105 protein-coding genes, 1 other RNA gene and 1 pseudogene (2 of these 107 cut by a window edge) are annotated in these 115343 nt (G+C 62.5%); 30 read left to right on the top strand and 77 right to left on the bottom strand.

Going from position 1 to position 115343, the window contains the following annotated elements:
- Positions 1–775 carry the 3' portion of an SDR family NAD(P)-dependent oxidoreductase gene (locus tag ABID19_RS04375; protein WP_354488223.1) on the top strand. It extends 92 nt beyond the left edge of the window, so only the last 775 of its 867 coding nucleotides appear in the window; its start codon lies beyond the left edge, outside the window; the stop codon is at positions 773–775.
- A 3-nt stretch (positions 776–778) separates the two neighbouring features.
- Here ABID19_RS04375 and ABID19_RS04370 read toward each other — a convergent pair whose 3' ends face one another.
- The 3 genes from ABID19_RS04370 to ABID19_RS04360 all read right to left on the bottom strand — a co-directional run bounded on the left by ABID19_RS04370 (position 779) and on the right by ABID19_RS04360 (position 2535).
- Positions 779–1207 carry a low affinity iron permease family protein gene (locus ABID19_RS04370; protein ID WP_354488310.1) on the bottom strand — a complete coding sequence of 143 codons (429 nt, stop codon included), beginning with the start codon at positions 1205–1207 and terminating at the stop codon, positions 779–781.
- An 83-nt stretch (positions 1208–1290) separates the two neighbouring features.
- Positions 1291–1932, bottom strand: a complete 642-nt coding sequence (locus ABID19_RS04365) for a DapH/DapD/GlmU-related protein (RefSeq protein WP_354488221.1) — start codon at positions 1930–1932, stop codon at positions 1291–1293.
- 108 nt (positions 1933–2040) lie between these two features.
- Positions 2041–2535: a CreA family protein gene (locus tag ABID19_RS04360; protein WP_435528688.1), complete on the bottom strand. Its 495-nt coding sequence runs from the start codon at positions 2533–2535 to the stop codon at positions 2041–2043.
- Between the two features lie 208 nt (positions 2536–2743).
- Here ABID19_RS04360 and ABID19_RS04355 point away from each other — a divergent pair, with 208 nt between their 5' ends.
- Entirely contained in the window at positions 2744–3319 is a 576-nt protein-coding gene (locus ABID19_RS04355) for an SCO family protein (protein ID WP_352936794.1), read from the top strand.
- Positions 3320–3381: 62 nt separating this feature from the next.
- Entirely contained in the window at positions 3382–4254 is an 873-nt protein-coding gene (locus ABID19_RS04350) for a 50S ribosomal protein L11 methyltransferase (protein ID WP_354488308.1), read from the top strand.
- Positions 4255–4288: 34 nt separating this feature from the next.
- On the opposite strand, the gene ABID19_RS04345 is transcribed toward ABID19_RS04350, so the two are convergent.
- Positions 4289–4474, bottom strand: coding sequence for a hypothetical protein (locus ABID19_RS04345; protein WP_095483353.1), 186 nt, complete (start codon positions 4472–4474; stop codon positions 4289–4291).
- 271 nt (positions 4475–4745) lie between these two features.
- Between ABID19_RS04345 and ABID19_RS04340 the strand changes: the two genes are divergently transcribed.
- A complete protein-coding gene (locus ABID19_RS04340; RefSeq protein WP_354488217.1) occupies positions 4746–6590 on the top strand; it encodes an aminopeptidase P family protein in 1845 nt (614 codons plus the stop codon).
- A gap of 29 nt (positions 6591–6619) precedes the next feature.
- Here ABID19_RS04340 and ABID19_RS04335 read toward each other — a convergent pair whose 3' ends face one another.
- The 11 genes from ABID19_RS04335 to ABID19_RS04285 form a co-directional block, all read right to left on the bottom strand.
- Positions 6620–6916, bottom strand: coding sequence for an AzlD family protein (locus tag ABID19_RS04335; RefSeq protein ID WP_354488215.1), 297 nt, complete (start codon positions 6914–6916; stop codon positions 6620–6622).
- On the bottom strand, positions 6913–7641 hold the full coding sequence (locus ABID19_RS04330) for an AzlC family ABC transporter permease (protein ID WP_354488214.1): 729 nt from the start codon (positions 7639–7641) through the stop codon (positions 6913–6915). Before ABID19_RS04330 ends, ABID19_RS04335 begins: the two co-directional genes overlap by 4 nt.
- Positions 7642–7776: 135 nt before the next feature.
- Entirely contained in the window at positions 7777–9171 is a 1395-nt protein-coding gene (locus tag ABID19_RS04325) for a glutamine synthetase family protein (RefSeq protein WP_354488212.1), read from the bottom strand.
- A 34-nt stretch (positions 9172–9205) separates the two neighbouring features.
- Positions 9206–10297 carry a branched-chain amino acid ABC transporter permease gene (locus tag ABID19_RS04320; protein ID WP_354488211.1) on the bottom strand — a complete coding sequence of 364 codons (1092 nt, stop codon included), beginning with the start codon at positions 10295–10297 and terminating at the stop codon, positions 9206–9208.
- Positions 10298–10314: 17 nt separating this feature from the next.
- Entirely contained in the window at positions 10315–11214 is a 900-nt protein-coding gene (locus ABID19_RS04315; RefSeq protein ID WP_352936805.1) for a branched-chain amino acid ABC transporter permease, read from the bottom strand.
- Positions 11215–11221: 7 nt separating this feature from the next.
- On the bottom strand, positions 11222–11926 hold the full coding sequence (locus ABID19_RS04310) for an ABC transporter ATP-binding protein (RefSeq protein ID WP_354488209.1): 705 nt from the start codon (positions 11924–11926) through the stop codon (positions 11222–11224).
- Positions 11927–11975: 49 nt separating this feature from the next.
- A complete protein-coding gene (locus ABID19_RS04305; protein WP_354488208.1) occupies positions 11976–13130 on the bottom strand; it encodes an ABC transporter substrate-binding protein in 1155 nt (384 codons plus the stop codon).
- A gap of 43 nt (positions 13131–13173) precedes the next feature.
- Positions 13174–13899, bottom strand: coding sequence for an ABC transporter ATP-binding protein (locus tag ABID19_RS04300; RefSeq protein ID WP_354488206.1), 726 nt, complete (start codon positions 13897–13899; stop codon positions 13174–13176).
- A 155-nt stretch (positions 13900–14054) separates the two neighbouring features.
- On the bottom strand, positions 14055–14639 hold the full coding sequence (locus tag ABID19_RS04295) for a helix-turn-helix domain-containing protein (protein WP_354488204.1): 585 nt from the start codon (positions 14637–14639) through the stop codon (positions 14055–14057).
- A gap of 71 nt (positions 14640–14710) precedes the next feature.
- A complete protein-coding gene (locus tag ABID19_RS04290; protein WP_354488202.1) occupies positions 14711–15514 on the bottom strand; it encodes an N-formylglutamate amidohydrolase in 804 nt (267 codons plus the stop codon).
- A gap of 15 nt (positions 15515–15529) precedes the next feature.
- Positions 15530–16939: an aldehyde dehydrogenase family protein gene (locus tag ABID19_RS04285; RefSeq protein WP_354488200.1), complete on the bottom strand. Its 1410-nt coding sequence runs from the start codon at positions 16937–16939 to the stop codon at positions 15530–15532.
- Positions 16940–17092: 153 nt separating this feature from the next.
- Between ABID19_RS04285 and ABID19_RS04280 the strand changes: the two genes are divergently transcribed.
- A complete protein-coding gene (locus ABID19_RS04280; RefSeq protein WP_354488198.1) occupies positions 17093–17851 on the top strand; it encodes an SDR family NAD(P)-dependent oxidoreductase in 759 nt (252 codons plus the stop codon).
- A 33-nt stretch (positions 17852–17884) separates the two neighbouring features.
- On the opposite strand, the gene ABID19_RS04275 is transcribed toward ABID19_RS04280, so the two are convergent.
- The 21 genes from ABID19_RS04275 to mraZ all read right to left on the bottom strand — a co-directional run bounded on the left by ABID19_RS04275 (position 17885) and on the right by mraZ (position 43856).
- Positions 17885–18577, bottom strand: a complete 693-nt coding sequence (locus ABID19_RS04275) for a DUF2461 domain-containing protein (RefSeq protein ID WP_354488196.1) — start codon at positions 18575–18577, stop codon at positions 17885–17887.
- Positions 18577–20781 carry an NAD-dependent DNA ligase LigA gene (gene ligA / locus ABID19_RS04270; protein WP_354488194.1) on the bottom strand — a complete coding sequence of 735 codons (2205 nt, stop codon included), beginning with the start codon at positions 20779–20781 and terminating at the stop codon, positions 18577–18579. Before ligA ends, ABID19_RS04275 begins: the two co-directional genes overlap by 1 nt.
- Positions 20782–20930: 149 nt before the next feature.
- On the bottom strand, positions 20931–22604 hold the full coding sequence (gene recN / locus ABID19_RS04265) for a DNA repair protein RecN (protein ID WP_354488192.1): 1674 nt from the start codon (positions 22602–22604) through the stop codon (positions 20931–20933).
- Positions 22605–22617: 13 nt separating this feature from the next.
- A complete protein-coding gene (locus tag ABID19_RS04260; RefSeq protein ID WP_354488191.1) occupies positions 22618–23487 on the bottom strand; it encodes an outer membrane protein assembly factor BamD in 870 nt (289 codons plus the stop codon).
- A 215-nt stretch (positions 23488–23702) separates the two neighbouring features.
- Entirely contained in the window at positions 23703–24650 is a 948-nt protein-coding gene (gene lpxC, locus ABID19_RS04255; RefSeq protein ID WP_354488190.1) for a UDP-3-O-acyl-N-acetylglucosamine deacetylase, read from the bottom strand.
- A 272-nt stretch (positions 24651–24922) separates the two neighbouring features.
- Positions 24923–26581 carry a cell division protein FtsZ gene (ftsZ, locus tag ABID19_RS04250; RefSeq protein WP_354488188.1) on the bottom strand — a complete coding sequence of 553 codons (1659 nt, stop codon included), beginning with the start codon at positions 26579–26581 and terminating at the stop codon, positions 24923–24925.
- Positions 26582–26648: 67 nt separating this feature from the next.
- On the bottom strand, positions 26649–27956 hold the full coding sequence (gene ftsA, locus ABID19_RS04245) for a cell division protein FtsA (protein WP_354488186.1): 1308 nt from the start codon (positions 27954–27956) through the stop codon (positions 26649–26651).
- A complete protein-coding gene (locus ABID19_RS04240) occupies positions 27953–28894 on the bottom strand; it encodes a cell division protein FtsQ/DivIB (RefSeq protein WP_354488184.1) in 942 nt (313 codons plus the stop codon). Before ABID19_RS04240 ends, ftsA begins: the two co-directional genes overlap by 4 nt.
- Positions 28882–29808, bottom strand: coding sequence for a D-alanine--D-alanine ligase (locus ABID19_RS04235; RefSeq protein WP_354488182.1), 927 nt, complete (start codon positions 29806–29808; stop codon positions 28882–28884). The genes ABID19_RS04240 and ABID19_RS04235 overlap by 13 nt, the downstream gene beginning before the upstream one ends.
- A gap of 337 nt (positions 29809–30145) precedes the next feature.
- Positions 30146–31111 (bottom strand): UDP-N-acetylmuramate dehydrogenase, encoded by a 966-nt coding sequence (murB, locus tag ABID19_RS04230; RefSeq protein ID WP_354488180.1) that lies wholly within the window; start codon positions 31109–31111, stop codon positions 30146–30148.
- Positions 31108–32514, bottom strand: coding sequence for a UDP-N-acetylmuramate--L-alanine ligase (gene murC, locus ABID19_RS04225; protein WP_354488179.1), 1407 nt, complete (start codon positions 32512–32514; stop codon positions 31108–31110). Before murC ends, murB begins: the two co-directional genes overlap by 4 nt.
- Entirely contained in the window at positions 32511–33638 is a 1128-nt protein-coding gene (gene murG / locus ABID19_RS04220) for an undecaprenyldiphospho-muramoylpentapeptide beta-N-acetylglucosaminyltransferase (protein WP_354488177.1), read from the bottom strand. The genes murC and murG overlap by 4 nt, the downstream gene beginning before the upstream one ends.
- Position 33639: 1 nt before the next feature.
- Positions 33640–34791: a putative lipid II flippase FtsW gene (gene ftsW, locus ABID19_RS04215; RefSeq protein ID WP_352936824.1), complete on the bottom strand. Its 1152-nt coding sequence runs from the start codon at positions 34789–34791 to the stop codon at positions 33640–33642.
- Positions 34791–36194 (bottom strand): UDP-N-acetylmuramoyl-L-alanine--D-glutamate ligase, encoded by a 1404-nt coding sequence (gene murD / locus ABID19_RS04210; RefSeq protein WP_354488175.1) that lies wholly within the window; start codon positions 36192–36194, stop codon positions 34791–34793. The genes ftsW and murD overlap by 1 nt, the downstream gene beginning before the upstream one ends.
- A gap of 8 nt (positions 36195–36202) precedes the next feature.
- A complete protein-coding gene (mraY, locus tag ABID19_RS04205) occupies positions 36203–37285 on the bottom strand; it encodes a phospho-N-acetylmuramoyl-pentapeptide-transferase (RefSeq protein WP_354488174.1) in 1083 nt (360 codons plus the stop codon).
- Between the two features lie 24 nt (positions 37286–37309).
- Positions 37310–38743, bottom strand: a complete 1434-nt coding sequence (locus ABID19_RS04200; protein WP_354488172.1) for a UDP-N-acetylmuramoylalanyl-D-glutamyl-2,6-diaminopimelate--D-alanyl-D-alanine ligase — start codon at positions 38741–38743, stop codon at positions 37310–37312.
- Positions 38740–40194 (bottom strand): UDP-N-acetylmuramoyl-L-alanyl-D-glutamate--2,6-diaminopimelate ligase, encoded by a 1455-nt coding sequence (locus ABID19_RS04195; protein WP_354488170.1) that lies wholly within the window; start codon positions 40192–40194, stop codon positions 38740–38742. The genes ABID19_RS04200 and ABID19_RS04195 overlap by 4 nt, the downstream gene beginning before the upstream one ends.
- Before the next feature lie 54 nt (positions 40195–40248).
- The gene (locus tag ABID19_RS04190; RefSeq protein WP_354488169.1) at positions 40249–41991 is read right to left on the bottom strand and encodes a peptidoglycan D,D-transpeptidase FtsI family protein; all 1743 of its coding nucleotides are present in this window, start codon (positions 41989–41991) and stop codon (positions 40249–40251) included.
- Positions 41988–42365 carry a cell division protein FtsL gene (ftsL, locus tag ABID19_RS04185; RefSeq protein ID WP_352936830.1) on the bottom strand — a complete coding sequence of 126 codons (378 nt, stop codon included), beginning with the start codon at positions 42363–42365 and terminating at the stop codon, positions 41988–41990. The genes ABID19_RS04190 and ftsL overlap by 4 nt, the downstream gene beginning before the upstream one ends.
- Positions 42366–42369: 4 nt before the next feature.
- Entirely contained in the window at positions 42370–43401 is a 1032-nt protein-coding gene (gene rsmH / locus ABID19_RS04180; protein WP_354488167.1) for a 16S rRNA (cytosine(1402)-N(4))-methyltransferase RsmH, read from the bottom strand.
- A complete protein-coding gene (gene mraZ / locus ABID19_RS04175; RefSeq protein WP_354488165.1) occupies positions 43398–43856 on the bottom strand; it encodes a division/cell wall cluster transcriptional repressor MraZ in 459 nt (152 codons plus the stop codon). Before mraZ ends, rsmH begins: the two co-directional genes overlap by 4 nt.
- Before the next feature lie 402 nt (positions 43857–44258).
- Here mraZ and ABID19_RS04170 point away from each other — a divergent pair, with 402 nt between their 5' ends.
- The gene (locus ABID19_RS04170) at positions 44259–45374 is read left to right on the top strand and encodes a cystathionine gamma-lyase (protein WP_354488163.1); all 1116 of its coding nucleotides are present in this window, start codon (positions 44259–44261) and stop codon (positions 45372–45374) included.
- A 9-nt stretch (positions 45375–45383) separates the two neighbouring features.
- Here ABID19_RS04170 and ABID19_RS04165 read toward each other — a convergent pair whose 3' ends face one another.
- The 7 genes from ABID19_RS04165 to ABID19_RS04135 form a co-directional block, all read right to left on the bottom strand.
- The gene (locus ABID19_RS04165; protein ID WP_354488161.1) at positions 45384–45686 is read right to left on the bottom strand and encodes a type II toxin-antitoxin system RelE/ParE family toxin; all 303 of its coding nucleotides are present in this window, start codon (positions 45684–45686) and stop codon (positions 45384–45386) included.
- Positions 45683–45958 (bottom strand): type II toxin-antitoxin system ParD family antitoxin, encoded by a 276-nt coding sequence (locus tag ABID19_RS04160; protein WP_354488160.1) that lies wholly within the window; start codon positions 45956–45958, stop codon positions 45683–45685. Before ABID19_RS04160 ends, ABID19_RS04165 begins: the two co-directional genes overlap by 4 nt.
- A gap of 176 nt (positions 45959–46134) precedes the next feature.
- Positions 46135–46532, bottom strand: an RNA gene (gene rnpB, locus ABID19_RS04155) — RNase P RNA component class A.
- Between the two features lie 59 nt (positions 46533–46591).
- Positions 46592–47371 carry a lytic transglycosylase domain-containing protein gene (locus tag ABID19_RS04150; protein ID WP_354488159.1) on the bottom strand — a complete coding sequence of 260 codons (780 nt, stop codon included), beginning with the start codon at positions 47369–47371 and terminating at the stop codon, positions 46592–46594.
- A gap of 185 nt (positions 47372–47556) precedes the next feature.
- Positions 47557–48324, bottom strand: coding sequence for an N-acetylmuramoyl-L-alanine amidase (locus tag ABID19_RS04145; protein WP_354488157.1), 768 nt, complete (start codon positions 48322–48324; stop codon positions 47557–47559).
- Positions 48321–49040, bottom strand: coding sequence for a DnaJ family molecular chaperone (locus ABID19_RS04140; protein WP_354488155.1), 720 nt, complete (start codon positions 49038–49040; stop codon positions 48321–48323). The genes ABID19_RS04145 and ABID19_RS04140 overlap by 4 nt, the downstream gene beginning before the upstream one ends.
- Before the next feature lie 247 nt (positions 49041–49287).
- The gene (locus ABID19_RS04135) at positions 49288–49488 is read right to left on the bottom strand and encodes a hypothetical protein (protein ID WP_352936836.1); all 201 of its coding nucleotides are present in this window, start codon (positions 49486–49488) and stop codon (positions 49288–49290) included.
- Between the two features lie 200 nt (positions 49489–49688).
- Here ABID19_RS04135 and ABID19_RS04130 point away from each other — a divergent pair, with 200 nt between their 5' ends.
- From ABID19_RS04130 to ABID19_RS04110, 5 genes are all read left to right on the top strand, one after another.
- A complete protein-coding gene (locus tag ABID19_RS04130) occupies positions 49689–53621 on the top strand; it encodes a hydantoinase B/oxoprolinase family protein (protein WP_354488153.1) in 3933 nt (1310 codons plus the stop codon).
- A gap of 31 nt (positions 53622–53652) precedes the next feature.
- The gene (locus ABID19_RS04125) at positions 53653–54951 is read left to right on the top strand and encodes a BtaA family protein (RefSeq protein WP_354488151.1); all 1299 of its coding nucleotides are present in this window, start codon (positions 53653–53655) and stop codon (positions 54949–54951) included.
- Positions 54948–55655, top strand: coding sequence for a class I SAM-dependent methyltransferase (locus ABID19_RS04120; RefSeq protein ID WP_354488149.1), 708 nt, complete (start codon positions 54948–54950; stop codon positions 55653–55655). Before ABID19_RS04125 ends, ABID19_RS04120 begins: the two co-directional genes overlap by 4 nt.
- A 421-nt stretch (positions 55656–56076) precedes the next feature.
- Complete coding sequence (locus ABID19_RS04115) at positions 56077–57729, top strand: alpha/beta hydrolase (protein ID WP_354488147.1); 1653 nt, start codon at positions 56077–56079, stop codon at positions 57727–57729.
- A 140-nt stretch (positions 57730–57869) separates the two neighbouring features.
- Positions 57870–59036 carry a M14 family metallopeptidase gene (locus ABID19_RS04110; RefSeq protein ID WP_354488307.1) on the top strand — a complete coding sequence of 389 codons (1167 nt, stop codon included), beginning with the start codon at positions 57870–57872 and terminating at the stop codon, positions 59034–59036.
- A gap of 29 nt (positions 59037–59065) precedes the next feature.
- Here ABID19_RS04110 and ABID19_RS04105 read toward each other — a convergent pair whose 3' ends face one another.
- Positions 59066–60445, bottom strand: coding sequence for a serine hydrolase domain-containing protein (locus ABID19_RS04105; protein WP_354488145.1), 1380 nt, complete (start codon positions 60443–60445; stop codon positions 59066–59068).
- A 308-nt stretch (positions 60446–60753) separates the two neighbouring features.
- Between ABID19_RS04105 and ABID19_RS04100 the strand changes: the two genes are divergently transcribed.
- Both ABID19_RS04100 and ABID19_RS04095 read left to right on the top strand, forming a co-directional pair.
- The gene (locus ABID19_RS04100; protein ID WP_354488144.1) at positions 60754–61545 is read left to right on the top strand and encodes a glycoside hydrolase family 25 protein; all 792 of its coding nucleotides are present in this window, start codon (positions 60754–60756) and stop codon (positions 61543–61545) included.
- An 80-nt stretch (positions 61546–61625) separates the two neighbouring features.
- Complete coding sequence (locus ABID19_RS04095; RefSeq protein ID WP_354488143.1) at positions 61626–62804, top strand: lytic murein transglycosylase; 1179 nt, start codon at positions 61626–61628, stop codon at positions 62802–62804.
- A 5-nt stretch (positions 62805–62809) separates the two neighbouring features.
- On the opposite strand, the gene ABID19_RS04090 is transcribed toward ABID19_RS04095, so the two are convergent.
- Complete coding sequence (locus ABID19_RS04090; RefSeq protein WP_354488142.1) at positions 62810–63703, bottom strand: LysR family transcriptional regulator; 894 nt, start codon at positions 63701–63703, stop codon at positions 62810–62812.
- Positions 63704–63834: 131 nt separating this feature from the next.
- Between ABID19_RS04090 and ABID19_RS04085 the strand changes: the two genes are divergently transcribed.
- Positions 63835–64566 carry an SDR family oxidoreductase gene (locus ABID19_RS04085; RefSeq protein WP_354488141.1) on the top strand — a complete coding sequence of 244 codons (732 nt, stop codon included), beginning with the start codon at positions 63835–63837 and terminating at the stop codon, positions 64564–64566.
- 12 nt (positions 64567–64578) lie between these two features.
- On the opposite strand, the gene ABID19_RS04080 is transcribed toward ABID19_RS04085, so the two are convergent.
- Entirely contained in the window at positions 64579–65799 is a 1221-nt protein-coding gene (locus ABID19_RS04080) for an alanine racemase (RefSeq protein WP_354488140.1), read from the bottom strand.
- 230 nt (positions 65800–66029) lie between these two features.
- On the opposite strand from ABID19_RS04080, the gene ABID19_RS04075 reads away from it, so the two are divergent.
- Positions 66030–66947: a DMT family transporter gene (locus ABID19_RS04075; protein WP_354488139.1), complete on the top strand. Its 918-nt coding sequence runs from the start codon at positions 66030–66032 to the stop codon at positions 66945–66947.
- A gap of 807 nt (positions 66948–67754) precedes the next feature.
- Here ABID19_RS04075 and metF read toward each other — a convergent pair.
- Positions 67755–68672 (bottom strand): methylenetetrahydrofolate reductase [NAD(P)H], encoded by a 918-nt coding sequence (metF, locus tag ABID19_RS04070; protein WP_352936847.1) that lies wholly within the window; start codon positions 68670–68672, stop codon positions 67755–67757.
- A complete protein-coding gene (locus ABID19_RS04065) occupies positions 68672–69694 on the bottom strand; it encodes an ArsR/SmtB family transcription factor (RefSeq protein WP_354488138.1) in 1023 nt (340 codons plus the stop codon). The genes metF and ABID19_RS04065 overlap by 1 nt, the downstream gene beginning before the upstream one ends.
- A gap of 143 nt (positions 69695–69837) precedes the next feature.
- Here ABID19_RS04065 and tsaA point away from each other — a divergent pair, with 143 nt between their 5' ends.
- The 3 genes from tsaA to ABID19_RS04050 all read left to right on the top strand — a co-directional run bounded on the left by tsaA (position 69838) and on the right by ABID19_RS04050 (position 71733).
- Positions 69838–70359 (top strand): tRNA (N6-threonylcarbamoyladenosine(37)-N6)-methyltransferase TrmO, encoded by a 522-nt coding sequence (tsaA, locus tag ABID19_RS04060; RefSeq protein ID WP_354488305.1) that lies wholly within the window; start codon positions 69838–69840, stop codon positions 70357–70359.
- Entirely contained in the window at positions 70356–70667 is a 312-nt protein-coding gene (locus tag ABID19_RS04055; protein WP_352960392.1) for a DUF2293 domain-containing protein, read from the top strand. Before tsaA ends, ABID19_RS04055 begins: the two co-directional genes overlap by 4 nt.
- 106 nt (positions 70668–70773) lie before the next feature.
- Positions 70774–71733 carry a D-amino acid aminotransferase gene (locus ABID19_RS04050; RefSeq protein WP_354488137.1) on the top strand — a complete coding sequence of 320 codons (960 nt, stop codon included), beginning with the start codon at positions 70774–70776 and terminating at the stop codon, positions 71731–71733.
- Positions 71734–71745: 12 nt separating this feature from the next.
- Here ABID19_RS04050 and ABID19_RS04045 read toward each other — a convergent pair whose 3' ends face one another.
- From ABID19_RS04045 to ettA, 4 genes are all read right to left on the bottom strand, one after another.
- On the bottom strand, positions 71746–72363 hold the full coding sequence (locus ABID19_RS04045; protein ID WP_354488136.1) for an MOSC domain-containing protein: 618 nt from the start codon (positions 72361–72363) through the stop codon (positions 71746–71748).
- 126 nt (positions 72364–72489) lie between these two features.
- Positions 72490–73611, bottom strand: a complete 1122-nt coding sequence (locus ABID19_RS04040; RefSeq protein WP_354488134.1) for a beta-ketoacyl-ACP synthase III — start codon at positions 73609–73611, stop codon at positions 72490–72492.
- Between the two features lie 113 nt (positions 73612–73724).
- Positions 73725–74495, bottom strand: coding sequence for a trans-aconitate 2-methyltransferase (tam, locus tag ABID19_RS04035; protein ID WP_354488133.1), 771 nt, complete (start codon positions 74493–74495; stop codon positions 73725–73727).
- 42 nt (positions 74496–74537) lie between these two features.
- Positions 74538–76187, bottom strand: a complete 1650-nt coding sequence (gene ettA / locus ABID19_RS04030) for an energy-dependent translational throttle protein EttA (protein ID WP_354488132.1) — start codon at positions 76185–76187, stop codon at positions 74538–74540.
- A gap of 251 nt (positions 76188–76438) precedes the next feature.
- On the opposite strand from ettA, the gene ABID19_RS04025 reads away from it, so the two are divergent.
- Positions 76439–77734, top strand: coding sequence for a GGDEF domain-containing protein (locus tag ABID19_RS04025; RefSeq protein ID WP_354488130.1), 1296 nt, complete (start codon positions 76439–76441; stop codon positions 77732–77734).
- A 27-nt stretch (positions 77735–77761) separates the two neighbouring features.
- On the opposite strand, the gene ABID19_RS04020 is transcribed toward ABID19_RS04025, so the two are convergent.
- Positions 77762–78796, bottom strand: coding sequence for a ribonuclease T2 family protein (locus tag ABID19_RS04020; protein WP_352936937.1), 1035 nt, complete (start codon positions 78794–78796; stop codon positions 77762–77764).
- Positions 78797–78999: 203 nt separating this feature from the next.
- Here ABID19_RS04020 and ABID19_RS04015 point away from each other — a divergent pair, with 203 nt between their 5' ends.
- The 3 genes from ABID19_RS04015 (at position 79000) to ABID19_RS04005 (ending at position 82854) form a co-directional block, all read left to right on the top strand.
- Entirely contained in the window at positions 79000–79935 is a 936-nt protein-coding gene (locus tag ABID19_RS04015) for an alpha/beta hydrolase (RefSeq protein ID WP_354488128.1), read from the top strand.
- A 97-nt stretch (positions 79936–80032) separates the two neighbouring features.
- The gene (locus ABID19_RS04010; RefSeq protein ID WP_354488126.1) at positions 80033–81208 is read left to right on the top strand and encodes a CaiB/BaiF CoA transferase family protein; all 1176 of its coding nucleotides are present in this window, start codon (positions 80033–80035) and stop codon (positions 81206–81208) included.
- Positions 81205–82854, top strand: coding sequence for a thiamine pyrophosphate-binding protein (locus ABID19_RS04005; protein WP_354488124.1), 1650 nt, complete (start codon positions 81205–81207; stop codon positions 82852–82854). The genes ABID19_RS04010 and ABID19_RS04005 overlap by 4 nt, the downstream gene beginning before the upstream one ends.
- Before the next feature lie 39 nt (positions 82855–82893).
- Here ABID19_RS04005 and ABID19_RS04000 read toward each other — a convergent pair whose 3' ends face one another.
- The 5 genes from ABID19_RS04000 to ABID19_RS03980 all read right to left on the bottom strand — a co-directional run bounded on the left by ABID19_RS04000 (position 82894) and on the right by ABID19_RS03980 (position 87766).
- Positions 82894–83337 (bottom strand): CHRD domain-containing protein, encoded by a 444-nt coding sequence (locus ABID19_RS04000; RefSeq protein ID WP_354488122.1) that lies wholly within the window; start codon positions 83335–83337, stop codon positions 82894–82896.
- Positions 83338–83513: 176 nt separating this feature from the next.
- On the bottom strand, positions 83514–84485 hold the full coding sequence (locus ABID19_RS03995) for an ABC transporter substrate-binding protein (RefSeq protein WP_352936861.1): 972 nt from the start codon (positions 84483–84485) through the stop codon (positions 83514–83516).
- An 80-nt stretch (positions 84486–84565) separates the two neighbouring features.
- A complete protein-coding gene (locus ABID19_RS03990) occupies positions 84566–85702 on the bottom strand; it encodes an ABC transporter permease (protein WP_354488120.1) in 1137 nt (378 codons plus the stop codon).
- Positions 85699–86577 carry an ABC transporter permease gene (locus tag ABID19_RS03985; RefSeq protein WP_354488118.1) on the bottom strand — a complete coding sequence of 293 codons (879 nt, stop codon included), beginning with the start codon at positions 86575–86577 and terminating at the stop codon, positions 85699–85701. Before ABID19_RS03985 ends, ABID19_RS03990 begins: the two co-directional genes overlap by 4 nt.
- Positions 86578–86974: 397 nt before the next feature.
- A complete protein-coding gene (locus ABID19_RS03980; RefSeq protein WP_354488117.1) occupies positions 86975–87766 on the bottom strand; it encodes an ABC transporter ATP-binding protein in 792 nt (263 codons plus the stop codon).
- 146 nt (positions 87767–87912) lie between these two features.
- Between ABID19_RS03980 and ABID19_RS03975 the strand changes: the two genes are divergently transcribed.
- On the top strand, positions 87913–88317 hold the full coding sequence (locus ABID19_RS03975; RefSeq protein WP_354488115.1) for a cupin domain-containing protein: 405 nt from the start codon (positions 87913–87915) through the stop codon (positions 88315–88317).
- A 17-nt stretch (positions 88318–88334) separates the two neighbouring features.
- Here the strand turns inward: ABID19_RS03975 and hydA are convergent, their stop codons facing one another.
- From hydA to aptA, 4 genes are all read right to left on the bottom strand, one after another.
- Entirely contained in the window at positions 88335–89786 is a 1452-nt protein-coding gene (gene hydA / locus ABID19_RS03970; protein WP_354488114.1) for a dihydropyrimidinase, read from the bottom strand.
- A gap of 619 nt (positions 89787–90405) precedes the next feature.
- Entirely contained in the window at positions 90406–91656 is a 1251-nt protein-coding gene (locus tag ABID19_RS03965) for a Zn-dependent hydrolase (RefSeq protein ID WP_354488112.1), read from the bottom strand.
- Positions 91657–91787: 131 nt separating this feature from the next.
- Entirely contained in the window at positions 91788–92069 is a 282-nt protein-coding gene (locus ABID19_RS03960; RefSeq protein ID WP_354488110.1) for an endonuclease domain-containing protein, read from the bottom strand.
- 139 nt (positions 92070–92208) lie between these two features.
- A complete protein-coding gene (aptA, locus tag ABID19_RS03955) occupies positions 92209–93537 on the bottom strand; it encodes an omega-aminotransferase AptA (RefSeq protein WP_354488109.1) in 1329 nt (442 codons plus the stop codon).
- A gap of 272 nt (positions 93538–93809) precedes the next feature.
- On the opposite strand from aptA, the gene ABID19_RS03950 reads away from it, so the two are divergent.
- On the top strand, positions 93810–94439 hold the full coding sequence (locus tag ABID19_RS03950) for a TetR family transcriptional regulator C-terminal domain-containing protein (RefSeq protein WP_354488107.1): 630 nt from the start codon (positions 93810–93812) through the stop codon (positions 94437–94439).
- Positions 94440–94610: 171 nt separating this feature from the next.
- Here the strand turns inward: ABID19_RS03950 and ABID19_RS03945 are convergent, their stop codons facing one another.
- The gene (locus ABID19_RS03945; RefSeq protein WP_354488303.1) at positions 94611–95483 is read right to left on the bottom strand and encodes a helix-turn-helix transcriptional regulator; all 873 of its coding nucleotides are present in this window, start codon (positions 95481–95483) and stop codon (positions 94611–94613) included.
- Between the two features lie 103 nt (positions 95484–95586).
- On the opposite strand from ABID19_RS03945, the gene ABID19_RS03940 reads away from it, so the two are divergent.
- Both ABID19_RS03940 and ABID19_RS03935 read left to right on the top strand, forming a co-directional pair.
- Positions 95587–96420: an SDR family NAD(P)-dependent oxidoreductase gene (locus ABID19_RS03940; protein ID WP_354488105.1), complete on the top strand. Its 834-nt coding sequence runs from the start codon at positions 95587–95589 to the stop codon at positions 96418–96420.
- Positions 96417–97139: an SDR family oxidoreductase gene (locus ABID19_RS03935; protein WP_354488104.1), complete on the top strand. Its 723-nt coding sequence runs from the start codon at positions 96417–96419 to the stop codon at positions 97137–97139. The genes ABID19_RS03940 and ABID19_RS03935 overlap by 4 nt, the downstream gene beginning before the upstream one ends.
- A gap of 20 nt (positions 97140–97159) precedes the next feature.
- Here the strand turns inward: ABID19_RS03935 and ABID19_RS03930 are convergent, their stop codons facing one another.
- The 6 genes from ABID19_RS03930 to ABID19_RS03905 form a co-directional block, all read right to left on the bottom strand.
- On the bottom strand, positions 97160–97537 hold the full coding sequence (locus tag ABID19_RS03930; RefSeq protein WP_354488102.1) for a DoxX family protein: 378 nt from the start codon (positions 97535–97537) through the stop codon (positions 97160–97162).
- 60 nt (positions 97538–97597) lie between these two features.
- Positions 97598–98056 carry a carboxymuconolactone decarboxylase family protein gene (locus ABID19_RS03925; RefSeq protein ID WP_354488101.1) on the bottom strand — a complete coding sequence of 153 codons (459 nt, stop codon included), beginning with the start codon at positions 98054–98056 and terminating at the stop codon, positions 97598–97600.
- Between the two features lie 19 nt (positions 98057–98075).
- The gene (locus ABID19_RS03920; protein WP_354488099.1) at positions 98076–98594 is read right to left on the bottom strand and encodes an RrF2 family transcriptional regulator; all 519 of its coding nucleotides are present in this window, start codon (positions 98592–98594) and stop codon (positions 98076–98078) included.
- A gap of 111 nt (positions 98595–98705) precedes the next feature.
- Positions 98706–100019 carry an NAD-dependent dihydropyrimidine dehydrogenase subunit PreA gene (gene preA, locus ABID19_RS03915; protein ID WP_354488098.1) on the bottom strand — a complete coding sequence of 438 codons (1314 nt, stop codon included), beginning with the start codon at positions 100017–100019 and terminating at the stop codon, positions 98706–98708.
- Positions 100020–100021: 2 nt separating this feature from the next.
- Positions 100022–101386: an NAD(P)-dependent oxidoreductase gene (locus ABID19_RS03910; protein ID WP_354488096.1), complete on the bottom strand. Its 1365-nt coding sequence runs from the start codon at positions 101384–101386 to the stop codon at positions 100022–100024.
- 729 nt (positions 101387–102115) lie between these two features.
- A complete protein-coding gene (locus tag ABID19_RS03905) occupies positions 102116–102832 on the bottom strand; it encodes a gamma-glutamylcyclotransferase (protein ID WP_354488095.1) in 717 nt (238 codons plus the stop codon).
- A 191-nt stretch (positions 102833–103023) separates the two neighbouring features.
- Here ABID19_RS03905 and ABID19_RS03900 point away from each other — a divergent pair, with 191 nt between their 5' ends.
- Positions 103024–103800, top strand: coding sequence for a VOC family protein (locus tag ABID19_RS03900; RefSeq protein WP_354488093.1), 777 nt, complete (start codon positions 103024–103026; stop codon positions 103798–103800).
- Between the two features lie 31 nt (positions 103801–103831).
- Here the strand turns inward: ABID19_RS03900 and ABID19_RS03895 are convergent, their stop codons facing one another.
- Complete coding sequence (locus tag ABID19_RS03895; RefSeq protein ID WP_354488091.1) at positions 103832–104320, bottom strand: hypothetical protein; 489 nt, start codon at positions 104318–104320, stop codon at positions 103832–103834.
- Positions 104321–104413: 93 nt separating this feature from the next.
- Between ABID19_RS03895 and ABID19_RS03890 the strand changes: the two are divergent.
- Positions 104414–104500, top strand: a pseudogene (locus tag ABID19_RS03890) (DoxX family protein); the annotation flags it as partial.
- 22 nt (positions 104501–104522) lie between these two features.
- On the opposite strand, the gene ABID19_RS03885 reads toward ABID19_RS03890, so the two are convergent.
- From ABID19_RS03885 to ABID19_RS03875, 3 genes are all read right to left on the bottom strand, one after another.
- A complete protein-coding gene (locus tag ABID19_RS03885) occupies positions 104523–106964 on the bottom strand; it encodes a GcvT family protein (protein WP_354488089.1) in 2442 nt (813 codons plus the stop codon).
- 73 nt (positions 106965–107037) lie between these two features.
- Positions 107038–108576, bottom strand: coding sequence for a trimethylamine methyltransferase family protein (locus ABID19_RS03880; protein ID WP_354488087.1), 1539 nt, complete (start codon positions 108574–108576; stop codon positions 107038–107040).
- Positions 108577–108835: 259 nt separating this feature from the next.
- Positions 108836–109447: a TetR/AcrR family transcriptional regulator gene (locus ABID19_RS03875; protein ID WP_354488085.1), complete on the bottom strand. Its 612-nt coding sequence runs from the start codon at positions 109445–109447 to the stop codon at positions 108836–108838.
- A 160-nt stretch (positions 109448–109607) separates the two neighbouring features.
- On the opposite strand from ABID19_RS03875, the gene ABID19_RS03870 reads away from it, so the two are divergent.
- Together ABID19_RS03870 and ABID19_RS03865 are read left to right on the top strand one after the other, a co-directional pair.
- On the top strand, positions 109608–110369 hold the full coding sequence (locus ABID19_RS03870; protein ID WP_354488083.1) for an SDR family NAD(P)-dependent oxidoreductase: 762 nt from the start codon (positions 109608–109610) through the stop codon (positions 110367–110369).
- Positions 110370–110570: 201 nt separating this feature from the next.
- Positions 110571–111161, top strand: a complete 591-nt coding sequence (locus ABID19_RS03865) for a transglycosylase SLT domain-containing protein (RefSeq protein ID WP_354488081.1) — start codon at positions 110571–110573, stop codon at positions 111159–111161.
- An 87-nt stretch (positions 111162–111248) separates the two neighbouring features.
- Here the strand turns inward: ABID19_RS03865 and ABID19_RS03860 are convergent, their stop codons facing one another.
- The 4 genes from ABID19_RS03860 to ABID19_RS03845 form a co-directional block, all read right to left on the bottom strand.
- Positions 111249–111686, bottom strand: coding sequence for a TA system VapC family ribonuclease toxin (locus ABID19_RS03860; RefSeq protein WP_354488079.1), 438 nt, complete (start codon positions 111684–111686; stop codon positions 111249–111251).
- Positions 111683–111910 (bottom strand): CopG family transcriptional regulator, encoded by a 228-nt coding sequence (locus tag ABID19_RS03855; protein ID WP_354488077.1) that lies wholly within the window; start codon positions 111908–111910, stop codon positions 111683–111685. Before ABID19_RS03855 ends, ABID19_RS03860 begins: the two co-directional genes overlap by 4 nt.
- A gap of 149 nt (positions 111911–112059) precedes the next feature.
- Positions 112060–114288: an ABC transporter ATP-binding protein gene (locus ABID19_RS03850; RefSeq protein ID WP_354488076.1), complete on the bottom strand. Its 2229-nt coding sequence runs from the start codon at positions 114286–114288 to the stop codon at positions 112060–112062.
- Between the two features lie 48 nt (positions 114289–114336).
- A protein-coding gene (locus ABID19_RS03845) for an ABC transporter permease (protein WP_354488075.1) crosses the window boundary here: on the bottom strand, positions 114337–115343 show its 3' portion. Its footprint extends 151 nt past the window's final position; only the last 1007 of its 1158 coding nucleotides appear in the window; its start codon lies off the right edge, out of view; it ends in the stop codon at positions 114337–114339.

The raw sequence follows: 115343 nt of genomic DNA, 5'->3' as shown, positions 1-115343 counted from the left end.
GGCCGCGGCCAAACGATTCGCCGCCATGGGCATGAAAACCGTCATTGCCGACATCGGCGGCGCGCGCCTAGATCAGGCCCGGCAAGCGCTTGCCGCGATCGGCGGCGACGATGCTGTTCGTGCCGTTGACGCAGACGTTTCCTATATCGACGATGTCGACCGGCTGGCGGATGCTGCCTTCGCTGCCTTTGGCGCGGTTTCAGTGCTGATGAACAATGCCGGCGTCGGCAACAATCCCGGCAAACCGTGGGAAAACCGCGTCGCCTGGAGAGAGCTGATGGATACCAATTTCTGGGGCGTCGTGCATGGTGTCCAGGTTTTCGCACCGCGCATGCTCGCGGCTAACACGCCGGGTCTGATCATCAACACCGGCTCCAAGCAAGGCATCACCACGCCACCCGGCAACCTTGCCTACAATGTCTCCAAATCGGCCGTGAAGACCTTCACCGAAGGCCTGGCGCACGCGCTGCGCAACGAGCCGGGCGCCTATCTGTCGGCGCATCTGCTCATCCCAGGCTTCACCTATACGGGTCTCACCGAAGGTGCGACCGAAAAGCCCGCGGGCGCCTGGACCGGCGAGCAGGTGATCGAGTTCATGCTGGCCGCGCTGGTGCGTCGCGACTTCTACATCCTGTGTCCTGATAACGAGACGACGCGGCCGATGGACGAAAAGCGCATGGCCTGGGCGATCGGCGACATCATCGAGAACCGCCCTGCCCTGTCACGCTGGCATCCGGACCACAAGGACGCTTTCGCGAAGTTCATGGAAAACTGACGCTTACGCCGCGTGCTTCTTCGAGCCACGGTTTTCCGCCGCGGCTTTCTTAGCGGCCGTATCGGCGACCTGCCGGTCGTGCCGCTTCGCCGCGCGTTCACATTTCTCGCGGATCTCCTGGACCTCGGATTCGGTCAGATGCTCGATGCCGATAAAGGTGTTCTTGGCTTTGCCGACCCGGATCAGTTCGTCCAGCTTCGCCTGGATCGCTGCGCCATCACGGTTCTGGGTGTTCTGGATGAGAAACACCATCAGGAAGGTGACGATCGTCGTGCCGGTGTTGATGATGAGCTGCCATGTATCGGAAAACCCGAACATCGGTCCGCTTGCCCCCCAGGCAACAATGATCAGAAAACAGACGGCGAATGTCGACGGCAGACCGGCGAGATGCGCAACATAGTTGGCGATCTTGGTGAAAAGCTTCTCTATCATGGCAGGAGAAACAACCAGCATCCGCTCCTGGTTCCCTCCAGGGAGAGATTTCACCGACGCAGCCGTTCATAGGCCCGCAAGGATCAGGGTATCTCGTGCTCCCAGCGATCTAGGAAGGTCTCGATGGACAGCGCCTGCATGTCGGGGACCGCCTTGGCCAGTTTCTCGACCGGCCAGTCCCACCAGGCAAGGCTTTCGATCCGCGCGGCGATGTCCGCCGCGAAGCGTTGGCGCAATTGCCTGGCCGGAACGCCGGCGACAACCGCATAGGCAGGAACGTCGCGCGTCACCACCGCATTGGCGCCGACGATCGCGCCGTTGCCGATGGTCACATCAGGCATGACCACCGCGCCATGGCCGATCCAGACATCGTGGCCGATGCTGACGGATTGCGCCCGCCGTCGTTCCCGGAAAGCCGCGTCGACGCCCAGCCAGCGAAAATACTCGTTCGGGCGGTAGCTGACCTTGTGCTGGGTCAGCCGCTCGATCGGATGCTCCAGCGCGTTGATGCGGCTGTTGGCGGCGATCGAACAGAACTTGCCTATGGTCGTGTAGATCGCCTCGGCGTGGCGCTCGAAATAGGAGAAATCACCCACTGTGACTTCACGCAGGATGACCCGCTCGCCGATCGAGGCGTAGCGTCCAAGCTTGCACGCCTTCAACTCCGCGGTCGGGTGGATGCGCGGCTCGGAATCCTTGGGGACAAGATTTTCAGGACGATCCATTCCAGCGGCTTTACGTCAGCGCAATTGCTCCTGCAAGGCGGGAGCAATTGTCACGTCGCCGATTGGTGCCGCAAGCGGGACCAATCATCCGTCACCTGTTGCCAGAGTCTATTTCGGCTTGCGGTTGGTCCACACCACGTTTTGGCCATAGAGCGGCACGGTGGTGACCGACATTTTCGCCGAACCGTCCTGCACCTGGCGCGAGTGCGACAGATAGATCAGGGTCTCATTGGCTTTATCGTAGATGCGGTTCACCACCTGCTTCTTCCAGATCAGGCTGATACCTTGCTTGAATACCTCCTCGCCGGCCTCACTCATGTCGATGTCGCCGATGGTGATCGGCCCGGTCTGGCGGCAGGAGATCGAGGAATCGGACGGATCCTCGAACCAGTTGCCCTTCTGCAGGCGATCGATCACGCCGCGGTCGAAATAGGAGACGTGGCACGTCACGCCCTCGACCTCCGGATCCTTGATCGCCTCGACAATGATGTCGTTGCCCAGCCAGTCGACGCCGACCTTGCCGACCTCCTGGGCGACGGCCGCACCAGCACCGACGACAAGCCATGCGGCCAACGTGCCGCCGATCAGTTTTCGCCTAATCAGTCCTTGCAAGGTTAGCCTCCTGCGGTTCGAGTTTTGCCGACCTCAGGTGGGACGGGCGGCAGCACTTTGCAAGCGGATCACCTTTTGACAGGAAAGCCGGTTGCGGCAACGCGACATCTTTGCGCGCACGAGATCAAACCGCTAAGAGTGTTCGCCGAACAGGCTCTGCGCCGGTACGGCGTCAATGAAATCACGACGGACACCAACGATGATGCGTTCAATACTGGTCGGCATTCTCGTCCTGATGGCAGCAGGCATCGGCTGGCTCACCTTCGACTGGTACCGCGGGCATTATGGCGGCGAGCCGTTTGGCGCGCCATTCACGCTGGTCGACCAGAAGGGCGCTCCGGTCACCGAGGCTGCCTTGCGCGGCCACCCCAGCGTCGTCTTCTTCGGCTTCACCCACTGCCCGGAGGTCTGCCCGACCACGCTGTTCGAACTGGCCGGCTGGCTGAAGACGATGGGAGATGACGGCAAGAACCTGCGCGCCTATTTCGTCTCGGTCGACCCGGAGCGCGACACGCCCGAAATCATGAACGCCTATATCAGCAACTTCTCCGACCGCATCCTCGGCATTACAGGCGAACCGGACAAGGTCCACGCCATGGCCAAATCCTTCGGCATCTATTCGAAGAAGGTCGATACCGGCAACGGCGACTACACGATGGACCACACCGCGTCGGTGCTGCTGCTCAATGCCAGGGGCGATTTCGCCGGCACCATCGCCTACGGCGAAAGCTCGGACACTGCCATCGCCAAGCTCAAGCGGCTGGCGGAAGGTTAGAGCATGATCCCGAAAAGTGGGACCGGTTTTCGGAAAAGATCATGCTAAAGCAAGAACATCGTTTGACCCAAACGCGGCTTTATTTCACCACTGGAAAGATCGAGGCCGACCGTATCTTCGCGGCGTTCGAAACGGCCTTTGAGGACGAGGGCCTGCCGATTGCCATCCTCGAAGTCGATGAGGATCGCGACATCCACGAAGTGTCGCTCTATGCCGACGGCGATGTCGATGCCATCGAGGCGCGTGTGGAAGAGATTCTTGCCGGGCTTGCCCTGTCGAGGCCGATTGCGCGCGAGCGTCTGCCCGATATCGACTGGGTGACGCGTTCGTTGGAGGGATTGAAGCCGGTGCGCGCCGGCCGTTTCTTCGTTCACGGCGCGCATGATCGCAGGAAGCGCCGCAGCGGCGAGCTTGCCATCGAGATCGAGGCCGGCCTCGCTTTCGGCACCGGTCATCACGGCACCACCGCCGGTTGTCTCGAAATGCTGGAACAGGTCGTGCGGCGCGAGCACCCGCGCAACGCGCTCGACCTCGGCACCGGTAGTGCCGTACTGGCCATCGCGGTGGCCAAGCTCGCCCACATCCCGGTGCTGGCGACCGACATCGATCCCGTCGCCACAAAGGTCGCCGCCGCCAATGCACGGCTCAATCACGTCAAGGCGCTTGTGGAAACGGTGACCGCGCCAGGCTTCCACCACCCGATCTTTGCCGCGCGCGGTCCCTTCGAGCTCATCGTCGCCAACATATTGGCGCGGCCGCTGATGCGGCTGGCACCCGAAATGGCCAGGCAAGTCGTCTTGGGCGGCTCGATCGTGCTGTCGGGCATTCTCGACCGGCAGCGCGACGCGGTGATCTCGGCCTATGTCGGCCAGCAGTTTCGCCATGTCAGGACGTTGCACCGCGAGGGCTGGGTGACGATCCACCTCAAGCGGTGACGTGCAGCGCCTTCAAGCGCAAGCAGCAAGTCGCTCAGACGTAGGGCGACCTTGCCGCCTTCCTCAGCTCTTCGCGATCATAGCCGTGTGCTTTCAGCGTTTCGTCGTCAAAGCCAAGCAGAACGCCGCTCACATAGCGGCTCGCTTCGCGCTGGCGCGCTTCGATGAGAGCGTTCATGGCGCTTCGGAAAAATCCGCGTCTGGCTGAAATCGTGGACATGATGGTCTCCTTTGCAAGGCAATAAGACTCGTTCCTCCACTCCAAAAAGGTAAGCTCTGCTGACCTATTTGAAAATCGCCGATTCTGCATGGCGCCTATGCGCAAAAGCGATGCTGCTGGACCAAATTCCGCCGATTGTCAGGCGGCTGATGCTGTAGCACTTTGATCTTGCGCTGATTTTCTCCCAACCGAAGGTCCGGTGCAGCAAAAGTCGATTCCGATTTTCGGGGCCATACGCTACGGTCGCGCCAGCATCCGAGGAGAGGCCATCATGTTCCAGACCTTTGATTCCGCCGGCGACCCCGCTGTCGGCAAGCCGCGTATTGCGTTGCTGCGCCGATGGCTGGCTGCCAATGGCCTGGATGGCTTCATCGTGCCCCGTGCCGACGAGCATCAGGGCGAATATGTCGCCGACCGCTCGGCGCGGCTAAAATGGCTGACCGGCTTCAGCGGCTCGGCCGGCATCGCCATCGTGCTCGGCGGCCGCGCCGTCATGTTCGTCGATGGGCGCTACACGCTACAGGTGCGCCAGGAAGTCGATCTCGACATCTTCTCGATCGAGAGCCTGGTCGACAATCCACCCGCCACCTGGATAAAGGACAATCTGGGCAAGGGCGTGCGGCTTGGCTTCGATCCGTGGCTGCAGACGATAGGCGACGTGAAAGCGCTGACAGCTTCGGCCGAAAAATCGGGGGCGGTGTTGGTGCCGCTGGAGAAGAATCCAATCGACGCCATCTGGAAGGACCAGCCCGGCCCACCGCTGGCGCCAGTCGAGCTCCATCCGATCGCCTTTGCCGGCGAACTGGCCAAGGACAAGCTGGCGCGGCTGGCCTTGGCCATCGGCAAGGATGGCGCCACCCATGCCGTGCTGACCGACCCGTCCTCCATCGCCTGGGCCTTCGACATCCGCGGCGGTGACGTGCCCCACACGCCGCTGGCGCTCGGCTTCGCCGTGCTCGCCGCCGATGGGTCGCACCAGCTTTTCATGGACCGGCGCAAGTTTTCGCGCACCGTCGCGGCCTATCTGACGCAGCTCGCCGAATTGCACCAGCCCGGTGAATTCGAAGCTGCTATCGCAGCGCTGGCCGAAGGCGGTGCAAAAATCGCGCTGGACCCGGTGCTGGCGGCCGAAAAACTCAGAATGCTGGTCGAGGACAATGGCGGCACGGTCGTTTCAGCGCCCGACCCTGCCCGCATCCCACGCGCAACGAAAAACCAGGCCGAGATCAACGGCGCCCGCGCCGCGCATCGACGCGACGGCGCCGCCGTGGCCAAGCTGCTTTGCTGGCTCGACCGGCAGAAGCCCGGCAAGCTCGACGAGATTGCCGTCGTCACCAGGCTCGAGGAATGCCGCCGCAGCACCGGCGAGGAAACGCAGATGCCGTTGCGCGACGTGTCCTTCGACACCATTTCGGGCGCCGGCCCGAACGGTGCCATCATGCATTACCGGGTTTCCCGCGCCACCAGCCGAAAGCTTCAGTCCGGCGAATTGTTCCTGCTCGATTCGGGCGGGCAGTATCAGGACGGCACCACCGACATCACCCGCACCGTGCCGATCGGCAAGCCGACCGAGGAAATGCGCGAACGCTTCACGCTGGTGCTGAAAGGCATGATCGGCATTTCCATGCTGCGCTTTCCCCCGGGCACACGCGGCTCCGAAATCGATGCCGTGGCGCGGCTGGCGCTGTGGAAACACGGTTGCGACTTCGCCCACGGCACCGGTCATGGCGTCGGCTCCTATCTGGCCGTGCACGAAGGCCCGCAACGCATTGCCAGGACCGGCACCGAAAAGCTGCTGGCGGGCATGATCCTCTCCAACGAGCCGGGCTACTACAAGGAAGGCTCATACGGCATCCGCATCGAGAACCTGATCCTGGTGACGCCAGCCGAGCAGGTAGAGGGCGGCGACATCGCCATGCACGGCTTCGAGACGCTGACGCTGGCGCCGATCGACACCAGGCTGGTGCAATCCGACCTGTTGACGCGGGACGAACTGCATTGGCTCGACCTGTACCACGCACGCGTGCTGGCCGAGATCGGACCAATGCTCGACGGCGAAACGCTGGCCTGGCTGGAAAAGGCGACGGCGCCGCTGCCGCACGACCAGAAGTCGTGATTTTCGCAAAGGCGTGTAGCAGGATTCGTCTACCCCACGAACTGCCTGGCAAGGATCAGCACAGCGGCACCGGCCAGAAACATCGCCATCAGCCCGCCGCGCAGCGAGACCAGCCCGGCAACGATCAATGCTGTCCATTCCGCCGGTCCGGCGCTCAACGCGGCCGGCGCGACGAGTGTGGTCAGCACCGCCGCCGGCACGGCGTTCAGCCCGGCCTCGACGCGCGGATGGATATTTTCGAAGCGCGAGATCACCAGATGGCCGCCGATGCGGGTGAGATAGGTGGCGATCGCACCGGCGATGATGATCCACAAGGTCGTGCTCATGGCCGCGCCTCGACACCACTGTGATGCGGCGGCAGGATGACCGCGAGCAGCACGCCGGCCACCGCGCCAATGGAGACGTGCCAGGGCGAACCCACCGTTTTGTAGGCGATGATGGAGGCAGCAGCACTTGCGACCACCACCGGCAGCCATAGCGGCCGTTTGCGAAAGCCCATGACCAGGCCGAGAAAATAGATCGGCAGCAGGAAATCGATGCCCAGAGCATGCGTATCGGGGATGAGCTTGCCGAACATCGCGCCGAGCGCGCTTTCGGTTACCCAGAACACATAAACCGGCAGACCAAGCCCCATATACCAGGCGAAGCCGACCGTCTCGCCGGCCTCCGCCTTACGTTCAGCCACCGCGAACTGCGGATCGGTGAGCAGGAAATAGCCTACCGCTTGCTGAACCAGCGGCCAGTGCGCGATGCGCCGGCCGATACCGGCGGAATAAAGCACATGGCGGAAATTCACGGCGAAGATCGACAGCACGATGAGCCATGGCGCGACATGCTGCCCGAACAATTCGATGCCGACCATCTGGCTGGCGCCGCCGTAGACCATGGCGCTCATCAGGACGGCTTCAAGCACCGAAAAACCATTGTCGACGGCAAGTGCTCCGAACAGCAGCCCGAACGGCGCCGCCGCCACCACGACCGGCATCGAGAGCCGCACGCCTTGCCAGAAATCGCTCTTCGCGCTGTTTTCGGAGATTGCTTCCGCCGACATTGACCACTCCCTCGGGAATGGTCGTATGTAGGTAGCGCCGCCTGCCTTGTCACACCAATTCGCTTGAGCCAAACGATCAGCCGAAATGATCGCCAGGGCGGCGCCAGGCACAAAGTGCCGGCAAATTCGCTCGCCTCAACTGACGAAATAGCGCTGCCATTCGAAGTCGGTGATATGCGATGCCTGCCAGGCGTCGAAGGCAGCCTGCTCGGCGCGCCGGCTCTCGGCGTAATTGTCGCGAAAGGTCTCGCCGAAGGCCTCGGCGCAGAAATCGGACGTTGCGAAGGCTTCGATCGAAGCGTTGAGCGTGCGCGGCAATTTCGGCTTGTCAAGATTGGCCAGGTTCGATGTCACCGGCGCTTCGAGTGGCAATTCCTTTTCGATCCCCTCGCACCCCGCCGCCAGGATCGCCGCGATTGACAGATATGGATTGATGTCGGCTCCAGGCGCACGATGCTCCAGCCGGCAGGCGCCATCGTTCGGCGTGGTGATGACGCGGATCGGCGCGGTACGGTTCTCAAAACCCCAGGCGACGTCTTCCGGCGACCATGCGCCACGATCGAAGCGGCGGTAGGAATTGACCGTCGGCCGAAACAAGAGATGCGTGTCCTGCATCCGGTTCAGCACGCCGGCGAGGAATTGCTCGGCGACCGGCGTCAGCCGGCTTGGTCCGGCGGCGAAGGCCGGCTTGCCGTCGCGCCACAGGCTGACATGGTGATGCGCACCGCAAGCGCTTTCCTTGCCCGGCGGCTGGAAGCGAGTCATGAAAGTGGCAACCAGCCCGCGCTCGGCACACAATTCGCGCAGATGCAGCTTGGCGCGCATGGCGTCGTCGGCCGCCTGCAGCGCCGTCTTCGGCGTCAGCGCGTATTCATACATGCCGAAGCCGTATTCGGTCACCAGAGAGGCGACGCCAATGCCGATGCTTTTCATGCGGGTGATGAACTCGGCAGCGAAATCCTGGTACTCGCCGCTGCGCACCAGGTCGTAATTGACCAGGGAATGGCCCCAGGGCTTCAACTCGCGATAGCGGCCGGCACGCATCAAATCATGGTCGGCGTGAAAAATGCCGAACTCATATTCGAGTGCGAAACGCGTTTCGTAGCCAAGCGTATTCATCCGCTCCTCGACCTTGGCCAGGACGCCGCGTGGATCGAACGGGCAGACCGTGCCGTCGAGCATGTAGGCGCGGGTAATGGCGGAGGCGAATTTCGGCTTCCAGCCGTGCTGGACGACGGTCGCCGGGTCGATGATGCCCTTGATGTTGGGAAAGCCGTTCTCTTCGTTGGCGCTTGCCGAAGCGAAGGCGACGTCGCCCATCGGCTGACCGTCGCCATGGGTGACGCAATAGAGGATGGCGTTGATCGCTTCGCCGTAACTCGACAATTTGAGCGGCGCGATCTTCGAGCGAAAGGCGCCTGACGTGTCGACCGTATGGATCTCGATGAACTCGACGCCATCGGCTGCCAGCTTGCCCTGCAACGCCTTAAGCTCGGGCGTGTACGCCGCGACCCTGTCCTCAAATTCCACTTTCAAACCTCCACCAGAAAAACACCAGGCGTCGCTATTTCGCGTGCCTGAAAAATCGCGAGAGCAATTCGTCCAGTTCGTAGCGGCCGCTGATGCCGCTTGGCCGGAAGGCCATGCAAAGCACGATGACGACGCCAAGCGCGACACCGGACAGACCAAGCAGTTGCGGCAGCTGGATGCCGGCAATCGTGACGCCCGATTCGATGCTGCGGATGAATTCGAGCCCGACCGAAAGCACGATCACGCCGGTCATCGCGCCGGTAACTGTCGCCATGCCGCCAAGGATCAGCATCGCCAGCGTCATGAAGATCATCTGGAAATAGAACAGCTTCGGGCTGATCGTGCCGGCGAAATAGGCGTAGAGAACACCAGCCAGGCCGCAGATCAGCGCCGACAGCACCCATGAAATCAGCCGCAGGCGCCGGGCGTCGATGCCGAGTGCGGCGGCGGCTTGCGGGCTCTGGGCGCTTGCCCTCAGCTGCAGGCCCCAGCGGCTGTCCTTGAACAGCCGAGCCAACACGATCGCGAAGACCGACATCACCATCATCCAAGGCAGGCCGACGACCTTCGGAATGCCGAAGAAGGCCTGGTTGCCCTTGAACAGATCGGTCCAATTGAGAAAGACAGAATGGACGATGATCAGCAGTGCCAGGCTGACAATCGTTGCGGCAACGCCCGAAAGGCGGCTGATGACCTTGCCGCTGACCAGGGCCAGAATGCCGACCGCAAGCAGCGCGAGCAGCGCCGATGTGACGGGATCGAGCTCGAGCGTCGCGAAACCAAAAGGTGCGTTTGGAATGGACAGCTTCTTCATCGCCAGCGGCGTCGACAGGATGGCCACGCCATAGGCGCCAAGCCCGACAAAGGCGCTGTGGCCGAGATTGGCGATGTTGCTGTTGCCCATGAAGACTTGCAGGCCGACGACGACGATCAGGTTGACGAAGGCGCCGAGCGCCAGAAAGGTGTAGTAGGTCGGCGCGAAGTTCAGGATCAGCAGTCCGATCACCAGCACCGGCAACGACGTCACCAGCCCGCCGACGAGCGAGCGCACCAGCGCGCCGCCAGGCCTTGCAACAGGGGCAAGTGCGGTATCTTCGATCGCCTGCGACATCTCTGATCTCGCCACCTCAGATCTCCCCCACCTCAGATCTCCTTGTCGCCGAGTTCGATCCTTTGGCCAAGCAGGCCTTCCGGTCGGTAGACGAGAAGCGCGACGATGATCGCGTAGGTAAGCGCGTCCTTGAAGCCCCCATATTCCTGCGGCAAGGCGACGAGCAGGCCGACTTCGATGAAGCCGAGCAGCATGCCACCGACCGCCGCCCCGGGAAGCGAGCCGAAACCACCGATGACGCAGGCGACGAAAGCCTTCAGCACCAGGCTGAAGCCGAGATCGGGCGAGACGCTGCCGCGCCGCGCCATGATGAAGACGGCCGCGATGCCGGCCAACGCACCTGAAATGGCGAAGGCGGTGGCAATCACCCGGTTGGCCCTGATGCCCATCAGGCGAACGGTGGCGAAATCGCGCGACGCCGCGCGGATCGCCAAACCGAGTGTCGACCGGTTAAGGAAGAGCACCAGGGCGAGGATGGTGAGGCCGGAGACGATCAATTCCATGACCTGAAGCGACGACACCGCAAACGGGCCGAAGAACCACATCTGGTTCAGGCCATTGAGGATCGAGACCGATTGCGGCTTCGGCGAGATCAGCAGCATGAACAGGTTCTGCACGACGATGCTGACGCCGAAGGCCGTCAGCAATCCCGTCGTCGTTGGCGCATAGCGAACCGGGCGGAACGCCACGCGCTCGAAGGCGATGGCCGCCAGCGCTGCCGCCGCGATGGCAAGCAGGACCGCGACGATTGGCGACGTCAGCCCCAGCGCCGCGGCCAGGAACACGCTGTAGGCCGAGACGCCGATGATCTCGCCATGGGCGAAGTTCACCAGCCCCATGATCGAAAACACCACCGCCAGGCCAAGCGCCACCAGCGAATATTCCGCGCCGAAGGCGAGTGCGTTCAAAAGTTGCTGCAGAGCGTAGTCCATGCCGCGCCTACCCGCCGATATAGAGATTGAGGAGACCATGTTCGTCGGCAAGCCCGGACGGCGGCCCGTCAAAGCGAAGCGCGCCGGAACTCATGACATAGACGCGGTCGGCAAAGCGAAGCGCCTGCCTGGCGTTCTGCTCGACCACCAGCAGCGTCAGCCCCTCGGCCTTGAGCTGGCCGATGAAATCGAAGATCCGGACGACGATCTTCGGCGCCAACCCCAGCGAGGGTTCGTCGAGAAGCAGAAGTTTTGGCCGCGACATCAGCGACCGCGCAATGGCCAGCATCTGCTGCTCGCCGCCGGAAAGCGTGCCGGCTGCCTGCGCGTAGCGTTCGGAGAGGACCGGGAACAAAGCGAGGAAGCGCTCCATGTCCTGACGCACCCCTCTGGGGTCGCGCCGCGTCGCCGCGCCCAGCCGCAGGTTCTCGCCGACCGTCAAATTGGCGAAGATGTGCCGGCCTTCCGGCGTCGACGTCAGGCCGGCGCGAATGCGATCCTCGGTTCGGACACGCGATATATCCTGACCGTCAAGGACGATACGGCCGGCCGACGGCGAGACAAGGCCAGTCAGGGCATTGATGGTCGAGCTCTTGCCGGCACCGTTCGGGCCGAGCAGGGCGACAAGCTCGCCCTGCCCCACCGACAGCGACAGATCGCGCACGGCGGCGACCGCGCCGTAGCGCACGCTCAGATTCTCGACCTTCAGCACGAACCGGCCCGGATTGTCGCTCGCGGCATCATCAAAACAGCTTTGCCAATCAGTTCAACGCCGGAACGAAGGTCGGCTGCGCGTCGGTGATGAGCACGCGCTTGCCGTTCGAGAAGCCCATCACTGGCACGGCCTTGACCGGATAACCCTTCTTTTCGGCGAAGGAGATGATCGGCGCCGTCGTGCCGGGATAGCCGCCCGACGCGCGGATCGCTTCGCGTAAGGCCGCGGGCTCGACGGTGCCGGACTTCTTCGCCGCCTCATAGCTGATCTGCACCATGTCAGCGCCGAGCGCATCAAAGATGCCATTGATCTTGTAGCCGTCGGCCTTGCACTGCGCCAGGAAGTGGTCGATCGGGCTGTCGACGCCGGTCGCGCCATGGGTGGCGAACATAACCTTCTCAAGCGAAGCCGGATCGCCGACGGTTCCTTCCAAAGACTTGTCGTCGAAGGCATCACAGCCGGCCACCCAGCCGTCATAGCCATTGGCGCGCAACTGGCGAATGAGGATGCCGACATCGGGCAGCACACCGCAGACATGGATGGCATCAGGCTTTTCAGGCAGTGCCTTGATGCTGGCGATCTGCGGCGACCAGTCGGTGGTGCCCCAGGAATAGTTGAGCTTGGAGACGGCCTTGCCGCCGAGATGTTCAAACACCTCACCGAACCATTCCGGCAGTTTTTCTGAGTAGGAGCCGGCATCGGGCGAGACCAGCAGCGCCACGGTGCGCGCGCCCTTGCCATAGAGTGCACCGGCGGTGGCCGCTGCATTGATCGGATCGGGCACCGCGCCGGCGATGAAATTGTCGAGGCCTGCCTGCTGCATCTCGATCTGGGTGTTTGGCGCCGAAAACACCGTCGCGCCATAGGGCGCCGCGATCTGGGCGGTCGGGATCAGCGCATCCGGGAACGGCACGCCGGTGATGACCTGGGCCCCGGCATCGAGGAACTTCTGGCCGAGCGAAACCGAAAGTTGCGGATCGGAACGATTGTCCTCGATCATCAGTTCGATCTTGGGATCACCGGCGCCAGCCGCCTTGTTCAATTTGTCGGCCATGCAGCGAGCGCCTTCAGCCTCGCTGTAGGGTGCATAAGTGCCGGTCATCGCCACCGCGAGTCCGATCTTCAGATCGGCGGCGCCGGCATGCGCCACCTGCAAGAGCCCCGCCGCGGCAATAGCGGCCCCTAAAATCATCCTGTCCATTGAACCCCTCCTTCTCCCTTGTTGTTGCAATTCCCAGGCACCGTCACGATGTCTCGGACTGCCCGACATAAACCTCGATGACGCGCGGATCGCGCCACACCTCTTCGGTCTGCCCGGAAGCGATCACCTGGCCCTGGTCCATGACGCAGAGCCGGTCGCACAGCCGGTTGATGAAACGCAGATCGTGATCGATGACGATGGTCGCGCAGCCGACATCGCGGCGAATGCCCTCGATCGCCACCGCCAGTGTCTCGGATTCATCTTCATTGAGCCCGGCCGCCGGCTCGTCGAGCAGAAGCAGCGAAGGACCGAGCGCCAGCGCGCGGGCGATTTCGAGCCGGCGCTGGCTGCCATAGGACAATGTCCCCGCCGGAACATCAGCGAAGCCGTCCAGTTGATACTGGGCCAGCAGCCGGTCGACGCCGATGCGGGCCGCGACATCGGGGCGAACCGAGCGACAGGTGATATGGGCGACCTCGACATTCTGCCGGACGGTCAAATCCCTGAACAGCCGGATAGTCTGGAAGGTGCGGCCGACGCCTGCCCGCGCGCAATGCTCGGGACCGTGGCCAGTGATTTCCTTGCCTGCCAGCCTCACGCTGCCGGTGTCCGGCTTGAGCACACCGGAGATGGCGTTGACCAGTGTGGATTTTCCAGCACCATTGGGACCGATCAAGCCGAGGATTTCGCCGGCCGCGCAAGACAGCGAAGCACTGCGCAAGGCCTGCACGCCGCCAAAAGTCTTGCTGACTGCCTCAACCGACAGCATCGGTCACATCTCCCATCCCGGCCGATGGCTTTTTCTCCTGTCAGCCGGTCATCAAGGATGCTAGACCCCCGACTTTTCCATAACAAGTATCTTTTTCCATTTTAGAAAATATTCTTGGCGAGCCGAACTTCCGGCCTGAAATCCGACCGGCGGGATCAGACCCCGGCGCCGGCCGGCAGCCCGTCGCGCGGGACGGTGTTCGACATCAGCATGACGACCGGCTCATCGCCGAGCGCGATATAGGCATGCCGCATTTCGCCGTCGAAGAGGATGCTGTCGCCCGGCTGCAGCACCGTCGGGTCATAGTGGATCGTGTGCAGTTCCAGACTGCCGCTGAGCACATGGATGAACTCCTCGCCCGAATGGCTACGCCAGCCGCCATTCTCCTCAAAACTCCTTGCCCGCAGCGTGACGCGCCAGAAAATGTTGGTCTTGTCGCGAAAATCGCTGCACAAGACCTCGAATTCCATGGCATTGCCCTGATGTAGGATGCCGCTGCCGGCGCGCGTGATCGAGCGGCGCGCCTGCATGCCCGGCTTCGGGCTGAACAGGAAGGACGCCACCGGCACATGCAGAACGCCGGCGATCATTAGCGCCACATCGACCGTCAGGCGCGCCTTGCCGTTCTCGAGCTTCGACAGCTGCGAGACCGAAAGGCCGGAGCGCTCGCTGAGGTCGCGCAGCGTGATGTTCTGCTCTTTGCGCGCATCCCTGATCTTGCTGCCCACATTGCCCTGCATCGCCCATGCCCTTGGCTGTCGTGTTTCCAATTCGACAAGCTCTAGCGGCGTGGCCTGAGGGCGTCCAGCCTTTAGACGGCTACGGCTGATTTCGGCCATAGTGACATCGCGACAGTGGCAAAGCTTGTCTCCAGGGTCTGGCTGATGAGCTCGAATTTTTCCGGATCGGAAAGCAGGTCGTTGCGGACTTCGAGATAGAGGCAGGGCCTGCCCTGCTCGAGCCCATGCCGGTTCAGCGTATAACCGACCGCCTGACGCCAATCATAGGGCGCGTTGTCGCCGATCCTCAAGCCTGCTTCGGCGCCACGCGCGCCGATAGTTTTGAGCACCGAGGTGACGAAAGGCGACGGTTCGCGCCACAGCACGCCGATATCGACATCGCGCCTGATGCCACCCATCACCGGGGTGAAGGAATGTATCGAGACGAGCGCCTGCCTGCCTGCCGCGGTCCCGGTAATCGCCTGTTCGATCGGCACCCAGGCGATGCGCTTGCGCACCCTGGCGTCAGCCGCATCGACCGCGAGATTGCCAGGCACCGGAATACCGCCGAGATCCGGCCGCATGAAGTCCCACTCGCCCATTGGGCGGTTATAATCGAGGAACAGCCGCGAATAATGCGCGACCACGGCTGGCGCCCGCAACGTCCGCGACAGCCGGCGCGTCAAGGCGTCGATGCCGATATCGACGGCGAAATGCGTGCCGAGATAGGGCACTGCCAGGCCAAGGTCATGCCATGGCGCCGGCACAAGATTGCCGGCGTGCTCGGCGATCAACAGATAGGGGCTGGTCGCACCAGGCAGCAGCCGCTCGACGCTGGCTGCGGCCAGCCTCTCGACGGTCGCATCGTCAAGCCCTGCAAGGGCCGCCGCGTTCACCGGACGACCTCCAATTCAACCGATGACGGAGCGGACGTGATAGGCCTTCGCCGCCGTCGCTTCTGTCAGGCCGGCGCGGCCATTGGTGCGGCCGAGACCTGAATTCTTGATGCCGCCCCATGGCAGGTGCAGGTCGGCGTGGTCGCAGCGGTTGAGATAGACCGTGCCGGCCTCGACCTCGTCGAGCAGGACCACGCCGCGATCGATGTCCTGCGTCCAGATCGAGGCGCTCAGGCCGAAATCACTGTCGTTCATCAGGCCGATTGCCTGGTCGTCGCCGTCGACCGATTGGATGCAAGCCACCGGTCCGAACAGCTCGTCACGCATGATCTGCATGCTGTGATCGACCCCGACCAGCACTTCCGGAGCGACATAGGCGGCGCCAAGCCCTGCGGCCTTGAGGGCGCCATCCTGCGGCATCAGCCGCCGCGCCCCTGCCAGCACCGCGCTTTCGGTGAGACCGCGGATCGTCTCGGCGGCGCTCGCCCGCACCACTGGGCCTACCATTGGCTTCTCGCCGATCGGATGCCCGATGGTCCATTTCGCCGTCTCGGCGACAAGGGCGTCGACGAAGCGGTCATGGATCGCCTGGTCGACATAGATCCGTTCGACCGAACAGCAGGACTGTCCTGCATTGGAGTATGTGCCCTCTGCGATCAGCGGTATCGCCGCCTCGAGGTCGGCATCGGCGCGGACATAGGTCGGGTCCTTGCCGCCGAGTTCGAGATGCACCTGGGTGAAGGTGCCGGCGGCGGCGGCATGAACGCGCCGGCCGCCATTGACTGAACCGATGAAGTTCACCGCATTGAAGGCACCGGACGCGATCAATCGCTCCGCATCGGCATGGTCGAGATGCAAGCTTTGGAACACGCCTTCGGGGCCGCCGGCGGCACGAAAAGCCTCCTCGGCCACCTCCGCGATCAGCGGTGTCTGCGGCGAATGCTTGAAGATCACGACATTGCCGGCCACAAGCGGCGACGTCACCAGATAGCCCAGCATGGCGGTCGGATAGTTCCAGGCACAGATCGACAGATGCAGGCCGCCCGCCACCGGCCGCGCATAGCGGCGGATGGTCTCGTCGGAGGGATACGGCACGTCGGCCAGCGTTTCGGGCGCGATGTCGGAAAGCAGCTGTCCGATCAGCGCTAGACGCCGCGTCTCGTCGGCCTGCCACAGCGGTCGCCCTATCTGCCATGCGACCATCTCGGCAAGCGGAGCGGCGCGGGCTTTCATTTCCTCGCCGAAGCGCAGCAGGATCGCCAGCCGCTCGGCCAGCGGCGTCCGCCGCCAGGAGGGCAATGCGGCACGGGCCCGCGTCACCGCGGCTTCGATTGCAGTGCCGTCAGCATAGCCGCGCGTCACATAGGTCGAACCGTCGACAGGAGAGGTCACGGAGAAGGTCCGCGCGCCGGAATGCAGGTTCATGATTTTGAAATCCGTTCGAACTGGGAAGTCATCCGGCCACGATATCGCTATTTTCCATTTTGGCAAATTTTTTCTAATACCGCTTGATGGAATTTTTATCCGCCCCTATTGTCCGGCGATCGCGCGTTGGGCGGAGCACATGAGGGCAAGCAGATGATCGTTTATGATTTCACCGGCAGGCACGCGGTTGTCGCCGGCGCCGGTGGTGGCATGGGCGAAGCGATAGCGCTTGCGCTGCTCGAAGCGGGAGCATCCGTTACCGCCATCGACGTCAAGGCCCGCCCAACCTCCCTCGCCTCCTATGACGACAGGCTCACTTTCGCCCAAGGCGATCTCACCGACGCCGCCTTCGTCGAACAGGCCATCGGCTCGGCGGGCCGTGAGCGCGGTGGTATCGACTATCTCGCCAATGTCGCCGGCGTGCTCTGGTTCGGCCGCGACAGATCGGCTCTCGACATGGATCTCGACGTCTGGGATCAGGTCTTCAACATCAATCTGAAGTCCTTCGTGCACACGGCACGGTCGGTCGTTCCCTATATGCGCTCCGGTGGGCGCGGCGGAGCCATGGTCCATTTCTCAACCATCCAGTGGTATCGCGGCGACGCGAACCCGCAGGATGCTTACCAGGCATCGAAGGCGGGCGTCTGCGCGCTCTCCAAATCGCTGGCCATGCAGCTTGCTGGCGACCGCATCCGGTCCAACGCCATCTGTCCGGGCATGGCGCTGACGCCGCTGCAGGCACGCTGGGATACCGAAGAAAAGCGCTCGGCAGTCGCCAGTTACGCGCCGCTCGGCCGGATCGGCACACCCCAGGACATGGCCAATGCCGCGCTTTTCCTGCTCTCCGACCAGGCAAGTTACATCACCGGAATTGAGCTCCCTGTTGACGGTGGTCTCTTGATGCGAATGTAGCGTCACATCCGCGACCGGACCGCACCGGAAACCCTAGCTCGCCGAAACCTTGCCCTGGATCGCCCGGCCCCAGTCGAGCAGCGGCCTGGCGCACACCGTGAAATCGACAAGTTCGTCGACCAGGGCCGACGTGTGGATTCCAGTCGGGTCGATCGTGTGGCGGACAGCGAAATGCCGGTTGCGGACAGCCTGGGCGAGATCGGCCTCCGTGACACCCTCGAAGCCGCGTGGCGCGCGCTTCATGCATCCATCCGTATCGAGTTCGAGCCCGGCCTTCTTCAGTCGCCCGATCAGGCTGCGGAACTCCGCCGGTTTCGTCGCGATCGCCCTCCGCATGGCCTGGAGCAGCTCCGGGCCAGGCTGCCACCAGGCAACGCCGGCAAAGCACCGGTCGAGCCCGATGTAAGCGAAGAACACGCCCTGCTCCATCTTGGTGCCGTCCGGCGACAGGATGGCCGACAGATGGCTGTTATAGGGCCGCTTGTCCTTGGCAAATCGCACGTCGCGGTTGATGCGGAACAGCGACTTCTTGCGATCGCCCCGCAAGCCCAGTCCCGCCACCGCGAAGCGTTCGGAGAGCGTTTCGACGAGATCTCCGAACGGCTCATAAAGCTCGCTCTCGTAGAGGTCGCGGTTCTCCTGGAACCACTCCCGGCTCTGGTGAAAGTCGAGCGCCTTGAGAAATGGAATGGCCTTCCGGCCAAAACCGTTGAACGTGCCCGTCATCACGCCTTGCCGATCCGCGCTAGCCAGGCGTCCTCGTCGATCACCTCGATGCCGAGTTCGGTGGCGAGCTTGAGCTTGGAGCCGGCGCCGGGTCCGGCGACGACGAGATCGGTCTTGGCGGAGACCGAGCCCGCGACTTTCGCGCCGAGACGTTCCGCCATCGCCTTGGCTTCCGGTCGCGTCATCTTTTCCAGCGTGCCCGTGAAGACGATGGTCTTGCCGGCGACAGCGCTGTCGGCCGAGACGTTGACGATGTAGGGCTTCGGCCGGACCTGCGCGAGCAGCGCGTCGAGCACGTCGTCGTTGCGCTCGTTGCCGAAGAAATCGCGCAGCGCGTTGATCACCGTGTCGCCAATGCCGTTGATCGACGGAAAAACGTCATGCGGATTCTCGGCTTTTGCAGTCTCCTTGCCGATGCGGATCAGCTCCTCGATGGTCGAGAACTCTCGGGCAAGCACGGCCGCCGTCGTCTCGCCAATGTGACGAATGCCAAGCGCGAAGATGAAGCGATCGAGCTCCGGTTCGCGGCGGGCGTCGATGGCAGCGAAGAGCTTGTCCAGGCTTTCATAGTTGCGATCCTCGACACCGCGAACATTCTTGCGAGCCTTGCCCGATGCCGCCTCGCGTTGCCTCGCCTGCTCCTCGCGCCGCTCGGCCAAAGCCCTGGTGACGGCTGGACGCCGATCCCTGAGCGTGAAGATGTCGGCGGCCGTCTTGATCAACCCCGCATTGAAGAACAGGTCGATGTTTTCGGCGCCGAGGCCTTCGATATCCAGGGCGCCGCGCGACACGAAGTGGCGCAGTCCTTCCACGGCCTGCGCCGGGCAGATCAGTTCGCCGGTGCAGCGGCGGCGGGAATCTTCCTTGCCGGTCTTTTCGTTGATCTCGCGCGTCGCCGGCGAACCGCAGATCGGGCAGACGTGCGGAAATTCGTAGGGCACGGCATCGGACGGCCGCTTGTCGAGGACAACGCTGACGATCTGCGGAATGACGTCCCCTGCCCGCTGGATCACCACCGTGTCGCCGATGCGCACATCGATGCCGTCACGGATCGGCTGGCCGGTGCTGTCCAGGCCCTTGATATAGTCCTCATTGTGCAGCGTGACGTTCTCGACCACCACGCCGCCGACCGTGACTGGCGCCAGTCGCGCAACCGGCGCAAGCGTGCCGGTACGGCCGACCTGGATGTCGATCCTCTGCACGGTCGTCATTGCCTGTTCGGCCGGAAATTTATGAGCGACAGCCCAGCGCGGTTCGCCGGTGACAAAACCCCATCGGCGCTGCAGCTCCAACTGGTCGACCTTGTAGACGACGCCGTCTATGTCGTAGCCAAGCGACGAGCGCTGCTCCTCGATCAGGTGGTAATGCGCGACCAGTTCCTCGACCGACTTGGCCCGCACCATCAGCGGGCTGATCTGGAACCCCCAATCCTTGAACTTCTGCACGGACTCGTACTGGGTCGGCGCGGGATCCGCCGTCGTATAGCCCCAGGCATAGGCGAAAAATCTAAGATTGCGGCTGGCGGTGACGGATGGATCTTTCTGCCGAAGCGACCCGGCCGCCGTATTGCGAGGATTGACGTAGTCCTGGCCGCCGGCCGCCGCCGACCGTTGCTTCAGCGCCTCGAATTCCGCATAGGTCATATAGACCTCGCCGCGAATTTCGATGACATCGGGCCAGCCCGAGCCTTTCAGGCGCTTGGGAATGTCGGCGATCGTTCTGAGATTGGCGGTGATGTCCTCGCCGACGGCGCCGTCGCCGCGCGTTGCGCCCTGCACGAACACGCCGCCTTCATAGCGCAGCGAAGCCGACAGGCCGTCGATCTTCGGCTCAGCCGTAAAGGCGATGTCGAGATCCTTGTCGCGATCGAAGAAGCGCCGGCCGCGCTCGATGAAATCGGCGACGTCCTGGTCGGTATAGGCCTTAGCCAGGCTGAGCATCGGCACCGCATGACGCACCTTGGCAAAGCCTTCCGCCGGCGGCGAGCCGACCCGGCGCGACGGCGAATCTTCGCGCACCAGATCGGGAAAGCGTTGTTCGATGGCGAGGTTGCGCCGCGTCAGCGCGTCATACTCGGCGTCCGTGATAACAGGCGCGTCCTCGCCATGGTATCGCCGGTCGTGCTCGGCGATCTCCTCGGCCAGCCGCTTCAGCTCGCTGGCTGCCTCGCTCTCGTTGAGCGAATCGACGGATTTTTCGGACATGAACTGCTTCCCCAAGAATGGCGCGCCACTATAGATCAGGATTTGCCGTAGGGGAGCCAGCCCGCGAGAAAATCAATCCTGAACAGCGGGATGCAGCCATCTCCTGACTCCGTCCGAAAGCCGGACTTGCCGCATCGGACGGCGTGTTTCTATGCTGCGGCCGTATTCTCTCGAAGCAGCCGCTCGGCAGCCGCGCGTGCCTCGTCGGTGATCGTCGCTCCGGCCAGCATCCGCGCGATCTCCTCCTGGCGCGCTGCCCGGTCCATCTCGGCGATGCCGGTGGCGACACGATCGGCGCTACCGGATTTGGAGATCAGGAAATGCGTGGCCGCGCGCGCTGCCACCTGCGGCGCGTGCGTAACCGAAAGCACCTGCACGCGCTTCGACAACCGCGCCAGCCTTTGGCCGATGGCGTCCGCTACCGCGCCGCCAACGCCGGTGTCGATTTCATCGAAGACCAAGGTCGGCGCCGAGCCGCGATCGGCCAGCGCCACTTTCAGCGCCAGCAGAAAGCGCGACAGCTCACCGCCGGAAGCGACCTTCATCATTGGGCCGGGCCTGGTGCCGGGATTGGTGCGCACCCAGAACTCGACCTGGTCGATGCCCTCTTCCATCCTGCTTTCGGCGACGCTCGTCATTTCAACGATGAATTCGGCCCGTTCGAGCTTCAGCGCCGGCAATTCGGTCATGACGGCCTTGGTCAGCCCGACGGCGGCCGCATGGCGAAGCGACGACAGCTGCGCCGCCGAAATGTCGTAGGCCTCGCGCGCCGCCGCGGCCTGCTTTTCCAGTCCGTGCAGGCGCTCTTCGCCGGCATCGAGATCGGCAAGATCGGCGACCATAGTGTCACGCAGCTGCGCCAGATCGTCGACCGCCACACTGTGCTTGCGCGAGGCGGCGCGCAGCGAAAACAGGCGCTCCTCCGCCTTCTCCAACCGCTGCGGATCGTATTCGGTGGCGCGAAGGGCTGCTTCGACACCCGACTGCGCGGCGTCGAGCGACAGCATCGCCTCGTCGAGCGACTTGACCACATCGTCGAGCAGGCCCGGCGCTTCCGTCACCTTGCGCTGCAGGCGCCTGAGCAGGCTGGCGAGCTGCGGCAAGGGCGAGGACGGCCCGGAAAGTACATCCTGCGCGTCATGGATTTCCGAGGCGATCTTTTCCGCCCGCATCATCGTGGCGCGCAGTTCCGCCAGCTCGGTCTCTTCGCCGGGCTGGGGATCGAGCTTGGTCAATTCGGCGACCGCGGCCCTGAGATAGTCGGCCTCGCGCGCCGCCGCTTCAACCTTGGCGCGGTGCTTGGCCAAGTCCTGCTCGCAGCCTCGCCAATAGCGCCACGCCTCACCTGTCGCACCGACAGTGCCGAGATGACCGCCAAAACTGTCCAGCAATTCGCGATGGGCGCCAGGATCGACCAGGGCGCGCTCGTCATGCTGGCCGTGGATCTCGACCAGCGCATGACCGACGTCGCGCATCAGCGTCACGCTGGAAGGCTGGTCGTTGACGAAGACGCGGGTACGGCCGTCCGCCGTCTGCACGCGGCGCAGGATGATGTCGCCATCGTCCTCGATGGCGTTGTCGGCAAGCAGCATGCGGGCAGGATGGTTGCGCGGCACGTCGAACACGGCGATGACCTGGCCCTGTGCCGCGCCGTGCCGCACCAGCGAGGCGTCGCCGCGGGCGCCGAGCGCCAGCGACAGCGCGTCGAGCAGGATGGATTTTCCAGCGCCGGTTTCGCCGGTCAGCACCGAAAGGCCGGACGAAAAGTCGATGTCCAGCTTTTCGATCAGAACGATATCGCGGATCGACAGTCTGGAAAGCATGGTGATGCGCCGCTCAGGCGCCGGTGATCAGCTTCCCGGCCTTGGCGATCCACGACCCGGCATTCTCGCGCGGCTCGAGCCCACCAGTCTGCAGGAGCTTGTAGGAATCCTTGTACCACACGCTGTCGGGATAGTTGGTGCCGAGCACAGCCGCGGCGGTCTGCGCCTCCGAGGTCAGCCCCATCGCATAGTAGCTTTCGGTAAGGCGCGCGAGCGCCTCCTCGACATGGCGCGTGTTGGAATAGGTCTCCACCACGTTGCGGAACCGCTTGACGGCAGCGATATATTCACGGCGCTCAAGATAATAACGGCCGATCTGCATCTCCTTGCCGGCGAGCTGGTCGTTGGCGAAGCGGATCTTTTCCTTGGCGTCGTCGACATATTCGGAATCGGGCCAGCGCGTCACCAGATCCTGCATCGTCTGCACGGTCTGGCGCGCTTCCTTCTGGTCTTGGGTGACGTCCTTGATTTGCCGGTAATAGCTCAGCCCGATGATGTACTGGGCGTAAGCCGCGTCGTCGGTCGACGGATAGAGCGTAAGATAGCGCTTGGCCGAACCGATCGCCTCGGTATAGTTTCCCTGGCGATAGTCGGCAAAGGCGCCCATCACCATCGATTTGCGGGCGTATTCCGAATAGGGATGCTGACGGTCGACCGCACTGAACTTGCGGCTCGCCTCTTGCAGGCGACCGGCATTGAGGTTGGCGAGGCCCTGATTGTAGAGAACGTCGGCCGGTTCGGTCTGCTCGACATAGGTCGACAGGTCGACATCCTTTTCGGACGACATGCAGGCCGACAGGATCAGCGATGGAACAACCACCGAAAGCGCCAGGAAAACAGCCCGATGCGGCGCTTTCGATTGACCAATTCGCTTGAAAAACATGATTGGATTCCGCCCTTTCGGCGTCATTTCAGTCGTCATTCGCTCTGGGGCAGCAGCCATAGACCATAATCGCCATGCCCGGCAACGCTATCCCCGGCCAATCGCACATTTTTGTGGCGGTCTGGCGCGGCCTGCGCACTTACATGATTTCGCCGGCCAATGATGCATTCCTGCAACACAGGTCGACGGTTATAAAAGCCGAAAAACGTTAAGAATCAGACCATCCAGGGTCCGTAAACGGGCGCATAGACGGCGTTCATCTCGGCGGCACGACCGCGCTCTCGGCGTGTCGTCTCAACGATCTCGAACGCCGAACGGTCCGACAAAAGGCGCCGCAGCGCCGCCGCGTTCAGCCTATGGCCGCCGCGATAGGAACGGAAGCAGCCGATGAACCGGGCGCCGGCCAGCGCCAGATCGCCCATGGCGTCCATCGTCTTGTGGCGCACGAACTCGTTGGGATAACGCAAGCCTCCCATATTGATCACGCGGTTGTCGTCGCCGATCACCAGGGAGTTTTCCAGCGATGAGCCAAGCGCATAGCCGGCCGCCCACAGCCGCTCGACATCCTTCATAAAACCGAACGTACGGGCCCGCGCGATATCGCGGCGGAAAATGTCGGCGTTCATGTCGGATGCGAAGAGCTGACGGCCTATCGCCGGGCTTTCGAAATCGATCTCGATCTCGAAGCGCGTGCCGTCATACGGCCTGAACTCCGCCCAGGAGGCACCGTTCTCGATGCGAACCGGCTTGACCACCCTGATGTAGCGGCGCTTGACCGGCAGCGTGTCGATACCCGCCTGGTCGATGGCCTCCACGAACGCCATGGCGCTGCCATCAAGGATCGGAACCTCGTGGCCGTCGATCTCGATGACCAGATTGTCGATGCCGAGCCCGAAAACCGTGGCCATCAGATGTTCGACGGTGGCGATATGCTCACCTGCCGGATCGCCGAGCATCGTGCAGAGATCGGTGGCGCCGACTTCGGAAACGAGCGCACGGAACTCACGGCCCTCGCCTCCGTTCGAAAGCTGGAACACGACACCCGTATCAGCGTCTGCCGGCAGGAAATGAACGGTAACGGAATTGCCGCTGTGAACGCCGGTACCTGTCAGCGTCGCACGCGATTTAAGTGTCGTCTGATAGTCGTGCAAAACAAACCCCATAGCCCATACTGCCTAAGTCCGCTTCATGAGCCCAAGGGCACGGCTCTTTGATCGGCAGGCAGGGCACTTCCCCGAATCCCAGCAAACCGACATTGCTCGGGGCGAAGATAGTGTTCCGGCAGAAAGTCTCCAAATCACGGTTTCTTACTCACTGTAACCGCGATCCGGAGTGGACATCGTCCCGTAAGGACTTGTTTTCTAATCGCTTTCGACATTAACAGGCAAACAATTTCTTGTCTGCCTGTTAACAATTGTTACAGACCGTTAACGGGTCAATTGGCCTGGCGGCGCAGGAATGCCGGAATCTCCAGCTGATCGTCTTCCTGGACGGCCCTGCTCTGCGGCGTCAGCCGGCCCTGGTCGTCCAACTGGCCGCGGCGCGGCGCGTAAAGCTGCGGGTCCTGGCTGGCAAGGCGGCGCACTTCGGGCGCTGCCTGGCGCAGTTTCGGCTCGCGCGGTTGCGCCGGCTGCAGCCGTGCAGGCTCCTCTTCGCGGCGGGTAAGGCCGTTCGTCAGGCGCTTGAGCAGTCCCATCGGTCCGCTGTTCTCATGGTCGGCCGGGCGCGCCTTGGCTTCCACTTCGGCTTTCACCACCGGCGGGAAGTCCTCGACGCGCGGCATGCGCTGGGGTGCTGCCGGTTGAAGCATTTCGCGCTGCGGCGCAGGCTGCATCACCTGCTGAACCACTGGCTGCACCATCGGCTGCGGCTGGGCCGGCGGCGCCTGGAAGATCTTGCTCTGTGGGCGGAAGTCTTCCGTCTGGGCAACCGGCGCGGGACGCGTCATCGCCGCGGCATTCGCCTCGGCAAGCTGAATCGCCTCGGCCACAGGATCGGCGGCGCGTGGCTCGTAGCCCCCCTGCTGGACAGGCGCGGGACGGCTTTCCGCGACCGGAACGGCCGGGCGGCTGACGGGCTTTGGCGGAGCCGTGCGGATGGCGATCGGCGCGGCGGCGATATCAGCCGCCGATTTGTCGATGCCGGTAGCAACCACCGAGACACGGATGACGCCTTCGAGATCCTCGTCGAACGTCGCACCCAGAATGATGTTGGCTTCCTGGTCGACCTCCTCGCGAATACGGGTCGCCGCCTCGTCGACTTCGAACAGGGTCAGGTCGCGGCCGCCGGTGATCGAGATCAACAGGCCCTTGGCGCCCTTCATCGAGGTCTCGTCGAGCAGCGGGTTGGCGATCGCGGCTTCGGCGGCGGCCATTGCGCGGCCCTCGCCGGAAGCTTCGCCCGTCCCCATCATCGCCTTGCCCATCTCGCGCATGACCGAGCGGACGTCGGCGAAGTCGAGGTTGATCAACCCTTCCTTGACCATCAGGTCGGTGATGCAGGCCACCCCGGAGTAGAGCACCTGGTCGGCCATGGCGAAAGCGTCGGCGAAGGTCGTCTTGTCATTGGCCAGCCGGAACAGGTTCTGGTTGGGGATGACGATGAGGGTGTCGACGCATTTCTGCAACTCCTCGATGCCCAGATCCGCCGTCTTCATGCGGCGCTGGCCTTCGAAATGGAACGGCTTGGTGACGACGCCGACGGTGAGAATCCCCTTCTCTCGGGCAGCACGTGCAACGACCGGCGCAGCCCCCGTGCCGGTGCCGCCGCCCATGCCCGCAGTGACGAAGCACATATGGGTGTTGGAGAGGTGATCGATGATCTCGTCGATGCACTCCTCCGCCGCCGCGCGCCCGACTTCCGGTTGCGATCCCGCACCCAGGCCCTCGGTGACATGCGCGCCGAGCTGGATCAGGCGATCCGCCTTGGACATCGTCAGCGCCTGCGCGTCGGTATTGGCCACCACGAACTCGACGCCGCGCAAGCCGGCTGTGATCATGTTGTTGACGGCATTGCCGCCGCCGCCGCCGACACCGAACACGGTGATACGCGGCTTGAGCTCGGTGATGTCCGGCTTCTGCAGATTGATGGTCATTGTCTCCGTCCTTTGCCTTTCCCGCCGCTTCGCCGCCGCGGCCGCCTATGGGGCTGTCCCCGTCAATTTAAAAACTGTCTCTCAACCACTGACTCATTCGATGCAGTTTTCCGCCCGTTCCGGTCATCCTGAGACCAGAAATTCCTTTCGCCGGATGGCTCTCGAAATTCGCCATCTGCGGATAGATCAAAAGCCCGACCGGCGTCGAGAAAGCCGGCCCCTTGGCCGCTTCCGGCAGCCCCGCCACGCCGAGCGGACGGCCGATGCGCACATTGCGTCCGAGAATGCGGCGCGCCGCCTCGGGCAGGCCGGAAAGCTGGCTGGCGCCACCGGTCAGCACCACACGCTTGCCGACGGCATTTCCGTAGCCGGACCTGTTCAGCCGATCGCGCAACAGTTCGAGCGTCTCGTCGATGCGTGCCCGGACGATACGCGTCATTACCGAACGCGGTATCTGCAACGGCACCTCGCCATCTTCGCCGATCGGCTGTATCGATACCAGGTCGCGGTCGTCGGCACTGCCCGGCAGCGCCGAGCCATGCATCACTTTCAGCCTCTCGGCGGCGTCAAGCGAGGTCGACAGGCCCTTGGCCATGTCCAGCGTCACATGGTTGCCGCCGATGGCGATGGCGTCGCCATGGACGAACTTGCCTTCCGAAAAGACCGAGATCGTCGTGGTGCCGCCACCCATGTCGATGCAGGCTGCGCCCATTTCGAGTTCGTCGTCGACCAGCGCGGCAAGCCCGCTGGCATAGGGCGTCGCCACCATGCGCTCGACCGACAGATGCGAACGGTTGATGCAAAGCTCCAGATTGCGCAACGGTGCCGCGTCACCCGTCAGCACATGCATGTCGACCCCGAGCTGGTCGCCAACCATGCCGCGCGGATCACGCACGCCGCGCTCGGCGTCCAGCGAAAAGCCGACGGGAAGCGAATGGATCACCTCGCGCTCGGCCCGCAGTGCCTGCTTGGCGCCGGCGGCAAGCACACGCTTGATATCGGCCTCGTCGGCCTCATGGCCGCCGAGGTTGATGGTTGCCGAGAAGCTTTCGCTCTTCAGCCGGCCGGCTGTCATGTTGACGATCAGCGAATCGACCGTCAGACCGGCCATGCGCTCGGCGGCATCGACGGCAAGGCGGATGGCGTGCTCGGCCCTGTCGAGATCGATGACGACGCCCGATTTCACGCCTTGCGATTTCTGGTGGCCGATGCCGATCACCTGGATGCGATGCGAGCGCCCGCGCAGCAGCATGCCGTCCTCGCGCGGCTTGAGCTTGGCCACCACGCAGCAGACCTTGCTCGAACCGACATCCAGCACCGTCATGATGCCGGACCGGCGCGACGAGGCGTCGCTGTTGCCGCCAAGCCAGCTCATATTTTCGTCTCCGCCTTGCGCTTCGGCATTTTCGGCTTTTCGTTGAGCGCGGCTTGGCGCTGCGTCGCCGCTTCCGGCGTCAACTGGACGACGAGGCGATCGGACAGGCGCATGTCGACAGCGGCGATATCGCGCGTCAGCAGCCCGTTCTCATGGTCCATCCTGACCAGATCGGCGATCGCCTGATCCTCGCCGTCCTCGGGGAGCTTGACCGTGATGCCGTTCTCCAGCTTCAGGTCCCAACGCCGTTCGCCGATGCGGATATAGCCTTTGACCCGCGCGGCCAGCTCTGGATATTTCTTGATCCTGGCCAGGAAATCCGGCGCCTTGGCCGGGGCGCCGGTGCCGACGATCAGCGGCAGCAGTGCCTGCTTGCCGCCGGAGAACGGCGCGATCACGGCGCCGGACCGCTCGATGACGGAAAGCTCGCTGCCCTGCTGCCAGAGCGCAAAAGGCTCACGCTCCTCGATGCGCACCTCCAGCGTGTGCGGATAGACCTTGCGCACCGCCGCAATCTCGACCCATGGCAGTGTGGCGATGCGCTCACGCGCGGCTTCGGCATCGAAGCCGATCAGCGACGTCCAGCCATCGAGTTGCATCCTGTCGAGAATATCGATCTCGGAGGTTGCGCGGTTACCGACGACCTTGATCTGGTCGACGGCAAAGCCGGTACGGGCGGTGACGCCCTGGACGATGACTTCGACATGTCCGCCGACATAGGCTCCATAGGCACTGCCCGACACGACCAGCGCCGCCGACAGCATGGCCGCAGAAAAAGGCGGCACCTCGAAGTCGCCCTCGCCCAGACGCGCCAGTACGCGCACCGGCCGGCGAAGCAGACGCGGCAGCACGAAATGGTCGAACGACAACGACATACCGAACAGCGTCGGCCCGGCCGCGTCCTCTCCCTTGCCCTGTCCCCACTTCAACGCAGACACGAAGCGTCCTCCACCATCCAACTCAACAAATCGCCGAACGAGTGCCCCGCCTGCGCGGCAATTTCAGGCACCAAGGATGTCGGCGTCATGCCCGGCTGCGTGTTGATCTCGAGCCAGACAATTTCGCCGTTCTCGGAGTGTCGATCATCATAACGGAAGTCCGACCGGGAAACGCCCCGGCAGCCGATAGCTTGGTGAGCCTTGAGCGTCAGTGTCTGTATTTTTTGGTAAATATTCGGTGAAATTTTTGCAGGGCATTCGTGTTTTGATCCGCCCGGGACGTATTTTGAATCATAGTCGTAGAAGGAATGGCCGGTCGGGATGATCTCGCAGACGCCGAGAGCCACGTCGCCCATCACGGCGCAGGTCAACTCGCGTCCATGCACGTAGCGCTCCACCATGACGGTATCGCCATACTTCCAGTGGGACGAACCGATGACCTGCGGCGGATGCGACTGGCCTTCATGCACGATGACGACGCCGAAGCTCGACCCTTCGTTGACCGGCTTAACGACATAGGGCGCCTTCATCGGATGCTTGTTTTGGATGGCGAAGCGATTGACCACCTTCGATTCGGCAACCGGGATGCCAACAGACTTGGCGATCTTCTTGGCCTGCTCCTTGTTCATGGCAAGAGCCGAGGCGAGCACGCCGGAATGGGTGTAGGGAATCGCCAGATATTCAAGGACACCCTGGACGGTGCCATCCTCGCCGAAAGGCCCGTGCAGCGCATTGAAGACGACATCGGGCTTGAGGTCGGCCAGCACCGATCCGACATCGCGCGAGACGTCGACGCGAGTGACCTGATAGCCTTCCTTCTCGAGCGCATCGGCACAGGCATTCCCCGAAGACAGAGACACGGGCCGCTCGGACGAGAATCCACCCAGAAGGACGGCCACGTGCTTGCTTTTCATTTCCCGTCATCCCCTCTCACGGCGGCCCCTCTCACGGCGGGTCTGCATCTCTCGATCAGAGCAGTCCTTGCTCTCACGATTTCCGCGACTTTGAGTCCGAGTCTCCCGGCAGGTTGCCCCCCAGACGGAAAACGCGGGAAACGCGTCGAACGACTCAAATCAGGAAACGCTTTCAGGCAGAGAATCAGAGAGTTGATTCGCTGGCAAGTGCTTACGATTCCGAGAGATTCACTTTCCGTAAAAACGACCATAAAAACTGTGCTGTGAGTCTTTGGCGCAACGGTCGCGATGCTTCACATCGTTTGAAGTTCAAGCATTACATGAACATCAGATCGCGCTAAAGTAACTGCCCGAGGAACTCCTGGACCTCGTGCCCCGGCCGGAAATTGCCGATGCGCTTGATTTCCCAATGCAAGCGGATGCCCGACTTTTCGAGCACGCGCGTGCGCACCGTCTCACCGAGATATTCGAGGTCGTAGCCGGTCGCGGTTCCGGTGTTGATCATGAAGTTGCAATGCATCGGCGACATCTGCGCGCCACCGATCATCAGCCCCCGACAGCCAGCTCTGTCGATCTCCTTCCAGGCCGAGGTGCCCTCCGGATTCTTGAAGGTCGAGCCGCCGGTCTTTTCACGGATCGGCTGCACGGTCTCGCGATGGTGCTGGACGGCATCCATCGCCGCCTTGATCGCGGCCTTGTCCTCCAAAACCCCCTCGAACAGTGCCGATGTGAAGATCAACCCGGCAGGTGCTGCCGAATGGCGATAGGCGTAACCCATATCGGCGTTGCTAAGCGTGTGCACATTGCCCTTGCGGTCGAGCGCCCGCACTTCGATGACGCGCTCGCGCGTCTCGACGCCATTGGCGCCGGCGTTCATCCTCAGCGCGCCGCCGATGGCGCCCGGAATGCCGTGGTAGAAGTGGAAGCCACCAATGCCGGCCTCGTAGGCGACGGCGGCAACGCGCTTGTCGGGCGTGGCGGCGCCCGCCTTGATCGTTGTCGGGCCGATCGCCTCAGCCTCGCCAAAGCCCTTGGCCGAAAGCCGGACGACGAAGCCCGCAATGCCGCCGTCGCGAACAAGCAGGTTCGAGCCGATGCCGACGATGGTCAGCGGTATTTCTTCGGGCACCGCCCCCAGGAACGCGGCGAGATCGTCCTCGTCTGCTGGCTGGAACAGCGCGTCGGCAAGTCCGCCAGCGCGGAACCAGGTGATCTTGTCCATCTCGGCATTGGGCGTGATACGGCCGCGCAGGCCGGCAAGCCGGCCGCCAAGCTTGTCGATCAACGCCTGGCCGCGCATCACGGGGCCGTCCCGCCGAGTTCCCTGGGCAGTGCATAGGCCCATTGGGTGATGTTGCCGGCGCCGAGGAAGACGACGAAATCGCCTGGTTTCGCCAGGTCGCGGATAAAAGGCGCAATCGCGGCGGGCCCTTCTATGTAGCGAGCGTCGCGATGGCCGCCAGCGCGGATGCGCGACACCAGCGCGTCCGACGTTACCCCGTCGATCGGCTCTTCGCCTGCCGGATAGACCGGCGCCACCATCACCGTGTCGGCGTCGTTGAAGCAGACGGAAAACTCGTCGAACAGATCATGCAGCCGGGTGAAGCGGTGCGGCTGGGCAATGGCGATGACGCGGCCCTTGGTGGCATCGCGCGCCGCCTTCAGAACCGCCGTGATCTCGACCGGGTGATGGCCGTAATCGTCGAATATTTCGACGCCGTTCCACGAACCGGTACGGGTGAAGCGCCGCTTGACGCCGGCGAAGGACGACAGGCCTTTCCTGATTGCCTCGGCCGAAAGCCCGAGCTCATGCGCGACGGCGATCGCCGCGGTCGCGTTGGAGACGTTGTGACGGCCGGGCATCGGCAGGCGCAGGCCTGCGATCGTCGACTGACCACGGGTCTTGCGGTCGCGGATCACCACGTCGAATTCCGAGGTCGGCCCGTCCATGCGGTGATTGGTGAAACGCACGTCGGCCTGCGCGTTCTCGCCATAGGTAATGACGCGCCGGTCCTCGATGCGGCTGACCAGCGCCTGCACCTCCGGGTGGTCGGTGCACATGACGCCGAAGCCGTAGAACGGCACGTTCTCGACGAACTGACGAAAGGCTTCGCGCACCTTGTCGAAGGAGCCGTAGTGGTCGAGATGCTCGGGATCGATGTTGGTGACGACGGCGATGTCGGCCGGCAGCTTCAGGAAGGTGCCGTCGCTCTCGTCGGCTTCGACCACCATCCATTCGCCGTCGCCCATGCGGGCGTTGGTGCCATAGGCATTGATGATGCCGCCATTGATCACGGTCGGATCGAGCCCGCCGGCTTCGAGCAGCGTCGCCACCATCGAGGTCGTCGTCGTCTTGCCGTGCGTGCCGCCGATGGCCACCGCCTGCCGGAAGCGCATCAGTTCCGCCAACATCTCGGCGCGACGGACGATGGGAAGCAGTTTTTCGCGCGCCGCCTTCAGCTCCGGATTGGACTTCTTGATCGCCGTCGAGACGACAACCACTTCGGCATCGCCGACATTATCGGCGTGGTGACCGACAAAGCACTCGATGCCCTTGTCGCGCAGCCGCTGCACATTGGCACTGTCGGCCTGGTCGGACCCTTGCACCTTGTAGCCGAGATTGTGCAGCACCTCGGCGATGCCGCTCATACCGATACCGCCGATGCCGATGAAATGCACGAGGCCGATCGTCTGCGGCATCTTCATGCGTGCGTCTCCTTCCTGAAGTCCGATATGCTTTTCTTCGACGCAATAGCCTCTGTCAGATCGGCGAGCAACCGTGCCGCATCCGGTTTTCCGGCCGATTTCGCCGCCCCTGCCATTGTGGTCAGCCGCTCCGGACTGTCGATCAGGGCACCAATCAGTGCGGCGATACGCTCGGGCGAAAGCGTGGATTGCGGATGCACTTCGGCGCCACCTGCCGCGGCCAATGCCGCGGCATTGGCCGCCTGGTCGTGGTCGAGCGCATGCGGATAGGGCACCAGCAGCGCCGGCCGGCCTATCACCGCGATTTCCGAAACGGTCGATGCGCCGGACCGCGACATCACCAGATGCGCCGCAGCCATGCGCGCCGCCATGTCGGTGAAGAAGGGCGACACCTCAGCCTCGACGCCGAGAGCCGCATAGGCCGCCTTCACCCGCTCGACATCGTCGGCACGCGCTTGCTGCGTGATATCAAGCCGCCTGCGTTGTATGTCGGAAAGCAGTTCGACCGCCGCCGGCATTGCATCAGAAAAGAACTGTGCGCCCTGGCTGCCGCCGAACACCAGAAACCGGAAGCGCTGGTTTCCGGTCGAGGCGGTGTAAGGCGTCTTTGCCGCCTCCAGCACTTGCGGCCTGACCGGATTGCCTGTGGTCACCGTCTTGGCGCCTGCAGCGCTTGAATCTTCCGGCAAAAACCCACCGGCAATGGCATCGACGCGGCCGGCCAGCGCCCGGTTGGCACGTCCCATCACCGCGTTCTGCTCATGGATCAGCGTCGGCACCTTGCGCCGCGTCGCCGCATAGAGCGGCGGCAGCGTCGGATAGCCGCCGAAACCGACCACGACGGCCGGCTTGATCCGGCCGATCACGGCGGATGCCTGGCGCACGCCACCCCAGATCTTCCAGAAGGCAGCGAGCACGGCAAAAGGGTTCTTCGAGCCGATGGTTGCCGACTGGATCGGATGGATACCTGCGGCCGGAAACTGGCCGGCAAAACGCTCGGCGCGGTCATCGGTGGCGAGATGCACCGTCCAGCCGCGCCTGATCAGCTCATGCGCCAGCGCCTCGGCCGGGAAGAGATGCCCGCCCGTACCGCCGGCCGCCAGAAGGATCGAGCCGCTCGACATCTCACTCCGCCGGCATGGCGCGCGGCGACGGTGCGAAGCCCAACTGCTTGCGCTTTTCCGGGCGCTTGCGCGTCAGCGCCAGCACCATGCCCATCGAGATGGCGATTGCGATCTGCGAGGAGCCGCCATAGGAGATGAACGGCAAGGTCATGCCCTTGGCGGGCATAAGCTGCAGATTGACGGCCATGTTGATGACCGACTGCAGGCCGAAAACCGTAACCAGACCGCCAACCGCATAGCGTGAGAAATCGTCCTGCTCCTTGAGCGCGGTGCTGAGCCCGCGCAGCACGATGAAGGCGAAGATGGTCATGATGAAGAAGCACATGATCAGTCCGAACTCCTCGCCGGCCACCGAGAAGACGAAATCGGCATGGCTGTCGGGTATGACCCGCTTGACAGTGCCCTCGCCCGGCCCGACCCCGAACCAGCCGCCATTGATCAGCGCATCGCGGCCCATGTCGACCTGGAACGTGTCACCCTCGCCCGTCAGGAAGCGGTCGATACGGCCGGCGACATGCGGAAACACCGTATAGGCGGCAAACACCCCGCCGATACCGGCAGCGCCCAGTGCGATGATCCACAGCCATGGCAATCCGGCCATGAAGAACATCACCCCCCAGGTGCCGAGCACCAGCATGGTCTGGCCGAAATCGGGCTGCGCCACCAGCAGCGAGATGACGAGGGCCAGCAGCAGCATGGCGAACAGATTGCCCGGAATGTCGGGCTGACGCTTGTGTTCGGCAAACAGCCAGGCGCAGATGACGACGAAAGCCGGCTTGAGGAATTCCGAAGGCTGGATCGACACGCCGGCGAGCGATACCCAGCGCCGCGCGCCCTTCACCTCGACGCCGATGTAGAGCACCGCCACCATCAGCACGAGCATGATGCACAGCATGGCCAGGGCCATGCGCCTGATCTGCCGCGATTCCAGGAAGGAAACGGCCAGCATCACGCCAAGTGCCGGAATGGTGAAGATGATCTGCCGTGTGGCGAAGTGGAAACTGTCGAGGCCGATGCGCTGGGCCACCGCCGGGCTTGCTGCGAAAGACAGCACGATGCCAAGCCCCATCAGCGACAGGAACGCGGCCAGGAACCAGCGATCGATCGTCCACCACCAGGTGGCAACCGGGCTTTTGTCGAGACGGCTTTGCATTATCGTGTCCCTCCGATCGGCTTCACGCCATCGATAGTGCTCGCAGCTTGCCTGAAGGCGTCGCCGCGCACTTCGAAATTCTTGAACTGGTCGAAACTGGCGCAGGCCGGTGAAAGCAGCACCACCACCTCGCCGTTGTGATCATCCTTTGCCGCGTCGCTTGCGGCGTGTTCGACCGCTGCCGCCAGCGTGCCGGAGATCTCGTAAGGCACCGCCTCGCCGAGCGTCGCCGAGAACGCCGGTGCCGCCTCGCCGATCAGATAGGCCTTGGCGATGCGCGGAAAGAGGCCGCGCAACGGCTCGATGCCACCCTCTTTCGGCAACCCGCCGGCGATCCAGTAGATGCGTGGGAAACTCGACAATGCTGGCGCAGCCGCATCGGCATTGGTTGCCTTGGAATCGTTGATGAACAGCACATGGCCCTTGCGGCCAACCTGCTCCATACGGTGCGCCAGCCCGGGAAAGCTTTCCAGCCCCGCCTGGATCTCGCCCAGATCGAGCCCGACCTTGAGACAGGCGGCGACGGCGGCCAGCGCGTTCTGCGCATTGTGCTGGCCGCGCAGCGAGCCGATGCCTTCGAGAAAGGCAACGCGGCTATACCGGCCATGCACCGCTTCCATCAGATCGGTGCCGTCGGCGAAATAGCCGTCGGTCAGCGGCAGGCGCTTGGAAATGCGGATGACGTGCCGGCCTGCCCGCTCCAGCCGGTCGGCGAGCTGGGCGCCCCAGGAATCGTCGATACCGACAATCGCGGTTTCGCTGCCGGCCGCCAGACGTTCCTTGATCGCGGCGTAATGCTGCATCGTGCCATGACGGTCGAGATGATCCGGCGTCAGGTTGAGCAGCACGCCGGCGGTAGGATTGATCGAGGGCGCCAGATCTATCTGGTAGGACGAGCATTCCACGACATAGTGCCGCCCGGGCTCCGGCGGATCGAGCGTCATCACCGCGCGGCCGATATTGCCGCCCATCTGCGTGTCGCGTCCGGCCGATTTCAGGATATGCGCTGTCAGCGCCGTGGTCGTCGATTTGCCGTTGGTGCCGGTGATGGCGATGAACGGTGCTGCCGGCGCCAGCAAGGTCCGCTCGCGGCAGAACAGCTCGATATCACCGATGATCTCGACGCCTGAAGCGCGCGCCAGCTCCACTGTCCAGTGCGGCTTCGGATGCGTCAGCGGCACGCCGGGCGACAGCACGAAGGCCGAAAACTTCGCCCAATCGGCGCCGCGCAGATCGCCGGTCGCGATGCCAACGGCCGCGGCATTGGCGACGCTGCCGGGATTGTCGTCCCAAGCGAGCACATCCGCTCCGCCCTCGATCAGCGCGCGCGCCGTGGCGATCCCCGAGCCGCCGAGCCCGAAGAGCGAAACGCATTTGCTTGCGAAGGATGCGGCGGGGATCAAGCGGCCTCCTATCTCAGCTTCAGGGTCGACAGGCCGACCAATGCCAGGATGACGGCGATGATCCAGAAGCGGATCACCACTTGGCTTTCGGTCCAGCCGAGCTTTTCGAAATGATGGTGGATCGGCGCCATCAGGAACACCCGCTTCCCGGTCATCTTGAAGTAGCCGACCTGAATGATGACCGACAGGATCTCGACGACGAACAGGCCGCCGACGATGACCAGCACGATCTCGTGCTTGGTGGCAACGGCGACCGTGCCGATCAGGCCGCCCAAGGCCAGCGAGCCGGTATCGCCCATGAAGATCGCCGCCGGTGGTGCGTTGAACCACAGGAAGCCGAGGCCAGCGCCAATCACCGCGCCGAGGACCACCGCCAGTTCCCCGGTGCCGGGCACGAAATGGATCTGCAGATATTCGGCGAACACTGCATTACCGGAGAGATAGGCGATAACGCCGAAGGACGCCGCCGCGATCATGATCGGCACGATCGCCAGCCCGTCGAGGCCGTCGGTCAGGTTCACCGCATTGCCGGCGCCGACGATCACGAAGCACGCAAACGGAATGAAGAACCAGCCGAGATTGATGAGAAATTCCTTGGCGAACGGAAAAGTCAGCGACGACGAGAACGGCGCCTGGCCATTATGCATGATCACCCAGGCGGCGATGCCGGCGATGACGAATTCAAGCGCCAGCCGTGCCTTGCCGGAAAAGCCGAGATGCGATTGCTTCGTCACCTTCAGATAATCGTCGTAGAAGCCGATCGAGCCGAAACCGAGCGTCACCAGCAGCACCACCCAGACGTAGATGCTGGACAGGTTCGCCCACAAAAGCGACGAGCCGACGATGCCGCACAGGATCATCAGCCCGCCCATGGTCGGCGTGCCGGCTTTCTTGAAATGCGTCTGCGGCCCGTCGGCGCGGATCGGCTGGCCCTTGCCTTGCCGCAGCCTCAGCGAATTGATGATGGCCGGTCCGAAGATGAAGACGATCAGCGCCGCGGTGATCAGCGCGCCGCCGGTACGGAAAGTTATGTAGCGGAAGACGTTGAAGACCGAGATCTTGTCCGCGAATTCGACGAGCAGTGTGAACATGCGATTCGGCCCCCGGACCTGGCTCTAGGTCTGTTTGGTGGTTGTGGCTACAGCCGGAAATTTGCCGAGCAATGCGTCGACCAGCTTGGAAAACCCGATGCCTTTCGACGATTTGATCATCACCACGTCGCCAGGCTTCAACGCCGACAGAAGCACCAGTTTCAGATCCTCGGCACTGGGGCGATACTCCGTCTTGATCTCGTCGGGCAGGATATCGGCCAGCGCCCGCATTTCCGGACCGGCGAGAAAAACCGTGCGCGTCTCGGTGCCGACTATCAGGTCGGCAAGTGCAGCGTGCAGCTTCGCCGAATGGTCGCCGAGTTCGAGCATGTCGCCGAGCACAGCGATGCGCCTGCCTTCGTCCGACACCGGCGTCGCGTTGAGCAGCGCCATTGCAGCGCTCATCGACGCCGGATTGGCGTTGTAGCTCTCGTCGATCAGCGTGATCGTACCTTTCGGGTGGCGCAGCACGTGGCGCTTGCCGCGTCCGCGTTCTGCCGAAAGATCGGCCAGCGCCAGCGCCACCCTGGCGATGTCGGCACCGACCAGATGCGCGGCGCCCAGCACCGCCAGCACATTTTGCACCATGTGGCGGCCCGGCGCGCCGACCCTGGCGGTGATTTCCTGTCCGCCGATCTTGGCGGTGATGACCGAATGATCGGCATGCAGCGCGCATTTGAGCAGTTTGAAGGTTGCACGGGCATTTTCGCCAAACCCGTAAATATGCTCGATGCCGGCGGCTCTCGCCATCTTGTCCAGAAGCTTCCAGCGCTGGTCGTCGCGGTTGAGAAGGACGGCACCGTCCGGCTCCAGCCCTTCGAAAATCTCCGCCTTGGCCTTGGCGATCTCGTCCAGGTTACGGAAGAAACCGAGATGTGCCGCGGCAATCAGCGTGATGACGGCGACATGCGGCCGGACCATCCTGACCAACGGCCGGATCTCGTCGGGATGGTTCATGCCGATCTCGAAGACGGCATAATCGCAATCCGCCGGCATCCGCGCCAGCGTCAGCGGCACGCCCCAGTGATTGTTGAAAGACTGGGCTGACGCATGCACCTTGCCGACCGCTGACAGCACATGGCGCAGCGCTTCCTTGGTGGTGGTCTTGCCCGCCGAACCGGTCACCGCGATGATCTTGGCGTTCGAGCGCGCGCGTGCGGCCAAACCCAGCTTCTCCAACGCGGCCAGCACGTCCTGCACGACGATCATCGGTGCCGTCAGCCGCCCGAGCGACGGCAGCTTGCCCTCGGCGACGACCAGCACGCCGGCGCCGGCCTTGATGGCGGCGGTCGCGAAGTCATGGCCGTCCATCGCCTCGCCCTTGATGGCGAAGAAAGCATCGCCCGGCTCAAGGCTGCGGCTGTCGATCGAGATGCCGCTAATGCCTTCCGGCATCGGCCCGAGCGGTCGTCCGCCCATGGCGGCGACGAGATCTCCGGAGGTCCACAGCAGGCTCATGCAGCGCGCTCCTGGAGCGCGGCGCGGACTTCCTCATGGTCGGAAAAATGCAGGGTCTCGGCGCCGATGGTCTGGCCTTCCTCATGTCCCTTTCCGGCCACGATCAGCGTGTCGCCGGCATGGAGCATGGCGACTGCCTCGTGGATCGCCTTGCGCCGGTCGCCGATCTCAACGGCGCCGGGTGCGGCGGCAAGGATCGCGGAGCGGATCGTTTCGGGCACTTCCGAGCGCGGATTGTCGTCGGTAACGATGACGACGTCGGCGAGCCGCGTGGCGATCTCGCCCATGATCGGACGCTTGCCCCGGTCGCGGTCGCCGCCACAGCCGAACACGACGATGACGCGACCGGTGGTGAACGGCCGCACCGAGGCCAACACGTTTTCCAGCGCGTCGGGCTTGTGTGCGTAATCGACATAGACCGGCGCGCCGTTGGATGTTGTCCCGACGAGGTCGAGCCGGCCCGGCGCGCCCTTCAATTTCTCCAACGCGATCAGGGCTTTGGCGGCGGGCGTGCCAGTGGAGATGGCAAGCCCCGCCGAAACCAGGGCATTGGCTATCTGGAAATCGCCGGCCAGCGGCAGGTCGACCTCGTGAAGAACGCCATCGACTTCCACCTCGGCACGCTGACGGTGGCGCTCGTGCTCGACCCGCTTCAGTCTCAGGAACTCGCCATGACGGCCGACCGTCAGCACATTCAGCCCCGCCGCCCTCGCCGCCTGGATCGTCGGCTGCGACCATGGATCGTCGGCAAAGATCACGGCTGGCGCGCCCTTCGGCAGCAGTGCGTCGAACAGGCGCAGCTTGGCGCGATGATAGTCCTCGACCGTTGGATGATAGTCCATATGGTCGCGGCCGAGATTGGTGAACCCGCCGGCGGCAAGCTTCACGCCGTCGAGCCGGCGCTGGTCGAGCCCGTGGCTGGAGGCTTCCATCGACGCGTGGGTAACGCCGGCATCCGCCAGTTCCCTCAGCAGCCTGTGCAGATCTACCGGGTCGGGGGTGGTCAGCGAGCCATATTCGTTGCGGCCCGGCGCCACCACGCCGGTTGTGCCGATCGAAGCGGCGGCGAAGCCCGACTGCTCCCAGATCTGCCTGGTGAAAGCCGCAACCGATGTCTTGCCGCTGGTGCCGGTCACTGCGACCATGGTTTGCGGCTGCCTGGCGAAGTAACGGGCGGCACTCAGCGCCAGCGCAAGGCGCGGGTCGTCGACGGCCAGAACCGGCACCGGCAGTCCAGCGACGGCGCTGCCCTTACCGGTCACGATCGCCGCTGCGCCGCGTTTGGCTGCATCGGCGGCATAGGCCGCGCCATCCGCCTTGGTACCGGCGAGCGCGAAGAAGACCACGCCCGGTTTTACCTGGCGGGAATCCGACGAAATCCCGGTAACCTCCGTATCGAAGGAAGCTGTCCCCTCGACAGGCAGGATACCGGCTAGATCTTTCAGCTTCATCGAACCCCGTTCATCGCAACAAAATAGCGCGCAGTTGCCGGCGCGCCCTAAGAATCACTGATAGGAAACCAGCGTTGCGCCATTTTCATGGCTGAAATCTGGCTTCACGCCAAGCATGGAAGCCGAACGTCGGATGATGTTTGCAGCCATGGCGCCGGCATTCGAGGCGGCGGTCGCACCCATGCCGGGCTTTTCCGGCTTCGGTTCGTCGGCGATCGTAAGCACGATGTATTGCGGATCGTCCATCGGGAAAGCCGCGACGAAGGCGTTGAAGTTCTTGTCCTTTGAGTAGCGGCCGTTGACAACCTTCTCGGCCGTTCCTGTCTTGCCGCCGACACGAAAACCGGGAACCCTGGCGTTCCTGCCTGAGCCTTTCTCGGCATTGAGCGCGTAGAGATAGCGCATGCTCTCGGAGGTCTTGTCGCTGACCACTTTCTTGGCCACCGACATCGCCTGTTCCTGCGCGCGCCTCAGGAATGTCGGCTGGATCAGATAGCCGCCGTTCACCAGCGCAGCACAGCCGACCGCCGTCTGCAGCGGCGTTGTCGACACGCCGTGACCGAAGGCGATGGTGATCGAATGGACCTGTTTCCAGATTTTGGGCTCAGTCGGGCGGGCGACCTCAGGCAGTTCCGTCTGCATCTTCTCGAGGATCCCCAGGCGATGCAGGAATTCGCGGTGGCCCTCGATGCCGACCGCTTCGGCTTCCTTGGCCGAACCGATGTTGGACGAGTAGATGAACACTTCCGGCACCGACAGCACTCGGGCCTTGCCATGAAAATCATGAATAGTCTGGCGGCCGATCCTGATCGGGCGCGAAGCGTCGAAACGGCTTTCCAGCGTCACTTTGCCGGAATCGAGTGCCATCGCGGTGGTAAAGCTCTTCAGGGTCGAGCCCATTTCGTAAAGGCCGGCCGACATGCGATTCAAGCGGTCCTTGTCCTGCGCATTATAGGGATTGTTCGGATCGAAATCCGGAACCGAGGCCATCGCCATCACTTCGCCGGTCTTGACGTTGAGAACGACGGCGCCGGCCGCAATGGCGCGGTATTTCTCCATGCCGGCGGCGACCTCGTCACGCACGATATGTTGGACGCGCAGGTCGATCGAGAGCCGCACCGGCTTCAGATCCTTGGCCACGGCAAGGCCCGACGCCTGAAGGTCGCTCAGCCCCTGTTCGTCGATGTATTTCTCCATGCCGGAGATGCCCTGATTGTCGATGTTGGTGAGGCCGACAATGTAGGACGAGGTTTCGCCAGCCGGATAGAAGCGGCGCTTTTCGGTGCGGAAGCCGAAGCCGGGAATGCCGAGCTGCATGATATCGGATTGTTGCTTGGGCGTCAGTTGCCGCTGCAGCCAGACGAAGCCGGCGCCGCTCTTCAGCTTGTGATAGGTCTGCTCGTAGTCGATTTCGGGAAGCACCGTCGCCAGCTTTTCGATCGCCTCGTCGGCATCGACGATGCGGCGCGGTTCGGCAAACAGCGACGCCGTCTTGATGTCCGTCGCCAGCACTTCCCCGTTGCGGTCGACGATGTCGGGCCGAGACGCCGTCACCCGGCTCTGTGGGCCGCCGGACAGGTCGGGATTCTGGAAACCCAGATAGACCAGCCGCCCGGTGATGGTCGAATAGATGCCGAAGAAAACCGCCATCGTCATCACGATGCGGGTCCTGCCCTTGCCGCCGGTCGCCTTGCGGGCGCCTTCGACCACAATCGATCCGTCTTCCGACGTGGCGCGGCCGTTCAGCAGTCTCGCAATCAAGGGAACCCTGGCGATCGATGGAAGGCTGACGATCATTGGACGATGCCTCCGGTCACCACAGGATCCTTGTCACCGCTGTCGGCCATACCGCCCAGCCGCTGCGACGACAGGTCCTCGATGGTGACGGGTTTTGCCGGCAGTTCGTCCAGCCCGATGATCTGGCGGGCACTGACCGGCTCGAGCTCGAGTTGCGATTTATAGATCTCGGCCAGCTTTTGCAGGCGCGACGGCTGGGTAAGCAGGCTCCAGTCCGCCTTAAGGAGATCGATCGTATCCTCCTCGTAGCGGATCTGCGCCTGGATCTTGTGCACCGCCGCCAATTGTTCCTCGGCCTCGCGCTTGGTCTTGTAGGTCAGGGCCGCAGCCGAAACCATGACGGCGATCAGGACTATGTCGCTGGTACGAAACACGTGCTCACCTCTCTCCCGGCCGGTCGACACCGGGAAGTTTTGGGTCAGGAAGTTTTGGAAGCCCGAAAATCGAAAAATCGCCGGCGCGCGCCGGCGCGTCGGTGCGCGCCGCAGCGCGCAACCTTGCCGACCGCGCCCGCGGATTGGCTGATATCTCGGCCTCGTCGGGCGTCACGCCGCTGCCCACCTTCTTGAAGGTGGCGCTGCGCGCTTGTGCCTCGGGCAGGTGCCGCGATCCGGTCGCCGCATCGGCCCGATCGGCGATGAAACGTTTGACGATGCGGTCTTCCAGCGAGTGGAACGTCACCACGGCCAGCCGTCCGCTCGGTTTCAGCACGCGTTCAGCCGCAAACAGCGCTTTGGCCAGTTCGCCGAGTTCGTCATTGACGAAAATCCGCAACGCCTGAAAGACGCGGGTCGCTGGATGGATCTTGTCCTTCGGCGCGCGGCCAATATGCGTCTCGATCGCATCGGCAAGGTCGAGCGTGCGCTCGAACGGATGTTTTTCGCGACGGCTTTCGATCATCCGGGCAATGCGGCCGGCATGGCGCTCTTCGCCAAGGAAGCCGAAGATGCGGGCAAGATCGCCCACCTTGAAGCTGTTGACGACGTCGGCGGCGCTCAGGCCCGCTTGCGCCATGCGCATGTCGAGCGGCCCATCGGCGCGGAACGAAAAACCGCGCTCAGCCTGGTCGATCTGCATTGAGGAGATGCCGATGTCGAGCACGACGCCATCGGCGCTTTCAACATGCTCGTCCAATGTCGAGAACGGCGCCTGAACGAGCCTGAGCTTGCCGCCCGATTGTTGTTCGAGAACACGACCCGCATCGATCGCATCCGGATCGCGGTCTATGGCGACGACCGAGGCGCCGCTTGCCAGAATGGCTTTGGTGTAGCCGCCGGCGCCGAAGGTGCCGTCGACGATCACCTCGCCTGCTCCAGGCGAAAGCACCTCCAGCACCTCGGCAAGGAGGACCGGAATGTGACGGGCCGGTCCGCCAGCGGCGTGAGGATCATCGCCGTAGCCCGCCATCATTCCGACCGCTCCCCAGGCTTCGTCCCCTGCCGAAGCTGCAAAAGCCGGGCGCGTGCTTCCGCCCCATAGGCGGTGAGCCGTCCAGGTTCCCAGATCTGAAAGAAATTGCCGCGACCGACAAACGCCGCTTCCGCGGAAATGCCGGTGTGCTCGCGGATGAAATCGGTCATCGAGATGCGGCCATCCTGATCGAGCTTGAGAAAGGTTCCATCTCCATGGCAGAAGAACGACATGTCGTCCGCCGTCTGCAAAAAGGGGTCTTCCTGCGCGATGCGCTGCTCGTAGCGGTCGAGCAGGTCGAGCCCGCCGACATCCATCGCCGGACGGTCCAGGCAGCGCAGCGCATAGAGTTCCGAATAACCGCGCTTCTGCACAACCGCGCGGAAATGCGCCGGAACGGACACCCGCCCCTTCGCATCGATCCTGTTCACCGCGCTTGACAGAAACCGGTCCATTACGCGTTACGGCCGCTTGCGCCGCCGCACCCCTCTGCATCTTCCCGTCCGCGCCGCCGCGGCGCGGTCCCCGTCCAAAACTCACTTCGTTCCGGGCGAAAACAGGCAAACGCACAGCCGCCGCGGCTGCCCGATTGGCGTACGCTTCACCCTGACGCGGAACGAAAGCTTGAATGTTGGAATGGGATATCATGGGGCGTTATGGGCGTCAACGGGAATAGGCTTCACAAACATGCGTGCCACAACCGATGAGAGCAGCTTCGACGGCACTCCCGTCTTTATGCTCCATTAAGCCTAACGAAGCGTTTAGAGCTGCTTGGCCTGACCGGAGACGGCTTGCCGCGGATCGCCACCACGCATAGCGTCGGCCCTTCCTTTCCGGTCAGAAACAAGGTTGAAACCATGTCCGAAACAGCCAAGTCCCGCGCGGCGGCACTTTCCCATCTGCGTCGCGGCAGGCTTGCCAAGGGTGACCCAATTCCCCTGCCCCTAACCATGGCCGCCATTTTCCACGCACCCGGCGACGCTACCGGCTTCGATCAATATGGCCGCTTCAGCAATCCGACCTGGGACGCGGTCGAGCACATGCTGGCGCATCTTGAAGACGCGCCATGCGTCGCCTTCCCCTCGGGAATGGCTGCAATCTCGGCGGTGTTTTTTGGGTTGCTCAAATCCGGCGACCGTATCCTGCTGCCGTCGGACGGCTATCACACCACGCGGGCGCTGGCGGACCGTTTCCTGAAACCGTTCGGCGTCGCCTACGACGTCCGGCCGACATCGACCTTCCTCGACGGCGGCTTCGATGGATACCGGCTGGCCTTTGTCGAAACCCCCGCCAATCCGGGACTGGATATCTGCGACATTACAGCTGTCGCCGAAGCGGCGCACAAAGCGGGCGCGATCCTGGTGGTCGACAACACGACGATGACGCCCTTCGGCCAGCGACCGCTCGATCTCGGCGCCGACATCGTTGTTGCCGCCGACACCAAGGCGCCCAACGGCCATTCCGACGTGCTGTTCGGCCATGTCGCCAGCCGCAATGAGGACATCATAGCCGCCGTATCCGGCTGGCGTGAGACCTCAGGCTCCATTCCCGGCCCGTTCGAAGCATGGCTGGTGCATCGCGGCCTCGAAACGCTGGAGGTTCGTTTCGACCGGATGTGCGCTTCCGCCGAAATAATAGCGCGGCGGCTGGAGAACCATCGTGCGATCAAGGGCTTGCGCTTTCCGGGTCTGGAAAGCGATCCCTCGCACAATCTTGCCCGCGCCCAGATGGAGCGCTTCGGCTTCCTCATCTCGTTCGTGCTCGCCTCGGAGGACAAGGCCGAGGATTTCATCAACAACTGCGCATTGATGCAGGCAGCAACGTCGTTCGGAGGCGTGCACACTTCGGCGGAACGGCGAGCAAAAAGAGGAGATGCTGTTCCTCCCGGTTTCGTTCGCCTGTCCGTCGGCTGCGAGCCGGTGGAAGAGCTTTGGCAAGCGATCGAGGCGTCACTGGACGGCGTCAGCGGCTGAACGGATCGATCACGAAGCCAGATCGTTGGCTTCGATATTGCGTCGGCCATGCAGCACCCGCAGGATTTCGGTCGCATCCTCGCCGACACGGTACAAGGTGAGATATTCGCCGACGACTAGATGGCGAATGCCGGGCGCAATGTCTTCGCGCGACGCGCCTGAGAAAGGATAAGTCGCCAGTTGCTGCCAGCGGGCTTCGATCCGGTCGAGCAGCCGGTCTGCTGCAGCCTCGTCGTCTCGCGCGATATGAAGCCAGATCGCGATCAAATCCTCTTCTGCATTTGCAGTTCGGATGATGGGCAGCAAATTCATGCCGCGTTATCGGATTTCAATCGTCTGCGCGCTTCAGCCTTGATTTCGTCGATCGACGCAAATCGTCCCGGTCCGCTGTCGATCCCTTCCTGCGCCAGCTTGCGCAGCTCCTCGACCGTATAGCCGTGCAGATCGCGCCGGTCCTTCCATTGCCTGAGCGCGTCGCGGATCACCTCGCTCGCCGAAGCGTACTCGCCGGCGGCGACCACATCGTCGACCGCCGCCGCCAATTCCGGCGAAAGCGTGATGCTGCGTTTGTCGACCTGACCCATGAATGCGCTCCTGATATTGCCCGTATATGGTACGATTTAATCGTACCAACTTCAAGAAACGCTTGCTCCTCGTACGCCCAGCAATGCTGATTCAGTCAATGAAGGGTCTGAACCAGCAGGTGCGCCCCAAGGCGCAACCCGCCGATATCAGGGACTTCGTTTTAGATCTGGAGAAAACTGCCAGCTGGCCTGTAAGCCGGGTTCTGTATGGCCCTCGCCCCTTGCGGCGCGAGAACGTGGCGGCCATTCATCTTGGGCGCATGTTGCCATGCGCCTCACGCAACCTACCCGGACGGTGAGCCGGAAACAGCCCTCGAGGGTTTCCCCCCGCACCGCCCCTATTCGGTCTTGCTCCCGGTGGGGTTTACCGTGCCGCTCCTGTTGCCAGTCGCGCGGTGGGCTCTTACCCCACCCTTTCACCCTTACCACGACGGATCGTGGCGGTTTGCTTTCTGTGGCACTTTCCCTAGGGTCGCCCCCGCCGGCCATTAACCGGCACCGTGTCTCCATGGAGCCCGGACTTTCCTCACCCGCAGCCTTTCGGCTTCGCGGGTGCGGCCGCCCGGCCAGCTGGCAAGGCGTATAAAGGGGTTCACGTTCGAAAACGCAAACAAAAAAGCAGTTTCCGGCTTATTACGCCGGCGCTCCAAGCGCTGCCAACTGCACCTTGACCTTGCCGCAATAGGCCGCGGATATCGGGTTCATCCGCTTGGCGCCATGGCCGGCATTGTATTTGAGGATCGTGCCGCAGGTCGTGCCGCCGCCGAGGTTCCGCGCCATGGCGAGGTATTTCATGCCGTATTTGATATTGGTGTCCGGATCGTAGAGGCCCTTGATCGAGCCGCTGTAACCCATCATCCGCGCCGTCGACGGCTTGATCTGCATCAGGCCGATCTCCCCGGCGCTGCCAACCTGGTTCGGCTGGAAGCCGCTCTCGATCATGATGACGGCCTTGGCGAGCGAGACCGGCACACCATTGCTGGCGGCATGACGCTCGATGATCGTCGAATACTGGCCACTGCCGCCGGCGGCCGCCGCCTTGGGCGCCGCTGCCCTGTTTTTCCGGGCGATCGACGCCGTCGTCGTCCGGTCGATGCGTTTCCTGTTGCGCTTCACATGCCGCTTGGAGACTGCATTTTTTGCAGAGGCTGGCTTTTTCACTTTTACGCCAGCTTTTTCCGCCTTGGCGGATGCTGGCTTTTTCACCTTTACCGCAGCAGCTTTTACCGCCTTAGCTGAGACTGTCCTTTTTTCCTTCGCATCTTGGCCGGATTTCGTCGTGGCGGTTTTATCTGGTGCGGTAATGAAACCCTGGTCGGCCCGCTGGCTCAATGGAGCGCCATTCGCCGTGCTGAAGGCAAAAGTCATTACGCCGGCAGCAACAGCTGCCGTTAAAACGGTCAATTTCTGCATGGGGTCCTGTTCTGTTTGGACTGCGTGAAGAACTCAGGCAGCTACGCTAAATCACCGTCGGAACATCTGGCGGGCTGTAGATCCGACAACTTGCACGGATCGCCTTTGACGGTCGATTTGGCGGCAAAGAAGGCGAGGCAAGTCACTTTAAGTGACAGATTGTAACTTAACGGCCAAGGGAAAGACTATTTGGACGGACCTGCCCTCACGGAAGCAAGCAGCCTTTCCAGCGTGCGGATTGTCGATCCGTCGGCCACGCCATCCACTTGGCGTTGCCGGAAATGCCGCTGGAAAGCCTCGACCACGATCTCCGTCTGCCGGTCGAAAGCGCCTGATATCTCGACGCCATAGCCGTAGAGCGCCAGCATCGACTGCAACGCCTCGACCTCGGCATTCGCATCGCCGACCTTCAGCACCGCGCCGCGCCTGACGGATGCCGCTTTGACAAGATGGCCGACACCGGCCTCGAACAGCGCCTTCCAGGGGAATTTCTCGCCCGGATCGATCTTGCGCCCCGGCGCCACATCGGAATGGGCGAGCACCCGTTGGGCTGGAATGGAATGGCGCTGAACAATTCCCTTGCACAGGCCGATGACGGCATCGATCTGCCGTTTCGGAAAGTTCCGATAGCCCAGCGAATGCCCCGGATTGACGATCTCGATGCCGACGGAGCAGGAGTTGATGTCGCTGCGTCCGAACCACGAACTCTTGCCTGCATGCCAGGCACGGTCGCTTTCCCTGACCATCTGGACGATGCGGCCGTCCTCATGGACGAGATAGTGCGACGAAACCTCGCTCATTGGATCGCACAGCCAGGCTTCGGCGCCGGCGCCGGTCTTCATGCCGGTGTAGTGCAGCACGATCATGTCGGGTTTGGTCGTCTCGCGTCGTGGACCGAAATTCGGCGATACCCTTACCTCGGCGCTCGGCTCGTCGGGCAGGAAGCCGCTCATGCGTGCCGCAGGCCTCGTTCGATCATCTCATAAGCTGCGTTGATCGCCGCTATCCTGCTGGTTGCGATCTTGATGAATTCCTGCGGCAGGCCGCGTGCGATCAGCCGGTCGGGGTGATTGTCCGAGACCAGCTTGCGATAACGCTTTCGGACCTCCTCGAACGGTTTCCCCCGTTCGATGCCAAGCACGATATAGGGATCAGCCGCACCGAGATCGATGTGCCGCGCCAGAATGCTCTGGTAATGCGCCTCCTCGATCCGGAAGATCTCGGCGATGCGATGCAGGAAATGGCCTTCGCGCTCGTGGACTAGCCCGTCGGCCTTGGCGATGTGGAACAGCCCGTCGAGAATGTCCTCCAGCATCACGCAGTTCGAATGACCGGAGCCGCAAAGCTGCGCCATGCGTTCGGCATAGGTCTCAAATCCGGCGATGTCGCGCTTGGCCAGATCGTAGAGCCGCGCCACGTTTCGCGTCTGCTCCTTCGGCACTTCGAATATCTGCTGGAAGGCGCGCACCTCGTCCTGCGTGACGATGCCGTCGGCTTTGGCCATCTTGGCCGACAGCGCAATCATCGCCACCGAGAACGCGACGCGCCGGCGCAGATCCGGATCGCCCGAGAAAACCGTGCGCACGGCCTCGACCACGTCGGCGACACCCGACGAGGTTGAGGACGAAACGCGCGTGATGAAGTCGCCGAGGCGATCCCAAATCGACATGGGCACCTATTAGGGCTAACCGGGCACCGCTATCAAGCGAAGACAATGCCGCAGGGGCGCCCTAAGGGGTGCCTGAGGCAGGCCCGCGCCAACAGTCGATCATGGGAAAACCGGCAAATAGCCGCGACACAGGTCATATCGCCTGGCGGATAAGAACGCCCTTTTCACCCTGCGGCGGTCGCCGCAAGGTGCCCATCATCCAGCCAAGAAGGCCGGCATCATGCCGGCCTTCTTTTCGTCATATGGACTACTGTGCAGGCGCAGATGGCTGCGCCGGAGCCGGCTCAGCCGGCTGCGTGGCATCAGGGGCCGGCTGCATCGGCTGCTCGTTTGCCGGCGGATTGGTGCTCTGTGTGGTGGTGGCGTCTCCGCCCGTGCCGCTGTCGCTGCAAGCAGCAACGCCGAGCAGGGCAAGCGCCGAAACCGACGCAAGAATGAGTTTCTTCATGATATCTCTCCTCTAATCACGCCCCCGCTAACGGTGACGATCAACGAGAGAATGCATCAGGCGGCTATGAGTTTCGTAACGTTGCATTTCCGCATGTAACATCGTCTGCTTTTGCCGTTGCCGGCGAAGCCATGGCGAACTAACACCAGGCTACTGGGAAATTAACACATTGAATCAATAAAATGCCTGGGAGAGCTGACGTGATCGCCAAATGGGACTTCTGGATCGACCGCGGCGGCACCTTTACCGATGTCATCGGCCGTGACCCGCAGGGCAGGCTGCACCCACGCAAACTGCTGTCCGAGAATCCTGAAGCCTACGCCGACGCCGCCATCCAGGGCATTCGCGATCTGCTCGGACTGAAATCCGGCGTTCCGATCCCGTCCGGCCTGATCGGCGACGTGAAGATGGGCACCACGGTTGCCACCAACGCGCTTCTGGAGCGCAAAGGCGACCGTGTTCTGCTGCTCATCACCAGGGGATTTCGCGACGCGCTGAGGATCGCCTATCAGGCGCGGCCCGACATCTTCGCCAAGGAGATCATCCTTCCAGAGCAGCTCTACGAACGCGTCATTGAAGTCGACGAACGCGTGCGCGCCGACGGCAATGTCGAACGGCTGCTCGACATTGCCGCCTGCCGGCCGGCCATCGAACAAGCCAAGGCCGACGGTATCGACGCCGTAGCGATCGTCTTCATGCATGCCTGGAAATATCCCGACCACGAAAAGGCGGTTGCAAAAGTCTGCCGCAAGCTCGGCTTCGGCCAGGTCTCGGTCAGCCATGAGGTCTCGCCGCTGATAAAGCTGGTTGGCCGCGGCGACACTACGGTCGTCGACGCCTATCTGTCGCCGATTCTGTCGCGCTATGTGCAAAGAGTGGCGGGAGAGCTGGGCGCGGCGCCAGTCTCCCCCCTTGTGGGGGAGATGTCGGCGAAGCCGACAGAGGGGGGCGCTGTCCCGCCAGCATCTCAACTTCCCAGTGACGTCAATCATGACACGAAGCGCCCTACGGCGCCCCCCTCTGCCCTGCCGGGCATCTCCCCCACAAGGGGGGAGATCGGCCAATCCCCTCGCCTCATGTTCATGATGTCGTCCGGCGGCCTCACGGCGGCCGACATGTTCCAGGGCAAGGACGCGTTGTTATCAGGTCCGGCCGGCGGCGTCGTCGGCATGGTCGAGACCGCAAAACTCGCCGGTTTCGACAAAGTCATCGGCTTCGACATGGGCGGCACGTCGACCGACGTCGCCCATTATGACGGCGACTATGAGCGCGCCTTCGACACCGAGGTCGCCGGCGTGCGCATCCGCGCGCCAATGATGCGCATCCATACCGTTGCCGCCGGCGGCGGCTCGATCCTGCATTACGAGGCCGGCCGTTTCCGCGCCGGCCCGGATTCGGCCGGCGCCAATCCCGGCCCGGCTGCGTACCGGCGCGGCGGCCCGCTGGCCGTCACCGACGCCAATGTCATGCTGGGCAAGCTGCAGCCCGACTTCTTCCCGGCCATTTTTGGGCCCGGCCAGAACGAACCGCTCGACGTCGACACCGTGCGCGAAAAGTTTGCCGCGCTGGCCACCCAGATTGGCGACGGCCGCGCGCCGGAGGCAGTCGCAGAAGGCTTCGTCACCATCGCTGTGGAAAACATGGCCAATGCCATCAAGAAGATTTCCGTGCAGCGCGGCTACGATGTCACCGAATATCTGTTGAACTGCTTTGGCGGCGCCGGTGGCCAGCACGCTTGCCTCGTTGCCGATGCGCTCGGCATGGAAGCCGTGCTGATCCATCCCTTTTCCGGCCTGCTTTCGGCCTATGGTATCGGCCTGTCCTCGGTCTTTGCATCGCGCCAGCAGGCGCTGCTCAAACCGCTGTTGGAAGGCTCCAAACCGGCAATCGACGAACTCATCGCAACGCTGCAAAAGGACGTCATCGAGGAGCTCGCCGCGCAAGGAATCGCTGAGGACGCTGTCGCCTCGAAGCCGGTGCTGCAGGTCCGCTATGACGGCACTGACACCGCACTGCCGGTGAATTTCGAGCGCGGATCGATTGAACGGGCCAAAGGCGATTTCGAAACGGCCCACAAGGCGCAGTTCGGTTTCGTCTATGACGACAAGCCGATGATCGTGGAATCGGTCGGCGTCGAAGGCATCGACACCGGCGGCACCGGCCGCGAGGAAAGTGATTCAGTCCTTGAGGGCATCGCCGTAAACCCTGCGGAGAATAGGAAGATCTTCACCGATGGCGCCTGGCGCGACGCCGGTATCTTTCCTCGCGAGACATTGAAACCGGGCAACAAGACCGCCGGCCCTGCTTTGATCATCGAGCCGAACCAGACCATCGTCGTCGAGCCGGGCTGGCAGGCCGAGATCACCGCCAAGAACCATGTGCTCTTGCGCCGCATCGAGAAAAAGCGCCGGCAGGCGGCACTCGGCACCGGTCTCTCCGGGAAGATGGGGGCCGATCCGGTCATGCTGGAGGTGTTCAATAACCTGTTCATGTCGATCGCCGAACAGATGGGCGTGACGCTGCAGAACACCGCCTATTCCGTCAACATCAAGGAACGGCTGGATTTCTCCTGCGCCGTCTTTGACCGCCATGGCGCGCTGGTCGCCAACGCGCCGCACATGCCGGTGCATCTCGGCTCCATGGACCGTTCGGTCGAGACCATCATCCGGCTCAACTCCGGCGACATCCACCCCGGCGATGTCTTTGCCCTCAACGCGCCCTACAATGGCGGCACGCATCTGCCTGATATCACGGTGGTGACGCCGGTTTTTGCAAGCGCTGACCTAATCTCCCCCCTTGAGGGGGAGATGGCCGCAAAGCGGCCAGAGGGGGTCCTCTCAGGAGGCACCTCAACAACGTCGAGCACTGCCGCGGCGACCCCCTCCGGCGGCTTCGCCGCTACCTCCCCCTCGAGGGGGGAGGAAATCCTCTTCTACGTCGCCTCGCGCGGCCACCATGCCGACATCGGCGGCACGGCGCCCGGCTCGATGACGCCGCTCGCCACCACGGTCGATGAGGAAGGCGTGCTGTTCGACAATTTCCGCATCGTCGATCGCGGTCGATTCCGTGAGAAGGAGTTGGAGACGCTGCTCACCGACCATCCCTACCCCGCACGCAATCCACACCAGAACATTGCCGACCTCAAGGCGCAGATTGCCGCCAACGAAAAGGGCGTTGCCGAACTGCGCAAGATGGTCGCGCATTTCGGCCTCGATGTCGTCGAGGCCTATATGGGTCACGTCCAGGACAATGCAGCCGAAAGTGTGCGCCGCGTGCTGGAGCGGCTGCCCGACAGTTCTGTATACGAGTATCCGACCGATACCGGCCAGATCATCAAGGTGAAGATCTCGGTCGACCGGCAAAAGCGTGAGGCGACCGTTGACTTCACTGGCACGTCGCCGGTCATGAAGAACAATTTCAACGCTCCCGAGCCGGTCGCCCGCGCGGCCGTGCTCTATGTTTTCCGCGTCATGGTCGAGGACATGATCCCGATGAATGCCGGGTGTCTGAGACCCATCAACATCATTATTCCTGAGGGTTGCATGCTGAAGCCCGCCTACCCTGCGGCGGTCGTCGCCGGCAATGTCGAGACCTCGCAGCATGTCACCAACGCGCTGTTCGGCGCCATGGGCGCGATAGCCAACGCGCAAGGCACCATGAACAATCTCACCTTCGGCAACAAGAAGTACCAGTATTACGAGACGATCTGCTCCGGCTCGCCGGCCGGCCGGATGAACTCCGGCCGCGGCTTTTCCGGCACCTCCGGCGTCCACACCCACATGACCAATTCGCGCCTGACCGACCCGGAAGTGCTTGAACTGCGTTTTCCCGTCCTGCTCGAGGATTTCCACATCCGCGAAGGCTCCGGCGGCAAAGGCAAATGGAGTGCCGGTGACGGCACCAGGCGCACCATCCGCTTCCTCGAAAAGATGGAGTGCGCCATCCTGTCCTCGCATCGCAACCGCCCACCGCAAGGCCTCGACGGCGGCGGCGATGGCGAAATTGGCTCGACCAAGGTCCGCCGCACGGATGGCCGCGTCGAAGTCCTGAAGGCTTGCGACCAGACAGTGCTCGAGGCCGGTGACGCCGTCATCGTGACGACACCGACGCCGGGTGGGTTTGGCGAGGCCTGAGCCAGCTTCAACAGGTTGTCACCGGCCTGTCATGACCCTGCGCTACCCGCTTGCGGCAAAGCAAACGGGGAATCGCCTTGCCATGACGGACATTTCCGGAGAACTGGTTTTTCGCCGCGGCAAGGAAGTTGGCAAAGCCGTCTACCAGAACCGCCCATTGTCGAAGGCCGGCCTCTCCGAACGGCTCTTCGCCTTGCTGTTTTCCGGCCTTGTCTATCCGCAAATATGGGAAGACCCCGATGTCGACATGGAGGCGATGCAGCTTGGCCAGGGCCACCGCGTCGTCACCATCGCCTCTGGCGGCTGCAACATCCTGGCCTATCTCACCCGGTCGCCCGAAAGGATCGATGCCGTCGATCTCAACGCCGCCCATATCGCGCTGAACCGCATGAAACTCGAAGCGGTGCGCCATCTGCCCTCGCAGGGCGACCTGTTCCGTTTCTTCGGCGCCGCCGAGACCCGTCACAATTCGCAAGCCTACGACCGCTTCATCGCGCCGCATCTCGATCCGGTCAGCCGCCATTATTGGGAGCGCCGCACCTGGCGCGGCCGTCGCCGGATCGCCGTCTTCGACCGCAATTTCTACCAGACCGGCCTGCTCGGCCTGTTCATCGCCATGGGTCACCGCACCGCCAAATTCTTCGGCGTCGATCCGGCCGGCATCATGCAAGCGAAAACCATCGCCGATCAGCGCCGCTTCTTCAACGAGGAGTTGGCGCCCGTCTTCGAAAAGCCGCTGCTGAAATGGGCCACCTCGCGAAAGGCCTCGCTGTTCGGGCTCGGCATTCCGCCGGCCCAGTACGATTCGCTGATCACCTCGGGCGACGGCACCATGGCCAGCGTGCTGAAGGCTCGGCTGGAAAAGCTCGCCTGCGATTTTCCGCTAGAGAACAACTACTTCGCCTGGCAGGCTTTTGCCCGTCGCTATCCCAATCCCGGCGAGGCGGCGCTGCCCGCCTATCTCGAAAAGCGCAACTACGAGACGATCCGCAACAATGTCGACAGCGTCGCCATTCATCATGCCAATCTGATCGAATTTCTCGCCGGCAAGGATGCCGGTTCGGTCGACCGCTTCGTCCTGCTCGACGCGCAGGACTGGATGACCGACGACCAGCTCAATGCGCTGTGGGCCGAGATCACCCGCACCGCGTCCACTCATGCCCGCGTCATCTTCCGCACCGCGGCCGAACCCAGCCTGCTGCCGGGCCGGGTCTCGAATTCGCTGCTCGACCAGTGGAGCTATGCGGACGAGGCTTCGCGCGAATTCTCCGCCCGCGACCGTTCGGCCATCTATGGCGGCTTCCACCTTTATGTGAAGCAGGCCGCATGAGCACGACCGAACTGCCGGCCAGGCACGCCGAACCGCCGGCGGGGCACGGCAAACCGCCGGCCGGGCATGCCGAGCTGATGGACGGCGTCTATCGCTGGCAGCGTCATTTCTACGACCTGACCCGCAAATATTACCTACTCGGTCGCGACCGGCTTATCGCAGGGTTGGATGTACCCGCTGGCGGCACCGTGCTCGAACTCGGCTGCGGCACCGGCCGCAACATCGTGCTTGCCGCCCGATACTATCCCGGCGCCCGCTTCTTCGGTCTCGATATTTCTGCCGAGATGCTGGAAACGGCCAACGCTGCCATGGCCCGCGAAGGCCTGTCCGGCCGCGTCAAGCTGGCGCGCGGCGACGCCACCGATTTCGACGCAAAAGCGCTGTTCGGCCTGACGACCTTCGACCGCATCTTCGTGTCCTACTCCCTATCGATGATCCCCGGTTGGGAAAAGACGGTGTCGGCCGCACTTGCCGCCCTTTCACCTGGCGGCTCGCTGCACGTCGTCGATTTCGGCCAGCAGGAGGCCCTGCCTCGCTGGTTCCGCACACTACTGCGCGGCTGGCTGAGAAAATTCCACGTCGAGCCACGCGAAGCGCTGCGCGACGTTCTGGAATCGGAATCTGCAAGAGTCGGCGCAAGCCTGCGGTTCAGAACGCTTTATCGTGGCTACGCCTGGCTGGCCGTGGTCGGGCAGCGCAGCTAGTCGGGATGTGTTGAAATTCAGATCAGGCCGAGCCGGAGTCGAAGACGGGCAGCTTCGCGCGTCAGGAGCGGACTTGCCATCCCCTTGCCACGCACTTCACGAGAACGAGCTTTGAATCGGATTAGACTAGAGCTGGCGAACGTCTCTTGTGTCTTCCGGCGCGAAAGGCCGACGCTAAACCGAGTATTCTCTTGACTCGTCCGGGCTTCCCGGTGCGGTCGCGCCGTTTGCAAACATCGGCTCTCCAACAGCGACGGGGATTTTTGGCGATCGCAATGCAACTCAACCAAATATTGCGACTTGCCACGCGGAGCAGCTGGAAATTTATCCTGCCCTCCTTCTACAAAACGCGAGAGCAAGCCATGATGGGCTAGTCGTATTCAGCGCGAGACCGCTATCCTAGGAGGAGCGAAGCGGCCAAATGCGTAACTGGGTGACAAAGTTCTGGCGCTCGCTTTCTGCCGGCGGCCTCGTCGTGGGCACGCTGTTCTTCGTAGCTTCTCTTACGCCGACCCTTGTTCCTCGAACCTATCTGACCCAGGGCCTGCTCTCCGGGGCATGTTTCGCCGCCGGATACGGCATCGGAGTCGCGTGGCGCTGGCTGTGGGCCTATATGGAGCTTCCGGAACCGCGTGAGCGGTTCCTGCTTGCTCTCAAGATCGCCGTCGCTGCCATTTGCGCAGCAATCGCCATCTTGTTTTTATGGTGGGCAGCGGAATGGCAAAATTCAATCCGTCAACTGATGCACCTCGAACCCGTGACGAGCGCGCATCCGCTTGAAGTCTGCGTCATCGCGATCGTCACGTTCCTGATGCTCATCGCGCTGGCCCGGCTCTTCAAACGCATCTCCCGTTCGATTTCAGAAAGGTCGGGCCGCTTCGTCCCCCGCAGGGTTTCGAATGTAATCGGTTTCACTGTCGCGATACTGTTGTTCTGGGCGATCACAAATGGCGTGCTCGTCCGCTACGCGCTCTATGTCGCCGATTCGTCCTTCGCAACGCTTGATGCCCTTGTCGAACCGGATCGAGCGCAGCCGACACCTCCGCTCAAGACCGGCAGTGCCGCTTCCCTCGTCAGTTGGAAAGAACTTGGACGGGCAGGACGAGAGTTCATCGCGACGGGACCTACCGCTAGCGAGATAAGCACGTTCACGCAAAAGGATGCGCGCGAACCCATCCGGGTCTATGTGGGGCTTCGGGCGGCCGACACTGCCGAAGAGAGGGCGCAACTTGCTCTTGAGGAATCAAAGCGCGTCGGTGCCTTCGAACGCTCCATACTGGTCGTCATCACGCCTACCGGAAGTGGCTGGATCGATCCCGCCTCGATGGATACGGTTGAATACCTCCACAATGGCGACGTGGCGAGTGTTGCCCAGCAGTACTCCTATCTGTCGAGCCCGCTATCGTTGCTGGTCGAGCCGGAATACGGCTCGGAAGCAGCAAGGGCTTTGTTTGCCGCAGTCTATGAATACTGGACGACGCTTCCCCACGACAGGCGGCCCAAACTCTATCTGCATGGCCTGAGCCTCGGAGCGATGAACTCCGAGAGATCGGTGGAGCTTTTCGAGATCCTCGGTGACCCTGTCCAAGGGGCGCTGTGGAGCGGTCCGCCCTTTGAGAGCAGAATTTGGCGCAGCATAACGGAGCATCGCAATGCCGGTACGCCCGCTTGGTTGCCGCGGTTCCGGAACGGTTCGTTCGTCCGCTTCATGAACCAGAATGGCGAGACCGGTCCGGCGGACGCGCCTTGGGGTCCCATGCGCATTGTCTACCTCCAATATGCCAGCGATGCGATTACGTTTTTCGATTATCGCGACTTCTATCGTCGTCCCGAGTGGATGGACGCTCCACGCGGCCCGGACGTCTCGCCGGAACTGCGGTGGTATCCAGTAGTATCGATGCTACAGTTGGCCTTTGACATGGCCGTCGCGACCAATACGCCGATGGGCTATGGTCATGTCTTTGCGCCCGAACACTACGTCGACGCGTGGCTCGCGGTGACTGATCCACAGGGCTGGTCTGCCGACCAGATCGCGCGATTGAAGCAGTATCTTGCCGCTCGCGGCAGGATGTGATCGCTGCCTGCCACGACTGCGTTAATGCGGGCGGTTTGCTTACGAAAGTCTGCACATTGGCATTCGACTTTGGCTTTCCACACGACATAGGAGATCCTCATCATGTCGGACAAACCTAAAAGGGCCTCGATCGCCGGGATATAATTGTAGCATCCATTGCCTCGGTAGGCGCGGCGGCCGTCTTCGCGGCCGATGCTGGTTCTGCGAACGCCCAGGACTCAGCGGCTTCATCTGTTAGCCCGATACCGGGTGCGTCATCAGCAACGGTCTATACCGGCGATGTGATCCAGGGGAAAAAAGTCGTCAGCGTGCTCGACGTCAAGGACCTGGAGCCCGGCAAGAAGCATTTTTTGTATTTTCAGGGCGCGCAGATGCCCACCGGACAGCACTGGCATGTGTCTGTGACGGTCGCTAGGGGGGCAAAGCCGGGCAAGCGCGCCGTCCTGGTCAGTGGCGTGCATGGTGACGAGATGAGTTCTGTGCATACGGTCCAGACCGTGATGAACCAACTTGATCCGGCGGAGATGTCGGGCACAGTGATGGCGGTCACGGACGTGTCCCGTCCAGCCATGGAAAGCATGCAGCGCAGATGGCCCAATTCTGGCAGGGGCATTGACCTGATCGACATGAACAGGGAATGGCCCGGCAACGAGAACGGTGCCAGTGCGGCCAGCCGCCACGCCGGTCTCCTGTTCAACCGGCTCCTTCGGCCGAACGCTGACGTCGCAATCGACTTCCATACCGGGACGACCGGATTCGATGCCTCCGCATTCAACATTGGCGACATGGATGTGCCCGAGATCAAGGCGATGCTGGAACTTTATCCAGTGGGCCAGATCTTCGACAATCCTGTGTATCCAAGTGTCCTTCATAACGCGTTTGTCGCCGAGGGTATCCCATCCTTTTGTCCGGAGGTTGGTGCAGCGCGTATCCTCGACCTTGAGATGATTCCCCTGTTCGTTGACGGCACGATGAACGTCCTCAAGCATCATGGCATCCTTGCCGGGCCAATGGGACGCACAGGCAAGGATGTGAATGTTTTTGTCGGCAACAGTGCGTTCCCGATCCTCGCAACCCAAGCCGGGTTCGTCGAGCATCTGGTCAAGCTGAACGACAAGGTCGGACCCGGACAGAAAGTGGCCATTCAGCGTAACAGCTTCGGCGAGGTGGTTGCGGAGTACACCAGCAGCGTGGCTGGAGAGGTGGCGGGTCTGCGCAGCGATACGACGGCCGAGGCCGGCAATACCTTGGTATTTGTCCTTTTCCACAGGGCGGCGACCGAGGGCGTCGAGACTTATCCCGAGTAGTTCACACCCTGCCGAGGGGCTAGGTGATCCTATTGCAGCGCCTTTACCAGCGCTGCCAGCATCGTCTGCGGCCGGTAGCCGAGTTTGGCTGGCGTCAGGCCGAGCCGCACCACCACCAGCTGCTCGGAGGGGATGATGGCGACCGTCTGCCCGTCATGCCCTTCCATCCAATAGGTATCTCCAGGCAGGCCCGCAGCAATGCCGGCGCCGGGGCTCTCCTCGTCGCCCGGCCCCTCGATCCACAACTGACCCCTGCTGTAGACTTTTGAGGCCGGTGCTGCTTCCCGCATCCAGCCGACGAAACCGGTAGGCAGAATCTCCTGGCTTTTCCAGATACCATCCTGCAGCAGGAATTGGCCGAAACGCGCCCAGTCGCGAGCCGTGGCATAGAGATAGGACGAGCCGACGAACGTGCCGTTTTCGTCGACCTCGAACACCGCGCTCTGCATGCCGAGCGGCTCGAACAGTGCAACCCTTGGCCACGCCAGCGCCTTGTCCTTGTCACCGATCGCATCCTGCCACAGCCGCGACAACATCACCGCCGTGCCGCTCGAATAGGAGAACATTTTGCCGACCTCGCCGGTCAGCGGCTTGGATGCGGCAAAGCGCGCCATATCAGGCTCGAGATAGAGCATCCGCGTCACGTCGGCGACGTCGCCATAGTCCTCGTTGAACTCCAGCCCGCTCGACATCGCCATCATGTCGGCGAGACTGATGGTGGCGCGGTCATCCGCTTTCCAGGGTCCGAACAGCCCCTGGTTCGTCATCGCCATCTTGCCGGCTTTCACCACCGTGCCGACGATCGCGGCGTTCACCGACTTGGTCATCGACCAGCCGAGCAGCGGTGTCTTTTCGGAAAAGCCGCTGCCATAGCGCTCGGCGACGATTCGCCCGTTCTTGACCACCACCACCGCGCGCATGCCGGTGCCTGCCAGTGCCGCATCGTCGAGGATATCAGCGATTTCAGGATCCTGCGAGGCGTCGACCCTGTCGCCGTCCGGCCAGAGCGCGTCCAGCGGCGGTGCCGGCGTCAGCGCCGGCCGGGCGACTGCTTCGACCGTAGTAGTGTCGCCATCAGGAACCAAGGTGCAGCCGAGACTGCCGCGAGCGACCGCGACGCTCTTGCCGAACACGCCGAACAGCCCAGCCGAGACCGTGCCCTGCTCCTTGTCGACGAAGATCCTCATCAGCCGCAGCAGCGGATGGCCGGGCGCCTGCACGTCGACGGTGAGCACCTCATTGGCATCGCGTCCGGCGATAAAGACATTCGAGCAGACGATCTTGGCCGTGTAGCCCGAGCCGACGCGGATCAGTTCCGGCGGCGCCAAATACAGCCACGCGGCGAGCGCTGCGGCCGCCAGCACTGCCAGCCCGAGCAGCCATTTCACCCGCCTTAGACCAATCTGCATTTTTCCGACTCCCCCGGAAGCTCATCTATGTCATTGATTTGCCGCCATTGCTTCGGCAAAATCGCGGCTCCTGTCGTGCGCCGTGAACGGAATATCAACCATGATCGGCGATCACTGATGCTTGTCGCCCAAAAGTGCTCAGCGGTTTGGGATAACGACATGCAGAAAACAAAGATTAAAGCGCGTCGAAGAGGCGCGCTTTAAAAATAGAAGCGGTCCTGTGGGGAGATCGCTTGGGGGCACGGTCGAGGGGCCACCTGCAGCAACGACCCATCAGCGGCCGGCTGGAACCGGCTCCAGGAGTAGCGATGCGCCGTTTCGCGGCTTTCATCATGCTGACGTTGCTGGGCGCCTGCTCGACCGTCGACGATCTTGCGCCGTCACTGCCGGGCGCATCGACCGTTGCGGTGCGTGCACCCCGTTTTGACGACTCCGACCCGCATGAGTGGGAAAGCGGCGCTCCGTGGAGTTATGCCGTTCACGGCACCGACGTCTCCAAATACCAGACCTCGGTCGATTGGCCGGTGGCCAGGGCCAGCGGCATTTCCTTCGTTTTCATCAAGGCGACGGAAGGCGGCGATCGCTTCGACGAGTATTTCGACGAGCATTGGAGCCGCACGAAAGCCGCCGGAATTCCGCGCGCAGCCTATCATTTCTACTATTTTTGCACGCCGGCCGCCACGCAGGCGCGCTGGTTCATCAAGAACGTGCCCAAAGATCGCTCAGCTATGCCGCCGGTTCTCGACATGGAATGGAACCCGCAATCACCGACCTGCAAGCTGCGGCCCGATGCCGCCACGGTGCGCAGTGAGATGAGCACATTCCTTGAAATCGTCGAAAAACATTATGGCAAGAAGCCGATCATCTACACCTCGATCGATTTTTTCGACGACAATGGCCTGTCGGCTTTCCGCGGCTACCCCTATTGGCTGCGTTCAGTGGCAGGCCATCCGCGCGAGAGATACGGCAGCCATCCCTTCACTTTCTGGCAGTACACCGGAACCGGCGTTGTGCCGGGCATAAGGGGCAAGGCCGATATCAATGTCTTCAACGGCTCGGAAGCCGCCTGGAACAAGTGGCTGCGGCAGAACACCCGTTGACAGCGGGCCTGCCGCCTGCTTTTCGACACAGCCAGTGAGGGACGCCTGCAACCGCCGGTAATCTTCTCGGAAGGATGGCGATGCGATTGCGTTTGAAAATTCTCGCGGCGCTGCTTCTGGCTGCCACGGCGGTGCCAGCAGCGGCACAGCAATGCGGCGGCGATTTCGAGGCATGGAAGCAGGGCGTGGCGGCGGAGGCCAAGGCCGCCGGCGTCGGCGCTGCCGGCCTTGAGGCACTGGAAAAGGCCACTGCCGACGACAAGGTGCTGGCGCGCGACCGCTCCCAGGGCGTGTTCACCCAGACGTTCGTCGAATTCTCGAACCGCATGATCTCGCCTCATCGGCTGAAGCAGGGTGCGGCCAATCTGAAGAAATATGCCGATGTTTTTGCCCGCGCCGACCGGGAATTCGGCGTCCAGCCGGCGGTCATCGCCGCCTTCTGGGCACTTGAGACCGATTTCGGCGCAGTGCAGGGCGATTTCCACACACTGAACGCACTGGTGACGCTCTCACATGACTGCCGCCGCCCGCAACTCTTTCGCCCGCAAATCGTTCCGCTGCTGACACTGATCGATCGCGGCGTGGTTCCGGCTGACGTCACCGGCGCCTGGGCCGGTGAAATCGGTCAGACGCAGATGCTGCCTTCTGACTATCTCAACCGGGGCGTCGACGGCGATGGCGACGAAGTCATCGACCTACGCGGCAGCGCACCTGACGTGATCATGACCACGGCCAACAAGATCATGTCGCGCGGCTGGAAGCGCGACCAGCCCTGGATCGAGGAGGTCCGCGTGCCCGACGACTTGCCATGGGACCAGACCGGCCGCACCAATAAGCTGCCGCTGACGCAGTGGGCTCAGTGGGGCGTCACCAACCCCAATGGCACGCCGCTTGCCGACAACGGCCTGAAGGCAGGCCTGGCGCTGCCCATGGGCCGCAAGGGGCCGGCCTTCCTCGTCTACGACAATTTCGACGTCTATCTCGAATGGAACCAGTCCTTCACCTATGCACTGACCGCGGCAAATCTCGCCGCGCGGCTGGCGGGCGCGCCGCAATTCGATCCGCGCAATCCCGAACCCGGCCTCAACGGCGACCAGATGAGGGCCTTGCAGACGAAGCTCGAGGCCAAAGGCTATGACGTGGGCACGGTCGACGGCATCCTGGGCACCAACACCCGCGAGGCGGTCCGCAAGGAACAGAAGCGGCTAGGCTTTCCGGTCGACGGCTGGCCGACACCTGAGCTTTTGGCGAAACTTTAAGCGGATCATCGCCTGGCAAGCAGGAAGTCGATGAAGACACGCAACGCCGGCGGAACCTGCCGGGAGCTCGTATGATATAGGTAAAAGCCCGGAAATCTGGGCGACCAGGCTTCGAGAAAACGGATAAGCTTGCCGGCTTCGATCCACGGACGAACCTGGTATTCCAGCATGTAAGCCACGCCGACCCCGTTCAGGGCCGCCTTGATCATCAGTTCCGTATCATTGACTGTCAGCATGCCATTCACGGTTATCTCCAGAGCGCGTTGGCCTCGCGCGAACTCCCACCGGTAGATGTTGCCGCCGCTGGGCCACTGGAAATTGATGCACTGGTGATGATGCAGGTCGGCAGGATGGCGCGGTACAGGATGATCCTCGAGATAGCCGGGCGCCGCCACCGCGGCCATCTCCAACTCCTCGCTGAGTTTCACCGCCACCATGTCCTTATTCAGCCGCTCGCCAAGCCTGATACCGGCATCGAAGCGTCCTTCGACAATATCGGCCAACATGTCGTCGACGATTATGGTGAGGGCAATATCCGGATAGGCGCGCCGAAAATCACCGAGTATGGGAGCGATGAAACGCATGGCGGCGATGCGTGGAACGTTGATGCGCAACGAGCCTGCCGGTCGATCGCGTGATGCACGCGCGTCGGCGATAGCCCCTTCGAGTTCGCTGAATGCCGGCGCGAGGCGGGCAAACAGCGTTTCGCCTGCTGCGGTCGGCGACACGCTGCGGGTCGTGCGGTTGAGCAGCCGGACACCGACACGCTCCTCCAGTCCGCGTATCGTCTGGCTAAGCGCCGGCGGCGATATCCTGAGCCTGGCCGCGGCGCGGACGAAGCTGCCTTCCTCGACGATCGCTGCAAATGCGTTCAGCTCGGAGAACTCGGACCCTCGCATTATGTACCCCAGACTTAACAAGCCTATTCGATAATAGGCTATTATCTGAGCAATAGCATGCCCCTAACTTCGACGTGGGACCGCCGCTCGATTTGGAGCGGCCGCAGCCAGACGAGAAAAGGACAGCAGCTATGTATCATTCGCTCAAAGGCAAAACCGCGCTCGTAACCGGCAGTTCGCGCGGCATCGGACGCGCCATCGCCGAGGGCCTCGCGGCAAACGGTGCGGCCGTGATCGTCAATTACGTCGGCAACGAGAAGGCCGCCCAGGAAGCCGTCGCCGCCATTCACGAGAATGGCGGAAAGGCCGTCGCCATTCGGGCCGATATCTCCAGTGTTTCCGACATAAGCCGGCTGTTCGATGAGACCGAAAGGCAGATGGGGACGATCGACATCGTCGTCGCCAATGTTGGCGTCGCCGTCATCAAACCGTTGGTCGAGGCCACCGAAGCCGATTTCGACTATGTCTTCGACGCGAACGCCAAAGGCACCTTCTTCACCCTTCAGGAAGCGGCGCGCCGCGTGCGCGACGGTGGCCGCATCATCGCCGTCTCCACCGGTGGAACAAAAATGTTCTTCACGCAGACGGCCCTTTATCTCGGCAGCAAAGGGGCCGTCGAACAGTTCGTCCGCGTCCTCTCGCGCGAGCTCGGACCGCGCGGCGTCACTGTGAATGCACTTTCGCCAGGCTTTACCGATACCGACCTGCTGCCCGAGCGGGATCGCGCGATCGCCGCCGGCATGTCGCCTTTCGGCAGGATCGGAGCGCCGCGCGACGTTGCCGATGTCGCGGTTTTCCTCGCCTCCGATGAGGCCCGCTGGCTGACCGGCGAGAACATCCAGGCCGGCGGCGGCGTAGCCTGACCTGCGTATGGCCTAATCCGCCATCGTCTCCAGGCTTGCGAACCCCTGCGGCGCGTCGCCTTCGTCGAACGGCGTCGTCACCTCGACAAACGTGTCGGGATAAAAGCCGTTGAACCGGGTCCTCAGCGACAGCGAATAGGCGCCGATATGGCCGATCTCGATCCAGTCGCCGGTATCGACCGTTTCCGGCAGCCAGAACGGCCGCGACAGGATGTCGACGGAATCGCAGGTCGCGCCGCACACCTTGAACGGCACGATGGACTTCTCCTCGCCATTGCGTGAGCGTATTGCCGGGTCCGGAATAAAGCGCGCCGGCAGCGTGATCTTGCCGGTCCATGAATCCGACAGCGACGCCCAGATGCCGTCATTGATGTAGAGCCGCTTGCCCTTGCGCAGCAGCACCCGCACGATCAGCGATAGGCAGCGCGCCACGATCACCCTGCCCGGCTCGGCCACCAGTGGCATCTGGTCGAACTGGTATTCCTTCAGATCGCCCGACAGCCGTGACATGATCTGGCCGAGCGACGGCATCTCGATCTGCTTGCGGTTGGGATCGTGGCCGTACTCGGCCGGAAAACCGCCACCGACATCCAGCCCGGCAATGTCGAAGCTGACGCGGTTGCGCACCCAGTCGGCCGAGGCCAGCGCCCGCTCATAAGTGTCGGGATCCTCGATCTGGCTGCCGACATGGAAGCACAGCCCGACCTTGTAGCCCGTCCGGTTCAGCCGTTCGGCCAGCTCGACTGCATTGGCCGGTCCGGCGCCGAATTTTTTCGATAACTCGTAAGCAGCCGATCCTTTCGTCTGGATGCGCACGAACACGGTGATCGCGCCCGGATCGATATCGAGCGCCCGCACCACGCGGGTCAGCTTGGTGATCTCGTCCTCATGGTCGAGCGAGATGACGCGGATGCCATATTTCTCCAGCGCCAGCTTGATATCGGACTGTGCCTTGACCGGATGCATGTAGAGCATCTCGGCGTCGGGCGAGACGGCGCGCACGGCGGCGAATTCCCCGGGCGAGGCGACGTCGAAAGCGCCGACGCCGGCCTCGACCAGCGTCTTCAGCACGATCTGCTCGCCATTGGTCTTGACCGCATACGCGGTCTTGCCGGGAAACATCCCCATGAACTGTCTGGCGTCCGCCTTCAGCACCTGCGGCCGGAAGCAATAGATCGGATCGTCCGGGCGAAGCGCCAGCGCCGCTTCGCGGGCATTTTCGAATCGCTGCATGGACGAATCCCTTGACCTAGACTGCGCACAATTAATCCAACCTATGCGTGAATGAAAACAATTCTATGTCTCGTATCCCTTACGCTGCGGCGCTACGCCGGATGACAGGCCAGAAGACAGGAAAGCTAGCCCACCGATCTTGTTTCGGGTGGCCCTTGCGCTCGAACAGGATATGACCTGAACAGACGCCTGATTGGCTTGGCATTCAGAGCTATCTGGGAGGACGATCCATGGCGATCACAACCACGACGGCAATGCGCGGCCCCATGGTCCTGAAAGACTGGGGGCAGCTTCTGCTGCTCGGCGCGATCTGGGGCGGCTCGTTCTTCTTTGCCCGCATTGCGGTTGCCGAGCTTCCGCCGCTGGTGCTGGTGCTGTTTCGCGTCGCCGTTGCGGCGCTGGCGCTGCAGCTCTATCTCGCCCTGCGCGGCCCGTCCTTCCGCCTTGCCTTGCCGTATGCCGGCCTGTTCTTCCTGCTGGCGCTCGTGAACAACGTCATTCCCTTCTCGCTAATCTTCGCCGGCCAGACCGAGCTTGGCGCCGGCGTCGCCTCGGTGCTCAACTCGACGACGCCGTTCTGGACGCTGATCCTCGCCAACGCGCTGACATCAGACGAAAAACTATCCTGGAACAAGCTTGCCGGGATCGCGCTCGGCATCGTCGGCACGGCGGTGATGATCGGCCCCGGCCTGCTTGCCGGGCTGGGCGGACCGGTCTGGGCGAAATTCGCGCTGATCGGCGCGTCGCTGTCCTATGCGGTCGCCCTGATGGTGGCTCGCCGCTTCAAGGGCGTGCCGTCACCGGTCATCGCCACCGGACAATTGACCGCCTCGACCATCATCATGATCCCGGTCGTGCTGCTTGGCTATGGTCCTGCCAATCTGTTTTCGGCCTCGCCGCCGGTCTGGGCGGCGGTGTTGGCGCTGGCGCTGCTGTCCACCGCCTTCGCCTACATTCTCTATTTCAACCTCGTCGCTTCGGCCGGCGCCACCAACGCCTCGCTGGTCACGCTCATCGTGCCGGCCAGCGCCATCCTGCTCGGTTTCCTGTTCCTGGGCGAACGGCTCGAACTATTCGAGCTTGGCGGCATGGTGCTGATCGCGCTCGGCCTCGTCACCATCGACGGCCGCCTGTTCGGCCGACGGTAGCGTCATTCCTGCAACGTCGGTTCGGGAACCACCTGTCGGCTCAGATGAAGCTGCGTTCCGGTCGGTTCATGATGTCGGCGAGCGGCACGGATTTGAGCGAGCACGCCCCTGCTCCACGTGTATGATGTCATCAGGGAAAACGTCGTCGATCCGCAGCACCCGCGAGCCTTCGTAGAACCTGCTGGTCAACTGGGACCCTGCGGTTTTTTCGACGAGGACAGGCCCGGCTGTCGATGGAACTGGAACGGTTGCAGTCATGGTCCAAGTGCCCTTGTAGACTGGAGTTTGGCTAAAGCGCCTCGTGTCGCATCGCGTTACGCCGGGTCAAGATAATGCAGGTCGCGTATCGGGGCAGTCGGCATATGCCGACTGCCGGTGATTTGCGGGTGCGACGCCGATCTGGGCCGACGTGGTGGCGCTGTCATCCTCAATATGGCCTACGCCTCGCCACAATTTATTCACAGGGCCGAAGCGGCTTTTTGCCGAAGAGTTTCAAGGCTTAACGGCAAAGGGCCTGCCGTGAATTCCACATTGTCGTCGCAATGCAGCACATTTTCCGCTTGCCTGTGGCACAAATGACCCTAGACTCTCGCCATAGCTCTTTAAGAGGAGGCTATGACATGGGACTCACGAGGCCGATCAACGCATTGATGATCTGTGCTGCGTTTGCATTTATCGGAGCCCTGATTATGGGCTTTCTTCCGTAGACCCGCCAAAGCAACGGAAGATCAGCACAGACTAGTCCAAGTCATTGAAAAGGCCGGGTTTTTACCCGGCCTTTTTGGTTTTACAAAACGTCGATAGAGCTTACGCGGCGGCAGACCCGGCGGCTTCGGCTTCATGCGAGCGGATGCCGATCATGTGGCAGATGGCAAAGACCAGATCGGCCCGATTCATGGTGTAGAAGTGGAAATCGCCAACGCCGCGCTCGACAAGGTCCAGCACCTGCTCGGCCGCTACCGCCGACGCTACCAGCGCATGCGTCTGCGGGTCCTTCTGCAGCCCGTCGAAGCGCTCGGCCAGCCATGCCGGCACCAGCGCGCCGGCGCGCGACGAGAAATTGGCGACCTGGGTGAAATTGTGTACCGGCAATATGCCCGGCACGATCGGTATGTAGATGCCGGCGCGCCGCGCCCGCTCGACATAGCGCTCGTAGAGATCATTGTCGAAGAAGAATTGGGTGATCGCCCGCGTCGCGCCATTGTCGACCTTGCGCTTGAGCATGTCGATGTCGGTGGCGAAATCCGGGCTCTCCGGATGCTTTTCCGGATAGGCGGAGACCGAGATGTCGAAATCGCCAACACCTTTCAGCGCCCCCACCAGTTCGGCACCATTGGCGTAGCCGTCCGGATGCGGACGGTAGGCAGCGCCGACGCCCTCGGCCGGATCGCCGCGCAAGGCAACGAAGCGGGTGACACCCATATCGGCGAACTCCTGAATGACCTCGTCGACCTCGTGACGCGCCGCGTTGACGCAGGTCATGTGCGCCGCCGGCGTCAGCGCCGTTTCGTTGAGGATGCGCTTGACCGTGCGCGCCGTGCGCTCGCGCGTCGAGCCGCCGGCGCCGTAGGTGACGGAGACGAATTTCGGCTTGAGCGGCTCCAGCCGGGTGACTGTATCCCACAGCCTTGCTTCCATCTCGTCGCTCTTCGGTGGAAAGAACTCGAATGAAACCCGGATCTTGTCGCCAATGTCAGGGCGGCGGGAGAAGCGGAACTGGTTCATCAGGCGGTTTCCCCTATCGGATAGGCATTGGCCGGTTGTGCGTGGCTGGAAGGATCGGCGATCAGCATGCGCTGGTCACGGCCGAGCCACAGCTTGACGGTGAGCCTGGCCTCGTTGCCGCCGCGCGGCTCGAATTCCTGGCTGTCTTCGAGGTCGAGCCCGGCCTCGGAAAACCATTCGGTGATCTGCCGGTCGGAAAAGCCGAGCCGCACATGCGCGTGCACGTCACGTAGGAATTCCAGCGTATGCGGCGCGAAATCGACGATCACCAGCCGGCCCGCCGGGCGCAGCAGCCTTGCCGCCTCGCGGATGGCGCGGGCGGGATCGTCGAGATAGTGCAGCACTTGGTGGATGGTGACGAGATCGAAGGCGTCGCGCTCGACCGGCGGCGCAAAAATGTCGCCCTGGCGCACCTGCGCGTTCGAAATCCCTGCTTTGTCGAGGTTGGCGCGCGCCACCGTCAGCATCTCCCGCGACATGTCGATGCCGACGCCGCGCCGGTAGAGCGGCGAAAAGATTTCGAGCAGCCGCCCGGTGCCGGTGCCGAGATCGAGCATTGACTGGAACGGCCGCTTGCCGACGAGCTTGAGCAGCGCCGCCTCGACGGCGCGGTCTGGCACGTGCAGCGAGCGGATATGGTCCCAGCTCGCGGCATTTACGGAGAAATATTGCGCGGCGCGATCCTGCCGCTTGCGCTTGACCGCTGCCAACCGCTCGAGGTCACGCTCGACCTGTGGGTCGGCGCCACGGATGCCGGAAACCAGCCTGAGCACGAAATCCCGCGCCGCATCCGAATCCGACAGCCGGAAGAAGGCCCATGAGCCCTCCTGATAGCGGCCGATCAGCCCCGCCTCCAGCAAAAGTTTCAGGTGGCGCGAGACGCGCGGCTGCGACTGGCCGAGGATTTCGGTGAGATCGGAAACGGTCAGGTCGCCGCGCGATAGCAACGCCAGTATGCGCAGCCGGCTGGATTCGGCCGCCGCCTTCAATGTATCTACCATAGTGTCGAGAGCGACATGCATGCGAGCATTCTCTTTGAAAAAGATATAAACATATGTTTATGTCGATTTTGATAGGCTTGCAAGCGCTATGTCGCTTCCGGACAAGAAAATGACGCATGCGTGGCGGATCGCGCAAAGCTGGAAGCATGATCGAGGCGAAAACCATGTTCGAGACGCGCAGCGGCGAAAAGCTTTTGGCGACCGATCCGGCCGATATGCCACCGGACGGCCATGTCGTCTTCATCGGCCGCATCGCCTCTCCCTGGACCACGCGGGAAACGTGCCCGAAGAACATGGGAGCCGCGCGGGAGACGGGACAGCCGGCGGTTCTCACGATCGACCTGCCCTATCGTAACGGCCTGCTTGGCCTGGAACGCGCCAGCCACATCGTCATCCTGTCCTGGCTGCATCACTCACCGCGGACCCTGATTATCCAGAAACCCCGTCATGCGGCGGAGCCGAAAGGCGTTTTTTCGCTGCGCTCGCCTGCCCGGCCGAACCCGGTCGGGCTGCATATCGCCAAGCTCGTCGCCCTCGACATCAATACGGGCCGTATCGATATCGACGCCATCGACGTGCTCGACGGCACGCCGGTGATCGACATCAAGCCTTATTTCGCTTCGACCGATGCCTTTGCCGAGGCGACCATTGCCGGACGGGACGAGCCTGGAAGGATCGAGAGATGAGCGCGCCGACCGGCCGCCGTCGCGCCATCGCCAAGGCGCTGACTGCACTCTTGCCGCTGGCGCCCTATGCCGACATGGAAAAGATCCGCGCCGACGCCGGCGCCGTGCATATGAAGACCTTGCCGCCGACGATTGCCGTGTGGCTGGCGACGACGGCCCATATCCGCCATGTGCACACCGACTACGAAAAGCTGCTGGCCGAAGGCTACGACCGCGACTCGGCGCGTTTCTTCGTGATGGAACAGATCAACATTGTGCTGACCCGCTGGCGCGCCACGCGTCTGCTCGATGACAACGAGGAAGAATAACTGGTTCTCAATGGCCCAGTGGCAAGCCCAGCCTGTGTCTTGTGCCACCCACCGTGCCGCTCTATTCCGTCATCTGGTCGGCGAGAAACGACCTGAGGGGGACGTGATGAGCAAGTCGATCGACCCGCAAGCCAACCGCCTGCCTGAGCTCTCCGCCCATCATCAAGACCCGCACGCCTATCCGGATGGCGTTGCCTTTCTGGACGGGCAATATCTGCCGATGTCGCAAGCCAAGATCTCGGTTCTGGATTGGGGCTTCCTGCATTCCGACGCCACCTACGACACGGTGCATGTCTGGGACGGTCGGTTCTTCCGCCTCGACCTGCATCTCGACCGTTTCTTCGGCGGGCTGGAGAAGCTGCGCATGACGATCCCGTTCGACCGCGAAGGCGTGGCCGAAATCCTCCACAATTGCGTGGCGCTGTCAGGCCATCGCGCCGCTTATGTCGAGATGCTGTGCACACGCGGCGCGTCCCCGACCTTCAGCCGTGACCCGCGCGAGGCGGTCAACCGCTTCATGGCTTTCGCCGTTCCCTTCGGCTCGGTCGCCAATGCCGAGCAATTGCAGCGCGGCCTTCATGTTGCGATCAGCGACAAGGTGCGCATCCCACCGGCCTCGATCGATCCGGCGATCAAGAACTATCACTGGCTCGACCTGGTGCGAGGCCTCTACGACGCCTATGACCGCGGCGCGGAGACGGCACTGGTCCTCGATTTCAACGGCAATGTCGCGGAAGGCCCCGGCTTCAACGTCTTTTGCGTGGACGACGGTAAACTGTCGACGCCGGCTGTCGGCGTGCTGCCCGGCATCACCCGCCGCACCGTTTTCGATCTCTGCGCGGAGGCAGGGCTTGCGGTGACAGCGGCCGATGTCAGCGTCGCTGCGCTGCGTCAGTCCGACGAGGTCTTCATCACCTCGACTGCCGGCGGCATCATGCCGGTGACGATGATCGACGGTGTTCCGGTCGCGGACGGCAAGGTCGGCGCGATTACCAAGCGTCTCATGGCGATCTATTGGCAAAAGCACGAGGACCCGGCCTGGTCGACCCCGGTGCACTATCCCTGACTCAGGCCCGATCTAGGCCCGGTAAATCCACTGCTCCGGCACGCGCACCGAAATCTCCTCGCCTGTGGTGATGCGGCCGGGCTTTTCGACCCAGGCGACGAGGCCGCGCAGCCGTTTTGCCACCTTCGGGAACAGCAGCGCGCCGGTCTCGTGGTCGGCCATACCGGCATTTTCGGCGACCGAGCGTCCGGCGATGCGGCAAGGTCCATTCTGTGCATCGACCTTGATGGTGACGCCGCCTTTGAAGAACAGCAGCGTGCCGGATGGCAGCATGGAGAGATGCGGCAGGCCTTCGATCAAGAGGTTGGCGCCGATCCACTCCGGCCTGATCTCGGCGATGCCCATCCGCCCTGCCACGATCGCTAGCTCGTCCGCCGCCACGACAGACAATTGCCGCTCGTTGCGCATCTCGGTGCCGCGTGGATACCAAGGCTCGCGCCCACCGGAGCGACGTGTCATGCCGGCATGGAAATCGCCGTCGATGCCACTGAAGCCAAGCAGCAATTCATCCACCGAGCGGGTCTCGAAATGATCAGATGCCGCGACGTAAAGCGCTGTCACCTGCGCGGCAAGCTTCCGCGCCGGGATGATTTCGACCGGATTCTCGGCCTCGGGGAAGAGATCCAGCATACGCTTCGCTCCTTGCGTGATGCCGTGCAATTAGCCGCAGTCAACTCATCAGGTCCAGTCTAAAGCGCTGATGCTCCAATCAAGCGGACTGATGCGATTGTACCGGCGACGTTCGCGCCAAAGTAGTCAGAGCATGCGCAACAGCGCGCCGCCAATCGAATAGCCGGCGCCGAAGGCGCAGAGCAGGCCGTAGTCGCCGGCCTTCATGTCGGCATGGTTCTCCGACAGGGCGACGATCGCGCCGGCGCCGGCGGTGTTGCCGAGGCGCTCCAGCACCATCGGCGCTCGGTCATGGCCGACCTCGTGGCCGAACGACAGTTTCAGGATCATGGCGTTCATCCGCGCATTGGCCTGATGCAGCCAGAAGCGCCGGATCGCTTGCGGCGTCAGCCCGTGTTCGGCCAGGAACTCGACGATGAACTTGTGCCCGGCGACGGTGACTTCCTTGAACACCTTGTTGCCGACCTGCTTGATCAGATTGCCTTCCAGATTGATCATATACGGATCGTCCTGGGCGGTGCGCGTGTGGTAGCCGAGATTGGTGCGGATGTTGTTGGACATCTGCGTCCAGGTGCGCGTGTCGAGCACCTCGAAACGTCCCGGCCGCTTCTCGCCCTGGGCGAGCCCCTCGACGACCATCGAAACCGAAGCATCGCCGAAGATGAAATGCGTCTGCCGGTCGCGGAAATTGAGATGGCCGGTGATGATCTCAGGCGTCGTCACCAACACGCGCCTGTGCGCGCCGGCCCGCACCAGATTGACCGCGATGTGCAGTGCCGCCGCCGCCGACGAGCAGCCAAGGCCCATGTCGAAGCCGGCGCCCTTCGTGCCCATCGCCTGCTGCATCTCGATGGCGATCGCCGGATAGGGCCGCTGGTGGTGCGAGGCCGAGCAGATCACCAGGTCGATATCCGATGGCTCCAAGCCGGCATGGTCGAGCGCTTTTCTGGCCGACGCGATGCCGAACTCGGCTTCCAGCGACAGCGCGTCATCGGGCCGCGCCGGAATGCGCGGCGCCATGCGGGTTGGGTCGAGGATGCCTTCCCGCTCGATCACATGACGGGTCTGCACGCCCGAAGCATGGACGATGAAGGCGCTGTCCGACTTCTGCAGCAGCGTCTCGCCCGAAGCCTGGCGGCGGACATTTTCCATCTCGACCCAGGCATTGAAGCTGTCGACCAATTCTTCATTGGTGATCGAAGGCTCGGGGATTTCAACGCCAAGGCCGCTGATGATGACGCGATGCATTTCCAGTTCGTCCCCATGCGCAGGCGTTGCGGCTTGATGTGGGCGCCGCGAGAGCTCGGCGCAACCTCTTTCGCACCAAGCTGGTTTATGCCGGCTTAAATCAAGTGCCTGAGCTAAGCCGAGCGCCGCGCGACGATGAACAGGCGCGGGAAACGCAGCAGCACCTTGCCGTTTGCCGTCTTCGGATAGGCTTCGGTTATTCTGGCAGTGTAGCGCGTGAGGAAAAGCCGTCGCTCGTCCTCGTCGAGCGGATCGAGGAACGGCTTCAGCCCAGTCGACTTCAGCCATTCGACGATGGCTTCGGCATCGGCCAGCGGGTGATTGTAGGCTGTGTGCCAGATGTCGAGCCGGTCGGAGAACGGCGACAAAAGATCGTAGTAGAACGACACCGGCGGCAACGACCCGCGCGCGGCACCCTCGAGCTTTTCGGCAAACGGCATTTCGGCCGCCGTCTGCCGCATCAGCCGATGCGAGGGCTCGCTCATATTGTCGGGCATCTGCACGGCAAGCGCGCCGCCGGGCGCCAAAAATCCCATCAACCGCTGCAAGATCGCCGGATGCTCGGGCAGCCACTGGAACACTGCGTTGGCGAAGATCACGTCGACCGGTTTTTCGGGCTGCCACGCCGCCGCATCGGCCAACTCGAAGGTTATATCAGGCAAACGCGCCTTGGCTTTGTCGATCATGTCAGGCGAGGTGTCGAACCCGCTGACCTGCGCACTCGGCCAGCGTTCGACCAGCAATTCGGTCGAATTGCCGGGTCCGCAGCCGATATCGACCACCCGCTGCGGTGCCTCCACCGGCACCTGCGCGACGAGATCGCGCGACGGCCGCGTGCGCTCGTCCTCGAATTTCAGATATTGGGCGGCGGACCAATCAGCCATCTCAGCTCCTCAGATCATTAGAGAATTCGCCGCCCCTAAACCTTATCTGGTCAGCCGCTTATATGTCATGCGGTGCGGATTGACGGCGTCAGGGCCGAGCCGGCGGATCTTGTCCTGCTCGTAATCCTCGAAATTGCCCTCGAACCATTCGACATGGCTGTCGCCCTCGAAGGCTAGGATATGCGTCGCCAGCCGGTCGAGGAACATGCGGTCGTGCGAGATGATGACGGCGCAGCCGGCGAAGCTTTCCAGCGCGTCTTCGAGTGCAGCCAGCGTTTCCGTATCGAGATCGTTGGTCGGTTCGTCGAGCAGCAGCACATTGCCGCCGGTCTTCAGCATCTTGGCCAGATGCACGCGGTTGCGCTGGCCGCCGGACAGATTGCCGACCTTCTGCTGCTGATCGCCGCCACGGAAATTGAACGACGCGCAATAGGCGCGGGTGTTGGCTTCGAACTTGCCGAGCTTGACCACTTCGGCGCCGCCCGAGATTTCTTCCCACACGGTCTTGGTTGGGTCGAGTGCATCGCGGCTCTGGTCGACATAACCGAGCTTGACCGTCTCGCCGACGCGGATCGTGCCGGCATCCGGCTTTTCCTGGCCGGTGATCATGCGGAACAGCGTCGTCTTGCCGGCGCCGTTCGGGCCGATGACGCCGACGATGCCGCCGGGCGGCAGCTTGAATTCGAGATCGTCGATCAGCAGCGTGTCGCCAAAGCCCTTCGATAGGCCGTCGACCTCTATCACCACATTGCCGAGCCGCTCGCCATGCGGAATGACGATCTGCGTGTCGCTCGGGCGCCGCTTGTCGGCTGCGTCCAGCAGATCCTGGAACGCCTGGATGCGCGCCTTCGACTTGGTCTGCCGGGCCTTCGGGCTGGACTGGATCCACTCGCGCTCGCGGCCGATCGCCCGCTGGCGTGCATCGTCCTCGCGGCCCTCCTGCTTGAGCCGCTTGGCCTTGGCTTCGAGATATTTGGTGTAGTTGCCCTCATAGGGGATGCCGCGGCCGCGGTCGAGCTCAAGAATCCAGCCGGTGACATTGTCGAGGAAATAGCGATCGTGGGTGATGATCATCACCGCGCCCGGATAGGCACGCAGATGCTTTTCCAGCCATGCCGTCGTCTCAGCATCGAGATGGTTGGTCGGCTCGTCGAGCAGCAGAAGGTCGGGCTGGCGCAGCAGCAGCTGGCAGAGCGCAACGCGGCGGCGCTCGCCGCCCGACAGCTTGGTGACGTCGGCTTCCTTGGGTGGACAGCCCAGCGCTTCCATAGCCATCTCGACCTGCTGTTCGAGATCCCACAGGTTGAGCCGGTCCATCTCGTCCTGGAGCTTGGCCGACTCGTCGGCCGTCTCGTCGGAATAGTTCATCATCAATTCATTGTAGCGCTCGATGATCGCGGTCTTGGCGGCGACGCCCTCCATGACGTTCTCGAACACCGTCTTGTCCGGATCGAGTGCCGGCTCCTGCGCCAGGTAGCCGACGGTAGCACCCTCGGCCAGCCACGCCTCGCCGTTCCACTCCTTGTCGATGCCGGCCATGATCTTGAGAATGGTCGACTTGCCGGCGCCGTTCGGGCCGAGGATGCCGATCTTGGCGTCGGGGTAGAAGGAGAGGTGAATATTCTCGAGCACCTTCTTGGTGCCATAGGCCTTGTTGAGGCCGGCCATGTGATAGATGAACTGGCGTGCCACGCGCGCTTTCCCTGAAAAGTCGACTGTAATGTCGGATTGAATGGAAGTTGCGCGCTATGTAGGCGATGCCGCGCCGAACGGCAAACTGTTTTGGCATTTCGGACCTGACTTCGGGCCGGACGGGCCCATCGAACTGTCTCCGCTTTCGTTCGCTGCATGTGCCCAACGAAAGCTGCGGTTAATCATTCCGCGTCAAAGGTGTTGGATGGGGAATCGCCGGCAAGCAGCGATTTCTGCAACGAGATCGGATCGTGCTGAACAGTTTCCTGCTCCTTGCCGAAGCGGTCATCTACTTCGGCGTCATGGTCACGCTTTTCCGATTCAGGCACCGTATCGGCCTCGGCGTTTTTGTCTGCGCCCTCGGGGTCATGCATTTCCTGGAAACATACCTCGCCAGCGTCTTTTATGTCGCGCTGCCGTTCGGCATGGTCTCGCCGGGTTCCGCCGTGCTGTTCTCCGGCAAGCTGGTGATGCTCCTGCTTCTCTACATCAAGGAGGACGCGGCAACCGTCCGGCAGCCCATCTACGGTCTGTTGCTCGGCAATGCCTTGATGATCGGGCTTGTACTGGTCCTGCGCCTGCATGAGATCGCGCCGCTTCCCAACGGCAAACTTCCCGATATCGGTTTCATCGACCAGATGGGCTGGCTGATGGTGTGGGGCACGACGCTACTGTTCGTCGACGCCATCCTGATCATCCTGCTTTACGAAAAGCTTGGGCGTTATCTCCGCAAGGCGCTGTTCTCTCGCATTCTGATCTCCGTCGCATGCGTGCTCACTTTCGATCAGGCTGGATTTTTCGCCGCGCTGCATTTCGTCACCGGTGCACCGATCGCGGTTTTCTTCGGCGGCTGGTTCGCCAAGATGGGCGCGGCGCTTGCCTACAGCACCATGCTTGTCGCTTACATCAGATGGTTCGAGGCGCGGCAGATCCCGGCGCCGCGCGGGCTGTCCGACATCTTCGACACGTTGACCTACCGCGAGCGCTATGAGGCGCTGGTCGAGCATGTCGGCCGCGACGGGCTCACCGGCCTGCTACACAGGGGTCGCTTCGACAGCGACGGTGAAACCGCAGTTGCCGCCAGCCTGCGGACGGCCAAGCCGCTCAGCCTCCTGATCATCGACGTCGACCATTTCAAATCGATCAACGACCGCTTCGGCCACGCAGAGGGCGACAAGGTGCTGAAAGCCGTCGCGGCACTGCTTGGCGAGATTGTCGGTCCCGAGGATCAGGTGTTCAGGATCGGCGGTGAGGAATTCGCCATCCTCTGCTCACGTTCGCATTCGGTAGCCAGGCTTCTTGGCGAAAACATCCAGCACGCGGTCAAGACATCCGCAAGCACCAGCCGGTTCGACATCACAGTCAGCGCCGGCATCTCCACCGTCAGTGAGACGACCCGCTGCCTTGCCGATGTTTTTGCGCTGGCCGACCAGCGCCTCTACAAGGCCAAATCGACCGGACGCGACCGCGTCGTCGGCGAACCGGGCGGCCACGAGGCCGACAGCCTCACTGCATGGACCAAATCAGGGCGCAGCGCCGAAGCATAATTTCCGGCTTGCCTGCTGGCTTGCCTGTTATTGGAATCCTGTGGAATCGACAACGCCTTTCGGGCAGCCGGCTTTGCTTGTCGGCGCGGCAGCCTGCATCAGGTCGCCGAGCCGACTGCTCGGACCGATTGGGCCGGTGAGGCCGAGCGTCAGCTCACCGATCAGCCGCCTACCACTCGTCGAATCGACCAGGCAGGATACCCGGACCCGCTCACCTGCCCCGGCGCCAAACGCGCTATCGAAGGCACTGCGGATCTGATCCGACGTCAGTTGCTTGCCGATATTCTTTGCGAACAGATCGCGCACAGGCGAAGCATTCACCGCGCGCATCAGGTTCAGCGCATCGGAAAAATACGCTTGCTGGCTCTTGCCGTAGCAGGTGCCATGCTTGATCCACTCATGCCTTTCGAGAGCGGATGCGGTGCCCGGCATCACCCGATCGAGCTCCGACCGCGTGTTCGGGTCGATCTCGACGGGCGGCAGGTCCTGCCAGTGCGCCGGATTGTCGTTGGCCTTGTCGGCCGCTGCCACCTCGCAATAGAAATTTCCGTTCGGCTGCGGCCACAGCCCGTGCAAGGTGAAATGCGTCGCATCGAATCCACCAGCGGTCTGCGCCTTGCATTCGGTCTTGCCGGGCCTGGTTTCGCAAAAGGCGGGCTGCCAGCTCAGCGCGAGGACATATTCAGGCTTTCCCGAAGCCGGCGCAGCAGACTTCTCCCCTTCGGCCGGCACAGGTACGGCTGGCGCAGGTGCTGCCGATTCCCCGGATGCGCTGCCGCCCGAAACATGGCCGCAATCGACCTTCACCCAGCGACGCTCCGGATCGGCCCCCGGCACGCGGATCAGATAGTGCGTAGGAGCATCCTTGTTGCCAGCCAGCAGCTCGTAGCTCTGTCCCGCATCGGTCGAGATGCTGCCGGGGTTTTTGCCGCTCTTGATGGCCTGGGTCGCTGGGCAGGTGGCGTCGGCTACGAAAGAGCCGCTCATCTTGACCTCGGCTTGCGCAGCGCCCGCCAGCGACATGACCAGAAGCGTCAATCCGAAAACGAGACCTATCCGCATGCGCATAAAAGTACCCCCGGCTGAAAAATGCCGCGGCAACAGACTGCCGCCCTCACTCGGTATCAAATTCTCCATGTCAGAATTGCGATACTGTGTGTAGCGAGGCAAGAACAGCGCTGCGGAAAACGCCGATTGACGCAAAACCGGCCTCGGCGCACGCAAACGCTCGTGGGTGCGAAAGACGCGTTGGAGACGAAGCGACAATGTCATTCAGCCAGCAGCGCGTGCTCCGATCGCCGACCGGCGCCGAGCTCAACCTCTATGTGAAGCGCGCCGAGGGCCGCTCGCGCGCCGCTATTCAGATCAATCACGGGCTGGCAGAGCACGCCGCGCGCTATGTCCGCTTCGCTACCTTTCTGGGCGAGCGCGGCTTCCATGTCTACGCCCACGACCATCGCGGCCACGGCGCCACCAAGGCGCCAGACGCGCCGCTCGGCACATTCGCCAAAGTGGATGGCGGCGCCAAGGTCATCGCCGACGTCGCCGCCGTGCACGATCTAATCGCCGGCGAACACCCCGGCCTGCCCGTTATCGCCTTCGGCCATTCCATGGGCGGCCTCATCGCGTTGAATTTCATGCTTGCCCACGCGAACCGGCTGCATGCCGCCGCCATCTGGAACGCCAATTTTTCCGCTGGGCTCGCCGGCCGTGCCGCACAAGCCATTCTGGCCTGGGAAAAATTCCGGCTCGGCTCCGACATGCCGTCGCGCATGCTGCCGAGACTGACCTTCCAGGCCTGGGGCAAGGCCATCCCCGATCACCGGACGCCGTTCGACTGGCTATCGCGCGACGCGGCCGAAGTCGACAAGTACATCGCCGATCCGCTCTGCTGCTGGGATGCCTCCGTGTCGATGTGGCGCGACCTGTTCGGGTTTGTCTTTGATGGTGCCGACGACACTAATTTTTCCGGCGTCCGCAAGACCCTGCCGATCTGCCTCGTCGGCGGCGAAAAGGACCCCGCCACCGACGGCGGCAAGGCGGTCAACCACCTCGCAGGGCGCCTGCGCAGGATGGGCTTTTCGAATCTCGTTTCAAAGGTTTATGCCGAGACCCGCCACGAAAGCCTGAACGAGGTGAATCGGGATGTTGTCATGGATGATTTCGCCGCATGGGCCGACGGCGTACTGAAACAAGCCTGATCGGCGTTAACCCGATCGAGGTTGGCCTATCGTAAGGGCCGTGACAGCCGCACACGGTATTGATAGAGGCTCTGCTTTCGACCCATAACGGTGATCCATGGCCGAACCCCCGCTGAAAGGCGTCCGCGTTATCGAACTCGCCCGCATCCTAGCCGGACCGTGGGCTGGGCAGCTGCTTGCCGATCTCGGCGCCGACGTGATCAAGGTCGAAAGCCCGGATGGTGGCGACGATACCCGCAAATGGGGTCCGCCCTTCGTCATGAGCCATGACGGCGAAAATCTTTCCGCCGCCTATTACCATTCCTGCAATCGCGGCAAACGCTCGATCGCCATCGATTTCTCGACGCCCGAAGGCGCCGAGACCGTGCGCCGGCTGGTCGCGACCTCAAACGTTTTGATCGAGAACTTCAAGCTCGGCGGCCTGAAGAAATACGGGCTCGACTATGACAGCCTGCGCAAGATCAACCCGCGGCTGATCTATTGCTCGATCACCGGCTTCGGCCAGGACGGGCCCTACGCGCCACGCGCCGGTTATGACTTCATCATCCAGGCCATGGCCGGCATGATGTCGATCACCGGCGAGGCCGGCCGCGAGCCGCAAAAGGCTGGGGTTGCCATATCAGATATTTTCACCGGCCTCTATTCGGTGGTCGCCATCCAGGCAGCACTTCGCCACGCCGAGAAGACCGGCGAAGGCCAGCATATCGACATGGCGCTCTACGACACCCAGATCTCGACGCTCGGCAACCAGAATCTCAACTATCTGGTCTCAGGCAAATCGCCGGTGCAGATGGGCAATGCGCATATGAACATCGCGCCCTACGAAGTGGTGCCGGTGAAGGACGGTCATATCATCCTGGCCATCGGCAATGACGGCCAGTTCGCCAAATTCTGCGCTGCCGTTGGATTGGACGAGCTGTCGTCGAACCCCGATTTCGCCACCAATCCCGCGCGGGTCGCCAACCGGGCGAAGCTGCGCGAGCATATAATCGAGGCGCTAAAAACCTTCGATCGCGGCCCGCTGCTGGCCAAACTGGAGGCGGCAAGTGTGCCTGCCAGCCCGATCAACACGATCGGCCAGATGTTTGCCGACCCGCAGACCATCGCGCGCGGCATGCGGCTCGACCTCGATGACGGCCACGGCAATCTCTTGCCCACGGTACGCGCGCCGATGGTCATGTCGGGCACGCCGCTCACCTATGAGCGGCCCTCGCCGCGTCTCGGCGAACACACCGAAGAAATCCTTGCCGAACTGGAGAGGTCAGGAAAATGAAAACCGGCGGACAATTGATTGTCGATGCGCTGGAAGCCAACGGCGCCGACCGCATCTATTGCGTGCCGGGCGAATCCTATCTCGCGGTGCTCGACGCGCTGCACGATTCGACGATCCGCACCATCGTCTGCCGCCAGGAAGGCGGTGCTGCGATGATGGCCGACTGCCATGGCCGCCTGACCGGCAAACCCGGCATCTGCTTCGTCACCCGCGGGCCCGGCGCCACCAACGCCTCGGCCGGCATCCACATCGCCATGCAGGATTCGGTCCCCGTCATCCTGTTCATCGGCCAGGTCGCCAGCCACGCCAAGGGGCGCGAGGCGTTCCAGGAGGTCGACTATTCCAGGTTCTTCGGTGACATCGCCAAATGGGTGGTCGAGATCGACGATGCCTCGCGCATCCCCGAATTCGTCACCCGCGCTTTCGCGGTGGCGACGTCCGGCCGCCCCGGCCCGGTGGTCATCTCGCTGCCGGAAGACATGCTGACCAGCCTTGCCGAGGCACCGGAGGCCCAGCACTACACGCGCGTCGAAACCTCTCCCGGTGTAGCCGAACTCGATCGGCTCGAAGCGCTGCTCAATGCCGCGAAACGGCCTGTGGCAATTCTGGGCGGCACACGTTGGGATGCCAATGCCGTTCAGGAAATGCAGCATATCGCCGAAGCCTGGTCGCTGCCGGTCGGCTGTTCCTTCCGCCGCCAGATGCTGTTCGATCATTTGCATCCGAACTATGCCGGCGATGTCGGCATCGGCATCAACCCCAAGCTGGCGACCGCGATCAAGCAGGCCGACCTCGTGCTGCTGATTGGCGGCCGCATGGGCGAAATGCCGTCCTCCGACTACACGCTGCTGAAGAGCCCCTACCCAGATCAGACGCTGGTCCATGTCCACGCCGACGCCGGCGAGCTCGGCCGCGTCTACCGGCCGACGCTGGCGATCAACGCCTCGCCTTCCGCCTTCGTGCGGGCCTTCGCCAGGAGGAAGGGGCCGGCGGCGCCGAACTGGACCGACGAAAGCCAACGCCTGCATGCCGCCTATCTCGACTGGTCTACGCCGCCGGAATCCGGACCCGGTCCGGTGCAGATGGGACCGATCATGAACTATCTCGAAACGGTGCTGCCCGACGATGCGATCCTCACCAATGGCGCCGGCAATTACGCCACCTGGGTGCACCGCTTCCACCGTTTCCGCCGCTTTGCCACGCAGGCGGCCCCCACCTCCGGCTCGATGGGCTACGGCACGCCAGCAGCTGTTGCCGCCAAGGAGCTCTTTCCCGAGCGCGACGTGATTGCCTTTGCCGGCGACGGCTGCTTCCTGATGAACGGGCAGGAATTCGCCACCGCCGTGCAGTACGATTTGCCGATCATCGTCATCGTCGTCAACAACGGCATCTACGGCACCATCCGCATGCATCAGGAGCGTGAATATCCAGGTCGTGTCGTCGCCACCGACCTAAAGAATCCCGACTTCGCAACTCTCGCCCGCGCCTATGGCGGCCATGGCGAAACGGTCGAGAGGACAGCTGACTTCGCGCCGGCCTTCGAACGCGCCCGTGCCAGCGGCAAACCGTCGATCGTCGAGATCAGACTCGACCCCGAGGCCATTACGCCGACCCGGACGATGACCCAGATCCGCGAAAAGGCCTGACAAACAGGGCGATTGCCCTCTTTGTTGTCGCGATCTGCGCTATCCTGCCTTCTCGATCTGCCCGCGGATCTCGCCGTCCTTGTGGGCGGCCGTATGGATGTTGATGTAATATTTGCCGGCCATCAGGTCGGCAGCCTGCGCGTCGGTTAGCACCGCTGCCCCCTTGAACGGGCTCTTTGGAGCGCCCTTGAACGGGACGACGACACCGGCATTTTCACCCTTTGCTGCCGGACCATGAATATGTCCGGCCGTTGCCGGTCCGCTGAGACCTGAATACGTCACGTTCCAGGTCAGCTGTTTCGTTGCGGTGTTGAAGCCGAGATCGGCCTCACCTTTGCCATCCGTGGTGACGGGCGGATTTTGCTGAGCGCCATCGAGCATTGCCTTCATCTTCATCATGTCGGCCAAGGCGGGTGAAGCGCACAGGATAGAAGTCGAAACGGCCAGCGCCGAAAGCATCGGCGAGAAGGATTGCATGCGCATGGAAATCTCCGTTGTGGCGATGACATCCGCTGAAATTGGATGCACCGGCATAACGGTTGTGCGCACGGATGTTTCCGCCGGGTAACGGCTATTTTACGCCCCAACAAAAAGGGGCGGCCGCCCACCCCTTTTTTCCGAATTGCAGGCCCCAGAATGAGGCCCTTATCCGATGGCCCTTATTTGATAGCCTTGTCGGTGATGGCAGTCGTGTAGGCGCCGCTCGGCTCTTTGGTGATGATCTTCTGATCGAGCAGCGCCTTGGCGGTGCGCGCGTAGGTCGCCGGGTCGAGCTTGCCGTCGGCATTGTCGATCAGCTTGGCGACTTCGCCCATCATGCGCTTCTGGTGGTTCTCGTCCTGGCCGCCATTGTCCATGACGATGCCGGCCGCCTCGTCGGAATTGTCGACGGCATATTTCCAGCCTTTCATCGAGGCGCGCACGAAACGCACCATCTTGTCCTCGAAGGCCGGATCCTTGAGCTTATCCTCGGACGCATAGAGCCCGTCCTCAAGCAAGTCGTTGCCCATCGCCGAGTAGTTGAACACGATCAGCTCTTCCGGCTTGTAGCCGGCGTCGATGAGCTGCCAATATTCGTTGTAGGTCATGACCGAGATGCAATCCGCCTGTTTCTGGATTAGCGGCTGTACGTCAAAACTCTGCTTCAGCACGGTGACGCCGTCCGGACCGCCGTCGGTCTTCAAGCCAAGCTTATTCATCCAAGCGTAGAACGGATATTCATTGCCGAAGAACCAGACGCCGAGCGTATGGCCCTTGAAGTCGGCTTCGGTCTTGATCGGGCCATCCTTAGGGCAGACCAGCTGCATGCCGGCCTTCTTGAACGGCTGGGCGATGTTGACCAGCGGCACGCCCTTTTCGCGTGCGGCGAGCGCGCCGCCCATCCAATCGACGATGACGTCGGCGCCGCCACCGGCGATCACCTGCTCCGGCGCAATGTCAGGACCGCCCGGCTTGATCTCGACGTCGAGGCCTTCGGCCTCATAAAACCCCTTGTCCTTGGCGACGTAATAGCCGGCAAACTGCGCCTGCGTGACCCATTTCAGCTGCAGCGTCACCTTGTCCGCGGCCATCGCCTGAAACGCGGCAAGCGACATCGCGCCGGCCAGCATCGAAATAACAAGTCTTTTCATGTTTTTACCCTCTGAAGTTAAGTGTTCACCCTTTAGGAACAGGACCTTCAATGCGCTCCTGATTCCAACCCGCCACCGCCCTATCCTCCACGGACGGAGGGATGCCAAAACGTGACTGCTCTTTCGAAAAGAGCGACCACGCCATAAAAGACCGAACCCGCAAGTGCTGCAACTGCGATTTCTGCCCAGACCATGTCGATGTTCATCCGTCCGACCTCGGTCGAAATCCGGAATCCCATGCCGACCACCGGCGTGCCGAAGAATTCCGCGACGATCGCGCCGATCAGCGCCAGCGTCGAATTGATCTTCAGCGCGTTGAAGATGAAGGGCGCGGCCGCCGGCAGCCGCAGCTTGAACAGCGTCTGCCAATAGCTCGACGCATAGGTGCGCATCAGGTCGCGTTCCATATGGCCGGAGGCGGCAAGGCCGGCGACCGTATTCACCAGCATCGGAAAGAAAGTCATGATGATGACGACGGCGGCCTTCGACTGCCAGTCGAAACCGAACCACATGACCATGATCGGCGCCACGCCGATGATCGGTAGCGCCGACACCATGTTGCCGATCGGCAAAAGCCCGCGGCGCAGGAACGGCACGCGGTCGGCCGCGATGGCGGCGAGGAAGCCAGCGCCGCTGCCAACCACGTAGCCAAAGAGCACCGCCTTGAAGATGGTCTGCCGCACGTCGGCGGCGAGCACCGGCAGCGAATTGGCGATGCGCACGCCGATGGCGCTTGGCGGCGGGAGCAGGATGAAAGGAATGCCCGCGCCGCGCGTCACCGCCTCCCAGATGATCAGGATCCAGGCGCCGAAGATCGCCGGAATGATCAACCTCAACGCGGTCGCCGCCCAGCGCGAAGTCGGGCGAAGCGCGGACAGCACCGTCACACAGCGCCAGGCCAGCAGCCATGCCGCGGCAAGCAGCAGATAAAAGGACGCGCGAGCGGTGCCTTCATTGCCGGTTATGCCGGCGAGCAGCAGCCACGCCGCGCCATGCGCGCCAAGGAAAAGCAATACCACCCCAATCACCGATGGAAAGTTGTCGGCAGAAATTGCAAGGAGCAGCAAGAAGAAGATCAAAGCCGCGGTCGCCGTGCCGTAACCGGGCGTGGCATCGGTAAGCGGCCAAAGCAGGAGCGCGCCGGCAAGAAGGGCAAGCGCGGCATATCCTTGCCAGGAGCGAGGCGTGATCGAGGAAAGGCTGAAGAGGGAGTTCACGCCGGCCTCCCGCCCATGGCGCGGTCGACGATGCGACCGGCGATCCCGACCACCATCACCAGCAGCGCCGCCACGACCGAGCCGGCCACCAACGCCGACCAGATGTCGATGGTCTGGCTGTAATAGGCGCCGGCGAGCAGCTTGGCGCCGATGCCGGCGACGGCGCCGGTCGGCAGTTCGCCAACGATGGCGCCAACCAGGCTGGCGGCGACCGCGACCTTCATCGAGGTGAACAGGAACGGCACCGATGCCGGCACCCGCAATTTCCAGAAGGTCTGCGAGGGGCTGGCATTGTAGGTGTGCATCAGATCGAGATGGGTGAGCTCGGGCGAACGCAGCCCCTTGACCATGCCGACGGCCACCGGGAAGAACGACAGATACGTCGAGATCAGCGCCTTCGGGATCAGACCAGTGACGCCGATCGCCGCCAGCACGACGATGATCATCGGCGCCACCGCCAGGATCGGAATGGTCTGCGAGGCGATGATCCACGGCATCAGGCTGCGGTCGAGCGTCGCCACATGCACGATGCCGACGGCGATGACGATGCCGAGTGCCGTGCCAAACGCGAAGCCGAGCAGCGTCGAGGACAGCGTCACCCAGGCATTGTAGACAAGGCTGCGATTACTGGTGACCTTGCGAAGAAAAGTGTTCTCGAAGAAATTCACCGCCACCTGATGCGGCGCCGGCAGCGTCGGCTTCGGCTGCGACATCGTTTTGCCGATGAATTCCACAATGCCCGGCTTCTCGCCGGCACGGCGGTCGAGATCGCGCTGGAACGGCGCGTTGAGGATGACGGCGAAAACATACCAGACGACCACCACGCCCAAGAGGATCGAGGTCACCGGGATGAGCTTGTCGCGAAAGGAGTCCATCTAGCGCTGCCCTCCTCCTCTCCCCCACGGGGAGAGGGTGGCCGGAGCGAAGCGAAGGCCGGGTGAGGGAGCGGCCCACCGTGCCTTCGTCATCCTAGGGCGAAGCAGGCGCGAAGCCGCCTGCGCAGACCCTAGGATCCATGCCGTGACTCCGAACGAAGGACGCAAACGGCTGAGAATATCGACCAAGCGGAGCGAGGCGAAGGGAGCGATGTTCCGCAACGCTGCGGAACGGATGCGTAACGGCATGGATCCTAGGGTCTGCGCCGCGTCGCTTCGCTCCTTGCTTCGCCCTAGGATGACGAAGGCGAAAGCGTGGTTGGCCGCCCCCTCACCCGACCTCCGCTTCACTCCGGCCACCCTCTCCCCGTCGGGGAGAGGAGGGAGCTCATCCCGCTCAATCCTCATAGCTGTGTCCTGCCCTGAGGCCGTCACGTACGCGCGCTGCGATCGCCAGAAATTCCGGCGTCTCGCGGATGTCGAGCGGCCGCTTCTTCGGCAGCGTCGATTCGATGACGTCGCTGACGCGACCCGGACGCGGCGACATCACGACGATGCGTGTAGACAGATACACCGCCTCGGGAATGGAATGGGTGACGAAACAGATGGTCTTGTTGGTCCGTTCCCACAGTTCCAGCAGTTGTTCATTGAGATGATCGCGCACGATCTCGTCCAGCGCGCCGAACGGCTCGTCCATCAACAGAAGATCGGCGTCGAAGGCCAGCGCCCGCGCGATCGAGGCGCGCTGCTGCATGCCGCCGGAAAGCTGCCAGGGGTATTTCTGCTCGAAGCCGGACAGATTGACGAGATCCAGCGTGCGCTTGATGCGCGCCGCCTGCTCTGCCTTGGACAGGCCCATGATCTCCAGCGGCAGCGCCACGTTGCGCTCGATCGTGCGCCACGGATAAAGTGCGGCGGCCTGGAAGACATAACCATAGGCGCGGCTCTGACGCGCCTGCTCGGGCGTCATGCCGTTGACGGAGATGGTTCCGGAGGTCGGTTTCTCCAGATCGGCGATGACCCGCAGCAAGGTCGTCTTGCCGCAGCCGGATGGCCCGATGAAGGAGACGAACTCGCCTTTGCCGATGGTCAGATCGACATTGGACAACGCTTGCACCGGACCGTCGCTGGTCTGGAAGGTCAGGCCGAGCTTGCTTGCCGAAACGACGGCTGGCGATGCTCCCGTCATCGGCCGCAGCCTGCCTTTTCGCACCGCTGGCGCGCCTGCTGCAATCCAGTTGATCTTTCCCCGATGTTGCTTTCCACTCGCCCTGTCCTATCCGGCTGAGAGTTCCTATCCGGCTGAGAGTTCCCACTCGATCGAGAGTCGCCCCGATGTCGTCCAAACCCACTTGTCATCTTATCCGCCCTGAAAGCTCTTATGAAGGCAAGCAGGGACTGAGTTATTTCACCGGCATCGCCGCCGAGACAGTCGGCTCTACCGGCATCTGCATGCATATTCTCACCATGCCGCCCGGCGCCCGCGCCAAGGCGCACCTGCATGAAAGCCATGAGACGGCGATCTATGTGCTCTCCGGCGAGGTCCATACCTGGTATGGCGACCGGCTCGAACAACACATTGTCGTCAAGGCCGGCGACCTCTTCTACATCCCGGCCGGCGTCCCGCATCTGCCCGCCAATCTGAGCGACAGCCCCTCTTCGGCGGTCATCGCCCGCACCGATCCCAACGAGCAGGAAAGCGTCGCTCTGCTGCCGGAACTGGATGCACTGGTCGCCTGAGGCGAAAACCAAGCAGCTCACACCCCAGTCGCCGGAATACCTGAGCGTTCCACCTTGCGCGGCGCGGAAATCTCCTTCCACGTCGACAGCGCCCGGTTGACCGCCGCATTCGGCTCACGAGCGACAAACTCGCCATGGCCGGGCTTCGCCTTGACCTCAGCCTCCTGGACCGACAGTTCGCCGCGCGAAAAGACGAAACGCGGCAGGCCGGTTACCTCAAAACCTTCGAAGACGTTGTAATCGATCACCGACTGCTGTTTCTTGGCCGTGATCTTCTTCTTTCGCTTCGGGTCCCAGACCACGATATCGGCGTCCGCACCCTCAACGATGGCGCCCTTCTTCGGATACATATTGAGGATTTTCGCGATGTTGGTCGAGGTCACCGCGACGAATTCGTTCATCGTCAGCCGGCCGGTGTTGACGCCTGTGGTCCATAGCACCGGCAAGCGGTCCTCGAGCCCGCCGGTGCCGTTCGGGATCTTGGTGAAGTCGCCGACGCCGTTGCGCTTTTGGCTGGTGGTGAAGGCGCAATGGTCGGTCGCCACCACTTGCAGCGATCCGGCCTGCAGCCCGGCCCACAGCGAATCCTGGTGCAGTTTGTTGCGGAAAGGCGGGCTCATCACACGGCGCGCCGCATGGTCCCAGTCCTTGTTGAAATACTCGCTCTCGTCGAGCGTCAGGTGCTGGATCAAGGGCTCGCCGAACACCCGCATTCCCTTCTGGCGCGCCCGGCGAATGGCTTCATGGGCCTGCTCGCAGGAGACATGCACGACATAGAGCGGCACGCCGGCCATGTCGGCGATCATGATGGCGCGATTGGTCGCCTCGCCTTCGACCTCCGGCGGGCGCGAATAGGCATGCCCCTCCGGGCCGTTATTGCCGGCGGCCAGAAGCTTCTGCGACAGGGCGGCAACCACGTCGCCATTTTCGGCATGAACCAGCGGCAGCGCGCCAAGATCGGCGCAGCGCTGGAACGACGAATACATCTCGTCGTCATCGACCATCAGCGCGCCCTTATAGGCCATAAAGTGTTTGAACGAGGTTATGCCCTTGTCGACGACATCAGCCATCTCGTCGAACACCTGCTTGCCCCACCAGGTGATCGCCATGTGGAAGGAATAGTCGCAGGCTGCTTTCGAGGTCTTGTTGTCCCACATCTGCAAGGCCTCAAGCAGCGACTGCTGCGGCGAAGGCAGGCAGAAATCGACCACCATCGTCGTGCCGCCAGACAAGGCCGCGCGAGTGCCGGATTCGAAATCGTCGGCCGAATACGTGCCCATGAATGGCATTTCGAGATGGGTGTGCGGATCGATGCCACCCGGCATGACATAGCAGCCGGTGGCGTCGAACTCGTGGTCGCCATGCAGATCCGGGCCGATGGCGATGATCTTGCCGTGCTTGAACAGCACGTCGGCCTTCCAGGTGCGGTCGGCGGTGACGATGGTACCATTCTTGATGACTTTGCTCATCCGCGGCTCTCCTACAGCCTAATACATTGCACACGCGTACGCGAAGCCGCGCTTATACTCAGTCCAATTGTTGTTTACGGGATCAAAAATAGCGTAGACCGGATATGGTGCGACTATCGTCATTATAACGGACTTGCCGTCTGTATATATATTCATCGGATTGAGGGTTGATACGGTAGACGGAATGGGGAACATCTGAAAACTCCTGGAGTCATTCATATCTATTTTGAAGAAAACCGACATTGAAACCGGGTATTTTGATGTCGACAGGTCGAATGAAACTGTATTGCTTGTAGAGCTATCTATCTGAATTGTGTTTGAGCAGGAAAAACTTAGACTACTGACTGCGCCGGCATTTGTATTGATCACTGGCTCCTTTGGCAGGAGTTGCAGCGCCAGAGGCATTACTGCTGCGATCAAGGCAGCGATCGCTGTAAGCAAGGCCGCAATCGTCGTCGGCCTTAACCAGCTTCTATCCGGCTCCGTCTGCTGCTGCCTCGCCCGCGCCATCTCGATACTCAGTCGAATGAAGCAGGAGGTAGAAAAGCGGTGCTGGATTTGGCCCTGACATGTCGACCCCGTCGGGCGGTCAACCACTTCAGAGTTGTTTCAAGCCGCTTCACCCCACGATCTCCGCCGTCTCCACCACCGCATGGAACAGCACATCCGCGCCCGCCGCCGCCCATTCCTTGGTGATCTCCTCGGCCTCGTTGTGGCTGAGCCCGTCGACGCAAGGGCACATCACCATTGCGGTGGGCGCAACGCGGTTGATCCAGCAGGCATCATGGCCGGCGCCGGAGACGATGTTGCGATGCGTGTAGCCCAGGCGCTCCGCCGCATCCCGCACAGCCTTGACGCAGCCCGGGTCGAAAGTGACCGGATCGAAATGGCCGACCTGATCGATCTTGTATTTGATGTCGAGCGCCTCGCAGATCGTGTCGATGCCTTCGCGGATGCGCCCATCCATCGCGTCCAGCACTTCCTTTTCCGGCGAGCGGATGTCGATGGTGAACACGGTGCGGCCGGCGATGATGTTACGCGAGTTGGGATAGACCTCCATATGGCCGACCGCGCCGACGGCGTCCGGCTGGTAATCCATGGCGATCTCGTGCACCAGCTCGATCACCCGCGCCATGCCGAGCCCGGCATTGCGGCGTTTTGGCATCGGCGTCGAGCCGGTGTGCGCCTCCTTGCCAGTCAGCGTCACCTGCAGCCATTTCAATCCCTGGCCATGGGTGACGACACCGATGTCAATGCCTTCGTCCTCGAGGATCGGTCCTTGCTCTATATGCAGTTCGAAGAAGGCGTGGATCTTGCGATCACCGACTTTCTCGGTGCCCTTCCAGCCGATGCGTTCGAGCTCCTCGCCGAATCTCTTGCCGTCCTTGTCGACATGCGAATAGACATCGACTTGGTCGAGGACGCCGGCGAAGACACCGGATGCCATCATCGCCGGCGCAAAGCGCGCGCCTTCCTCGTTCGTCCAGTTGGTGACGACGATCGGATGCTTGGTCTTGATGCCGAGCTCGTTGAGCGAGCGCACGATCTCCAACCCGCCAAGCACGCCGAGCACGCCGTCATATTTGCCGCCGGTCGGCTGGGTGTCGAGATGGCTGCCGACATAGACAGGCGGCAGATCAGGCTCGGTGCCTTCGCGGCGGGCAAACATCGTGCCCATCTCGTCGAGGCCCATTTCGAGGCCGGCCGCCTCGCACCAGCGCTTGAACAGATGCCGCCCCTCGCCGTCCGCGTCGGTCAACGTCTGGCGATTGTTGCCGCCGGCAATGCCGGGGCCGATCTTCGCCATCTCCATTATCGAATCCCACAAACGGTCTGAATTGATTCGCAGATTCTCGCCGGGTGCGGCCATTCAAAACCTCATCTATTGCGCGGCGTCCCCCTCCCCCTCGAGGGGAGGGTGGCCGCGAAGCGGTCGGGTGGGGTCGCCGAACATGCGCGCGACCTTCTCCTTGACCACCTGCGCCACATGCCAAGCACTGTTTATGACATCGGGCTCATCGACGCGAAAGATATCGAACCCGATCGATCGCAAATAGGCGTCACGGACAGCGTCATGCCGTTGTCCCTCTCCTGCTCGTGCAAGTCGCCATCCACTTCCACCACCAGCTTTACTGCAAGACAAGCGAAGTCGACGATATAGGGTCCAATCGGGCACTGGCGGCGGAACTTGAACCCGCCCGATTTCAATTCGCGCAGTTCATACCACAGCAGGGATTCGCCCTTGGTCGCATGAACTCGAAGCGCCCGCGCCTTTTGGCGCATTTCGAAACTCACGCGGGTACGGGGCATCAGAAGCGAACTCGCAGCAAAAGATCAGGTCGGCGCGCGTCGCCACCGACCCCACCCGACCGCTTCGCGGCCACCCTCCCCTCAAGGGGGAGGGAAAGCTGCGCCCAGTTTCTCAATCCACTGCCCTCAGCACTTCACGCACATGGTCGATCAATTCATTGATCTGGCCCTTGGTGATGATCAGCGGCGGCGACAGCGCGATGATGTCGCCGGTGGTGCGGATCAAGGCGCCGCGCTCGAACGCCTTGACGAAGGCCGAGAAGGCGCGCTTGGTCGGGCTGCCGGGGATGGGCGCCAGCTCGATCGCGCCGATCAGGCCGATGTTTCGGATATCGATGACGTTCGGCTCGCCCTTCAGCGAATGCAGCGCGTCTTCCCAATACGGCGCCAGTTCCTCGCCACGGGTGAGCAAGCCCTCTTCCTTGTAGGTGTCGAGCGTGCCGAGTGCGGCCGCACAGGCGATCGGATTGCCCGAATAGGTATAGCCGTGGAAGAACTCGATCATGTGCTCGGGGCCGGTCATGAAGGCGTCGTGGATCTCCTTCTTGACGAACACCGCGCCCATAGGGATGACGCCGTTGGAGACGCCCTTGGCCGTCGTCATGATGTCGGGCGTGACGCCGAAATAGTCGGCGGCGAACGGCGTGCCGAGCCGGCCGAAACCGGTGATGACCTCGTCGAAGATCAAAAGGATGCCGTGCTTGGTGCAGATCTCGCGCAGCTTCTCGAGATACCCTTTCGGCGGCAGGATGACGCCTGTGGAACCGGCCACCGGCTCGACGATGACGGCCGCGATGGTCGAGGCGTCGTGCAGCGCGACGATGCGCTCCAGCTCGTTGGCCAATTCCGCGCCATGTTCGGGCACGCCCTTGGTGAACGAATTCTTCTCGGGCAGATGCGTGTGCGGCATGTGGTCGACGCCGCCGAGCAGCGTGCCGAACATCTTGCGGTTGGTGACGATGCCGCCGACCGAGATGCCGCCGAAATTGACGCCATGATAGCCGCGCTCGCGGCCGATCAGGCGGGTGCGTGAGCCCTCGCCTTTGGCGCGGTGATAGGCGATCGCCATCTTCAGCGCGGTCTCGACCGATTCCGATCCGGAATTGGTGAAGAACACATGGTCCATGCCCTTCGGCGCGAGGTCGACCAGGCGGTTCGCCAACTCGAAGACGATCGGATGGCCCATCTGGAAGGCCGGCGCATAGTCGAGTTCGGCGGCCTGTTGCTGGATCGCCTCGGTGATCTTCGGCCGGCAGTGGCCGGCGTTGACGCACCACAGGCCGGCGGTGCCGTCGAGAACCTTGCGCCCGTCGCTCGTCGTGTAATGCATGTCCTTGGCGGACACCATCATGCGAGGCGCCTGTTTGAACTGCCGGTTTGCCGTGAACGGCATCCAGAATGCGCTGAGATCGTTCGGCGTGACTTTCAGCCGGTTGGACATGACCAAGACTTCCCCTTGTAACCTGTTTCGGTGTGGCTAACGCTTGGTCTTCCCGACACTTGGTCTCTGCTGCGTTTTCGTGCTACGCAAATTTTGACCGATTGGACAAACGTTAGCACCGCCCTGTCGGCGGTCAAGGGATTACTAGCGGAAATGCGGCATCTGAAGCGCGCTCCACAGGCCGGAGAAAAACTGGTCCAGAGAATTGGTCCAGATGGCCCTCGCGGCCCAGATGGCCCTCGCGGCACAGTCCTGCGGGGATGACGGCTGACATGGACACCCCTGCCCCTCGCCGCACCCGCATCCAGCAGGAAAAGCGCGAACTCATCCTGGAGGCGGCGCTCGAAGTCTTCTCGACCAACGGCTTTCGCGGTTCGACCATCGACCAGATCGCCGAAGCCGCCGGCATGTCGAAGCCTAACCTGCTCTACTATTTCCGCCGCAAGGAAGACATTCACGAGACGCTGATGCAGCGACTTCTGGACACCTGGCTGGCGCCGCTGCGCGAACTCGACGACATCGGCGACCCACTGACCGAATTGCGCAGCTACATCAGGCGCAAGCTCGAAATGGCGCGCGATTTCCCTAGGGAAAGCCGCCTGTTCGCCAACGAGATCCTGCAGGGCGCGCCCCGCATCATGCCGCTGCTGGAAGGCGAGTTGAAGACGCTGGTCGACGAGAAGGCTGCCGTTATCAAGGGTTGGATGCGCGCCGGCAAGATCGCCCGCACCGACCCCTGGCACCTGATCTTTTCGATCTGGGCGACGACGCAGCATTACGCCGATTTCGACGTTCAGGTCCGCGCCGTGCTCGGCCCCAACCGCGGCGGTGACGGCCGCTTCGAGGATGCGGCAAGATTTCTGGAACAGCTGTTCATCGACGGGCTGAAGCCGAAGGGCTGACGCCTCGTCAAAATAGGCCAAAGGAAAGTAATTTACCGGCCGTCTGGTTCTTGCTGACCGTGGAGATTGGCCGACGGCCCCATCACTTCGTCATCCACGGGCGAAGCAAGGAGCGTAGCGACGCGGCGCAGACCCGTGGATGACGAAGCTGAGGGGCTGCAGCCACCAATGTTATGCGCTGCGACGCTCCACCGGCATCGCGTCCAACAATTTCTGCAACTTCGCGATCGAGTTCTGCTCGGCGAGTGGCGTGTAGACGATCAGCTTCATATCCGAGCCGTCGTCGATCGAAAAGCTCATATGCTCGAACGCCATGCTGCCGGCCGTCGGATGTCTGACATGCTTCACACCCGATAGTTCACGAGCCACATCGCGCAACGGCCACCAGGTGCGGAACTCCGGACTTGAACGCGTCATCAGCGCGATCAGCCGCTCGAAATCCGGATCGCCGACATACTTCGCGCTCTCCGCCCGGAACGAAGCGATAACGGCGCGCGCCAGTTCCTCCCAGTCGACCAGCAGGCGCCGGTGATGCGGGCTGGTGAAAACCATGTGGACGATGTTGCGGGCGTCGCCCTCCAGCAGGCCATAGTCGCCGAACACGGCTGCCGCGGCCGGATTCCAGGCCAGCACGTCCCAGCGCCGCCCGACGACATAGGCCGGCTGCAGCATGAGGCTTTGCAGCATATGCAGCAAGGGGCCGTCGACCTTTTCTGGCGCTTCAACGCGACGCTCCGGCTGCTGGCGGCCGGCGAGAATGAACAGATGCCGTTTTTCGGCCGCGTCGAGGCGCAACGCCTGGCTGAGCGCACTCAGCACCTCAACCGAGGGCCTGACCTCACGCCCCTGCTCCAGCCAGGTGTACCAGGTCGTCCCGACGCCGGCGATCATCGCCACCTCCTCGCGCCGCAGCCCTGGCGTGCGCCGCCTGAGGCCCGTTTGGATACCGGTATCCGACGGCGTCAGCCTTTCGCGCCGCGACCGCAGGAAGGCACCAAGCTCACGGCGGCGGCTGTCTTCGGCTGAATGCGTCGGGGAATCCATCGGTGCCATTATAGCAGTATCGATACCAGGATAAAGTTTGAACTGTTTGAGGCGTGTCGGATGCTCCATCTTTAACCCAGAGCAACAATGTGGAGGCTCAAGCATGGAACTGGACGACAAGACAATCCTCATTACCGGATCGACCGACGGCGTTGGCCGCATGGTTGCGCAACGGCTCGGCGCCGGCGGCGCGCGTGTCCTGGTGCATGGCCGCGATGCGACACGAGGCAACGCGACGGTCGCCGAGATCGAAGCTGTTGGCGGCAAGGCCGAGCTTCTCGTCGCCGACCTCTCGTCGCTCGCCGAAGTCCGCCGTCTCGCCGAGGCTGTTCGCGCCCGCACGGACCGGCTCGATATCCTCATCAACAACGCCGGCATCGGCACCGCAGGCACCAAACGACAAGTCAGCGCCGACGGCTACGAACTGCGCTTTGCCGTCAACTATCTCGCCGGCTTCCTGCTCACGTCGGAGCTTCTGCCGCTGCTCAAGGCGAGCGCGCCGGCGCGCATCGTCAACGTCGCCTCGGCCGGCCAGCAGGCGATCGATTTCGACGATGTCATGCTGACCCGCTCCTATGACGGCGTCCGTGCCTATTGCCAGAGCAAGCTGGCGCAGATCATGTTCACCATCGATCTGGCGCAGGAGTTGAAGAACACCGGCGTCACCGTCAACAGCCTGCATCCGGCAAGCTACATGAACACGACCATGGTCCGGCAGGCAGGCGTCACGCCGTGGAGTTCGGTCGAGACCGGCGCTGACGCCATCCTCAACCTCGCTGTATCGCCTGACCTGGAAGAGCGGAGCGGCCTGTATTTTGACGGCCAGACAGAATCTCGCGCCAACGCGCAAGCCTATGACGCGAAGGCGAGACAGCAATTGCGGACCTTGAGCCTCGACTTGGTCGAGCGCTCGATATCGAAGGAACAGCATTCATGACTGACAAGACCCAACATGCCGTGATCATCGGCGGTTCCTCCGGTATCGGCCTTGCCACGGCGCGCAAACTGCTTGGCCCGGGCATGAAAGTGACCATCACCGGCCGCAACCCGGAAAAGCTCAAAGGCGCATGGCACAGCCTTGGCGGTACCGTCGAAAAGGCGGCCTTCGATGCAACGAAACCGGAAGAGATCAGTCGTTTCTTCGACGATCTCGGTCCCTTCGATCACCTGGTGCTCGCCGCCAGCGGCGGCAAGGGTATAGGCCCGTTCGAAACGCTTGACTTGGCGGACATCGGCGGTGGCGTCGACGAGAAAGTCCGGCCACAATTGTCTTGCCTGCAAGCCGCCTTGCCGACTCTGAACAAGAGCGGCTCGGTCACCTTCATCTCCGCGGTATCTGCGCAACTGTCGACGCCGGGCGTCGCCGGCATCGCCGCCGTCAACGGCATGCTGTTGACAGTGGTGCCGATCCTGGCGAGGGAGTTGAAGCCTTTGCGCGTCAATGTCGTGGCGCCCGGCGTCATCGACACGCCTTGGTGGGACTTTTTGCCCTCCGAGCAGCGCCAGACGATCTTCACCGACTATGCCGGCAAGACACCGGTCGGCCGCATCGGCCGCGCCGAAGACGTCGCCGACGCGATCGCGTTCCTCGTCTCCAACAGCTTCATGACGGGCCAGGTGCTGACCTGTGACGGAGGTCTGCGATTTGCCGCATGAGCGGCGGGCGCCCGCACCCGCTATACCGGCTGCGCCACCAGCGCCAGGAACCCTCCAGTCAACGCCACATTGCCGACAAAGCCGTTGATGCGGGACGCGCGCTCGGGCCCTTGATGATCCCAGAAATTGTGGAACATCGGGGTGGCGACGATCAGGAACAGCACCAGGCACAGACCGGCGGCAGCGGTCCAGACACCTGATATCACCAGCGCTCCGGACACGACCTGCAGGACGATACCAAGCCACAGCATCAGCCGCGCCTCCGGCACCCCGCGTGCCGCCATCATCTGAGTCAGGAAGCCTGCATTCTGGATATTGCGCAAGCCGGCAAAGACGAACGCGCCGCCAAGCAGCAGGCGGGCAGCAAATAGAATCTCATTCTCAAAATTTGCCATCATGTTCTTGATCCCCAAACAAAAATGGCACGCGGCGCCCAGGCCGCGCGCCGGTTCGCTCGCTCAAGCAGCTTTCGCCGCCGGCATCGGATGAATCGCCTGGAACGGGATGCAAAGCCGGTTCCAGGTGTTGATCATGCCAAGCGCGACAGACAGCTTGACCAGTTCCTCTTCCGAGAAATGCTCGAGCGTCCGCGCATAGAGTTCGTCCGAGACCCCGTTGTCGGCGATCTTCGTCACCGCTTCGGTCCAGGCCAAGGCAGCGCGTTCGCGTTCGGAAAACAGCGGCGATTCCTTCCAGGCCGAGATGAGATAGAGCCGCTGCTCGGTCTCGCCGTCGCGGCGCGCCTCGCGGCTGTGCATCTCGACACAATAGGAGCAGCCATTGATCTGCGATGCTCTGAGCTTGATCAGATGCAACAGGCCCACCTCCAGCCCGCATTCGTCGACTGCCTTGTTGAGCGCCGACACCGCTTCCATGATTTCCGGCGCCTTGGCGAAAAACTGCATTCTCTGTTTCATCCTCTTTCCTTTCGCATGCTCATGCTTGCTTGGTTGAACTGGATTTCTGCAGCCGCTGATGGCGCTCGACAAAGGCGCAGCTAGCCGCAACCGAACGCGGATCGGCACCGCTCATGAAATCGGACACGATGTCGGACAGCTTTGCCTCGGCGAGTGCCGCGCGATAGGCGCGCTCCGCCTTGAGCATCGCGACGTTGATGCCGCAGGGTTTGACATAGGCGGACGCGTCGAGCTTGGCCGGACCGCGCTGGCGAATCTCGCCGCAGCGGAATGCCGGCTCTTTGCCTTCGACCGCGAGCACGATGTCGAGCAGCGTTATGCGCTCGGCCGGCCGCGCCAGCCGGTAGCCGCCGGCCGGTCCAGGGACGGATTCCAGGACGCGCGCCGCCGTCAGCATGTTGAGATGCTTCAAGAGATAGCTTGGCGACAGGCCAAAGGCTTCCGCCATGGCGGCGCCCGACAGGGTCGCTTCGCCCTCGACGCCGGCGAGCATTGCGGCGCAATGGATTGCTGCTTCCACGCCTTCACCCAGCTTCATTGGTGTGTCTCCTAATCATGGATACATATTATCGTGGATAGATTTTATCTGCAATAGCCATCTAAAAAAAGCGGCGCCTGCGGACGCCGCTTTTCCACAACGGGCCGCGCCCTACTCTGCCGCCACCTTGGCCATCGGATTGTTCGGATGCGTCGTCCAGTTGGCGTAGACCGGCGACACCGGTCTGCCGGTGCGCTGGTCCAGCACGCCGGCCGCCAGCGGCTCCATGGTGATGCAGTTCTCGACCGGGCAGACATTGACGCAGAGATTGCAGCCGACGCATTCCGCCTCGATCACCTCAAAATGCCTGACGCCGTCCACCATGCTGGTGATCGCCTGGTGCGAGGTGTCCTCGCAGGCGATGTGGCAGCGGCCGCACTTGATGCAGGCCTCCTGGTCGATATGCGCCTTGGCGATGTAGTTGAGGTTGAGATATTGCCAGTCGGTGACGTTGGGCGTGGCGCGGCCGACGATGTCGTCCAGCGAGGCATGGCCCTTCTCGTCCATCCAGTTTTCCAGGCCGGCGATCATCTCCTGCACGATCTTGAAGCCATAAGTCATCGCCGCCGTGCACACCTGCACATTGCCGGCGCCGAGTGCCATGAATTCGGCAGCATCCCGCCAAGTGGTGATGCCGCCAATGCCGGAGATCGGCAGGCCGTGCGTTTCCGGATCGCGCGCGATTTCGGCCACCATGTTCATGGCGATCGGCTTCACCGCCGGGCCGCAATAGCCGCCATGCGAACCCTTGCCGTCGATCGTCGGTTCCGGCGCGAAACTGTCGAGATTGACGCCGGTGATCGAATTGATGGTGTTGATCAACGACACCGCGTCGGTGCCGCCGGCAAGGGCAGCCCGCGCCGGCTTGCGGATATCGGTGATGTTGGGCGTCAGCTTGGTGATGACAGGCATGCGGGTGTTGGCTTTGCACCAGCGCACCACCATTTCGATGTATTCCGGCACCTGGCCGACGGCGGCACCCATGCCGCGTTCCGACATGCCGTGCGGGCAGCCGAAATTGAGCTCGATGCCGTCGGCGCCGGTCTCCTCGACCACCGGCAGGATCGCCTTCCACGCATGCTCCTCGCAAGGCACCATCAACGAGACGACGATGGCGCGGTCGGGCCAGTCCTTCTTGACTTGCTTGATCTCGCGCAGATTGACCTGCAGGTCGCGGTCGGTGATCAGCTCGATATTGTTCAAGCCGAGCAGGCGCCGATCAGCGCCCCAGATCGCGCCGTAGCGCGGACCGTTGACATTGGCCACCGGCGGGCCTTCTTCGCCGAGCGTCTTCCACACCACGCCGCCCCAGCCCGCCTTAAAGGCGCGGATGACGTTGTAGGCCTTGTCGGTTGGCGGCGCCGAGGCCAGCCAGAACGGATTGGGCGATTTGATGCCGACGAAATTGTTTCTGATATCTGCCATGCTCATGCCCTCCCGTTCGAGGTCAGTGCCCGGTGGATCGATTCCGCCGCGTCGCGCCCCTGTGCGACGGCGGAGACGGTGAGATCGTCGCCGCCATAGATACAGTCGCCGCCCGCCCAGACGTTGGCCAGCGAGGTGCGGCCTTCGGCATCGACCTTAATGCGACCGGCCTCCAACGCAAGCAAGGCCCCGCTGCCATTGAGCGCCGAGGGGATAAAGCTCTGGCCGATCGCCTTGAACACCTGGTCGGCGGTAAGCGTCAGGCGCTCGCCGGTGCCGACGAGTTTCTCGCCATCCATCGCCGTGTATTCGAGCTCGATGCCCGACACCTTGCCGCCTTCGGCAATGACCCGCTTCGGCTGCAGCCAGTGACGGATGGTGACGCCGTTGGCGGCGGCCAGATCCTGCTCGAATTCGGAGGCGTTCATGTGCTCCTGGCCGCGCCGGTAGCAGATCGTCACCTCTTCGGCGCCGAGCAGTTTCGATTGCACCGCTGCGTCGATCGCCGTCATGCCGCCGCCGATGACGACGACGCGCCGGCCGACCGGCAGGCTGGCAAGGTCGCTGGCCTGGCGAAGTTCCGCGATGAACTCCACGGCATTGGTCACGCCTTCGGCGTCCTCGCCATCGGCACGCAGCGCATTGACGCCGCCAAGCCCCATGCCGAGAAACACCGCATCATAGTTCCGGGTCAGGTCCGAGAGCTGGTAGTCGCGGCCGAGCGCCTTGCCATTCTGGATGTCGATGCCGCCGATCGACGTGACATAATCGACCTCGGCCTGGGCGAAATTATCGATGCTCTTATAGGCGGCGATGCCGTATTCATTGAGACCGCCGGCCTTCGGACGGGCTTCCAGAATGGTCACCTCATGACCATGACGGGCGAGTCGATGCGCGGCTGCAAGCCCGGCCGGTCCGGCGCCGACCACGGCGACGGTCTTGCCGGTCGGGGCCGCGCGCGCATAGAACTGCTTGTCCTGCGCCATCGCGACATCGGTGGCATAGCGCTGCAGGCGGCCGATCTGCACCGGCTTGCCTTCGGCCACTTCGCGCACGCAGACTTCTTCGCACAGCGTCTCGGTCGGGCAGACGCGAGCGCACATGCCGCCCAGAATATTCTGGTCAAAAATCGTCTTGGCCGAGCCGATCGGATTGCCAGTCGAGATCTGACGGATGAACAGCGGAATATCGATCGAGGTCGGGCATGCGTTCATGCATGGCGCGTCATAGCAGAAATAGCAGCGGTCGGACTCGACCAGCGCCTCGTGATGATCGAGCGGCGGATGCAGGTCGGAAAAATTATCCGCATATTGTTCAGGCGAAAGCCGGCCGCCGGCAATGCCCTGCTTGAAATGACCAGTCGCCATTCCGCTTCCCCATTTCTTCTGGTTTTGAGGAAGGCTAGCACGTTTTGTTTTTTTATCAATTGGTCAATTTTCGATGCAAGCTGCTGAAAAGGCTTGATAAAAATATGATAGATATACTCATGTTTTCAGGTCGGCGATTTGGTCGATCCCGTCAATGAACGCGGTGCGCAGGATTGGCTCCCAAGTGGCGACAAGCTGTTCTAAGCGCTCACTGGGTGATAGGCGCTCTAACATCGTGCGCAACGTTGGAGAAGGCGGTGAATATTGTTCAGGAGGCGGTTCTGCGGTGGGAGCCTGTGGAAGATTTACCGCTGGCTGCCTGTCAGGTGTGGCGTCTCCAATCCGACAGTTACTTTGAACTGGCCGTCGAAGGTGACTTCTTCGTCGGAGCGTCCGAACGAACCCTCAAGATCAACTTCCATAGAGTGCTAGCCCTTTCGGCTCATGACGACATGCTGGGACTGACTCATATTAGCGCTAGCAGCTCGATCCCGTTGATTGGCTCTGGCAGCCAAGCCTCCTATAGATGGCCCCTCCTCCAAGTGGAGAACTCGCACTGGTTGCGATCGATACCCGGACCGACAGACGACTGTTCGCATTTCCTATTGCTCAGTCTTGAATGCACGGTTGAGGTAATTGCTCGTGAAGCCATAGCTGCTTGGATCTGACCACTACGCTATTGGTGTCACGTAGGATCTGTTCCGATGTTTCCGACGTGAACGTCGCGGCTCAGGGTCCGGATAGAAGGCCGACATCAAGGGCACGGCCATGGATCGACCTGATCTCCTTCGCGACCAGTTCCTGCAGCCGCCACAGATTGCGGTCGCGGATGCCGAACGCTTCGAGGTGACTGACGGTGTTGTAGAGATATTCCGCGCCCGACCCGACATGCCCGCACGCCCTGGCCAGCACCTGAGCTACCCGTTCCAGCGGCTGGTTGAGCGAGGTGCCTCTGCCGGTCACACCAACCCAGAAGCCTAACGCCCGCAGTGATCCTTGAGCAGTGCGCACCGGAAGCCATCTGACCGAGGCAACACTCTCGTAGTCGTCGATTTCGCGCCGCAGCAGCCTTTCGATCTGGGCCGGTTTTTCGCCGTCGGGCAAGCGGTAGATTACCCCGTTGCACCGCCCGCCCCGCTCAAGCGCCATCATCAAGCCCGGCTGCTCGGCACTGCCGCGCCAACGGACCATGTCGAGGCAGAAGGACCGATGCCAGCCGAACGCGGTGGCGCGTTGTTGTTCGACGGACTCGAAAGCCGGCTTCCAGATCAGCGAGCCATAGGCAAACACCCAGAACGGGCCCGCGTCGGCTTCGTCCCACAGCCGCAAGGCAAGGGCCTGGAAATCCTCGTCGGTCAGTTGCGTCCAACTGCCATCGGGACCGGGATCGGCCTCCTCCCGATGGCATAGCGCGACGAGCTCCGGCGTAAGCGACATCAGGCGCATGGATCGACACCCCTCGTTGACTGAAGGAAAGGCGAAAAACGCGAAGTACGCAAGACTTGAACGGCGGTGCCTTGCCGCGGGCGATTCTTGGCCCAGACGTCGGATTTCCGTCGCCAAGATCGTCCTAGGATGGATCAAGCCACAATCCAAAACTGGAACCGCCCACGACTGGAAACATAAGGAGCACGACAATGCCAAAGTCTCCGATGCCCTTCTTCTGGTACGAGTTGATGACCACCGACCTCGACGCCGCCGAGGCCTTCTATACCGACGTAGTCGGCTGGACGGCCCAGCCCTTCGACGCCGGGCCGGGCATGCCGCGTTATATCGTCATGAATGTCGGCGAGCGCGGCGTCGCCGGTCTGATGACGCTGCCGGAGGACGCCGCCAAGATGGGCATGCCGCCGGCCTGGCTCGGTTATATCCACACCAGGGATGTCGACGCCTCGACGCAATCGTTGAAGAATGCCGGCGGCACGGTTCACCGCGAACCCGACGACATTCCGAGCGTCGGCCGCTTCGCCGTCGTCGCCGATCCGCAAGGCGTGACCTTCATGTTGATGCAGCCGACCGGCCCCGATCAGCCGACGGTGCCGGCCACCACACCGGGCCATATCGGCTGGCACGAACTCTACACGTCGGACTGGAAGGCAGCGTTCGATTTCTATTCCGAGCAGTTCGGCTGGGAGAAAGGCGATGCGATGGATATGGGGCAGATGGGCATCTACCAGACCTTTTCCGCCGGCCCCGAATCCAGCGGCGGCATGATGAACAAGCCGGAGCAGATGCCAGTGCCGGTCTGGATGTTCTACTTCAACGTCCCGGCCATCGATGCGGCGGCCAAGCGCATCACCGACAATGGCGGCAAGATCCTGATGGGTCCCATGGAGGTACCGACCGGCCAATGGATTGTGCAGGGCCAGGACCCGCAAGGCGCGCATTTCGCACTGCTTGCGCCTGTACGGTAGTCGTCCTGACCGACCGAGTATTGCCGCTGGATCATTCCGGCGTCAGCACCGCAACTTTGAGACCGGCCTTTTTGGCGCCGCTGAGTTGGACTGTCGCGGCACCCGCCGCAAGCTTGAAACGCACGCTTTTGCGAATGCCCGGACAGGTTTTCACGCCGCTGAAAGCCGCCAACTTCACGGCTTTGCCGTCCTGAACGACATCGATCCAGGCCTCATCGGACAGGCTGATCTGGAGCTCTCCCTCCGGGGGCACGGCCACGCTTGCCGTCGCGCCGAATGTACCGGCTGCCGGCGCGCGTTCCGGCGGAACGGTGAAGCTGATCGTGTCGACCGGCGCCAACGCCACATCTGCAGCCTCGCCGACGGAAAGGTCAGCGCCGGACTGCGCGGCGGGCGCTGCCGCAAACAGGGCCTCCTCGCGCGTCACCGGCCATTTGAAAGCCGCACAGCCGGCGTCGTCAGCCATAGCGACGCTGGTGCCTGCAAGGATAGCGAATAGGCTGACGACGACTTTTCTCATGGCGAACGGAACCCACGTGGTTGGAGTGTCTGAACACAGATACAACTATAGCGATCTTTATACAACCCTAGAGAGAAAAATATAAGGAACGAGAATGCAGCGATCTCCTCCTGTTTCATCTTCCTCTATCTGGTGTTCGCCGGTCCCGGCGCTTTTGCGCTGAACAACCGTCGCAGCGCTTCAGGCGCCAACAGCGGCGCCTTCACCCCCGCATCCGCTCGAGATTCGCGTCGAATAGCGGCGTCGGCTGCACGCGCGCGGCATAGCGCCTGCCCAAGAGCTCAATCTCGAAGCCGTCGACCTCGTCGGCGATCTCCTTCGGAACATAGCCCATGGCCACGGATGTCTTGGAATGGTGCGCGTAGCCGCCTGACGTGACCCAGCCGCGCACGGCGCCGTCGAACCAGATCGGTTCGTCGCCGATGACGTCGGCGTCAGCGGCATCGACGACGAAGGCGCGCAGCCTGAGCTTGCCGCCGTGCTTACGCTCGGCGAGCACGCCGGCCTTGCCGATGAAGTCGGCCTCCTTGCCATACGCGACGAAGCGATCAAGGCCGGCTTCGAGCGGCCCGTAGATCGGCCGGTATTCGCGCGCCCACGAGCCGTAGTTCTTCTCCAGCCGAAGCGCGTTGAGCGCGCGCGAGCCAAACAGGCCGATGCCGAATTCTTCGCCCGCCGCCATCAGTGTCTGGTACGCGGCACGCTGATATTCCGGCGCCACCCAGATCTCGTAACCGAGATCGCCGGTGTAGCTGACGCGGCCGACCAGGCACGGCGCCATGCCGATATCCATCTTGCCGATGGCCATGAACGGAAACGCCGCATTTGACACGTCCGCCCGCGTGACTTTTGCCAGAACGTCCCGCGCATTCGGTCCAGCGATCGACAGGCCCGTCAGCTTCGCCGCCAGCGCCTCGATACGAACCGAACCGTCTTCCGGCAGATGCGCCTCGAACCAACGCATGTGATACTGCTCGGCAATGCCGGAGCCGGCGAGAAACCAGCCGTCCCCGCTGGAATTGGGACTGCCGAGATTGGCCAGCGAGAAATCGCCGATCAGCCTGCCGTCTTCCTTCAGCATTGGCGCCAGCGTCATTCGGCCGGGCTTTGGCAGCTTGCAGGCAAGCAGGCGGTCGAGCCAGACCGCCGCCCCCTCGCCAGCCACCCTGTATTTGGCGAAGCTCGAAATCTCCGACAGGCCGACACTTGTCCGCACCGTCTTCACCTCTTTTGCGACATGCTCGAAATCGCTTGAGCGCCGCCATGAGAACTCATCCCTGACGCCCTCGGGCGCATACCACAGCGGCACTTCCAGCCCATAGGCCACGCCCCATTGCGCGCCCCTGGCCGACAAAAGCTCGTAGACCGGCGTGGTCTTGAGCGGCCGCCCGGCAGGCAGCTCCTCGTTGGGGAAGCGGATGGAAAAACGCCGCGAATAATTCTCACGCACCTTGGCGTTGGTATAGGCCATCGTTGCCCAGTCGCCGTAGCGCGAGACATCCATCGCCCAGATGTCGGCGCCGGGATCGCCCTCGATCATCCAGTTCGACAGCGCCAGACCAACGCCGCCGCCCTGCGAAAAGCCGGCCATGACGCCGCACGCGACCCAGAAGCCCGGCAGGCCGCGCACCGGCCCGACCAGCGGGTTGCCATCCGGCGCGAAGGTGAAAGGACCGTTGATGATCTGCTTGATGCCGGTGTTCTGGAAGGCCGGGAAATGCCTGAAACCGACTTCCAGCGACGGCGCTATGCGGTCAATGTCGGGCTCCAAAAGTTCATGGCCGAAATTCCACGGCGTGGAAAATTCGGACCATGGCTTGTTGGCCTTCTCATAGGTGCCCATCAGCATGCCGCCGCGTTCCTGGCGCAGATAGAGCTCGCCGTCGAAATCGACCGCGTGGATGATCTCCGTGCCGGTCTTCTGGTTCCAGGCGGCAACCTCCGGCATGTCCTCGGTGATCAGGTACATGTGCTCCATTGCCAGCACCGGCAGTTCCAGCCCGACCATGCGGCCGACCTCGCGCGCCCACAACCCGCCGGCGTTGACGACATGCTCTGCCACCACCTCGCCCTTGTTGGTGATGACGCGCCACAGCCCGTCAGGCCGTCGCACGATGTCCTCAACCTTGGTGAAGCGTTCGACCTCGGCGCCAAGTTTTCTCGCCGCCTTGGCATAGGCGTGGGTGACGCCCGATGGATCGAGATGGCCGTCCTCCTTGTTGCGGACGGCGCCGACGAACTGCTTCGGGTCGAGCAGCGGCATCAACTCGGCCGCCTCGTCAGGCGAAATCTCCTCGAGGTCGATGCCGAGATAGCGGCCCTTGGCAACGACGCCGCGCAGCCAGTCGAGCCGCGCCTCGGTCGCCGCTAAAAGCACGCCGCCGGTCAGGTGTACGCCGGTCGCTTGGCCCGACAGTTCCTCGATCTCCTTGTAGAGCGAGATCGTGTATTTCTGCAGCTTGGCGACGTTGGGATCGCCGTTAATCGTGTGCATGCCGCCGGCCGCATGCCAGGTCGAACCGGAAGTCAGCTCGTCGCGCTCCAGAAGCACAATGTCGGTCCAGCCGTGACGCGCCAGATGGAACAGCACGGAACAGCCGACGACGCCTCCGCCAATGACCACGACCTTTGCATGCGATTTCATAGGTTTTCTCGTTATTTCAGGGAGTTGGAGGAGTAAAGTGAATCGGGATGGGAGGAAAACGGATCGCTGACCACTATGGCTCGCCCGCCCCGATCGCTTCCTTGCGCTTTGCCAGATAGGCTTCCAGTGCCTCGCGCACGGCAATATCCATCGCCGGCTCGACATATTCTTCCAGCGCTTTCTTCCACAGTCGCGTCGCCCGCGCCGTGGCATCGAGCCCGCCGGCCTCCTGCCACGCCTCGTAGTTCTGCCAGTTGGACAGCATCGGCTGGTAGAAGGCGGTGGCATAGCGCTCCAGCGTGTGCGGCTCGCCGAAGAAATGGCCGCCGGTCGGCACCGTCCCCAGCGCCTCGACGGCAAGCTCGGCCTCGTTGACCTCGATCGGACGCAAGAACTCCATCATGTGCTGGATCATTTCGACATCGATGATAAATTTCTCGAACGACGCGGTCAGCCCGCCTTCCTGCCAGCCGGCAGCGTGGTAGACGAGATTGCCATGGCCGAGCACCGCGCCCCATAGCGCCATCAGCGTCTCGTAGGCGCCCTGCGCGTCGGCGGCGTTGGAGGCCGAGCCCGGCGTCGTCCGGTAGGGCAGTCCATAGCGCCTCGCCAACTGCCCGGACGCGATGTTGGCCTTGGTATTCTCCGGCGTGCCGAAGGCCGGCGCGCCGGACTTCATGTCGACATTGGAGGTGAAGGCGCCGTACATGACGGGTGCGCCAGGACGCACAAGCTGCGTCAGCACCACGCCGAACAGCGCCTCGGCATTCTGCTGCGCCAGCGCGCCGGCCAGCGTCACCGGGCTCATCGCCCCCATCAGCGTGAACGGCGTCACCGCGACCGACTGGCCGAACTCGGCCATGGTCATCAGCCCCTCGGCCATCATCTCGTCGAAGCGGCGCGGCGAGTTGACCGAGATGATGGTGGTAACGCCGGGGTCGTCGCGCATCTCATCAAGCGTCAGTCCGCGCGCGATCGCCATCATCTCGATGCCATCGAGCGCCCTGCCCCGGCCGATCGCCGAGACGTGAAAACTTTTATCGGTCAGCGTCAGATTGGCGAAATAGGTGTCGAGATGGCGGGAATTCGCCGGCAGTTCGACCGGTGCGCAGACCTGGTTGCCGAGCATGTGGATGCAGTTGAAATGCTGCGCCAGCCGCGTGAGATCACGGTAGTCGCGCAGGTTTCCGGCGCGGCGGCCGCGCTCCATGTCATGCACATTGGGCGGCCCGGCGACCAGGGTGAAATTGAGGGTGTTGCCGCCGAGATGGACAACATGGGCTGGATTGCGCGGGGTCAGCGTATAGTTCGATCGCGTCGTCTTCAGCGCTTCCTCGACCATGCCCCGATCGATGCGGACATTCGCCAACGCATGATCGACCTGGGCGCCGGCCTTGTCGAACAGCGACAGCGCCCGCGGGCTCATCACCTCGATGCCAAAATTCTCCAGAATGTGCATCGACGCCTGGTGGATCACCTCTATCTGGTCTGCCGAGAGCATCGCCATTGGCGGATAGGGGTTGGTCACGCGCCGCAGCGGCAGTTGCGGAATAGCGGCCGGCCCCCTGTTGCTGGTTCGCTCGGCGCCGCGCTTGCGTCTCGGTTCGTTCATGCGGCGCATCAAAGCGCCGGCACGATGATCGGGCTGTCAGAAATCCGCCACCTGCGGGCGTGATTTTAGCCAAGGCGGCACGCTGGCATTTTCTATCAGACAAAAGCGACAGGAAAGGTCGGAATATTGATCACCGCTTGCCCGGCCGTCGAGCTACTGCGCCACGAGATGGCCCGCGTCGTGGCTGTCATGAGCGGCAATTCGACCGTCGTGCGGAAGGCCAGCGGAAGCGACGGCCGGCGCGCCTCTCGCCTGAGGCTTAGGGTGGCTTTCCGGACTGTGTGGAACTATCCGTAGGCCACGTGGAAAGCGCTTGCTCAGTAACAGCCTGTAGCATTTCGCGGCTAAAGCCGGCTTTGGCCTGTACCGCCATGCCGTGAGAGACCGCCATCACGAATGCCGCCAGGGCATCAGGTTTGGCCGTCTCCGGCAAGTCGCCCTCGGCCCTGGCCCGTTCGAAGCGTTCACGAAGCTGCGCCTCACCAGCCGCGCGGGCATCTATCAACACTTGTCGTACAGGTTCCGCTTCATCTGATCCCGCCAGCACCCCGTTGATACCGAGACATCCCGTATGGCTGGGGTAACGTGTATGGAGGTCGGCTGCACTGTGCAGGATGTGCGCAGCAACTTGCCGCGATGTCGGTAGCTGAAGCGCCTCAGGGATGAAGTCCATGTATCGCTCGTAGTAGCGATCCAGGGCTCGGCGGAAGAGCGCTTCCTTGTTGCCAAAGGCAGAATAGAGGGCGGGCCTCTCTACGCCGGCGGCCTCGGTCAGGTCAGCATAGGAGGCACCCTCGTAGCCCTTGCGCCAGAAGACGCATAGCGCCGCGTCGAGCGCTTTCTCCACGTCAAATTCGCGATGGCGCCCCATCAGTCCAATTCAGTCTTTTTCATAATGGTCATTATTAAACCACTTGACAGCCCTTGTCTATATTTCATACCAATCGTTATCGTAATGTTCATTACGTAATCATCGCGCTGTCGCTCGCCAACGTAAGGCGGCGCTCCAATCGCGTACAGAAAGGATTCTCATGTCGAACATATTGAAGGGCAAGGTCGCCCTCGTGACCGGCGGCTCGCGCGGGCTCGGCGCCGCTACGGCCGAGGCACTTGCCGACCAGGGTGCGGACGTTGCAATCACCTACGTCGCGTCGGCCAAAAAGGCCGAAGCCGTGGTCGAGAAGCTGAAGGCGAAGGGCGTCAGGGCTTTCGCGTTCCAGAGCGATCAGGCCGACCTTTCAACCGCCAAGCCTCTGATCGAGTCGGTGATTGCCGAATTCGGCAAGCTCGACATCGTCGTGAACAATGCCGGTATCGCGATCCAGGGTCAGCTCGTAGACGATCCCAAGCTCGATGGAGACAAGTACAATCGCCAGTGGCAGGTCAACGTTATGGGCACGATCGCCATCACGCGCGCGGCGGCGCCCAAACTGACGGACGGTGGTCGGATCATTTTCATCGGCTCTCTCCTCGGCTCATACGTGCCGTTCCCGGGTGTCGCCGACTATGCCGGAACGAAGTGGGCGCTCGCCGGATACGCGAAGGGCATCGCGCGCGACCTTGGCCCCCGCAATATCACCGTGAACGTGGTACAGCCGGGCATCATGCCCACGGACATGGCCTCGGACGTTGCCGGTGAGCTTCCGGACCGTGAAGCCATCCTGGACATGCATCCGATCCGTCGCATTGCGACCCTCGAAGAAGTGGCGGAAACCGTCTGCTTTCTCGCCGGACCTTCTGCGGGCTACATCAACGGTGAGACCGTAAATATAGCCGGTGGTCTCGGAATCTGAACGTCGGCCGAAGAACATCGAAACTCTCAAGCGCGCAATTGAAGAAAAAGGATGACCGAGAAGTTTCGCCTAAAGTCGGCCGCCGACGAGGTGCTTTCCGGCGTGATCTCAAGGGAAAGCATTTCTCCTCACGGGGCGGCCGACAAGCGATTAAGGAACGCAGCAAGATTCCCTTTATGTTTTCGGCCTAATCCTGTTCCGATGGGTAGGTCGAGTTTTAGTAAAATTGTAGCTGTCACCGTGCTGCTCGTACTGTCCGCCTGCGCGACGCCGCCGAACCATATCAACGATGTCTGCGCGGTGTTCGACCAGAATGACGGCTGGTTCGACAACTGGCAGGCGGCGGCCGAGCGCGTCGAACAAAAGTACGGCGTGCCGGTTCCCGTGCTGATGGCGACGGTGCGCAAGGAATCCGGCTTCAAGAGCAATGCCAAGCCGCCGCGCACCAAGCTTCTCGGCTTCATTCCCTGGAAACGTGTCTCCAGCGCCACCGGCTTCTCGCAGGCACTCGACGGCACCTGGGCGCAATATCAAAGCGAGACGGGCAGCTGGGCGGCGCGCCGCACCAGATTTGCCGATGCCGTCGATTTCGTCGGCTGGTACCATTCCAAGACATCAGACACGCTCGGCGTCGCCCGCAGCGACACCTATAATCTGTATCTGGCCTATTATCTCGGCTGGACCGCCTACAAGCGCGGCGAACGGGGCGATGCCGGCGTGCAGCGCTACGCGCGGGCCACCGAGCAGATGGCTCGCGACTACGCCACGCAGCTAAGGCAGTGCCGCAACTGAATCCGCCGAAGCTTCTTGCAGCCAGATGAGGTTTCTGGGCGTCGTTGATGCGATATTGAACTTGGATCGAGAAACAGATTCAGCGATTCATTCGGCCGGGATAAGGTGAAGAACCGACTTTCCTCCCTTTACCGCCGCCGTGGACAATTTTCGATCAAAGGTCGCCAACCTGCCGTCACGCGCTTTGGCAAGCGCCAGAAGGTAGCTATCTGTGACTTGCGCCGAGGTCAGGATCTTGCCGGCATCGATATCGGCGGAGCCGACCAGACTGATATCATCAGGCCAGAACTGATGCCCGGCAAGTGCGTGCAATTTGCGGACGATCTGCGCAATAACTGCGGGTGAGCCGGGAGAATTGGGGTATTTGGGGTTACTCACGATCCTGATGACACCATTCTCGGTGATAGGGCTCGTGGCCCATGAGGAGTGCCCGCTGGATTCGAACCATCTATGGGCGTCGTCATGCGCAACGTGACCGGGATCGATCAGCGCAATCAAGACATTGACGTCCAGCAGAAACGTCACGGCAGTTCGTCACGAAGCGTATTGACCGTTTCGAGATCAACCATTGGGCTGCCGGGCCGGGACGAAAGCAACGGGATGCCATTACGCTCGTCGCCAGCCTGAGGCCGACGCAGCGAACGGCGAACAAGGTCGGAGATGACCTCGCCAACACTGCGATCCTGCTGCCGCGCCATGGCCTTGGCGGCAAGCAGGACATCGTCGTCGATCGCAAGTGTCGTTCTCACAATACACCTCCTTCTGCGCATCAAACATCACGCATCAGTTAGGGTAACCAACAGAAATACTCAAGGGAGGCGTGGCATGCCCTGGGCATAACGAGATATCGCGACGCTTCGGAGGCAATGCGCCAACTGCGACATTGCCTCGATGCTCGTCAGCTTGGCTTCTTGCCGCGTGGACGCTTGGGCGGGGTGCCGGCAAAGCCCGGACCGACGCCCTGCGGCGCGTCGTCCGGCACCCCCTCATGGGCGGCATGCTCCTTGTCGAACTTGATCACCGGCTCCATTTTCGCCAGTACATCGTCGGCAAGCCAACACAGGCTCATATGGCCGTCACCGAGATTCTTCACCGGTGGCACCTGCGTCTCACAAAGATTGTCCGGCACCAGTTTCTTGTAGCCGCAGCGCGTCTGGAACGGACAGCCGGTTGGCGGGTTCATCGCCGACGGAATGTCGCCTTCCAGCACGATGTGCTTCTTGATCACTGACGTATCGGCAATCGGGATCGCCGACAGCAGCGCCTCGGTATAGGGATGATAGGGCGGCGAAAATATCTGGTCGGTCGTGCCCTGCTCGACGATATAGCCGAGATACATGACGACGACGCGGTCGGCGATGTAGCGCACCACCGACAAATCGTGGCTGATAAACAGCATCGTCGTCTTGTTCTTGCGCTGGATGTCCATCAACAGTTCCGTCACCGCCGCCTGCACCGACACGTCGAGCGCCGAGACCGGCTCGTCGGCCACCACCACCTTGGCGTTGCCGGCAAAAGCCCTGGCCACGCCGATGCGCTGCTTCTGGCCGCCGGAAAGCTGGCGCGGCTTGCGGGTTTCGAACGCCCGCGGCAGCTTCACCAGGTCGAGAAGCTCCAGCATGCGCTTGCGGCGATCGGCAACTGTGTTGCCGATATTGAACTTTTCCAGCGTGCGGATGATCTGCGAGCCGACCGAGTGGCTGGGATTGAGCGTGTCGAACGGATTTTGGAACACCATCTGGATCGACGACACCGTATCGACGCTGCGCTTCTCGATGCTGGTCGAACCGATCTGTTGATTTCCAAGTGTCACGTTGCCGGAACTCGCCGTCTCCAACCCGAGCAGCACCTTCGCCAGCGTCGATTTCCCGCAACCGGACTCGCCGACGATGGCGACGGTTTCGGATTCGCGCGCCATGAACGAGATCGTCTCGTTGGCCTTGACGACGCGGCCTTCGCTCGATCCGAACACCTCGCTGCCGCCGACCTTGTAGTATTTCCTGAGGTCCTCGATCTTGAGCACCGGCGCGCCGGGCTCGACGCGCTCGTTGACCTTCTTGGCGCCGGGCGGCAGCGCCTCCCAATCAATCTCGTTGAAGCGCACGCAGCGCGAAAAATGACCTTCATGGCCTTCGACCGCGATCATCGGAATTTCGGCGGCGTTGCAGACGCCCTCGACGAAATGGTGGCAGCGCGGGCCGAAATTGCAGCCCTTCGGCCGCTCATGCGGCAGCGGCAATTGTCCCGGAATGGAGATCAGAGGCCGCGAATTCTTGTCGGCGCCGGGCAACGGGATCGAGCGGAACAAGCCTTGCGTATAGGGATGGCGCATCCGGTCGAAGACGTCCTTGATCTTGCCGGTTTCCACCGCTTCGCCCGAATACATCACCGTGATGCGGTCGCAGGTTTCCAGGATCAGGCCGAGATTGTGCGACACGAAGATCATCGAGGTGCCGAACTTCTCGCCGAGCCCCTTGACCAGGTCGACGATGCCGGCTTCCACCGTCACGTCGAGCGCCGTCGTCGGCTCGTCGAGCAGGAGCAGCGCCGGCTTCGACAGCAGCGCCATGGCGATGACGATGCGCTGTTGCTGGCCGCCGGAAAGCTGGTGCGGAAAGGAGCGCATCATCCGCTCTGGATCGGGCAGCCTGACCGAGCGCACCATTTCGAGCGCGCGTTTATAGGCCTCTTCCTTCGACACCTTGTCGTGGATCAGCGGCACTTCCATCAGTTGCTGGCCGACCTTCATCGCCGGGTTCAGGCTGGCCATCGGCTCCTGGTAGATCATCGCGATCTTGTTGCCGCGGATGGCGCGCAGTTCCTCCTCGGATAGCTCGCCCATGTCCTTGCCCTGGAATTTTATCCGGCCGCCGACGATCTTCCCGATGTTGGAGAGGTCGCGCATGATGCCGAGCGACACGGTCGACTTGCCGCAACCGGATTCGCCGACGATGCCCATCGCTTCGCCAGGCATGACCGTGCAGGAGAAGTCCATGACCGCCGGTATCTCGCCCTTGCGGGTAAAGAAGGAGATCGACAGGTTCTCGATCTCGATGATCGGCGCAGTGGTTGGCCCAGGGGTCGGCCCATTGGTCGGCTTGCCGGGATTTCGAACTGCCTCATTCATGGGTCGCTCCAATCCTTGTCTTTTCATATCGGGTCGAGAACCCGTCCATCAATCTTTCATCGATTGTTCGCGCAGCGAGTCGGCCAGGAGATTGAGGCCCAGCACGAACGACATCAGCGCGATCGTTGGCGGCAGCGCCGGGTGTATGAAGGAGCGCAGCAGCCGGCTTGCGTCCTTGATCGCGGTGCCCCAGTCCGGGCTCTCGGGCGCCAGTCCCAAGCCGAAATAGCCGAGCGTGCCGAGCAGGATCGTGGTGTAGCCGATGCGCAGGCAGGCATCGACGATCAGCGGCCCGCGTGCATTGGGAAGTATCTCCCACAGCATGATGTACCAAGGCGATTCACCGCGCGTTTGCGCTGCCGCCACATAGTCGCGCGTCTTGATGTCCATGGTGAGGCCGCGCACGATGCGGAACACGCCCGGGCTGGAGGCGAACACCACCGCCACGAAGATGTTGAGCTGGTTGGGATCGATATGGATGATCCTGAACGGGTCGGCATCGAAGACGAGGCCGGCATAGACCCAGCCGCCAATGATCAGCGTCAGCCCCAAGAGGATGTAGAGGCGGTCGGGCCGTTTTTTGTAGCGCGTCCAGAACAGCACGCTGAAGAAGATGATCGGGAACAGGAAAAACAGGCCGGCCATCGCATAGGGGATCGGTGTCTCCATGATGCCCGGCGTCACCAGCAGGTAAAACAGGAGGATAACCGGGAAGGCGAGCACCAGATTGGCGAGGAAGGACAGCACCGTATCGATCCTGCCGCCATAATAGCCGGCCGGCAGGCCGAGCGTGGTGCCGACCATCAGCGCGAAACCTGTCGCTGCCGGGGCGATGATCAGCACGATCTGGCTGCCATAGACCATGCGGCTGAACACGTCGCGGGCAAGCTTGTCGCCGCCGAACAGGTAGACAAGTCCAGATTGCGGCTCGATCGCGCCGGGCAGCGCGTCCTTCATGATCGGGATCTGGACAAGCGGATTGAAGGGCGCGATGGTCGACGCGAAGATCGCCGTGAACAGCCAGAACAGGCAGATGCCGACGCCGACGATGCCGA

It is taken from the genome of Mesorhizobium robiniae (genome assembly GCF_040545535.1).
Lineage (GTDB): Bacteria > Pseudomonadota > Alphaproteobacteria > Rhizobiales > Rhizobiaceae > Mesorhizobium > Mesorhizobium robiniae.
Note: the sequence above shows the minus strand (reverse complement) of the source record. Positions and strands in the feature narration are given on the sequence as shown.

What these genes read in the sequence shown, in the direction of transcription:
- ABID19_RS04020 (WP_352936937.1), bottom strand. Translation starts at nt 78,796, where the DNA reads ATGCGGATAGGTCTCGTTTTCGGATTGACGCTTCTGGTCATGTCGCTG.
- ABID19_RS04160 (WP_354488160.1), bottom strand. Translation starts at nt 45,958, where the DNA reads ATGGGTCAGGTCGACAAACGCAGCATCACGCTTTCGCCGGAATTGGCG.
- ABID19_RS04105 (WP_354488145.1), bottom strand. Translation starts at nt 60,445, where the DNA reads ATGCAGATTGGTCTAAGGCGGGTGAAATGGCTGCTCGGGCTGGCAGTG.
- ABID19_RS03920 (WP_354488099.1), bottom strand. Translation starts at nt 98,594, where the DNA reads ATGAAGCTGGGTGAAGGCGTGGAAGCAGCAATCCATTGCGCCGCAATG.
- ABID19_RS04145 (WP_354488157.1), bottom strand. Translation starts at nt 48,324, where the DNA reads ATGAGCGGCTTCCTGCCCGACGAGCCGAGCGCCGAGGTAAGGGTATCG.
- ABID19_RS03960 (WP_354488110.1), bottom strand. Translation starts at nt 92,069, where the DNA reads ATGCGCCAAAAGGCGCGGGCGCTTCGAGTTCATGCGACCAAGGGCGAA.
- ABID19_RS03865 (WP_354488081.1), top strand. Translation starts at nt 110,571, where the DNA reads ATGGGTAGGTCGAGTTTTAGTAAAATTGTAGCTGTCACCGTGCTGCTC.
- ABID19_RS03925 (WP_354488101.1), bottom strand. Translation starts at nt 98,056, where the DNA reads ATGAAACAGAGAATGCAGTTTTTCGCCAAGGCGCCGGAAATCATGGAA.
- ABID19_RS04260 (WP_354488191.1), bottom strand. Translation starts at nt 23,487, where the DNA reads ATGTTTTTCAAGCGAATTGGTCAATCGAAAGCGCCGCATCGGGCTGTT.
- ABID19_RS04170 (WP_354488163.1), top strand. Translation starts at nt 44,259, where the DNA reads ATGTCCGAAACAGCCAAGTCCCGCGCGGCGGCACTTTCCCATCTGCGT.
- ABID19_RS04195 (WP_354488170.1), bottom strand. Translation starts at nt 40,194, where the DNA reads ATGAAGCTGAAAGATCTAGCCGGTATCCTGCCTGTCGAGGGGACAGCT.
- ABID19_RS04285 (WP_354488200.1), bottom strand. Translation starts at nt 16,939, where the DNA reads ATGAACCTGCATTCCGGCGCGCGGACCTTCTCCGTGACCTCTCCTGTC.
- ABID19_RS04150 (WP_354488159.1), bottom strand. Translation starts at nt 47,371, where the DNA reads ATGCAGAAATTGACCGTTTTAACGGCAGCTGTTGCTGCCGGCGTAATG.
- ABID19_RS04135 (WP_352936836.1), bottom strand. Translation starts at nt 49,488, where the DNA reads ATGAAGAAACTCATTCTTGCGTCGGTTTCGGCGCTTGCCCTGCTCGGC.
- ABID19_RS04300 (WP_354488206.1), bottom strand. Translation starts at nt 13,899, where the DNA reads ATGCTGTCGGTTGAGGCAGTCAGCAAGACTTTTGGCGGCGTGCAGGCC.
- ABID19_RS04305 (WP_354488208.1), bottom strand. Translation starts at nt 13,130, where the DNA reads ATGGACAGGATGATTTTAGGGGCCGCTATTGCCGCGGCGGGGCTCTTG.
- tam (WP_354488133.1), bottom strand. Translation starts at nt 74,495, where the DNA reads ATGGCTGATTGGTCCGCCGCCCAATATCTGAAATTCGAGGACGAGCGC.
- ABID19_RS03980 (WP_354488117.1), bottom strand. Translation starts at nt 87,766, where the DNA reads ATGACGGGAGCATCGCCAGCCGTCGTTTCGGCAAGCAAGCTCGGCCTG.
- ABID19_RS04340 (WP_354488217.1), top strand. Translation starts at nt 4,746, where the DNA reads ATGTTCCAGACCTTTGATTCCGCCGGCGACCCCGCTGTCGGCAAGCCG.
- ABID19_RS03885 (WP_354488089.1), bottom strand. Translation starts at nt 106,964, where the DNA reads ATGAAATCGCATGCAAAGGTCGTGGTCATTGGCGGAGGCGTCGTCGGC.
- ABID19_RS03870 (WP_354488083.1), top strand. Translation starts at nt 109,608, where the DNA reads ATGTCGAACATATTGAAGGGCAAGGTCGCCCTCGTGACCGGCGGCTCG.
- ABID19_RS04100 (WP_354488144.1), top strand. Translation starts at nt 60,754, where the DNA reads ATGCGCCGTTTCGCGGCTTTCATCATGCTGACGTTGCTGGGCGCCTGC.
- ABID19_RS04335 (WP_354488215.1), bottom strand. Translation starts at nt 6,916, where the DNA reads ATGAGCACGACCTTGTGGATCATCATCGCCGGTGCGATCGCCACCTAT.
- ABID19_RS04125 (WP_354488151.1), top strand. Translation starts at nt 53,653, where the DNA reads ATGACCCTGCGCTACCCGCTTGCGGCAAAGCAAACGGGGAATCGCCTT.
- ABID19_RS04005 (WP_354488124.1), top strand. Translation starts at nt 81,205, where the DNA reads ATGAAAACCGGCGGACAATTGATTGTCGATGCGCTGGAAGCCAACGGC.
- ABID19_RS04235 (WP_354488182.1), bottom strand. Translation starts at nt 29,808, where the DNA reads ATGAAAAGCAAGCACGTGGCCGTCCTTCTGGGTGGATTCTCGTCCGAG.
- ABID19_RS03880 (WP_354488087.1), bottom strand. Translation starts at nt 108,576, where the DNA reads ATGAACGAACCGAGACGCAAGCGCGGCGCCGAGCGAACCAGCAACAGG.
- rsmH (WP_354488167.1), bottom strand. Translation starts at nt 43,401, where the DNA reads ATGATGGCGGGCTACGGCGATGATCCTCACGCCGCTGGCGGACCGGCC.
- ABID19_RS03875 (WP_354488085.1), bottom strand. Translation starts at nt 109,447, where the DNA reads ATGGGGCGCCATCGCGAATTTGACGTGGAGAAAGCGCTCGACGCGGCG.
- ABID19_RS03995 (WP_352936861.1), bottom strand. Translation starts at nt 84,485, where the DNA reads ATGAAAAGACTTGTTATTTCGATGCTGGCCGGCGCGATGTCGCTTGCC.
- ABID19_RS04355 (WP_352936794.1), top strand. Translation starts at nt 2,744, where the DNA reads ATGATGCGTTCAATACTGGTCGGCATTCTCGTCCTGATGGCAGCAGGC.
- ABID19_RS04190 (WP_354488169.1), bottom strand. Translation starts at nt 41,991, where the DNA reads ATGATCGTCAGCCTTCCATCGATCGCCAGGGTTCCCTTGATTGCGAGA.
- ftsA (WP_354488186.1), bottom strand. Translation starts at nt 27,956, where the DNA reads ATGAGCTGGCTTGGCGGCAACAGCGACGCCTCGTCGCGCCGGTCCGGC.
- ABID19_RS04055 (WP_352960392.1), top strand. Translation starts at nt 70,356, where the DNA reads ATGAGCGCGCCGACCGGCCGCCGTCGCGCCATCGCCAAGGCGCTGACT.
- aptA (WP_354488109.1), bottom strand. Translation starts at nt 93,537, where the DNA reads ATGTCCAACCGGCTGAAAGTCACGCCGAACGATCTCAGCGCATTCTGG.
- ABID19_RS03930 (WP_354488102.1), bottom strand. Translation starts at nt 97,537, where the DNA reads ATGATGGCAAATTTTGAGAATGAGATTCTATTTGCTGCCCGCCTGCTG.
- ABID19_RS03965 (WP_354488112.1), bottom strand. Translation starts at nt 91,656, where the DNA reads ATGGCCGCACCCGGCGAGAATCTGCGAATCAATTCAGACCGTTTGTGG.
- ABID19_RS04090 (WP_354488142.1), bottom strand. Translation starts at nt 63,703, where the DNA reads ATGCGAGGGTCCGAGTTCTCCGAGCTGAACGCATTTGCAGCGATCGTC.
- mraZ (WP_354488165.1), bottom strand. Translation starts at nt 43,856, where the DNA reads ATGGACCGGTTTCTGTCAAGCGCGGTGAACAGGATCGATGCGAAGGGG.
- ftsW (WP_352936824.1), bottom strand. Translation starts at nt 34,791, where the DNA reads ATGCAAAGCCGTCTCGACAAAAGCCCGGTTGCCACCTGGTGGTGGACG.
- ABID19_RS04165 (WP_354488161.1), bottom strand. Translation starts at nt 45,686, where the DNA reads ATGAATTTGCTGCCCATCATCCGAACTGCAAATGCAGAAGAGGATTTG.
- hydA (WP_354488114.1), bottom strand. Translation starts at nt 89,786, where the DNA reads ATGAGCAAAGTCATCAAGAATGGTACCATCGTCACCGCCGACCGCACC.
- ABID19_RS03905 (WP_354488095.1), bottom strand. Translation starts at nt 102,832, where the DNA reads ATGCGCCTGATGTCGCTTACGCCGGAGCTCGTCGCGCTATGCCATCGG.
- ABID19_RS03895 (WP_354488091.1), bottom strand. Translation starts at nt 104,320, where the DNA reads ATGAGAAAAGTCGTCGTCAGCCTATTCGCTATCCTTGCAGGCACCAGC.
- ABID19_RS04075 (WP_354488139.1), top strand. Translation starts at nt 66,030, where the DNA reads ATGGCGATCACAACCACGACGGCAATGCGCGGCCCCATGGTCCTGAAA.
- ABID19_RS04140 (WP_354488155.1), bottom strand. Translation starts at nt 49,040, where the DNA reads ATGTCGATTTGGGATCGCCTCGGCGACTTCATCACGCGCGTTTCGTCC.
- ABID19_RS04085 (WP_354488141.1), top strand. Translation starts at nt 63,835, where the DNA reads ATGTATCATTCGCTCAAAGGCAAAACCGCGCTCGTAACCGGCAGTTCG.
- ABID19_RS03900 (WP_354488093.1), top strand. Translation starts at nt 103,024, where the DNA reads ATGCCAAAGTCTCCGATGCCCTTCTTCTGGTACGAGTTGATGACCACC.
- ftsZ (WP_354488188.1), bottom strand. Translation starts at nt 26,581, where the DNA reads ATGACCATCAATCTGCAGAAGCCGGACATCACCGAGCTCAAGCCGCGT.
- ABID19_RS04095 (WP_354488143.1), top strand. Translation starts at nt 61,626, where the DNA reads ATGCGATTGCGTTTGAAAATTCTCGCGGCGCTGCTTCTGGCTGCCACG.
- ABID19_RS03975 (WP_354488115.1), top strand. Translation starts at nt 87,913, where the DNA reads ATGTCGTCCAAACCCACTTGTCATCTTATCCGCCCTGAAAGCTCTTAT.
- murC (WP_354488179.1), bottom strand. Translation starts at nt 32,514, where the DNA reads ATGAAGATGCCGCAGACGATCGGCCTCGTGCATTTCATCGGCATCGGC.
- ABID19_RS04315 (WP_352936805.1), bottom strand. Translation starts at nt 11,214, where the DNA reads ATGGACTACGCTCTGCAGCAACTTTTGAACGCACTCGCCTTCGGCGCG.
- ABID19_RS04345 (WP_095483353.1), bottom strand. Translation starts at nt 4,474, where the DNA reads ATGTCCACGATTTCAGCCAGACGCGGATTTTTCCGAAGCGCCATGAAC.
- lpxC (WP_354488190.1), bottom strand. Translation starts at nt 24,650, where the DNA reads ATGGGGTTTGTTTTGCACGACTATCAGACGACACTTAAATCGCGTGCG.
- ABID19_RS03950 (WP_354488107.1), top strand. Translation starts at nt 93,810, where the DNA reads ATGGACACCCCTGCCCCTCGCCGCACCCGCATCCAGCAGGAAAAGCGC.
- ABID19_RS04200 (WP_354488172.1), bottom strand. Translation starts at nt 38,743, where the DNA reads ATGAGCCTGCTGTGGACCTCCGGAGATCTCGTCGCCGCCATGGGCGGA.
- ABID19_RS03940 (WP_354488105.1), top strand. Translation starts at nt 95,587, where the DNA reads ATGGAACTGGACGACAAGACAATCCTCATTACCGGATCGACCGACGGC.
- metF (WP_352936847.1), bottom strand. Translation starts at nt 68,672, where the DNA reads ATGAACCAGTTCCGCTTCTCCCGCCGCCCTGACATTGGCGACAAGATC.
- ABID19_RS04040 (WP_354488134.1), bottom strand. Translation starts at nt 73,611, where the DNA reads ATGCATCGCGTCATCATCAGCGGCCTTGGCGTTGAAATCCCCGAGCCT.
- recN (WP_354488192.1), bottom strand. Translation starts at nt 22,604, where the DNA reads ATGCTTTCCAGACTGTCGATCCGCGATATCGTTCTGATCGAAAAGCTG.
- ABID19_RS04050 (WP_354488137.1), top strand. Translation starts at nt 70,774, where the DNA reads ATGAGCAAGTCGATCGACCCGCAAGCCAACCGCCTGCCTGAGCTCTCC.
- murG (WP_354488177.1), bottom strand. Translation starts at nt 33,638, where the DNA reads ATGTCGAGCGGCTCGATCCTTCTGGCGGCCGGCGGTACGGGCGGGCAT.
- ABID19_RS04120 (WP_354488149.1), top strand. Translation starts at nt 54,948, where the DNA reads ATGAGCACGACCGAACTGCCGGCCAGGCACGCCGAACCGCCGGCGGGG.
- ABID19_RS04065 (WP_354488138.1), bottom strand. Translation starts at nt 69,694, where the DNA reads ATGCATGTCGCTCTCGACACTATGGTAGATACATTGAAGGCGGCGGCC.
- ABID19_RS04000 (WP_354488122.1), bottom strand. Translation starts at nt 83,337, where the DNA reads ATGCGCATGCAATCCTTCTCGCCGATGCTTTCGGCGCTGGCCGTTTCG.
- tsaA (WP_354488305.1), top strand. Translation starts at nt 69,838, where the DNA reads ATGTTCGAGACGCGCAGCGGCGAAAAGCTTTTGGCGACCGATCCGGCC.
- ABID19_RS03945 (WP_354488303.1), bottom strand. Translation starts at nt 95,483, where the DNA reads ATGGATTCCCCGACGCATTCAGCCGAAGACAGCCGCCGCCGTGAGCTT.
- ABID19_RS04365 (WP_354488221.1), bottom strand. Translation starts at nt 1,932, where the DNA reads ATGGATCGTCCTGAAAATCTTGTCCCCAAGGATTCCGAGCCGCGCATC.
- ABID19_RS04330 (WP_354488214.1), bottom strand. Translation starts at nt 7,641, where the DNA reads ATGTCGGCGGAAGCAATCTCCGAAAACAGCGCGAAGAGCGATTTCTGG.
- ABID19_RS03985 (WP_354488118.1), bottom strand. Translation starts at nt 86,577, where the DNA reads ATGGACTCCTTTCGCGACAAGCTCATCCCGGTGACCTCGATCCTCTTG.
- ABID19_RS04115 (WP_354488147.1), top strand. Translation starts at nt 56,077, where the DNA reads ATGCGTAACTGGGTGACAAAGTTCTGGCGCTCGCTTTCTGCCGGCGGC.
- ABID19_RS04080 (WP_354488140.1), bottom strand. Translation starts at nt 65,799, where the DNA reads ATGCAGCGATTCGAAAATGCCCGCGAAGCGGCGCTGGCGCTTCGCCCG.
- ABID19_RS04015 (WP_354488128.1), top strand. Translation starts at nt 79,000, where the DNA reads ATGTCATTCAGCCAGCAGCGCGTGCTCCGATCGCCGACCGGCGCCGAG.
- ABID19_RS04275 (WP_354488196.1), bottom strand. Translation starts at nt 18,577, where the DNA reads ATGACGGGCACGTTCAACGGTTTTGGCCGGAAGGCCATTCCATTTCTC.
- ABID19_RS04045 (WP_354488136.1), bottom strand. Translation starts at nt 72,363, where the DNA reads ATGCTGGATCTCTTCCCCGAGGCCGAGAATCCGGTCGAAATCATCCCG.
- mraY (WP_354488174.1), bottom strand. Translation starts at nt 37,285, where the DNA reads ATGTTCACACTGCTCGTCGAATTCGCGGACAAGATCTCGGTCTTCAAC.
- ligA (WP_354488194.1), bottom strand. Translation starts at nt 20,781, where the DNA reads ATGTCCGAAAAATCCGTCGATTCGCTCAACGAGAGCGAGGCAGCCAGC.
- ABID19_RS04280 (WP_354488198.1), top strand. Translation starts at nt 17,093, where the DNA reads ATGATCGTTTATGATTTCACCGGCAGGCACGCGGTTGTCGCCGGCGCC.
- ABID19_RS04295 (WP_354488204.1), bottom strand. Translation starts at nt 14,639, where the DNA reads ATGCAGGGCAATGTGGGCAGCAAGATCAGGGATGCGCGCAAAGAGCAG.
- ABID19_RS03850 (WP_354488076.1), bottom strand. Translation starts at nt 114,288, where the DNA reads ATGAATGAGGCAGTTCGAAATCCCGGCAAGCCGACCAATGGGCCGACC.
- ABID19_RS04370 (WP_354488310.1), bottom strand. Translation starts at nt 1,207, where the DNA reads ATGATAGAGAAGCTTTTCACCAAGATCGCCAACTATGTTGCGCATCTC.
- preA (WP_354488098.1), bottom strand. Translation starts at nt 100,019, where the DNA reads ATGGCAGATATCAGAAACAATTTCGTCGGCATCAAATCGCCCAATCCG.
- ABID19_RS03935 (WP_354488104.1), top strand. Translation starts at nt 96,417, where the DNA reads ATGACTGACAAGACCCAACATGCCGTGATCATCGGCGGTTCCTCCGGT.
- ABID19_RS03910 (WP_354488096.1), bottom strand. Translation starts at nt 101,386, where the DNA reads ATGGCGACTGGTCATTTCAAGCAGGGCATTGCCGGCGGCCGGCTTTCG.
- ABID19_RS04010 (WP_354488126.1), top strand. Translation starts at nt 80,033, where the DNA reads ATGGCCGAACCCCCGCTGAAAGGCGTCCGCGTTATCGAACTCGCCCGC.